The 115343-nt window shown below is 48.5% G+C and carries 106 protein-coding genes, 1 rRNA gene, 2 riboswitches and 1 other annotated feature (1 of these 110 running past the window's edge); of the genes, 80 read left to right on the forward strand and 27 right to left on the reverse strand.

What is annotated here, in order from left to right:
* The first annotated feature begins 13 nt into the window (after nt 1–13).
* Nucleotides 14–130: ribosomal RNA gene (rrf, locus tag GUA98_RS25705) — 5S ribosomal RNA — on the forward strand.
* Between the two features lie 671 nt (nt 131–801).
* Here rrf and GUA98_RS25710 read toward each other — a convergent pair.
* Complete coding sequence (locus tag GUA98_RS25710; protein WP_193724831.1) at nt 802–2157, reverse strand: MATE family efflux transporter; 1356 nt, start codon at nt 2155–2157, stop codon at nt 802–804.
* Nucleotides 2158–2323: 166 nt separating this feature from the next.
* Between GUA98_RS25710 and GUA98_RS25715 the strand changes: the two genes are divergently transcribed.
* From GUA98_RS25715 to GUA98_RS25760, 10 genes are all read left to right on the forward strand, one after another.
* On the forward strand, nt 2324–3058 hold the full coding sequence (locus GUA98_RS25715) for a class I SAM-dependent methyltransferase (protein WP_193724832.1): 735 nt from the start codon (nt 2324–2326) through the stop codon (nt 3056–3058).
* Between the two features lie 190 nt (nt 3059–3248).
* Complete coding sequence (locus GUA98_RS25720) at nt 3249–3827, forward strand: RNA polymerase sigma factor (protein ID WP_193724833.1); 579 nt, start codon at nt 3249–3251, stop codon at nt 3825–3827.
* Nucleotides 3824–5074, forward strand: coding sequence for a hypothetical protein (locus tag GUA98_RS25725; protein WP_193724834.1), 1251 nt, complete (start codon nt 3824–3826; stop codon nt 5072–5074). The genes GUA98_RS25720 and GUA98_RS25725 overlap by 4 nt, the downstream gene beginning before the upstream one ends.
* Before the next feature lie 57 nt (nt 5075–5131).
* Nucleotides 5132–5590: a DUF523 domain-containing protein gene (locus GUA98_RS25730; RefSeq protein ID WP_193724835.1), complete on the forward strand. Its 459-nt coding sequence runs from the start codon at nt 5132–5134 to the stop codon at nt 5588–5590.
* 230 nt (nt 5591–5820) lie between these two features.
* Entirely contained in the window at nt 5821–6498 is a 678-nt protein-coding gene (locus GUA98_RS25735; protein ID WP_153976794.1) for an NAD(P)H-dependent oxidoreductase, read from the forward strand.
* A gap of 142 nt (nt 6499–6640) precedes the next feature.
* Entirely contained in the window at nt 6641–7063 is a 423-nt protein-coding gene (locus GUA98_RS25740; RefSeq protein ID WP_153976795.1) for a MarR family winged helix-turn-helix transcriptional regulator, read from the forward strand.
* Nucleotides 7064–7179: 116 nt separating this feature from the next.
* Nucleotides 7180–7761 carry an NAD(P)H-dependent oxidoreductase gene (locus tag GUA98_RS25745; protein WP_193724836.1) on the forward strand — a complete coding sequence of 194 codons (582 nt, stop codon included), beginning with the start codon at nt 7180–7182 and terminating at the stop codon, nt 7759–7761.
* A 92-nt stretch (nt 7762–7853) separates the two neighbouring features.
* Nucleotides 7854–8165 carry an ArsR/SmtB family transcription factor gene (locus GUA98_RS25750; protein WP_127540805.1) on the forward strand — a complete coding sequence of 104 codons (312 nt, stop codon included), beginning with the start codon at nt 7854–7856 and terminating at the stop codon, nt 8163–8165.
* 160 nt (nt 8166–8325) lie between these two features.
* The gene (locus GUA98_RS25755; protein WP_153976798.1) at nt 8326–9360 is read left to right on the forward strand and encodes an LLM class flavin-dependent oxidoreductase; all 1035 of its coding nucleotides are present in this window, start codon (nt 8326–8328) and stop codon (nt 9358–9360) included.
* 303 nt (nt 9361–9663) lie between these two features.
* Nucleotides 9664–10824 (forward strand): AI-2E family transporter, encoded by a 1161-nt coding sequence (locus GUA98_RS25760; RefSeq protein ID WP_095362084.1) that lies wholly within the window; start codon nt 9664–9666, stop codon nt 10822–10824.
* 104 nt (nt 10825–10928) lie between these two features.
* On the opposite strand, the gene GUA98_RS25765 is transcribed toward GUA98_RS25760, so the two are convergent.
* Nucleotides 10929–11300 carry an ArsR/SmtB family transcription factor gene (locus tag GUA98_RS25765; protein ID WP_095362085.1) on the reverse strand — a complete coding sequence of 124 codons (372 nt, stop codon included), beginning with the start codon at nt 11298–11300 and terminating at the stop codon, nt 10929–10931.
* Nucleotides 11301–11527: 227 nt separating this feature from the next.
* Between GUA98_RS25765 and GUA98_RS25770 the strand changes: the two genes are divergently transcribed.
* From GUA98_RS25770 to GUA98_RS25800, 7 genes are all read left to right on the forward strand, one after another.
* Nucleotides 11528–13897: a heavy metal translocating P-type ATPase gene (locus GUA98_RS25770; protein ID WP_193724837.1), complete on the forward strand. Its 2370-nt coding sequence runs from the start codon at nt 11528–11530 to the stop codon at nt 13895–13897.
* Nucleotides 13898–14005: 108 nt separating this feature from the next.
* On the forward strand, nt 14006–14368 hold the full coding sequence (locus tag GUA98_RS25775) for an SdpI family protein (RefSeq protein ID WP_153976801.1): 363 nt from the start codon (nt 14006–14008) through the stop codon (nt 14366–14368).
* A gap of 173 nt (nt 14369–14541) precedes the next feature.
* A complete protein-coding gene (locus GUA98_RS25780; RefSeq protein ID WP_153976802.1) occupies nt 14542–14997 on the forward strand; it encodes a MerR family transcriptional regulator in 456 nt (151 codons plus the stop codon).
* Nucleotides 14998–15154: 157 nt separating this feature from the next.
* A complete protein-coding gene (locus tag GUA98_RS25785) occupies nt 15155–16372 on the forward strand; it encodes an MFS transporter (RefSeq protein ID WP_193724838.1) in 1218 nt (405 codons plus the stop codon).
* Between the two features lie 17 nt (nt 16373–16389).
* The gene (locus tag GUA98_RS25790; protein WP_193724839.1) at nt 16390–16812 is read left to right on the forward strand and encodes a universal stress protein; all 423 of its coding nucleotides are present in this window, start codon (nt 16390–16392) and stop codon (nt 16810–16812) included.
* Between the two features lie 154 nt (nt 16813–16966).
* On the forward strand, nt 16967–18391 hold the full coding sequence (locus GUA98_RS25795; RefSeq protein ID WP_193724840.1) for an aldehyde dehydrogenase family protein: 1425 nt from the start codon (nt 16967–16969) through the stop codon (nt 18389–18391).
* 294 nt (nt 18392–18685) lie between these two features.
* Nucleotides 18686–19477 (forward strand): MerR family transcriptional regulator, encoded by a 792-nt coding sequence (locus GUA98_RS25800; RefSeq protein ID WP_193724841.1) that lies wholly within the window; start codon nt 18686–18688, stop codon nt 19475–19477.
* A 156-nt stretch (nt 19478–19633) separates the two neighbouring features.
* Here the strand turns inward: GUA98_RS25800 and GUA98_RS25805 are convergent, their stop codons facing one another.
* A complete protein-coding gene (locus GUA98_RS25805) occupies nt 19634–20113 on the reverse strand; it encodes a GAF domain-containing protein (protein ID WP_193724842.1) in 480 nt (159 codons plus the stop codon).
* Between the two features lie 198 nt (nt 20114–20311).
* Here GUA98_RS25805 and GUA98_RS25810 point away from each other — a divergent pair, with 198 nt between their 5' ends.
* From GUA98_RS25810 to GUA98_RS25825, 4 genes are all read left to right on the forward strand, one after another.
* Entirely contained in the window at nt 20312–20608 is a 297-nt protein-coding gene (locus GUA98_RS25810) for a hypothetical protein (protein ID WP_095293227.1), read from the forward strand.
* A gap of 197 nt (nt 20609–20805) precedes the next feature.
* Nucleotides 20806–21378 carry a GNAT family N-acetyltransferase gene (locus tag GUA98_RS25815; protein WP_193724843.1) on the forward strand — a complete coding sequence of 191 codons (573 nt, stop codon included), beginning with the start codon at nt 20806–20808 and terminating at the stop codon, nt 21376–21378.
* A gap of 45 nt (nt 21379–21423) precedes the next feature.
* A complete protein-coding gene (locus GUA98_RS25820) occupies nt 21424–22944 on the forward strand; it encodes an MDR family MFS transporter (protein ID WP_227780133.1) in 1521 nt (506 codons plus the stop codon).
* 729 nt (nt 22945–23673) lie between these two features.
* Nucleotides 23674–23850: a hypothetical protein gene (locus tag GUA98_RS25825; RefSeq protein WP_170948292.1), complete on the forward strand. Its 177-nt coding sequence runs from the start codon at nt 23674–23676 to the stop codon at nt 23848–23850.
* Nucleotides 23851–23936: 86 nt separating this feature from the next.
* Here the strand turns inward: GUA98_RS25825 and GUA98_RS25830 are convergent, their stop codons facing one another.
* Nucleotides 23937–24398: a MarR family winged helix-turn-helix transcriptional regulator gene (locus tag GUA98_RS25830; RefSeq protein WP_153976810.1), complete on the reverse strand. Its 462-nt coding sequence runs from the start codon at nt 24396–24398 to the stop codon at nt 23937–23939.
* 489 nt (nt 24399–24887) lie between these two features.
* Between GUA98_RS25830 and GUA98_RS25835 the strand changes: the two genes are divergently transcribed.
* From GUA98_RS25835 to GUA98_RS25860, 6 genes are all read left to right on the forward strand, one after another.
* Nucleotides 24888–26207: an MFS transporter gene (locus GUA98_RS25835; protein WP_193724845.1), complete on the forward strand. Its 1320-nt coding sequence runs from the start codon at nt 24888–24890 to the stop codon at nt 26205–26207.
* A gap of 192 nt (nt 26208–26399) precedes the next feature.
* A complete protein-coding gene (locus GUA98_RS25840; protein ID WP_193724846.1) occupies nt 26400–27788 on the forward strand; it encodes a hypothetical protein in 1389 nt (462 codons plus the stop codon).
* Nucleotides 27789–27821: 33 nt separating this feature from the next.
* Nucleotides 27822–28997, forward strand: coding sequence for a hypothetical protein (locus GUA98_RS25845; RefSeq protein ID WP_193724847.1), 1176 nt, complete (start codon nt 27822–27824; stop codon nt 28995–28997).
* 194 nt (nt 28998–29191) lie between these two features.
* Nucleotides 29192–29923 (forward strand): ABC transporter ATP-binding protein, encoded by a 732-nt coding sequence (locus GUA98_RS25850; RefSeq protein WP_193724848.1) that lies wholly within the window; start codon nt 29192–29194, stop codon nt 29921–29923.
* A 19-nt stretch (nt 29924–29942) separates the two neighbouring features.
* A complete protein-coding gene (locus tag GUA98_RS25855) occupies nt 29943–31193 on the forward strand; it encodes an ABC transporter permease (RefSeq protein ID WP_193724849.1) in 1251 nt (416 codons plus the stop codon).
* Nucleotides 31194–31282: 89 nt separating this feature from the next.
* A complete protein-coding gene (locus tag GUA98_RS25860; protein ID WP_193724850.1) occupies nt 31283–31666 on the forward strand; it encodes a hypothetical protein in 384 nt (127 codons plus the stop codon).
* 76 nt (nt 31667–31742) lie between these two features.
* On the opposite strand, the gene GUA98_RS25865 is transcribed toward GUA98_RS25860, so the two are convergent.
* Nucleotides 31743–33017 (reverse strand): NAD(P)/FAD-dependent oxidoreductase, encoded by a 1275-nt coding sequence (locus GUA98_RS25865; RefSeq protein WP_193724851.1) that lies wholly within the window; start codon nt 33015–33017, stop codon nt 31743–31745.
* Nucleotides 33018–33316: 299 nt separating this feature from the next.
* Between GUA98_RS25865 and GUA98_RS25870 the strand changes: the two genes are divergently transcribed.
* The 5 genes from GUA98_RS25870 (at nt 33317) to mutY (ending at nt 38709) form a co-directional block, all read left to right on the forward strand.
* Nucleotides 33317–35014, forward strand: a complete 1698-nt coding sequence (locus GUA98_RS25870) for a two-component system sensor histidine kinase NtrB (protein WP_193724852.1) — start codon at nt 33317–33319, stop codon at nt 35012–35014.
* Between the two features lie 221 nt (nt 35015–35235).
* Nucleotides 35236–35670, forward strand: coding sequence for a BrxA/BrxB family bacilliredoxin (locus GUA98_RS25875; protein WP_095362104.1), 435 nt, complete (start codon nt 35236–35238; stop codon nt 35668–35670).
* 138 nt (nt 35671–35808) lie between these two features.
* Nucleotides 35809–36618 (forward strand): ammonia-dependent NAD(+) synthetase, encoded by an 810-nt coding sequence (gene nadE, locus GUA98_RS25880; protein ID WP_127540767.1) that lies wholly within the window; start codon nt 35809–35811, stop codon nt 36616–36618.
* Between the two features lie 323 nt (nt 36619–36941).
* Nucleotides 36942–37340, forward strand: a complete 399-nt coding sequence (acpS, locus tag GUA98_RS25885; protein ID WP_193724853.1) for a holo-ACP synthase — start codon at nt 36942–36944, stop codon at nt 37338–37340.
* Nucleotides 37341–37392: 52 nt separating this feature from the next.
* On the forward strand, nt 37393–38709 hold the full coding sequence (gene mutY / locus GUA98_RS25890) for an A/G-specific adenine glycosylase (protein ID WP_193724854.1): 1317 nt from the start codon (nt 37393–37395) through the stop codon (nt 38707–38709).
* A gap of 67 nt (nt 38710–38776) precedes the next feature.
* Here mutY and GUA98_RS25895 read toward each other — a convergent pair whose 3' ends face one another.
* Nucleotides 38777–39388 (reverse strand): superoxide dismutase, encoded by a 612-nt coding sequence (locus GUA98_RS25895; protein WP_153976821.1) that lies wholly within the window; start codon nt 39386–39388, stop codon nt 38777–38779.
* A gap of 532 nt (nt 39389–39920) precedes the next feature.
* Here GUA98_RS25895 and GUA98_RS25900 point away from each other — a divergent pair.
* The 8 genes from GUA98_RS25900 (at nt 39921) to GUA98_RS25935 (ending at nt 46744) form a co-directional block, all read left to right on the forward strand.
* Nucleotides 39921–40346 carry a GNAT family N-acetyltransferase gene (locus GUA98_RS25900; RefSeq protein WP_095293213.1) on the forward strand — a complete coding sequence of 142 codons (426 nt, stop codon included), beginning with the start codon at nt 39921–39923 and terminating at the stop codon, nt 40344–40346.
* Nucleotides 40347–40604: 258 nt separating this feature from the next.
* Entirely contained in the window at nt 40605–41180 is a 576-nt protein-coding gene (gene lepB / locus GUA98_RS25905) for a signal peptidase I (protein ID WP_153980539.1), read from the forward strand.
* A 168-nt stretch (nt 41181–41348) separates the two neighbouring features.
* Nucleotides 41349–43184 (forward strand): tRNA epoxyqueuosine(34) reductase QueG, encoded by a 1836-nt coding sequence (gene queG / locus GUA98_RS25910; RefSeq protein ID WP_193724855.1) that lies wholly within the window; start codon nt 41349–41351, stop codon nt 43182–43184.
* 15 nt (nt 43185–43199) lie between these two features.
* Nucleotides 43200–44231 carry an HD-GYP domain-containing protein gene (locus GUA98_RS25915; protein WP_193724856.1) on the forward strand — a complete coding sequence of 344 codons (1032 nt, stop codon included), beginning with the start codon at nt 43200–43202 and terminating at the stop codon, nt 44229–44231.
* 225 nt (nt 44232–44456) lie between these two features.
* Entirely contained in the window at nt 44457–44720 is a 264-nt protein-coding gene (locus tag GUA98_RS25920; RefSeq protein ID WP_095293210.1) for a YneF family protein, read from the forward strand.
* Between the two features lie 93 nt (nt 44721–44813).
* Complete coding sequence (gene folE / locus GUA98_RS25925) at nt 44814–45407, forward strand: GTP cyclohydrolase I FolE (RefSeq protein ID WP_095293209.1); 594 nt, start codon at nt 44814–44816, stop codon at nt 45405–45407.
* A gap of 178 nt (nt 45408–45585) precedes the next feature.
* A complete protein-coding gene (locus tag GUA98_RS25930) occupies nt 45586–46449 on the forward strand; it encodes a biotin/lipoate A/B protein ligase family protein (RefSeq protein WP_153976824.1) in 864 nt (287 codons plus the stop codon).
* 70 nt (nt 46450–46519) lie between these two features.
* Complete coding sequence (locus GUA98_RS25935) at nt 46520–46744, forward strand: hypothetical protein (RefSeq protein WP_095293207.1); 225 nt, start codon at nt 46520–46522, stop codon at nt 46742–46744.
* A 159-nt stretch (nt 46745–46903) separates the two neighbouring features.
* Here the strand turns inward: GUA98_RS25935 and GUA98_RS25940 are convergent, their stop codons facing one another.
* A complete protein-coding gene (locus tag GUA98_RS25940) occupies nt 46904–48253 on the reverse strand; it encodes a Fe-Mn family superoxide dismutase (protein WP_227780128.1) in 1350 nt (449 codons plus the stop codon).
* Nucleotides 48254–48370: 117 nt separating this feature from the next.
* Nucleotides 48371–49396: an alpha/beta hydrolase gene (locus GUA98_RS25945; RefSeq protein WP_095362113.1), complete on the reverse strand. Its 1026-nt coding sequence runs from the start codon at nt 49394–49396 to the stop codon at nt 48371–48373.
* Nucleotides 49397–49757: 361 nt separating this feature from the next.
* Here GUA98_RS25945 and GUA98_RS25950 point away from each other — a divergent pair, with 361 nt between their 5' ends.
* Together GUA98_RS25950 and thiC are read left to right on the forward strand one after the other, a co-directional pair.
* Nucleotides 49758–50501 carry an IclR family transcriptional regulator gene (locus GUA98_RS25950; RefSeq protein ID WP_095293204.1) on the forward strand — a complete coding sequence of 248 codons (744 nt, stop codon included), beginning with the start codon at nt 49758–49760 and terminating at the stop codon, nt 50499–50501.
* 123 nt (nt 50502–50624) lie between these two features.
* A riboswitch (TPP riboswitch) is annotated at nt 50625–50738 on the forward strand.
* Nucleotides 50739–51092: 354 nt separating this feature from the next.
* Nucleotides 51093–52898 carry a phosphomethylpyrimidine synthase ThiC gene (thiC, locus tag GUA98_RS25955; RefSeq protein WP_227780129.1) on the forward strand — a complete coding sequence of 602 codons (1806 nt, stop codon included), beginning with the start codon at nt 51093–51095 and terminating at the stop codon, nt 52896–52898.
* An 84-nt stretch (nt 52899–52982) separates the two neighbouring features.
* On the opposite strand, the gene GUA98_RS25960 is transcribed toward thiC, so the two are convergent.
* From GUA98_RS25960 to GUA98_RS25975, 4 genes are all read right to left on the reverse strand, one after another.
* A complete protein-coding gene (locus GUA98_RS25960; protein ID WP_193724858.1) occupies nt 52983–53672 on the reverse strand; it encodes a hypothetical protein in 690 nt (229 codons plus the stop codon).
* Nucleotides 53673–53852: 180 nt separating this feature from the next.
* Nucleotides 53853–54020, reverse strand: a complete 168-nt coding sequence (locus GUA98_RS25965) for a hypothetical protein (RefSeq protein WP_164764361.1) — start codon at nt 54018–54020, stop codon at nt 53853–53855.
* Between the two features lie 507 nt (nt 54021–54527).
* Complete coding sequence (locus tag GUA98_RS25970; protein ID WP_193724859.1) at nt 54528–55301, reverse strand: zinc ribbon domain-containing protein; 774 nt, start codon at nt 55299–55301, stop codon at nt 54528–54530.
* 73 nt (nt 55302–55374) lie between these two features.
* Complete coding sequence (locus GUA98_RS25975; protein WP_193724860.1) at nt 55375–56325, reverse strand: helix-turn-helix transcriptional regulator; 951 nt, start codon at nt 56323–56325, stop codon at nt 55375–55377.
* 83 nt (nt 56326–56408) lie between these two features.
* Between GUA98_RS25975 and GUA98_RS25980 the strand changes: the two genes are divergently transcribed.
* From GUA98_RS25980 to GUA98_RS26010, 7 genes are all read left to right on the forward strand, one after another.
* On the forward strand, nt 56409–57104 hold the full coding sequence (locus GUA98_RS25980; protein ID WP_193724861.1) for a response regulator transcription factor: 696 nt from the start codon (nt 56409–56411) through the stop codon (nt 57102–57104).
* The gene (locus tag GUA98_RS25985) at nt 57097–58185 is read left to right on the forward strand and encodes a sensor histidine kinase (protein ID WP_193724862.1); all 1089 of its coding nucleotides are present in this window, start codon (nt 57097–57099) and stop codon (nt 58183–58185) included. The genes GUA98_RS25980 and GUA98_RS25985 overlap by 8 nt, the downstream gene beginning before the upstream one ends.
* A 99-nt stretch (nt 58186–58284) precedes the next feature.
* Nucleotides 58285–59148, forward strand: coding sequence for a D-alanyl-D-alanine carboxypeptidase family protein (locus tag GUA98_RS25990; protein WP_193724863.1), 864 nt, complete (start codon nt 58285–58287; stop codon nt 59146–59148).
* 28 nt (nt 59149–59176) lie between these two features.
* Entirely contained in the window at nt 59177–59728 is a 552-nt protein-coding gene (locus GUA98_RS25995; RefSeq protein ID WP_193724864.1) for a VanZ family protein, read from the forward strand.
* Between the two features lie 13 nt (nt 59729–59741).
* A complete protein-coding gene (locus GUA98_RS26000) occupies nt 59742–59951 on the forward strand; it encodes a hypothetical protein (RefSeq protein ID WP_193724865.1) in 210 nt (69 codons plus the stop codon).
* A gap of 222 nt (nt 59952–60173) precedes the next feature.
* Nucleotides 60174–60575, forward strand: a complete 402-nt coding sequence (locus GUA98_RS26005) for a hypothetical protein (protein WP_193724866.1) — start codon at nt 60174–60176, stop codon at nt 60573–60575.
* Nucleotides 60576–60600: 25 nt separating this feature from the next.
* Nucleotides 60601–60915, forward strand: coding sequence for a hypothetical protein (locus GUA98_RS26010; protein ID WP_193724867.1), 315 nt, complete (start codon nt 60601–60603; stop codon nt 60913–60915).
* A 113-nt stretch (nt 60916–61028) separates the two neighbouring features.
* Here the strand turns inward: GUA98_RS26010 and acnA are convergent, their stop codons facing one another.
* Complete coding sequence (gene acnA, locus GUA98_RS26015) at nt 61029–63743, reverse strand: aconitate hydratase AcnA (RefSeq protein WP_153976837.1); 2715 nt, start codon at nt 63741–63743, stop codon at nt 61029–61031.
* 383 nt (nt 63744–64126) lie between these two features.
* Here acnA and GUA98_RS26020 point away from each other — a divergent pair, with 383 nt between their 5' ends.
* The 14 genes from GUA98_RS26020 (at nt 64127) to GUA98_RS26085 (ending at nt 79615) form a co-directional block, all read left to right on the forward strand.
* Nucleotides 64127–65125, forward strand: coding sequence for an amidase domain-containing protein (locus GUA98_RS26020; RefSeq protein ID WP_193724868.1), 999 nt, complete (start codon nt 64127–64129; stop codon nt 65123–65125).
* A gap of 132 nt (nt 65126–65257) precedes the next feature.
* Nucleotides 65258–66358, forward strand: a complete 1101-nt coding sequence (locus tag GUA98_RS26025; RefSeq protein WP_153976839.1) for a D-alanine--D-alanine ligase — start codon at nt 65258–65260, stop codon at nt 66356–66358.
* 63 nt (nt 66359–66421) lie between these two features.
* Nucleotides 66422–66745, forward strand: a complete 324-nt coding sequence (locus tag GUA98_RS26030; RefSeq protein ID WP_095362127.1) for a hypothetical protein — start codon at nt 66422–66424, stop codon at nt 66743–66745.
* A gap of 156 nt (nt 66746–66901) precedes the next feature.
* Nucleotides 66902–67903 carry a UV DNA damage repair endonuclease UvsE gene (uvsE, locus tag GUA98_RS26035; protein WP_127540723.1) on the forward strand — a complete coding sequence of 334 codons (1002 nt, stop codon included), beginning with the start codon at nt 66902–66904 and terminating at the stop codon, nt 67901–67903.
* Between the two features lie 107 nt (nt 67904–68010).
* Complete coding sequence (locus GUA98_RS26040) at nt 68011–68874, forward strand: inositol monophosphatase family protein (protein ID WP_227780130.1); 864 nt, start codon at nt 68011–68013, stop codon at nt 68872–68874.
* Between the two features lie 267 nt (nt 68875–69141).
* The gene (locus GUA98_RS26045) at nt 69142–69408 is read left to right on the forward strand and encodes a hypothetical protein (RefSeq protein ID WP_153976841.1); all 267 of its coding nucleotides are present in this window, start codon (nt 69142–69144) and stop codon (nt 69406–69408) included.
* 229 nt (nt 69409–69637) lie between these two features.
* Nucleotides 69638–70960 carry a stalk domain-containing protein gene (locus GUA98_RS26050; RefSeq protein WP_193724870.1) on the forward strand — a complete coding sequence of 441 codons (1323 nt, stop codon included), beginning with the start codon at nt 69638–69640 and terminating at the stop codon, nt 70958–70960.
* A 207-nt stretch (nt 70961–71167) separates the two neighbouring features.
* The gene (locus GUA98_RS26055) at nt 71168–72955 is read left to right on the forward strand and encodes a sensor histidine kinase (protein WP_193724871.1); all 1788 of its coding nucleotides are present in this window, start codon (nt 71168–71170) and stop codon (nt 72953–72955) included.
* Complete coding sequence (locus GUA98_RS26060) at nt 72930–74483, forward strand: response regulator transcription factor (protein ID WP_193724872.1); 1554 nt, start codon at nt 72930–72932, stop codon at nt 74481–74483. Before GUA98_RS26055 ends, GUA98_RS26060 begins: the two co-directional genes overlap by 26 nt.
* 222 nt (nt 74484–74705) lie before the next feature.
* Nucleotides 74706–75989, forward strand: a complete 1284-nt coding sequence (locus GUA98_RS26065) for an ABC transporter substrate-binding protein (RefSeq protein WP_153976845.1) — start codon at nt 74706–74708, stop codon at nt 75987–75989.
* A gap of 139 nt (nt 75990–76128) precedes the next feature.
* Nucleotides 76129–77031: a carbohydrate ABC transporter permease gene (locus GUA98_RS26070; protein WP_227780131.1), complete on the forward strand. Its 903-nt coding sequence runs from the start codon at nt 76129–76131 to the stop codon at nt 77029–77031.
* A gap of 2 nt (nt 77032–77033) precedes the next feature.
* Nucleotides 77034–77873, forward strand: coding sequence for a carbohydrate ABC transporter permease (locus GUA98_RS26075; protein WP_095293181.1), 840 nt, complete (start codon nt 77034–77036; stop codon nt 77871–77873).
* Between the two features lie 122 nt (nt 77874–77995).
* Nucleotides 77996–79159, forward strand: coding sequence for a rhamnogalacturonan acetylesterase (locus GUA98_RS26080; protein ID WP_321573916.1), 1164 nt, complete (start codon nt 77996–77998; stop codon nt 79157–79159).
* A gap of 39 nt (nt 79160–79198) precedes the next feature.
* Nucleotides 79199–79615 (forward strand): sensory rhodopsin transducer, encoded by a 417-nt coding sequence (locus GUA98_RS26085; protein WP_415753061.1) that lies wholly within the window; start codon nt 79199–79201, stop codon nt 79613–79615.
* A 65-nt stretch (nt 79616–79680) separates the two neighbouring features.
* On the opposite strand, the gene GUA98_RS26090 is transcribed toward GUA98_RS26085, so the two are convergent.
* From GUA98_RS26090 to GUA98_RS26110, 5 genes are all read right to left on the reverse strand, one after another.
* Nucleotides 79681–80838, reverse strand: a complete 1158-nt coding sequence (locus GUA98_RS26090) for a Ger(x)C family spore germination protein (protein ID WP_193724874.1) — start codon at nt 80836–80838, stop codon at nt 79681–79683.
* Nucleotides 80835–82304 (reverse strand): spore germination protein, encoded by a 1470-nt coding sequence (locus GUA98_RS26095; RefSeq protein WP_193724875.1) that lies wholly within the window; start codon nt 82302–82304, stop codon nt 80835–80837. The genes GUA98_RS26090 and GUA98_RS26095 overlap by 4 nt, the downstream gene beginning before the upstream one ends.
* Nucleotides 82285–83391: a GerAB/ArcD/ProY family transporter gene (locus GUA98_RS26100; RefSeq protein ID WP_193724876.1), complete on the reverse strand. Its 1107-nt coding sequence runs from the start codon at nt 83389–83391 to the stop codon at nt 82285–82287. Before GUA98_RS26100 ends, GUA98_RS26095 begins: the two co-directional genes overlap by 20 nt.
* A 127-nt stretch (nt 83392–83518) precedes the next feature.
* Entirely contained in the window at nt 83519–84514 is a 996-nt protein-coding gene (trpS, locus tag GUA98_RS26105; RefSeq protein ID WP_193724877.1) for a tryptophan--tRNA ligase, read from the reverse strand.
* 156 nt (nt 84515–84670) lie between these two features.
* Nucleotides 84671–84998 (reverse strand) — a binding site (T-box leader).
* 27 nt (nt 84999–85025) lie between these two features.
* Complete coding sequence (locus GUA98_RS26110; protein ID WP_193724878.1) at nt 85026–85961, reverse strand: DMT family transporter; 936 nt, start codon at nt 85959–85961, stop codon at nt 85026–85028.
* A gap of 172 nt (nt 85962–86133) precedes the next feature.
* Here GUA98_RS26110 and GUA98_RS26115 point away from each other — a divergent pair, with 172 nt between their 5' ends.
* Entirely contained in the window at nt 86134–87501 is a 1368-nt protein-coding gene (locus tag GUA98_RS26115) for a PLP-dependent aminotransferase family protein (protein ID WP_193724879.1), read from the forward strand.
* Nucleotides 87502–87606: 105 nt separating this feature from the next.
* Here the strand turns inward: GUA98_RS26115 and GUA98_RS26120 are convergent, their stop codons facing one another.
* Together GUA98_RS26120 and GUA98_RS26125 are read right to left on the reverse strand one after the other, a co-directional pair.
* Nucleotides 87607–88926, reverse strand: a complete 1320-nt coding sequence (locus GUA98_RS26120; protein WP_193724880.1) for a glutamate-1-semialdehyde 2,1-aminomutase — start codon at nt 88924–88926, stop codon at nt 87607–87609.
* A gap of 94 nt (nt 88927–89020) precedes the next feature.
* On the reverse strand, nt 89021–90064 hold the full coding sequence (locus GUA98_RS26125; RefSeq protein WP_193724881.1) for an LCP family protein: 1044 nt from the start codon (nt 90062–90064) through the stop codon (nt 89021–89023).
* A gap of 213 nt (nt 90065–90277) precedes the next feature.
* On the opposite strand from GUA98_RS26125, the gene GUA98_RS26130 reads away from it, so the two are divergent.
* From GUA98_RS26130 to bcp, 4 genes are read left to right on the forward strand one after another with little or no spacing between them, the layout of a single operon-like run.
* Nucleotides 90278–91324, forward strand: coding sequence for an ATP-binding cassette domain-containing protein (locus tag GUA98_RS26130; protein ID WP_095293171.1), 1047 nt, complete (start codon nt 90278–90280; stop codon nt 91322–91324).
* A complete protein-coding gene (locus tag GUA98_RS26135; RefSeq protein ID WP_193724882.1) occupies nt 91325–92119 on the forward strand; it encodes an ABC transporter permease in 795 nt (264 codons plus the stop codon). It begins immediately after the preceding gene.
* 4 nt (nt 92120–92123) lie between these two features.
* Nucleotides 92124–92909 (forward strand): ABC transporter permease, encoded by a 786-nt coding sequence (locus GUA98_RS26140; RefSeq protein WP_153976855.1) that lies wholly within the window; start codon nt 92124–92126, stop codon nt 92907–92909.
* Between the two features lie 45 nt (nt 92910–92954).
* Nucleotides 92955–93419 (forward strand): thioredoxin-dependent thiol peroxidase, encoded by a 465-nt coding sequence (gene bcp, locus GUA98_RS26145; RefSeq protein ID WP_153976856.1) that lies wholly within the window; start codon nt 92955–92957, stop codon nt 93417–93419.
* Between the two features lie 147 nt (nt 93420–93566).
* Here the strand turns inward: bcp and GUA98_RS26150 are convergent, their stop codons facing one another.
* The 5 genes from GUA98_RS26150 to GUA98_RS26170 are packed head-to-tail and all read right to left on the reverse strand — an operon-like array spanning nt 93567 to nt 98713.
* Nucleotides 93567–94586 carry a GerAB/ArcD/ProY family transporter gene (locus GUA98_RS26150; protein ID WP_193724883.1) on the reverse strand — a complete coding sequence of 340 codons (1020 nt, stop codon included), beginning with the start codon at nt 94584–94586 and terminating at the stop codon, nt 93567–93569.
* Nucleotides 94587–94611: 25 nt separating this feature from the next.
* Nucleotides 94612–95715: a GerAB/ArcD/ProY family transporter gene (locus tag GUA98_RS26155; protein WP_193724884.1), complete on the reverse strand. Its 1104-nt coding sequence runs from the start codon at nt 95713–95715 to the stop codon at nt 94612–94614.
* Between the two features lie 17 nt (nt 95716–95732).
* Nucleotides 95733–95966, reverse strand: coding sequence for a hypothetical protein (locus GUA98_RS26160; protein ID WP_193724885.1), 234 nt, complete (start codon nt 95964–95966; stop codon nt 95733–95735).
* Nucleotides 95967–95974: 8 nt separating this feature from the next.
* Complete coding sequence (locus tag GUA98_RS26165) at nt 95975–97177, reverse strand: Ger(x)C family spore germination protein (RefSeq protein WP_193724886.1); 1203 nt, start codon at nt 97175–97177, stop codon at nt 95975–95977.
* 21 nt (nt 97178–97198) lie between these two features.
* Complete coding sequence (locus GUA98_RS26170) at nt 97199–98713, reverse strand: spore germination protein (RefSeq protein WP_193724887.1); 1515 nt, start codon at nt 98711–98713, stop codon at nt 97199–97201.
* A gap of 180 nt (nt 98714–98893) precedes the next feature.
* On the opposite strand from GUA98_RS26170, the gene GUA98_RS26175 reads away from it, so the two are divergent.
* A complete protein-coding gene (locus GUA98_RS26175) occupies nt 98894–100147 on the forward strand; it encodes an MFS transporter (RefSeq protein ID WP_193724888.1) in 1254 nt (417 codons plus the stop codon).
* A gap of 41 nt (nt 100148–100188) precedes the next feature.
* Here GUA98_RS26175 and GUA98_RS26180 read toward each other — a convergent pair whose 3' ends face one another.
* Nucleotides 100189–100839: a DedA family protein gene (locus tag GUA98_RS26180; RefSeq protein WP_193724889.1), complete on the reverse strand. Its 651-nt coding sequence runs from the start codon at nt 100837–100839 to the stop codon at nt 100189–100191.
* 307 nt (nt 100840–101146) lie between these two features.
* On the opposite strand from GUA98_RS26180, the gene GUA98_RS26185 reads away from it, so the two are divergent.
* The 5 genes from GUA98_RS26185 (at nt 101147) to guaA (ending at nt 108895) form a co-directional block, all read left to right on the forward strand.
* Nucleotides 101147–102466, forward strand: coding sequence for a polysaccharide deacetylase (locus tag GUA98_RS26185; RefSeq protein WP_227780132.1), 1320 nt, complete (start codon nt 101147–101149; stop codon nt 102464–102466).
* Between the two features lie 99 nt (nt 102467–102565).
* Entirely contained in the window at nt 102566–103558 is a 993-nt protein-coding gene (locus GUA98_RS26190; RefSeq protein ID WP_193724890.1) for an AAA family ATPase, read from the forward strand.
* A complete protein-coding gene (locus GUA98_RS26195) occupies nt 103555–104829 on the forward strand; it encodes a DUF58 domain-containing protein (protein WP_193724891.1) in 1275 nt (424 codons plus the stop codon). The genes GUA98_RS26190 and GUA98_RS26195 overlap by 4 nt, the downstream gene beginning before the upstream one ends.
* Nucleotides 104816–107137, forward strand: coding sequence for a DUF4129 domain-containing transglutaminase family protein (locus GUA98_RS26200; RefSeq protein WP_193724892.1), 2322 nt, complete (start codon nt 104816–104818; stop codon nt 107135–107137). Before GUA98_RS26195 ends, GUA98_RS26200 begins: the two co-directional genes overlap by 14 nt.
* A 219-nt stretch (nt 107138–107356) precedes the next feature.
* The gene (guaA, locus tag GUA98_RS26205; RefSeq protein WP_193724893.1) at nt 107357–108895 is read left to right on the forward strand and encodes a glutamine-hydrolyzing GMP synthase; all 1539 of its coding nucleotides are present in this window, start codon (nt 107357–107359) and stop codon (nt 108893–108895) included.
* 110 nt (nt 108896–109005) lie between these two features.
* Here guaA and GUA98_RS26210 read toward each other — a convergent pair whose 3' ends face one another.
* Complete coding sequence (locus GUA98_RS26210) at nt 109006–109929, reverse strand: ArsR/SmtB family transcription factor (RefSeq protein WP_153976868.1); 924 nt, start codon at nt 109927–109929, stop codon at nt 109006–109008.
* A 296-nt stretch (nt 109930–110225) separates the two neighbouring features.
* Here GUA98_RS26210 and GUA98_RS26215 point away from each other — a divergent pair, with 296 nt between their 5' ends.
* From GUA98_RS26215 to GUA98_RS26235, 5 genes are all read left to right on the forward strand, one after another.
* Nucleotides 110226–111209: a family 43 glycosylhydrolase gene (locus GUA98_RS26215; RefSeq protein WP_193724894.1), complete on the forward strand. Its 984-nt coding sequence runs from the start codon at nt 110226–110228 to the stop codon at nt 111207–111209.
* 310 nt (nt 111210–111519) lie between these two features.
* Nucleotides 111520–112737: an extracellular solute-binding protein gene (locus tag GUA98_RS26220; RefSeq protein WP_193724898.1), complete on the forward strand. Its 1218-nt coding sequence runs from the start codon at nt 111520–111522 to the stop codon at nt 112735–112737.
* Nucleotides 112738–112846: 109 nt separating this feature from the next.
* The gene (locus GUA98_RS26225; RefSeq protein ID WP_095293154.1) at nt 112847–113722 is read left to right on the forward strand and encodes a carbohydrate ABC transporter permease; all 876 of its coding nucleotides are present in this window, start codon (nt 112847–112849) and stop codon (nt 113720–113722) included.
* A gap of 45 nt (nt 113723–113767) precedes the next feature.
* The gene (locus GUA98_RS26230) at nt 113768–114613 is read left to right on the forward strand and encodes a carbohydrate ABC transporter permease (protein ID WP_095293153.1); all 846 of its coding nucleotides are present in this window, start codon (nt 113768–113770) and stop codon (nt 114611–114613) included.
* Nucleotides 114614–114826: 213 nt separating this feature from the next.
* Nucleotides 114827–114927: riboswitch (purine riboswitch) on the forward strand.
* A gap of 180 nt (nt 114928–115107) precedes the next feature.
* Nucleotides 115108–115343, forward strand: the start of a protein-coding gene (locus GUA98_RS26235; RefSeq protein WP_153976870.1) for an NCS2 family permease. It continues 1141 nt past the right edge of the window; 236 of the gene's 1377 nt are visible here — the first part of the coding sequence; its start codon is at nt 115108–115110; its stop codon lies off the right edge, out of view.

The raw sequence follows: 115343 nt of genomic DNA on the forward strand, positions 1-115343 counted from the left end.
TATAGCAGCATCGTTTGGTGGCGATGGCGGAGGGGTTCCACACGTACCCATCCCGAACACGACCGTTAAGCCCTCTAGCGCCGATGGTACTTGGACCGAAGGGTCCTGGGAGAGTAGGATGCTGCCAAGCAAAGAACCACTGCCGAAGATAATCGGTGGTGGTTTTTATTTTATATTCAAAGTAGGATTATTATAAGAATGACTATTAAATAAATACAAGAGAAGGCACTATTCTATTTGAATAGTGCCTTCTTTCTAATGGATTCGTAAGAACATATGTAGTTAGGATTAAATAGTTAAATTTATTCGTTTACAATTTTACTTAAGAGATGGATACACCTCGTGTCCCTCTATCACTTCTAATATGTTTAAGACCAGTTAGCAGCCTGAGGCTCTTTTTTCTTGCGGAGATTGAGCAATCGGGAACGTTTGATGTGTTCCTTTTTCTGATTCTCTAATAATTGTTTAACGCCTCTAATGAGAAGCCGATATCTTAATTCATCATCATGCCCAAGTTTATGCATTTCTTCGAAGTATGCCTTGTCCATTCGTTCGTGCACCATCCAATCAGGTTAATCATTTAACTTTACCATAGTGATCTCAACATATTCTGAACAAGTATGGGCTCGATGCAACAACGGACAGCAAAGGCCGTTTCGATATCCGAATATAGTTGGGGAAAGTGGGTTAAGCTCAAATTTGAATTTATTAATACGCTTTCTATGACTTCAACTGAATATGGATATGAAAGACCTGTCTAATCCATAGATTAGGCAGGTCTTTTAACTGTAAAGTTAGGATCTATTCAATAGTCAGACTCTCAATCCTCTCCGAAACAGTACGTTTCCTATAGTAAACGGCAATTGTCACGAGAACTAGCATCTCAGAGAGAGGCACAGCAAGCCAGACACCTGTTACGCCCCAGAGAGATGGAAGGATAGCAATTAGTGCAATCATGATGATCATCTCACGTGCAGCCGTGATCCAGATCGCCATTTTGGCATTCCCTATCGATTGGAAATAGGTGCTCATGACAAAGTTGATTCCCATAAACAGGTATGCAAAAGTAAATATTCTTAAACCATACACGGCATTGCTTGTGACACTCTCACTGAAGCTTCCGAAGATCTGAACGAAGTAAGGTGCTCCCCATTGTACAACAAGCAGCAGTATAACACCGCAAGCCAGAGCCGTTCTGGAGGCTGTGCGAATGGCTTGTTTTTCACGCGCTATCTGTTTGGCTCCATGATAGTAACTAACCAGAGGTTGGGCAGCAGAGGCCAGCCCCAGAAAAGCGAGCAAAACTACACCATGGATATAATTCAGTACCGTAAAGGATGCTACACCATCCGTACCTGCGATCCGGTCCAGTGAAATGTTGTGTGAGATGGAGAAGACAGACATGCCGAGTTCGGCAAGAAAGCTGGGAAAACCAATAAGAACAATGGTTCCGAACAGTTTGGTATTCCATTTGAACCGAGTGAAGACAAGGTTATTGGATTTTTTGAAAAAGTGAGACAACAGGACAAGCAGGGCTAGGGATGCCGAGACGATCGTACCGATGGCCACACCTTGCACGCCCCATTCGAGTACATATAGAGTTATATAATTAAGAACGATATTGGCAACGGCAAATGTGATCTGTGCGTACATGGAGGTATTGGGATCACCGTCGTTACGGACAAAGATCGTCAGGGCATTTTCAATGGTGAAGACAAACCCGAACAACAGCATGATGTTTATATAGTCAGCGGCATAGGGGAATGTCTCTGCATTGGCGCCCAAAGCGTAAACCAACTGGTCCTTTAACGTGAATGCGGTATATCCTATAGCCATCGTAATTAACAAAATAATCGTAATTGATTTCGTGAATATTTGTTTGGCCGTGGTCATATCCCTTTGACCCATATAGTTGGAATACAGGGTAGCTCCGCCCATGCCGATCCATAACGACATTGCTACGAAAAGGGTGTATACCGGTGAAGCAATACCAATTCCGGCGAGCGCAGTTGATCCAAGTTTGTGCCCAACCATGATGCCATCGATAATAAAATTAAAAGCAATGACCAGCATCCCAAGTATGGATGGCACAAGGTAGCTTACAAAAGCTTTTCCTACGGACTGCCTTTCGAGGGGATGCGTCCAGTTCGTGTTCATAATAACCTCCATTTAATAAACTGAATGTTCATTCTGTAATAAATAATACTGAACGTTCGTTCTGTATAATAACACGGGATGAATTTGCTTGGCAACTTTTCCTGAAAAACATCGTTTATGTAGTAGAGTTACTGTGGTCTTTATTAATAAAGAAGGGGGCTGTTGTATGAAGCAGAACAAATATGATGAGGCAGAGTTTTTCAGGAACTACAGTCAGATGGCTCGTTCTACTCAAGGGCTTGAAGCGGCAGGCGAGTGGTATAAACTGCGAACCATGCTACCTGAGTTAAAGGACAAAAATGTACTGGATCTGGGCTGTGGCTTTGGTTGGCACTGCCGGTACGCACGGGAGCAGCAGGCCAGATCAGTTATTGGCGTGGATCTATCTGAGAATATGCTGCAGCGTGCACGGGAAATGACGGATGATTCTCGGATTGAGTACAGGAAAATGGCCATTGAAGATATTGAATTTGCCCCTGAACAATTCGATGTGGTCATTAGCTCGCTTGCGCTGCACTACATTGAACAGTTGGACCAGGTGTTTGCTCAAATCCATGCTTGCCTTGTCGAGGGTGGTGCATTGGTATATTCAGTGGAACATCCGATCTTCACGGCTCGTGCTGCGCAGGATTGGCACTATGGGCCTCAAGGTGAGATTATGCATTGGCCTGTGGATGACTATCATCAGGAGGGAAAGCGTGGTACCAATTTTCTGAATCAGGACGTAGTTAAGTACCACCGGACATTGGCAACCCATCTGAATGAACTGATTCAGGCGGGATTTGTGATTCAGCAGGTGGCTGAGTCCAAACCTTCAACTGAGATGATGGATCAGATCCCGGGTATGCGAGACGAGAATCGCCGTCCCATGTTTCTCATGATCGCTGCTGTTAAAGCATGAGCTATCTGTAAAGCTGTTTAGAATGGTTAGTATTAGGCGGCATAGCCTGGATAGGGCTAAACCAGTAGGTTCAGGTCGTTGGAACCCTGCTGGTTTATTTTATTTAATTTTAAAAAAGGAAATGAGAAAATGATCGGATCGGGAACCAAACCGGAATGGATACAGTCTTATGAAGTGAGGTGAACATCCGTTGGAATATCAATTTCTGGCCCAGGCCCAGACGATCGACAATTACACACTCAGCTGCATGATGGATGACTATGGGAATGATGTGTGGAACTATGCTTACTTTTTGACCAGAAGTACAGAGCAGGCAGACGAAATATCACAGCAAGTATTTATTCGGGCATACTCCGGGATCAAACACTTTCGCGGGGAGTGCTCCCTGAAAACCTGGTTGCTCACCATTACCAGAAATACGACATTTACATACCGGAAATCGAGGTTTTTTCGCAGCAGTTTATGGGGGGAGACGCTTCCGATCGAATCGGAACAGGGACCTTCACATATTCGTGAGATGACGCCTGCACAATATGCCCATCCCTCAGCTGAAGCCGAGGTAATAAGTAGGGAGCATGTACATGAGATATGGGATATCGTTATGGCTCTGCCGGATAAGTTTCGTGAAATCTTATTGCTGCATCTGAAGTATGAGCTCACTATGAACGAAATTGCGGAAATGTTGAGAATCAGTACAGGTACAGTGAAATCGAGATTATCACGGGGCAAAGATAAAGTGCGGAAACAATGGGAGGAGAGAAATAGATGAGGTTCAAGGTTGAGGACTGGGAAAAGGAAATCCGCAAGGAGCCGTTTGCATCGTCTCCTTTTCAAGACCAGCACAAGCAGAATGTACTTCGCCAGGTGGAATGGATGAAATCGGGTGAGGAACATGTCTATGATGCTCCAGATTACAAACAGAAACAACATACTATGAAGCGGAACCGTCGCACTGTTCGTTCACGTCCCCGGAAAGTTGTTGTAGTGACAACAGTTGCGGTAGTAGCTGCAGCAGCTATCTTATGGAATGGACAGGTTCTGGAACCCATTGTAGAGAAAGTTTATCCTGTGTCTGCTCTGCAGCTCTCGGATGACCCTAGCATGAACCTGCTAACGAATAAAATGAAAAGAATCGTGGCTATCACCATGAGAGATTATCTTGGCAAACAATTGCTCATAACCAAAGTGAAGCACATGCCGATCTCCGGAAGAGTATATCTGGAGGCAGGAAGTGAACGAGATGGAGAGTATGCATTTATATGGCTGGATGCTGGAACAGGGGACCTACGTGAAGTGGAGATGAGGACAGAGATGGAAGGCAGCGAGCTTGAGCACCGGTTTCTGCGTCAAGTTCCGGGGCTTCTTAAAGGCATTAACAGTGATCCAACGTTGAAGCCGATCTCAGCCAGACGTTATGTGAAGATGAAGCAGGGTCAGGAGGAGCCTGTATGGTTCACCACATTATTTTTGGAAAATGAGAAGGGCAGTGGCAGCATTGAGTGGACACGAGATGAAGCAGTTTCGGTTTCTGGTACAGTGAGTACCGACACAGTGTCCAAAGATTTGGTAACTAATGCGAGAAGTACGATTGAGGCCTTGTCTGGTGAGCCAGCACCTGCTTTGAAAAGTGTAACATTTACTCAAAATGATAAACAGCTTGAGGAAACAACGTCCCTTTATTTTGGAGACCGCTATTTGGTAAGGAGTGTTGGTGGGAGATTTAGCAATGAATATACTGTAATGGATTTTCAAAGGGGGCTTCCAGATTTCGTCACCATAGAGGATCATGAGCAATATATTGAGAAATTACTTACCTTGGATGAAAAAATAATCAGGCAGAATGCAGCGCCCATAATCCAAAAAATGTTCGGTGTTGATCTTGATAAATATACCTTTGAGCGGGATACAAACAATGTTGGCATGGCAACATTCCGCTTGGAAGAGATGGACAATATGATTCAAATTCGTTATGAAGAAGATGCACGCATTACCATGATTACAATATCAGATCTTTAAGTTTAATCCGTATGGTACAATCCTAATAGCTGAGGAATTGAACATAAGGAGAGCATAATGAAATATTTGGTGAGTTCATGTCTGGCAGGAGTAGCTTGCCGTTACAACGGAACAGCGAGTCTGGATGAGAAGATTCAGGAGCTTGTAGCTCAAGAGCAGGCCATGATGGTCTGTCCGGAACTGCTCGGCGGATTCTCCACCCCGCGGGAACCGGCAGAGATTGTCGGAGGTACAGGCAAGGATGTGCTCGCAGGCACAGCACAGGTGATGGAGAGAGGTGGCAGGGACGTTACCGATCTGTATATTAAGGGAGCCTATCAAACGCTGGAATGGGCCAAAAAGCTCGACGTTACTTGCATTGTGTTGAAGGAATTCAGTCCTTCCTGCGGCACACAAGCCATCTATGATGGTCACTTCGCTAATCACAAGGTACAAGGTGAAGGCGTCACCTCCGCTCTGCTTCGGCAAGAAGGCTATGAAGTCATTTCGGAAATTGAATTCATGAAACAATTTTAAAGCATACAAGGTATGGAACAAGCGGCCCAGGAGAATAATCATACTCTCGAAGCGGCTTTTTCTCTTTGTAACGACACAATACTTACTTTTAAATACTGAGCAACAATAATGTGCGTACTTTTAATTTGTGGTTATAGATTCTAAACTAATACTTAAGCAAGTGAGAAAATAATGAAGACACCGAGAGTCAGCATACCATTCAATAATAAAAGAGAAGGACGTGGAGTTTCATGGAGCCTACAACACAAACAATAAAAAAGGAAGAAATTTTGAACGCGTATCATTTCCGGCATGCAACGAAGGTATTTGATGATTCACGCAAAATTACAGCGGAGGATTTCGAATTTATTCTCGAAACAGGAAGGTTATCCCCGAGTTCGATCGGATTCGAGCCATGGAAGTTTTTAATTGTGCAAAAACCGGAGCTCCGCCAGCGCTTGTCTGAAGTATCCTCTGGAGCGCAGAAGCAATTGGCAACGGCGAGCCATTTCGTGGTGATTCTGGCCCGAACAGATGCAAGTTATAATTCCCCTTATGCGGAGTACATGCTCAAAGAGATCAAGGGCATGCCGGATGATGTGTTCGAGTTAACAAGTGCTGCATACGGGAATTTTCAAAACAACCAGCGTCTGCTTGAGAACCCAAAAACGCTATTCGATTGGGCATCCAAACAGACTTATATTGCACTTGGCAATATGATGACCTCGGCAGCTCTTATTGGCATCGATTCTTGCCCGATTGAAGGCTTCAGCTACCAGGATGTGCATCGTATTCTCGAAGAAGAAGGTTTGCTGGAAGATGGAGCGTGGGACATTTCGATGATGGCGGCTTTCGGCTACCGTATAGAGGAACCCAAACGCGAGAAGTCTCGGCAGCCTCTGGACAAGATTACACAATGGATTGAGTAAATAAACCATCCGAAGTAAGCCTCGGTTATCTTCTGTAACATCAAGGAGGTAGCAGGGGCTGCTTTGATAAATGCCAACGCTTATACAAAACGTTATAGAAATGAAGCTTGCTTATATATAGATATCTATGTATAATGGGGACATGCCAAAATATAATGCAATTGCACTAATCGCAAGAATCAGGGATCATGTGAACAAACGCATTGTTCAGGAACTGGAACAGCATGACGTTACGGGGATTGTTCCATCCCATGGTGACATTTTGATGTTTTTGTATCGTGAAGATTCGCTGTCCATCAAGATGCTGGCTGAACGCGTCCATCGCACACAACCAACAGTTACCGTGCTGGTGAACAAGCTGGAGAAGCTGGGTTATGTGGAACGCAGCAAGAGTGCGGAAGACAGCCGTGTGACATTGATTCGCCTCACAGAGCGAGGACAGCAGCTGAAGCCCATTTTTGAACAGGTATCGGAAACGATTCAGGACATGGTCTATGGTGGAATGACAGATGAGCAAGCGGAACAGCTGGAAAGTCTGTTGATTGGAATTGTTCATAAGTTATAAAAAAAGAAAAAAATTTTTTTGAGTAAAAACATAGATATCTATGAATTGGTCTTTTAAGTATCAATTGCTCCACTATGTAGCAGCATAATATAACAATAACCTGGAGGTAATCGATTATGAAACATCTTATCGTATATGCACATCCCCACGCAGACAGCTTCAATCGCGCCATTCTAAACACAGCAGTAGAAGCACTTGAAGCCCAAGGTCATGAGGTTGTTGTTCGTGATCTGTATGCCCTGGAATTTCAGCCTGTATTGAGCGCAGCTGACACGACATCCATGCGGGCAGGACAGAATCCACAGGATATTACGACAGAGCAGAAGTTTATTACGGATGCCGATGCAATTACGTTTATCTACCCAATCTGGTGGACTGGGCTGCCGGCAATTTTGAAAGGGTACGTTGACCGGGTATTTGCATATGGTTTTGCTTATGCTTCAGGCGAAGCAGGAATCGAGAAGCTGTTAACAGGCAAAAAAGGACTGATCATCAATACACACGGAACACCTAGTGACATATATGACCAGATTGGCATGACTGCTGGCATGAAAATGACCTCCGATGTCGGAATCTTTGATTTCGTAGGCATTGAGTCCGTGGATCATTTATTCTTTGGCAGTATCGGATATCTGGATGATGCGGCTTATCAATCCATGCTGGAGCAAGTGAAGCAAACGGTAAGCACCAAATTCTAACGAATACTAATGCAACAATTGGCAGGTCGATTCGCACGATGAATCGACCTGTTTGGTTTGCAAAATACAAGAAAGGGGGTATAATCGTACCCATGGAACCTTTACTCATATTTAAAGCTTTGTCCAACGAGACACGCAGGCAGATACTGTCATGGCTCAAAGATCCGGAGCAGCATTTCTCACCTCTGGAATTGTCCCAGCATCCCGATGGAGGGAAGAGCGGGATCTGTGTCGGAACCATTCAGATGAAGGCTGGATTGGCTCAATCCGTCATATCCAGTTATTTGCTGACCATGCTCAAAGCTGGGCTGCTGCTCTCCGAGCGCAGGGGCCAGTGGACGTATTATCGCCGCAACGAAGAAACCATTCGTCAATTTGCCGAGTATGTACAGCACGAGTTATAAAGCCGGACGCCAGGACGGAAGCAAGAATGCAGCAGCAGGCGGGGATTCCGTCCGGATGTAAACGGCGAAGAACAAGGCTGTTACTCCTATTTTTATGTGTTTTTACATCTATATATCTGGATATACAAAAATATATCTCACCAAAGGAGAACTTCTCATAATGACTACTGATAACCAAGCTTCATCCCATAAACAACATATTAACGACGTTAAGCTGTCCATCCTGGATCTGGCTCCTGTCGTTGTTGGTGCTACACCTGCAGATGCGCTCCGCAACAGTCTGGATCTGGCACAGCATGCGGAGCGTTGGGGATACCATCGCTACTGGGTAGCTGAGCATCATAATATGCCCGGTATTGCTTCTTCCGCTACATCGGTAGTGATCGGATACCTGGCCAGTGGCACGAATACAATTCGTCTCGGTTCCGGTGGTATCATGCTGCCCAACCATGCACCACTCGTTATTGCCGAGCAATTCGGAACACTGGAATCCCTGTATCCGGGCCGTATCGATCTTGGACTGGGCCGTGCACCAGGTAGTGACCGCCGTACATCGCTTGCACTGCGCAAAGATCTGAACAGCGGAGAAGACTTCCCGGAATTGCTGGCTGAGCTTAGAGCGTACTTCGATGCATCAGCTACCTCCTATCATGCACCTGTTCGTGCGGTGCCGGGTGAAGGGTTGAACATCCCGATTTACCTGCTCGGTTCCAGTGATTTCAGTGCACGTTTGGCAGGGCGGCTTGGATTGCCGTTTGCTTTTGCCAGTCACTTCTCGCCCGATTATACTCGCATTGCCCTTGAAACATATCGAAGCAGCTTCCAGCCCTCCGACACACTGAAGGAGCCGCATGTTATTGTAGGTGTAAATGCAGTTGTTGCCGATACCGATGAAGAAGCAGCATGGCTTGGCACAACGATGCAGCAGCAGTTCCTGAACATCATCCGCGGGACGACAGGACTGGTACAACCACCAGCCGATATGGAAGGCAAATGGACCGACCGTGAGAGAGCAGGAGTGGAGCAGACGCTGAAAGCTGCCGTGAACGGCTCACCTGAGACGGTACGTGGACAGCTTGAATCCTTTATTGCCCAGACACAAGCGGATGAGCTTATTATTACATCCATGATTTATGACCATCAGGCACGTCTGCATTCTTATGAATTGATCGCACAATTGGCGGGTAAGGCATAACTTCAACCACACATGAACAAGGAAAGAATATTGAATTTTATAACGGGTCGCCCTCGCAAGAGGCGGTCCGTTTTTTGCTTATCAAGAACCCAAACCAATGAATAGATGAGGCAGTTTTGATTTTTTAGGGTAAAATGACATTACGGTCTATTTTGAAACGGTTAAAAGAGCCGTACGTATAAACCAAGAGCATTATACATATGTTGGCTTGTACAAGTTTCTTTATTCGCATGTGCATGAGGCATGCCGTATGAAAGCTTATTTTTTATCATGATCAGATACATAAGAGAGGAAGACATGCCCATGGAGCAACCCGAACAACCCCGCATTTGGCCGGATCGGTTTAAGCGGTTTTTTCTGAACAACAAGTTTGTCCTATTTCTGCTGATTCTGCTGCTGGTCGGATTAAACGTGATGGTGCTAACGAAGATATCCTTTGTTCTGCATCCAGTTGCGGTGCTAATCAAGACGATTGTACTGCCTATCATTCTGTCTGGTATCCTCTACTATCTGCTGAATCCGCTGGTGGATGTGATGGAAAAGTGGAAGATTAAGCGTGGATGGTCGATACTGATCCTATACCTCGCGATTGGCGGCATTTTGACGGTTGTGGTATTGGCAGTCATTCCAGTGCTTCGCAATCAGATTATGGGGCTTATCGCCAATTTCCCGATGTATAGTGAAAATGTCAGACAGCAGTTCGAGGAGCTTACCGGCAGTCAGCTGTTCAGTCAGGTCCAGGAAACGGTGAACATGAACTGGCAGGATTGGTGGGGAACAATCTCCGAGAAAGCAACAGAGATTCTGAATTCCACATGGAACAAACTCGGTGGTTTCCTTGGCGCTTTTACCGAAACGGTATTATCCATTGTAACGGTACCATTTATTCTGTTTTACCTGCTTAAGGACGGGAAGAAGCTTCCGGAGAAGATCCTGTCGTTTCTGCCGATCAAAAGCCGTACGGGTGCCATGGAGGTACTTCACGATATTAACCACCAGATCAGTTCGTTCATTCGCGGGCAAATTATCGTGAGCTTCTGTATCGGTATCCTGCTCTATATCGGTTATATGATCATTGGACTGGATTACGCATTGATTCTGGCCATTATCGCTTCCTTTACCAGCGTGGTGCCGTATCTGGGACCTGCGATTGCCATTACGCCTGCACTCATTGTGGCGCTGGTGACTTCTCCAGTGATGCTGCTGAAAATGGTGGCGGTATGGACGATTGTACAGCTGATTGAAGGGAAGTTTATCTCTCCGCAGATCATGGGCAAAACGCTCAAGATTCATCCGATCACAATTATCTTTGTCATTCTGACATCAGGCAATCTGTTCGGTGTGGTAGGCATTCTGCTGGCCGTTCCGGGTTATGCGGTGCTTAAGGTCTGTGTATCCCACATCTTCAATTGGTTCAAGAGCCGTTCCGGTCTGTATGATCCAAACAAAAACAATCTACTGTAGGGTTACTGCATGTGGAAAACGGTACCCTTAACGAAAGAGAACCCCTGTCATCGGCAGCAGCCGAAAGACGGGGGTTCTCTTTGTCTGAACAGGCTGGCTTACGCCTAGCCATGTTTAATATGCTGGAGCGTTTGCAGGAAGATTTGCTCAATATGCGTATCATCCAGAGAATAATACACCGTCTTGCCTTCCTTGCGGCGCTTGACGATCCGCATGTTGCGGAGTGAACGCAGCTGGTGTGAAATGGCCGACTGTCCCATATCAAGCAGCACCGTCAGATCATGTACACATAATTCCTTCTGCAACAGCGCATCAATAATACGTAGTCGGGTTGGGTCACTGAACGCCTTGAACCAATCCGCCATCTCGGAAGAAGTCTCCCGATCTATAAGGGAAGTGCGGATGGACTCTACGTCCGCTTCCGTACCCGAGCAGGCCGCATCACAATCCGCTGGCGCTTTAACCGGTTGTTCCATTTCCTATCACCGCCTATGCTAACAACTATACGCCTATTATATCCAAAAAACGTCTAAAGCGAAATGATTACTATTAGCATATTCTGTCTGTAAAATCAACATCGATCGTTGACACTCCAGTTTAGGCGTGCATATAATAGAGTTAATCAAACATATGAATGATTGCTCATATATTAACTTCAATTAAAATGTTCATGCTGCTTCGAACTGCAAAGGGGAGAATTCACATGGGAACCGGTCAGGAACAGGTGAAACGGGAACTGCTGCTGGATGGATTGGATTGTGCCAATTGTGCGCTGAAGATTGAGAATGGTGTCAAAAAAATTAAAGGTATTACGGATTGCTCCGTTAATTTCGTAACCAAAACCCTGCTGGTGCATACAACTTCCGATATGGATGAGCACGTTATGGAAGAAGCGAAGCGCAAGGTCCTGCGGCTTGAGCCGCACATTCGCATCTCGGAAAAAGGGAGACCCCCGCTCGGCAATCAGACTTCTGCCGGGCTGGGAAATCCATTAGACGGCCAACTGCACACACATACAGAAACTGCTGCGGAAGGCCAACCTCACGATCATGCAGGTCATTCTCATGACCATGATCATCATGAAGGGGCGCATCACCATAGCCATGGTCACGGTGCTCATCATCATGCACATGATCATCACAGTCATGCCGGGCATGACCACGGTCATTCACATGATCATGATGCGCATGCCGGGCATTCGCACGAGCATGGTGCAGGACAGACGAAGGTGCTGCTTGCCCGGCTTGCTGCCGGCTCTGCCCTACTTGCTGCGGCCATCTGGTCCCCACTGGACGGATGGGCACAGCTCGCTCTCTATATCGTTGCTTATCTGATTGCAGGAGGAGATATCGTTCTCCAGGCGTGCAAAAACATCATTCGTGGTCAGGTATTCGACGAGTACTTCCTGATGTCGGTTGCAACGATTGGTGCTTTTGCCATTGGGGAGTATCCTGAAGGGGTAGCGGTTATGCTCTTCTATCAGCTTGGGGAGCTGTTTCAGGGAATGGCGGTTAACCGCTCTCGCAAGTCGATTCAGTCGCTTATGGACATTCGCCCGGACTATGCCAATATTCTGATCGGTTCTGGTGATGAGACCAAGCGTGTCTCTCCGGAAGATGTGCGCATCGGTAATCGTATCGTTGTCCGTGCGGGTGAGAAGGTTCCGCTGGATGGAATAGTGAAGGCTGGACATTCCATGGTGGACACGTCCGCTCTTACAGGAGAATCCGTACCTCGGGAACTGGAGCCCGGAAGTGATGTACTCAGTGGTTTTGTGAATAAGAACGGTATGCTGACGATTGAAGTGACCAAAACCTTCGGAGAATCGACGGTATCCAGGATTCTGGATCTGGTGCAGAACGTCAGCAGCCGCAAAGCAAAGACGGAACACTTCATCAGTAAATTTGCCCGTTATTACACCCCGGTCGTCGTTATTCTTGCAGCGCTGATTGCGTTCGTACCACCGCTCGTGCTTAGTGACGCAGCATTTGCCGAATGGATCTATCGTGCACTGGTCTTTCTGGTCATCTCCTGTCCATGCGCACTGGTGGTTTCCATTCCACTCGGATTCTTCGGCGGGATTGGGGCGGCATCCCGTAACGGGATTCTGGTGAAAGGCAGCAATTACCTTGAAGCATTGAATGATGTGAAAGTGGTTGTTTTTGATAAAACGGGTACACTAACCAAAGGTGTATTCAACGTAACGGCTATTTGTCCGGAAGGTGGACGTACAGAAGGTGAACTGATGGAACTCGCAGCGATCGCGGAGGCCCAATCGAATCACCCCATCGCCGAATCCATTCGCTCAGCCTGGGCCAAAGATATCCGTACACAAGGTGTTGAAGGATATGATGAGGTTGCCGGACATGGGATCAGAGTCCGTGTGGATGGCCGTGAAGTGCTGGCAGGTAACGCGAAACTGATGGAACAGGCAGGTATTACTTATACCAAGCCAGAGACGGTAGGAACAGTGGTACACGTTGCTGAAGCAGGCGCTTATGCCGGGCATCTGATCATTGCGGATGAAGTGAAGGATGATGCTGCGGTAGCGATACAGGCACTGAAGACACTAGGCATCCGCAAAACGGTCATGCTCACAGGCGATGCCAAAGCTGTTGGTGATGCCGTAGGAAAGCAGCTGGGAGTCGATGAGGTATACGCTGAGCTTTTGCCGCAGCACAAAGTTGAACGGCTGGAAGAACTTGAAGCGGGCAAGTCTCCGAAGGAGAAAATGGTGTTTGTCGGGGATGGCATCAACGATACACCTGTGCTGGCTCGTGCTGATGTAGGTGTAGCCATGGGAGGACTCGGGTCTGATGCTGCCATCGAAGCCGCAGATGTGGTCATCATGACGGATGAACCATCCCGATTGGCAAGCGCCATCCGCATTGCGAAGCGGACACGAATGATTGTCTGGCAAAATATCGGTTTCGCTTTGGGCGTTAAAGTGATCTTCCTGCTGCTGGGAGTGTTCGGCATAGCCACGATGTGGGAAGCCGTTTTCTCCGATGTGGGTGTCACGGTTCTGGCCGTTCTGAACGCCATGCGGGTGCTGCGCGTGAAGAACATATAAGTTTTCGAAACGAACGACGCGGCTCTTCGTATATACGTAGAGCCGTGTTTTTTTTTTTATGGCTGCAGGCATGTTAAGAGGTACGTTTGAAGAGAAGGGGAGAACAATTTGGCAGGAGCAATTGTAGGGTTAATATGCGGAGTGTGCTATTTCGTGCTGGGGATAATGCTGTTCAAAAAACCGCCGAAAAAGATTAATGGCATATATGGTTATCGTACCCCGCGCGCCATGAGTGATCCCGAATTATGGGACGAAGCTCAGCGTTACAGCGCAAACCTGATGATGCAGTTTGGGGTCATTATTACGGTGTTTGGTATTCTTGGATTCTGGTTTACTGATGTACAGGCACTCGTACTCAGTCTGTTTGCAGTTGCATTCTATACGTTCAGACTGTTTACAAAAGTAGAAGGGCGCTTAAAGGAAGTGCAGCATGCTCAGAAGCGGAAGCAAAGCGAGCAAGGTGCATCATAGAATCGTAGTTGGATGTAAATAAGAAGGAGCAGAAGATCCGCGAAAGCGGGTCTTTTTGTGTACATGGAGGTTCATGGCGTTGCTACAATTAAAATCTAACGTTGACGTTAACGTTATAATTATATATAATTATGTACATAACATTATAGACATATAAAAGTGAGGTGAAGGAAATGAGCTTGTATAAGATCGACGACGTAGCCAAGGAATGTGGTTTGACGAAGCGTACCATCCGGTATTACGAAGAGATTGGTGTCATGCCTTCACCTCAGCGGACGGACGGTGGCACGCGGTTGTATACGAGAGAGGATATCGACTATTTGAAAAAGGTCGTCCGTGCCAAGGAAGTGCTTGGCTTCTCTCTACAGGAACTGCATACGTATATCGCAATGGCTGATGTGCTGAATGAGCAGCGATTTGATTACCAGCAGACAACCGAAGTGAAGGATCGGATTGAAAAACTCACGAGCATGGATGAAACGCTGGGTGGTCAACTACAGTTAATTGAACAGAAACTGCAGAGTATTCATGCCGTACAGGCAGAGCTGGAGGAATTGCGAGAACGGGTGCAGAACGGGATTCAGCGATTACAGAAGAATGAAATTACGGAACATCCGGAAGACGGATAAGCAAGAGAGTGATCTATAATTCCATAAAAACGAAATCGTGCAAGCACCGGGAATCCGGTGTCGTTTTGTGCCGTTTTGTTTCATTTTCTTTTGAAAATGATATGAAATTTTCATGTATTACAATCAGATTCCAATTCATAACCAGGAGGTATCATGTATGAAAAGAGAACCATCATTACCTGACGAACTGCCGTCATCACACGGAGGATTACTGTCCCAACCACGGGCGGTATGGGCTGTGGCCTTCGCGTGTATCATTTCCTTTATGGGCCTGGGATTGGTTGACCCCATCCTGCCTGCCATTGCAGATCAGCTGCATGCATCCAAAAGCCAGGTTTCCCTACTCTTCACAAGTTATAACGCCGTAACGGGGATTGCCATGCTGATTACTGGCGTTGTTTCCAGCCGCATCGGAGTCAAATGGACGCTGCTTAGCGGGATTTTGCTAATTGTCATCTTCTCTGCTCTGGGCGGAACTTCAGATACGGTTGGTGCCCTGGTAGGTTACCGGGGAGGCTGGGGGCTAGGTAATGCCTTGTTTATCGCTACAGCGTTATCTGCCATTGTTGGTCTGTCCACTTCGGGGACAGCCAAAGCGATTATTTTGTACGAAGCCGCCCTGGGTCTTGGGATTGCCGTAGGTCCACTGCTTGGTGGTGAGCTTGGTTCCATCTCATGGCGTGGTCCATTCTTCGGCGTTGCCGTCCTGATGATGATTGCCTTTATCAGCATTACGTTTATGCTGCCCAAAATGGCCAAGCCGAAAACACGCAGTTCCTTGTCCGATCCGTTCAAGGCGCTGGGGTATTCATCCCTGAAAACACTGGCAATTACTGCCTTTCTGTATAACTTTGGTTTCTTTACGTTGATGGCTTACTCACCTTATGTCATGAATCTGGATGAGCACGGACTTGGTTATGTGTTCTTCGGCTGGGGCCTCATGCTTGCGATAACGTCTGTATTCGTGGCACCAAGACTGCAGCGTCGATTCGGCTCCGTTCCTTCCATGAGTGTGATGCTGACCCTGTTTGCGATTGACCTCATTGTTATGGCCGTAGGTACAGTAATGGGATCGTCCACAACGGTCATTGTTGCTGTTATCGTTGCCGGGATCTTCCTTGGTATCAACAACACATTGATTACGACGGCTGTTATGGAGGCTGCTCCGGTTGAACGTTCGGTTGCTTCGGCAGCTTACAGCTTCGTACGTTTCCTTGGCGGTGCGCTGGCACCTTGGCTTGCAGGTAAATTGTCGGAATGGTTCCTGCCGGAAACACCGTTTTATTTTGGCGCATTGATGGTATTGGTTGGTGTCGTGGTTCTGCTTGCACGCCGTAGACATCTGCGTGATATCGATGCAGCAATTACACATTAATGGATGGGGGAATTGAAATGCTGGAACGAATCGTAGTGGCTGTTGATGGGTCGGATCATGGGCATAAGGCATTAGAAACAGCTGTTGACTTGGCTGAAAGTTTGAAGCATCCCGCCAGATTGATTATCGTGCATGTGAATCCTTCCGTATCATTGAATGAACCAGCTCTGGGAGTAGACCTCGAAGCACGAATTGCGGAAGAAGGACAGCATATTATTGCACCGGTAGAACAGCTGTTGTCCGGACGTTCTATCCCTTATGAGACACTGCTGATTGCCGGGGACCCGGTAAACGAGATCTGCCGGGTGTCGCAAGAGAGAGAGTGCAGCCTCATTGTAATGGGTACGGGCGGCAAAAGCGTGCTGGCCGAAATTGTCGTTGGCAGTGTCAGCCACGGTGTATTGAAACATGCAGAATGCCCGGTCTTAACGGTGAAATAGGACTCTGCCATAATTAAGGTTGGGTTGAAGATTCTGCTGTGGTGTATAAATAGATAAAGGATAACTGCGATCACAAGGTTGTTCTGTCATGGACTTGACCCACTATAACTATTTAGGTCAGACCTGCAGCATTGATGGATTGGAGGATTCAATAATGAAAAAACAACATCTCTTTATCGGCGGTAAACCCACGGAATCCGTAGAATATAAAGCACTTCAGGCACCGTATTCCGGAGAAACATTGGCGGAAGTGTCTACCGCTTCAGCGGAGGAGGCAGAAGCAGCCATAACAGCTGCCGTTAAGGCGGGCAAGGAGATGCGCAGCATGCCTGCTCACCGGCGTGCAGACATCCTGTACAAGCTCTCCGCCCTGCTGGAAGAGCGGAAGGAAGAGGCAGCACGAGTGATTGCGCTGGAAGCAGCCAAACCAATCACGGCTGCGCTTGCGGAAGTGGATCGTACGGTAGAAACGTACCGTTTTGCCGCAGAAGAAGCGAAGCGGCTCACAGGGGAGACCGTTCCTCTGGATGCAGCCAAGGGCGGTGAAGGGCGTATCGGATATACCATGCGACAGCCTCTGGGTGTCATCGGGGCAATTACGCCGTTTAATTTTCCGATGAATTTGGTGGCACACAAGGTTGGACCTGCACTTGCAGCAGGTAATACCATTGTTCTGAAACCGGCTGAGCAGACACCGTTGTCTGCATACTATATTGCGAACCTGCTTCAGGAAGCCGGGTTGCCGGATGGTGCATTAAACGTGGTAAGCGGGGAAGGCAAAACGATTGGTGATGTGCTCGTATCCGATCCGCGCATAGCCCATATTACATTTACGGGCAGCCCAGCGGTAGGTACAAGCATTCGGAGTCAAGCGGGATTGAAACGGGTGACGCTGGAACTTGGATCAAATGCAGCTGTCATTGTGGATCAGGATGCGGATCTGGACAAAGTCGTGCCAAGATGTGTGACAGGTGCTTTTACGTATCAGGGTCAGGTATGCATTTCATTGCAGCGCATTTATGTACACAGTGCTATCGCAGACGAATTCATACGCCGCTTCGCGGAAGCCGCGAAGCAAGTCGTGACAGGAGATCCGCTGAACCCGGATACGGTTGTTTCGGCACTCATTACAGCCAAAGACGTCCAGCGGACACTGGAATGGATCGAAGAGGCAAAACAGGCAGGAGCTACGGTCGCCGCAGGAGGAGAGGCCGAAGGAGGCGTGCTGCGTCCAACCGTACTCGTTAACGTGCCGCGTGATGCCAAGGTGTCGTGCCAGGAAGTCTTTGCACCGATTGTTGTTATTAACACGATGAATTCGGTCCAAGAAGGCATTGATCACGTGAATGATTCCATCTATGGGCTTCAGGCGGGTATTTTTACGAACAATATCCATACTGCACTGCATGCAGCTGATCATATCGAGGCTGGAGGGGTCATGATTAACGACATTCCTACGTTCCGGGTGGATCACATGCCATACGGTGGTGTGAAGCAGAGCGGTATGGGACGTGAAGGTGTCAAATACGCCGTTGAAGAAATGACAGAACTCAAATTTGTCATGTTCAATAAAAATTAAGGATGCTTGCAAACAGGTTGTTTTGCCCTGTCTAACATGAAGTAATAATAAGGTCCTGCACCCAATGTAGTTGGTGCAGGACTTTTTCTTATATCAATCCATAGGAAATCGTGAAAACACTTTCGATTTCCCTTCTGACCCCCGGTTCACATCCCATCAGGCGGGTATAAATATTTTACATACCGCAAAACAATCGATTAATTGTTGTTCCAATCTTGTACCTAACGTAATCAACATAAAAAGCAGTATGAATAAGCCTGAATCATCATGCAGTGTAGACAGGAGGTGTTGCGAATGGCATATACCATGGCGGACGTATCCGGCATGTCCGGTATCAGTCTGAATGAATTGAGCCAATATGTGAAATCAGGTTGGCTAACACCTGCATTTGCAGGTAGAGACCAAAATGAAGTTTATTATGAGAAACCGGAGCTGTTGAAGCTCCAGCAGATTTTGTTCTGTAAGGAGCTGGGAGTGGAGCAGGAAGAGATCGGCTCCATGCTGCAGGAAGATCATCGTGATATCATTCATATGATGCAGCAGCAGCGCATTCAGCTGCTTGAGAAAGCATTGCATTTGCATGGCTTGATCCAGACTCTGGACAAAACCATTTCCCATTTGCAGGGAGAATATGAGCTTGAGGTTCGTGAGTTGTATCAGGGTTTTGTCAAAAAAGGGCATCACAATATGCTGCCTGATTCAACGGAGGCACCGAACCATGAACCGGTCATAACGAATAACTGGCATCCAGCACAATCTGAACCAGCCATATCTTATGACGGGGAACTCAAAACCAAAGAAGATTACCTGGATTCCCAGGAAAAAATAGACCGAATCAACCGGGACCTGCAGCGGGCGATCGAAGATGGCCTGACCCCTGAATCCCCGGAAGTTCAGCACATCATTGGCAGACATCTCGAATGGGTCAAGGATTACTACACGCCTACTGCCGAAATCTATCGTGATTTGGGCAATCTGTATGTGGAGCATCAAAATTTCCGCCAAATGTACGACGGTTATCATCCGAAGCTGGCTGAATTTTTGCGAGACGGCATGATGATCAAAGCGGAACAGGAATTGGCCTAGATGCATAGAGTAACCATGGGCGAGCAGAACATGGATGTAAAGGCATAAGCCAAAAAGCACAGACCACTAATGGTCTGTGCTTTTTGGCTATCTTCAGTACGTATTGCTGTAACGACCTGCTTATTATAGGTACAATGACCTTCGGCAGAACCGTGATTACAGCTGCTCTGTGAGCAGTTTGACGGCCTGTTCCAGGAAAATACGATCTTCGTCGTCAAAACGGTTTTTGATCGGGCTGTCGATGTCGAGCACCCCGTATAATTCGCCGTCTTTGATAATGGGCACGACAATCTCACTGTTCGATGCGGCATCGCAGGCGATATGACCTGGGAAAGCATGAACATCGTCAACAACGAGTGTACGTCGTTCCGCCGCAGATGTGCCGCATACCCCGCGTCCGAGCGGAATACGGATGCAGGCAGGCAGCCCTTGGAATGGACCAAGAACAAGTTCTTTGCCATCAAACAGGTAGAATCCGACCCAATTGGTATCGGTTAAAAATACATTGAGCAGCGCCGCAGCGTTTGCCAGATTGGCAATGGCGCTTGGTTCATCGCGGATCAGAGCACTTAACTGTCCCAGGACGGCGGTGTGCTGCTCGCTTCGTGTTCCTTCATAGGAAACAGCTTGAAACATGGTGAATCACCCTCCCGAGCAAAAATGGTACTTATTTTCAAGATAGTGCAGTGCTTGCCTTTAGTCAAGCGGAGGATTTCGGTAGAATGTTGATTAAGAAGGGAAAACCCCTGTAAATTCATCCTGTTTCTCAGCTTCTCGCACGGGGTAATTACTTAGCAATCACGGAGGGCTATAACCCTGGAAGGAGTTTGGATTATGCACGCAGAGGTACAGAATCTTTTTGTACGGATTCATCTTCTATATTTGGCCCAAAATCAGGATTTGACCGTTGGTGACGCACTGCCCCTTTTGGAGGAGCGCGGCTATCGTGTTGGCGAGCGGGAGATCAAGCAGGAGCTTGAACACCTCACGCAGGAGAACTTCCTGACCGCCCATGGCGACCAGTGGAGCCTGACCGGGACAGGCATTGAAGAGTATAAGGAAATTACGGCTGTGCTTGGCCGGGTCAGCGATGAGCTGCTGGGAGCAGATAAGAAGGCTTCAACCGCCTGAAGATGAAACTCTGGCAGGACAAGCTGTTACGGGACAGCTCGATTGAATCATACGTACAACAAGACCGGGACCCTTGCGGCCCGGTTTTTTTGATATCAAAACCGATGACTGAACTGTTGCCAATCGGCGCAGGTTATGTTTAGATGACTATTGAATCTTATGGTCTGCAGAGATGGATCGGATCGGAGTGTCTTTTCATGTATAAATCCAAAGGGAGAATTCCCGAACTCGAGACAGCACGACTTCGTCTGCGCAAAATGCGCCGCCGGGATGCGGCTCAGATGTTCGCATACTGGTCAGACCGGGAGGTGACCCGCTATATGAATCTGGCGCCGATGATCGGGACAAGTGAAGCTGCGGATATGATTGGGTTGCTTAATCATATGGCAGGGGAAGAGGAGGCGATTCGCTGGGGCATTGAGCTGAAGGAAACTGGCCGTCTTATCGGAAGCTGTGGATACAATACCTGGCAGCTTGAAGGCGCATTCCGCGGAGAGATTGGTTACGAGCTGGGTCGTGACTACTGGCGGCATGGATATATGACCGAAGTCTTCTCGGTGATGCTGCCTTTCGGGTATGAGACCATGGGGCTTAACCGGATTGAAGCATTGGTCGACCCACGAAATGCCGCTTCCGGAGAGTTTCTAATCAACCAAGGCTTCACGCGGGAAGGTCTGCTTCGCCAGGTACAGCATACGTCAACAGGGTATAAGGATATGGTGATGTACTCCCTGCTGTACGATGAGTGGCTGCGCAGGCACCGTAAATAAACAGAGAACAAAGAGAGAAGGGTTTGTGTGAATACAACCGGAGGTTTGAAACGCAGTTTCATCTTGGCGGGATTGTTGCTGGCCACCTTTTTGTCAGCGATCGAAGGAACGGTCATTGGTCCGGCGGGGCCAACGATTGTCAGTGAGCTGGGAAGTGTGCAGCTGCTTAGCTGGATCTTTACCGCATATCTGCTCACGATGGCTGTCAGCACGCCGATTTTTGGCAAGATCAGTGATCTTTACGGCCGAAAGCCCGTCTTCCTGATTGGCTGTGCATTGTTTTTGCTCGGTTCATTGCTATGCTGCTTCTCACAGAATATGGAGCAGCTGATTATTTTCCGTGCCATTCAGGGGATTGGAGCAGGAGCGGTTGTGCCTGTTACGTTTACGATTATTGGAGACATTTACCGAATTGAAGAACGAGGCAAAATTCAGGGCTGGATCAGCTCGGTGTGGGGCATATCTTCCCTGGCAGGGCCGCTGCTTGGCGGTTACTTTGTCGATAATCTCGGTTGGCAGTGGATTTTTGGATTCAACGTGCCATTTGGCCTGCTTGCCATGTGGTTCGTATTTCGTTATTTGAAGGAAGACATCTCACCTCGTACTGCCAAAATCGACTACGTCGGTGCGCTGACCTTCACGGTGGGCATAACGGCATTACTCTTTGTGTTGTCAGCAGGCGGGCAGTATTATGCCTGGAGCTCTCCGCTCATTTTGGGGCTGAGTGCAGTTGCTGTTGTATTCATGATCTTATTCTTTGTCGTTGAGAAAAGAGCCCAGGCGCCGATGGTTCCACTGCATCTGTTCCGTATACGGGACATCCGTGTTGCCAATATTGCGGGACTGCTCACCAGCACGTTGATGATCGGCCTGACCAGTTATTTGCCGTTATGGGTACAGGGTGTTCGCGGAGGCAACGCGACTGAATCCGGACTGCTGCTCGCGCCGATGTCTGTAGGCTGGTTAATCGGTAGCGTTTTGGCAGGTCGTCTGTTGATGAAAATTGGGTCACGTCTGACTGCACTCATTGGATTGACCGGAATCGCGATCGGCTCGGGAGGGCTGTTCCTGGTTGGGGGAACATCCCCGCAGGCCGTGCTGTTTATTTTGACCTTTATTTATGGACTTGGCTTTGGATTTGCGTTTACGATATTCACCATCATTGCACAGTCCTCTGTGGGATATCAGGAACGCGGATCTTCAACGGCACTGCATACGTTCATGCGTACTCTGGGGCAAACGATTGGCGCAGCCGTATTTGGCACATGGTTGAATTACCGGATATCGAAATTATCCAGTGAACAGCACCTGGCCGATGCCGGCATTTCCGAACGAGATCTGAATGAGCTGCTCGCACCGCATACAGACGCTGCCTTGTCCGATGATAAATGGGCATTGCTTCGGAATGTGCTGGAAGGCAGTTTGCATTCCCTGTTTGTCATCATGTTCGTCATTGCGATCGTATCCTGGTTAACTACATTAGCATTACGCAAACGTTTAATCGTACCGGAAGAGGCAGAGGCAGGGGCAGAAATGCCAAAACAGGCCAAGGTTGCCGGGAAGTGATTATCGAACCCATATGGTACATAAAACCGATACTTTGTTGATTAGCACAATCGAGATAAAGCATTGATTTTCACAAGAAGGCAGCTGTGATCAGCTGCTTTTTTTGTTGGTTCTAAATGGGAATTTGATATAATTTACAGTAGGTCTTTAATTTTGCGCCGTACCGGATGGAGTTATCTGATATGAATGGGGCTGAGGTGTATTGAATAAGCCAAGGACTGAACCTCATTGGTTCGTGCCATTTTCCATTAAAATATTTGCTGCCTTGCTGACCGTCATCATCATTTCTTTGTACGTTGGGATTTCCAGATTTCTGTCTTTGGCGGAACGAGCAGAAGATACGTATTACTATCCTTTTTGGTATATATGGATCATAAGCTTGCTGATTAATGCCGCCACGATGCTATTCCTCATTTTGCCTCTTTCCCTATTCGTCGATCGTGCGCTTGCTTCAATGAAAATGAAGCGATCGGGAATAAGGTTGATATATGTAATTGTAGCTTATTTGCTGTTGGGGACGGGATGTGGTCTGCTATTCGCAATCTTCGTACTCCGGATGGATGCTTTTCGGCATACAGGGCCATATGTATATGTACTGATCGTTACGTTTGTTTATTTGTTTTGGCAATGTATATTCGAATGGACCGGTAAGTTAAGAAAGCGCAGATCATAATAATATAAGAAAATGTGTTAAAATGTGGATATACTACGAGTGAAGGAGGCGGAATGTTGTTTCCCAATAACCTGAATTCGGTCCAAGAAGATGAAGCCAAGCACAAGTACGAAGAGACACTTAGGGAGATCGAGGGGCATAGTGAGTCTGGCATGTCCAGATACGTGGTGAATTTGCTTATTGCAGGAGGCCTTGTTATCGTTGTTCTCGCCGTATTGATATGGATAAGATAGGGTTGATTCCGCAACATTAACCGGTTACGCCGCAGAAGGGCGAAACCGGTTCTTTTTATTTTTCACTATTCATCCTGGTTATTTCTTCAACCATTAGCGGATAGACGGTCTGCGCCTAGCGCAAGCCTTTCCAACAACTCAGACAGCAATGTCTTGTCACTCTCGCTCAGACCACTGACTGCACGATCGATCTTGTGTGCATACCCTGGATAGATGTCATCCATGGTCCGGTGACCTTCCTCTGTCAGTTCCACAAATATAATCCGTCTGTCCTGCGGACAGTGTTTGCGAAGTAAGAGTCCTTTTTGCTCCAGCTTATCAATGACATAGGTTACGTTCCCGCTCTGCAGCAGAAGTTGTGCGCCTACCTGTTGAATCGGCTGTGCTCCTTTCATATACAGCACTTCCAGCACCCCGTATGCCGTAGGGTTGAAGCCGTGCACTTTGCTACCGGATACAGCGTGTTCATTCACGCTCTTGAATGTTTTGGCCAAGGTGCGGTACAGATGAAGTGAACGTTCGGTTCCGATTTCTTGTAATTCCAGCATGCTGATCCCGCCTTTTCAGTTTAGTGATATAAGTTGAAATAATATGGTTACGATCTACCACTTCGATGACTGAACAACCCTCCAATTACTGTTATCCCAGATTTTTTTGAATTTTTTTCAAAGATAAAATCCGGTGACAAAGGTGAACGCGTTGCTTTTCCAGTTTTGTTCTGTCCTCTTCGTTACGATTAACATGTACTCGATATATTCAACTTATATAGGGTTGAGTAGGTTACATTTGACGATTCAGATCGTCGCCATGTCCCTATTGTAAGCTTCTGTTCCCACGAAAAACATGCGATATGTCACAAGATCTGCATTTTTAGCATTTAAAATTTAAGCATTCGTCCTTCTCCAAGGCAGCGTTCACCTGAAAAAGTTCATCCTTCGGATGTTGGCTCTTCTCCGTCTCCGGAATGAGGTTGGAATAAGTTCCAATTTATATAATTAGAGCCATATCAACATTCGGCAAGTGGAGGAGAAGCGAAAATGGAAATGACAATGAAGGGACAACGCGGGCTGAAGCATAACCGTCCGTTTGTAACACTGATGGTGGCACAGGCCATCTCCAATCTGGGCGATTGGCTGCACTTGTTGGCAATCTTGACGTTAGTGGGAATACGTTGGAATGCTACGCCGTGGGAAATCACCTTTACTACACTTTGTGCGGCATTGCCTGTGCTGATCACAGGGCCGTTTGCAGGTGCGCTGGCGGACCGGATGAATCGGAAATGGTTGATGATCGCGGCGGACGGTGCACGAGTCGTGATTGTTGCCGGGTTCATTTTTGCCGACCAGATCTGGCATGTATACATATTGCTTATTCTCAAATCGTTATTCGACGTCGTATTCTCACCTGCCAAGAACGGGAAGTTGAAGGAATTTGTGCCGCATGGGCAGCTAGCTCAAGCTGTTTCCATCAGCTCGGTGATCGAACAGATGTCCAAAATTATAGGTCCTGCGCTTGGCGGATTGCTGGTGGCAGCCTTTGGCATTACCTGGTGTTTTATTCTGGATTCTGCTTCGTTTCTCATCTCGGGTATTATTTTGCTGTGGATTCCGGGTAAGCGGGTGATCCAATCTGCAAGACCGTCCGTACAAGAAAATAAGGGAGAAGAAATAAGAGGTTTTTCATCCCGAGAGAAAGGTGCCTTCTTGAAGGATACGCTGGAAGGCGTTCGTATGCTTGCTTCACTTCCACAGGTAGGATCTTCTCTTATTTTGCTGGCATCCGCCATTCTATTCCTGCAATTTGCTGATTCCCAGACCGTTGTCCTGTTCAGACAGCTGCCCGGAATTTCGAGCGATCTGCTGGGCTGGTGCGTTGGTGCAAGTGGGGTTAGTACGTTAATAGCAGCCATGAGTGTGAGGAAGTGGAAAAGGGCAGGACATGTGCTGAAGATGGGTCTGGGGACATCGATAACGGGGCTTGTCATTGGTGCAGCAGGAGTTGTTGTCGGTGTATGGCCGCATGCTGGTCTGGGTGCCAACCTGCTGCTGATATCGATGTTTGCCCTGGCAGGAATCGGAATTGGGTTCGCTGTGGTGCCTTTTCAAATTTTGCTGCAGGAACAAACGCCTGAAGCGATGACTGGGCGTGTATTTGGAACTGTTGGCAGCGTCATGACAGCTAGCAATATTATGGGTCCTGTTGTAGGGGGATTTCTGGTCACATCGTTTGGTGTTATCCCGGCCTTTATATGTTCTAGCATTTTGATGACCCTCTTGGGATTGGTCTATGTATTAAAGCGCAGATCGAAAAAGATGGATGTAACGGTGGCGAGTGAGGCAGTGGCTGTAAGCAAATAGCATCATTGTGTCAGTACTTCATGGATATTAATTAGGTTAATAAAATTTAAACATTTTAATTTGAAAACGTTTGAGTAAACGGCTTCACGTTTAATGAGAAGCAGGCAGAAATCCCCAAATTACAACTAAACCTAGGGGAAAACTCATATGCCTTGTCCCACCAACGCAGCAGCGGAAAGGGGGTGAAGCAGCTTGAATGTAAAGTTAACAAGGTCCGCTCTTTTGTATGGAGGCGTACCACTGGCCATCCTCGGATGGATGCTGATATTGGGTCTGGGAGCTACGCATGTTTATGCAGAGGATCAGTCATCAGCAGATAAACAGTCCACTCGATTATCACTGGATTTGTTATCCAGAGATGCAGATGACACATTAAATCTAAGTCCTTCCATATCGGTATCCACGCCTATTTTGGATATTGAGGTTCCTTCCATCCAAGCGAATAAGTCTACGAGCAAGCTCAGTGTATCCGAGCTGAAGGTGGACACACCGCTTGGATCGGCAGAAACTTCCGAGATTGGTATTGATGCCAAACAAGGAAAGGTTGAACTGCCTTCTGTACAAGCAGATACATCGCTACTAAAAGCTAATGTATCCGATAGTGAGTTAGACCTGAATGCTGGCACGGCTTCCTTGCCTGGTGTTACCGCAGAGGTACCGGAGGTCATTAAGGCAGAGACGTCTGCTGTAAAAACAGACCTTCGGCAGGGCAAGGTTGAACTGCCTTCCGTGAAGGTGGACGTGCCGGAAGTGACTTCTGTGGATGTCTCTTCAACCGATGTCGATCTAACTCAAGGTAAAGTCCAGCTTCCTTCCGTTAAAACGGATGTTCCTGCCTTGGATGTCTCAGCCGAGATGAATCCCGGAAAGGGAGCATTGGATATTCCGGTATTGGAACCAGCAGAGCCAAGTGTTACGCCTGAGCAGCCTGTTTCAACACCGGAAGATACCTCGGTTGTCACTAACTCGAACGGTGAAGGACCGACTAAGGAAAAGGCGGCATCCGTAGATTCGGATTCTTCACAAAATGATGAAGGGCAGAATACCACACAGACTACAGGGCAAGTAATTCAGGATACAACCACATTAACAGAACAACCTGTGGTTCAGCAGGCTTCGCCTGTAGAGAAATCTAAGCTTGAGTCAGACTCTGATAGTAAGGTTGTCCTGATGGAGAATGATCCAATCCTTGTAGATCCGCTATCTGCCGCAGCTTCGGTCACTGATCAAGTTCAAGATCGGAATCATCCTGATGTGATTGTACAGCAGAATGCTTCCGATCATCGGTCTCCGTTACAGCCAAGTACAGAAAGACCAACCACATGGTCTGTGATGGCAACTTCAACTGTTCCTGGAGCAACGAATGCTTCTGCAAGTGGAAGTTCAGGTTCTTCTAGTCTAATCGGTAGCGGAGCAGCGGCTCCAGCAGCCGTGCTTCCTGGAGCAACGAATGGACTGGCTGGGTCAGATTCTGGTTTTGCATTCAGAATCGAAACCGTCGATGGTTTCAGTCAATGGTCACAAGCACCACCAGGCCGGCCGCCTCAATATACCTCTTTCTCTCAATTACAATGGCGTTAAGTCAACCAAAATCGAGAAGGAGTGTATATTATCATGAAAAAAGTGAATCGTTGGGTAAAATTGTCGGTGTTGTCGGGTACGTTGGTCGCTGGATTGCTGGGAGCTTCCCAAGCCACTTATGCGGATAGCTATAGCAGTAATTACAACAGTGGGAATCTGGATCTGAATGCAGGTTTACGTCTGGAGCTTGGATCCCTTCTGTCAGGAGAACATGATGGAAATTACGGAAACGACACTAACAGAGAGGGTTCTTCCAATGCTTCGGGTGTGCTCAACCTGGATTTGGGTCTGAATGCCGGCCTATCCTCAGAAAGTACAAGCCGTTACAATGATCATTCTTCCGATAAAACTGTGGAACACAGCAGTTCAGGCAAGCTGGACCTCGGTCTTAATGCCAATGTGTCGGGAGAAGGTACAACGATGAGCGACTATACACAAGGCAGCGATGGCCGCAACACAAGCAGCAGCTATGCAAGCGAAAGCCGTGGAGCGCTCGATCTAGGTCTGAATGCGAAAGCGGAAGGTGAGAGTGAAGCAACAGCTCAAACTGATCGCAGTAGCAGCGAGAATGATCGCGACCGCAACACAAGCAGCAGCTATGCAGGCGAAAGCCGTGGAGCGCTCGATCTAGGTCTGAATGCGAAAGCGGAAGGTGAGAGTGAAGCGACAGCTCAAACTGATCGGATTAGCAGTGAGAATGATCGCGACCGCAACACAAGCAGCAGCTATGCAGGCGAAAGCCGTGGAGCGCTCGATCTAGGTCTGAATGCGAAAGCGGAAGGTGAGAGTGCAACGATGGCTCAAACTGAACAGAGCAGCAGCGAGAATGATCGCGACCGCAGCACGAGCAGCAGCTATGCAGGCGAAAGCCGTGGAGCGCTCGATCTAGGTCTGAATGCGAAAGCGGAAGGTGAGAGTGAAGCGACAGCTCAAACTGATCGCAGTAGCAGCGAGAATGATCGCGACCGCAACACAAGCAGCAGCTATGCAGGCGAAAGCCGTGGAGCGCTCGATCTAGGTCTGAATGCGAAAGCAGAGGGTGAGAGTGAAGCGACGGCTCAAACTGATCGCATTAGCAGCGAGAATGATCGTGACCGCGACACAAGCAGCAGCTTTGCAAGCGAAAGCCGTGGAGCGCTGGATCTTGGTCTGAACATTAGCGCGGATGCAGAGCGTAAAACCACAGCCGAGGTGGATTCCAATCGGTAATATGAGATTTTCACTTTAGTGTTATCCAAAAAGCAGGGGCTCCGGAACCCCTGCTTTTTTTGTGCATTTAAAGGTTTTTCATTGTCCACCTCTAATTCATTAAAGATGCTCAAAATGATCAAATACCAAGCTAATAACTCCATTACAATAATGGAGAACACACTGGACAAGTCATTAACCGGGGAGTGAAGGCCATGAAGATCGAAATGGAGGAGTCAGCATCGAAGCAGTCCATACTGGACGTACATATAGTAGAGGCAGGATATGAAGCAGGCAAGACGACGATACAAAACATCCGAATCCAGGTGTATCCTGGAGAACTGGTAGGTATTATTGGTCCAAACGGTGCGGGCAAAAGCACGACGATCAAAACGATGCTTGGCTTGCTGGAGCATGCCGAGTTTGAGATTGCCATTGGAGGAGAGGGCAGATATGCCTACATCCCGGAGCAGCCTGTCTTCTATGAATATATGACGCTCTGGGAGCATCTTGATCTTGCGGCCGCCGCGTACGAAATGGAGGAAAGGGAATTTGCTGCGAGAGCAGAGGAATTGCTGGTTCGTTTCGGCATGGATCATGTGCGTGATGATCTTCCCGGCAGTTTTTCCAAAGGCATGCGTCAGAAAATGATGCTGATGATCGGCTTCCTGGCCTCACCTGATGTATATATTGTAGATGAGCCTTTTATTGGACTGGATCCGCGCGCAACGAAGGACTTCCTGCAGCTGCTTGATGAGGAACGCCGCCGCGGGGCAGGGGTGTTAATGTCCACGCATGTACTTGATACAGCGGAACGGATCTGTGACCGGTTTGTACTGATTGCAGCAGGCAGATCGGCCGCTGAAGGCACGCTGGATGAGATTCGCGCTGTCGCCGGGCAGCCGGAATTATCCTTGTTCGACTGTTTTGATATACTGACATCCTAGTCAGGGAGGTGAAAGAGGGATGGGAAACTCTGAGCGATATACACCACTTCGTTTATATAGACGCAGGAGTCGAGAGCATTTCAATGGACAGTTGAAAAATCTGAGATTGGCAGTGGACTGGACGGTATGGTTGTATCTGCTGGTTCCGGGGCTGCTGTATCTGATCGGGTGGTATTCGAGCCTATGGACCAAACCGCTGCCAACATGGGCGACTGAACTATCTGTGCCTGTCCTGACAGGGCTGATCGATATCGTTATGCTTTCAGGCGGTGTACTGATCTTTGTGGAAGAAGCGGACATGCTGTTTCTGAAATCAAGACCATTATGGATGCGGACCTTAATGAAGCAAGGGCTTATCCGGGCCTGTTTGCTGCATTTGGGCAAAATGATTGTGATTACGGCCTTGACCGCACCCTTGTGGTCTCGTGTATATGACATGTCATTTACACCTATTGCGCTCCTTGCGCTCTGGTTTGGTATCGTAGCTTCAATTCAGGCGATCGTTCTGCACATCATTAAGGTGCGATATACCGGATGGAGACCCTGGATTCGAATCATCCCTGCAGCGATTGCCTTGGGACTTTTTACGATCCGTACAACGTCATGGATGGACGGAGAGATCTGGAGACAGCTTGCGGGAATCTTTGTCGGAATCCTTATGCTTGTCACTTTGATCCAAATGAGGCTCTTAATGAAGGGCACGTTCGAGGGGGATGTACGGGAGGATTTACGAGGTCGATTGAAGCTAACAGCGCTTATGTTAAGTCAGTCTGTGTCCAAGCCAAAGGCTCCTCGAACAAAAACAGTCATTTTTCGCAAAAGGCGCAGGCTTCTCCGTAATCGTTCCCTGTCCAACCGGACAGCCGAAACGGCTTTCAAAGCTTTTTTTCGGGACTCTTCCACGATGAAGCTGTATCTGCAGTTGGGTAGTCTCTCCACAGCAGCAGTCATGCTTCCCCCTTTTCCCGTTAATGTCATCGTGTGCTGCCTGCTGATTATTATGCTGACCCTGCTGTTTTATCGCTCATGGGATGTGTTCGCGACTTCAGACTATGTGCAGCTCCTATCCTATGACCCGAATGCCCTGCACCGTGCAGGATTGAAGATGGTTCGGATGCTTTTTATCCCGCTGGGCCTTATTATGGGTTTCGCTTTGGGAATAACCTGGCTTGGCTGGCTGTTAAGTGTCATTGTTGCAGCAGCTGTTGTGGTCTTCGGACTCTTCTGCCTTTCCGTGGGAGGATGGATTCGATTGACCCGTACAAACTAAAGTATTTCCTTCCAATGAAGTCGCATATCGTTTTCCATTAGTGACCATGCTATAGGAGAGATCAACTGTAGCGAGGAGGAAAAGAACGAATGATGGACGATAGTGAACTTCAGGTACATTTTTCTGATCATTCAGCATTGCTTGCGGCGGAGGCCACGCTGAAGGAGCTTGGATATAAGCCGTATCAATCGGGGCCGCTGGAATTGTACATTCCTACCGATCGTCAGGATATACAGTCGGCGGTGGAGATTGTACAGTCACACGGAGGAAGCGCAGCGTTCCTGGCTGAAACAGACGGGCTTGATCAATTTCAGGATATATCCATTCCGGCTCATATCATTAACGAGGATTGGCAAGAAGGTTATGCAAATGGAACTCAGAACAGCGGACTTCAACAAGGATTGCATAATTGGGACGATGACCCAACCTTTGACGATTCAGTGGATGGATTCTCCGGCAGTGTAAAAGCATAATCAGATAAATAGTCAAAAAACCTCGGGTCCCACAGCTGTGGGCACTTCGAGGTTTTCTTGTTTATGACATGTTTATTTATCTTAAACTACTGGCGTTTTTGTACTCTGCGGCATGCATGCCAGCGGTGTATCCGGTAGAGAATGCAGCGGTAATGTTATACCCTCCAGTGTAGCCGTGGATGTCTAGGACTTCACCGCAAAAGAATAGACCTGGCAGCAGCTTGGACTCCATCGTTTTTGGGTATATTTCCTTTAAGTGTACACCTCCGCCAGTGACGAAGGCTTCCTTAAGAGAACGTGTGCCATCCACGCGGAAGGTAAAAGACTTCATTAGCCCGCATAACGTGCTGAGCATACCTTTAGGAAAGTGGTGGAACGTCAGGTCTTCACTTATCTCGGCACGTTTCATCAGTAATGGAATCATTCGTTCGGGTACCCAGGTTTTCAGAATGTTCTTAACCGCCTTGCGTGACTCTTGCTCCAGGACCTGCTGAACCTGTCTTTCCAGCGCAGCTGGGGTCAGATCAGGGAAGAAATCAATGCTCATCATGACCTGAGTGCTGCCGGATTTCATTTGTACCTTACGAATGAACTGACTGCAGCGGAGGGCGATAGGACCCGATACACCAAAATGCGTGAAGATCATATCACCGCGATGCGAAATTACAGTCTTGCCTTTGGCATCGAGCACAGATAACCCTACATCCCGCAAAGATAACCCCTGAAGCTCTTTGGACTGGATCCAGCTCTCACCGGAAACAATAGGTACTTCGGTTGGGTAAAGTTCCGTAATGGTATGTCCGGCTGATTCAGCCCAAGGATAACCATCCCCGGTGGAACCGGTTTGAGGTACGGATTTGCCTCCGGTTGCTACAATGACTGCATGGGCTTTGACGGTCTTCCCCGAGGCAAGCTTGACACCCTGAACGTGCTGTCCATCATGAATCAGCTCCTTGACAGGCTCTTTGGTACGAATCTCCACACCCAGGGAAACCACCTTGCCCACCAGAGCATCGACCACCGTTTTGGCCTTGTCTGTAACCGGAAACATTCTTCCATTGTCTTCTTCCTTCAGGGCAATACCCAGGTTTTCGAAGAAACGCATAATCCCCTGATTGTCCAGATTTTGAAATGAACTATATAGGAAACGCCCGTTACCGGGAATATGCCTGATCAATTCATCTGTCTCTTTGGCATTGGTCACATTGCAGCGACCGCCTCCGGAGATTCCGAGCTTGCGGCCCAGCTGATCTCCCTTATCCAGCAGAAGCACAGAAGCTCCGTGCTCGGCAGCAGCAACGCATGCCATTAAGCCTGCGGAACCGCCACCAATTACAATGACATCATACATATATTATTACCCTCTTTTTCCATTGATTTTGTCTGTTTTGTTACTTTTAATTGAACGCTGGTAAGAAATTGAATAAACCACATATAGATTCCAGATATTTCCGTTTTCTATATATAGTACACTTGGACGTTAAAAATCGAATTATGCAGGATAATAGGGCAAATGGTACACATTTTTAACCATTTATAATGAAAGCTGCTGTTCTATTATGCAGTCTCAAGGGATATATTGTAATATACTGTCGCCTATGTTTTAATCAGAAATACATGAGGGTACGTGCGGGCGAGGAGGGAGATGGCATGATGGTTGCGTTAAAGGACATTCTTTTACAAGTGCTGCTAGCAGGTTCTGCAGTATTCCTGATACCCTTTTTTTATCTGGGACTTTCTAAAACAGTTCAGGCCAAGGCAGATCGCAATGGAATGATGCTGAACTGTCTGGCAGTGACAAGTGCGGCCACTATGCTGCTCTGTTTGCTGTTTGCCCAGTATGCGTATCCCGCTGCTATTCCCATTTCATTGGGGATTGTGCCTCTTACCATTAGCATATTGTACTGCCGGCCTGTGGTAGGCCTCACACTTACTCTTCTCCATGTAATCGCTTATTTTCTTATTGGACATCCCTACACCTTGTACGAGTTTCTCCTTCAAACAGGCATTCTTCTCTATCCTATTGTATGGTTGACGGCCAAACGATTCAAGCACTATACGCGTTCACGCAAAATGACGATGGTCAGCTCGTTGATCGCAGCAGAATTGATTGTATCCGCCCTGCTGTGCATTCCTTTGATGGATGACAATTTAACGTTCTCCCTCGCTCAAGGGATTGGCATCATGCTGGGATACATCATTGGCGCCGTTCTTGCAGGCAGCTTTAGTATGCTCTGGATTGAGCATATGCATCATCATCAGGGGCTTGAACAACATCTGTCCGAAGTTCATCATCAATACATATCCGAAACGGAAAAGCTTCATCAAATACTGAACGCAGTTCCATTATCCATCGCTACAGTGGACCCGGAGGGAACGGTACAGTTTGTTAATGATACCATGGAGCAAACAGCAAGGAATCAACTTCCGTGTACGACCACTTCCAATCTGATTGGGCTCCCGGCCAGCCAGTTTGTCGAACAGGGGCAGGCTGAAAGATTGGAGAATAGTATACGCAAGGCGGTTGTGCACGGGGAAATCAACGGTATGACCGTAAGATACGGCTCCTATGTATTCCAATCACGGACCGTGCCGATCTATGCTCTTTCACACGAAAGGTCAAGAGAGGTCACGGGAGCCATGCTCATTATTCAGGACATTACTGAGCTGGAAATGCTGCGAAGCGAGCTGGACAATGTGGATCGTCTCAGTCTGGTGGGGCAGATGGCTGCCAGCATAACTCATGAAGTGAGGAATCCGATGGCGGTTGTACGCGGTTTTCTTCAATTAATGCAAGAGAAGAGTCCGAATTCGTTAGATCACTACTATCAGATTGTACTGGAGGAGCTGGACCGGGCAAACAGCATCATCAATGACTTTCTCTCCCTAGCCCAGAACCGCATCTCAGAAAAGGAAGAGTCCCAGCTGCATGACATTATCCATGAATTGAGTCCGCTGTTATGGGCAGATGCCAATCTGCGTGGACAGAGTATCGAACTCATGCTTGACCATAATGTGCCGAAGCTGCATTTGAATACGAAAGAAATCAAGCAGGTAGTGCTCAATCTGGCTCGCAACGGCATGGAAGCCATGACAGAGAAAGGGGTTCTGACGCTCGAAACACGGATGGTGGGTGATAAGGTTGAGCTGTGTGTGCATGATACGGGCGCAGGCATAGCAAAGCCGAAGCAAGAGAAGCTGTTCGAACCTTTTTACACGACGAAAGCCAAAGGAACCGGACTGGGGTTATCCATGTGCCGAAGCATCGTGGAACGACATAACGGAACGATTACGGTGGAGTCACAGGAAGGCGAGGGCACGACCTTCAAGGTTTCGTTTCAACGATAAAAGCTCAGCATATTTTGCCAGAGATCAAGACATAATAATATGAAAGAAGCCTTACCGCAGGCGGAGTCTGAACCTTGCTTTCATTGCTTGGCGATGTATAATAGGGATAGCACATCATTAAAATCCATGTTTTGTATGGCGGAGCATTGATGATTGTGGATTCGTAGGCAATTACATGTTCCCCGAAATAATAGAACAACCATTAATAAGGAGTGAAACGAATGTCGATGTCATTTGATCAATACATGAAAGATATGGTTCAACCGATGCGGGATGAGCTGACTCGCCTGGGTATTCAGGAACTGCGTACCCCTGAGGAAGTAGAAGCTAGTTTGCCAGATGCTAAAGGAACAGCACTTGTCGTAATTAACTCGGTGTGCGGATGTGCCGCAGGCCAGTGTCGTCCAGGTGTATCTCAAGCGCTTCAGCACGATATTACACCGGATCACCTGTATACGGTATTTGCCGGACAGGACAAAGAAGCTACAGCAAAAGCGCGTGAGTTCTTTGCACCGTACCCTCCATCTTCACCTTCCATCGCTCTGATGAAAGACGGTGAACTCGTTCACTTTATCGAGCGTCACCAAGTGGAAGACCGTTCTGCGGAGGAAATTGCGGCTGATCTCACGAATGCATTTGACCGTTACTGCCGTTAATTAGCTCTAGGAGCGCCCCGCCCTTCGGATGACCGATGCCGGGGCGTTTCATTTTGAGCAAATAAGGTTATTGAACCATTCGGACCTTTCAAGCTGGACATCAAATTTCATTTATGTAGAAACGGGGTGTGTTGAACGATGAGTTTGCAACAACAGATCATCGCTGAGTTGAAGGTTAAGCCAAGCATTAATGAAGAAGAGGAAGTCCGCAAACGCGTTGACTTTCTGAAATCCTATGTGAAAAATTCCGGTACCAAGGGACTGCTTATTGCCATTAGTGGCGGAATTGACAGTGCAGTCGCTGCAGCGTTGTGCAAAAAGGCGACAGACGAACTCACAGCCGAGAACAACCAGGAATACAAAACACTCGGAGTGTTCCAGCCATACGGTGAGCAATCCGATATCGATCACAGCTATGCGGTTGCCAAAGCGTTTGACCTGAAGCATGTAGTGGAAACCAATATTGAAGATGCGGTTAATGAGATCGCGCTTGAAGTGGAGCAAGGCTTCAAATCCATGGGCAGCCCGCGTCATATGACTCCACAAGGCAAAGGGAATGTAAAGGCGAGAACCCGCATGGTTATGCAATATGCACTTTCTTTTGAAGAAAACCTGCTGGTAGTAGGTACGGATCATGCTTCCGAAGCCATCACTGGTTTCTATACGAAGTGGGGTGACGGGGCGGTTGATATTACCCCACTGAGCAGCCTGAACAAACGTCAGGTTCGCCAGCTCGCTGCATATCTCGGTGTTCCGCGTGAAATTCTGGACAAGGCTCCTTCAGCAGGGCTTTGGGAAGGCCAGACAGATGAACAGGAACTGGGCATTTCCTATGAGGATAACAGCGACTATCTGGAAGGCAAACAGATTGATCCTGCTGCGCAGGAGCGTCTTGAGTCATTCTATACACGCACTCACCATAAACGTAATGCCATCCCAGGCATCTAAAATCTTGATTTAAAGTTTACAGGGTGAATGATTTAGCTTGTTAATGAAAAAAAGAGTCACTGCATCAGGCAGTGACTCTTTTTGCTGTAGGATCGGTTGGATGATATCCATTATGATCCATTCCAGGTTTCAATCTGACGAAGCTGCATGCCCAATTCTATATCTTTCCTGATTCTTATTTTAACATTAATGGGAATGTCGGTGAGGTACTCGCTTCTCGCTCTACCTCCTGCTACAATAGAATACGTGTTCGGCGTAACAGCGATGAATAGAAACCATTCTAGATTCTACACAGCATAAAAGATTAAGCGGGTGAATCGTTAATGATATATGGAATTGGAAACGATGTACTGGAGATCGGACGTATGAAGAAGCTGCTGACTGGTCGTTATGCCGAAGCATTTATGAATCGAATATTGACTCCGGCTGAGCGGAGATTGGCAGCTGAACGAGGCAAGAGAATGACTGAATTTGTGTCTGGCCGGTTTGCAGCGAAGGAAGCGGTGTCCAAGGCGTTTGGCTGCGGCATCGGCCGCGTGATGAGTTTTACAGATATCGAGGTGCTTCCTGACGAAAAGGGACGCCCGGTCGCCACATTGTCGAGCCAGGCATGGGAACGGCTTCAATTGCCATATGACCAGCAGTATGATATTCATCTCAGCATTACGCATCAGACAGAGCTTGCAGCAGCTTTTGCCATTGTGGAGAAGACGGACAAATAGCCGGTGAGAATAGAGCAATAGGAATAGCAAGGTAACAGGAGAGGACGGAAATATGGGTTTAATGGAACAAAAGCAACACTTTAGTGTGAATTTGCTGGATTGGTACATGATTAACAGACGTGACTTGCCGTGGCGTCGTCATAATAATCCCTATTTTACGTGGGTATCGGAGATCATGCTTCAACAGACTCGTGTGGATACGGTCATCCCGTATTTCAACCGGTTTATCGCCAATTTCCCAACCGTTCAGGCCTTGGCCGAAGCAGCGGAAGAGGATGTGCTGAAGAACTGGGAGGGACTTGGTTACTATTCCCGTGCCCGCAACCTTCAGGCGGCAGCCCAGCAGGTGATGGAGCTGCACGGAGGAGAGATGCCGCAGGATAAACAGGCCGTATTTGCATTAAAAGGGGTGGGCCCGTATACAGCCGGGGCCATTCTCAGTATTGCCTTCAACCAGCCGCAGCCTGCGGTGGACGGCAATGTCATGCGGGTTCTGTCCAGATACTTCCTCATTGATGAGGACATTATGAAGGGCAGCACCCGGGTGCTGATGGAGGAGCTTGCAGGAGAGCTCATTCCGGAAGGGCGGGCGCGTGATTTCAATCAGGCGCTGATGGAACTTGGCGCGCTGGTATGTACACCAAAAGCGCCGCACTGCCTGACTTGCCCGGTCATGGAGCAATGTTCCGGCCGCATCGCCGGACGGGAGCTCACGCTGCCGGTCAAGACCAAGGCGAAGCCGCCGCGCCCTGAGCAGCGGCTGGTCGCCCTGGTTGAGGGCCGCGGCGAGCATCGCGGCCAAGTGCTTGTGCGCCAGCGCCCAGCGACGGGCCTGCTGGCCCGCATGTGGGAGCTGCCGCATGTGCTGGCGGCGCCCGCCGCAGCTGGCAAGGCGGCGGGGCCGCTGGCCGATGAGCCAGCCATGGCATTGCTGGCTGGCAGTCTGTGGGCGGAGGGCTTCGCTGCCCGCCCGGAGGGGCTGGCTACCCATGCGGAGCATGTGTTCAGCCACATTGTTTGGAACCTGCAGGTGTACAAGTGCACGGAGCAGGACCAGGGCAGTGAAGAGCTTCCGCTGATCGCTGCGGAAGCAAGAGCCGCCTATGATGCAGATGCACAGGCGGCTGCCAAGGAGATGGCTGCTTCCATGCTGGATGTTACTGCATCAGCATCCGATCTGGTCGGAGAGAGCGTTACGGAAGCTGCGGATACACTCTATAACTCTGCCGAGTCGCAGACAGGCAAGGGAGACGGGCTCATTTATCGATGGATCGGGCCCAAGGATATGGACAAGCTGGCATTCCCTAATGTCTTCTTGAAGCTGCTGAGCAGTTACTTCGCTGGCGCATATGATGAGGTAAAGGAATAATTTCAATACAAAAGAGCCTGATTCAGTCATGACGACCGAATCAGGCTCTTTTTATAGGCAGGCAGTCTTATTTCGCTGCTGCGTAACGTTTGTTCACTTCATCCCAGTTGATTACATTCCAGAAAGCGGAGATGTAGTCAGGACGTTTGTTTTGATATTTCAGGTAGTAAGCGTGCTCCCATACGTCCAGACCCAATACTGGAGTCAGACCTTCGAAGAGCGGGCTGTCTTGGTTAGGCGTGCTAGTGATGGACAATTTGCCATCTTTGCCTACAACGAGCCAAGCCCAACCTGAACCGAAACGAGTTGTAGCTGCTTTTGCAAAATCTTCTTTGAATTTGTCAAAGCCGCCCAGTTCGCTGTCGATTGCAGCTGCGATGTCGCCTGTAGGAGCGCCGCCGCCGTTAGGTCCGATGATTTCCCAGAACAGGCTGTGGTTAGCATGTCCACCACCATTGTTGCGAACCGCTGTGCGGATGCTTTCTGGTACGCTGTCCAGGTTAGCGATCAGATCTTCCAAGCTTTTTTCTTGCAGTTCAGGAGCGCTTTCCAGAGCTGCGTTAAGGTTAGTTACGTAAGTATTGTGATGGCGATCGTGGTGGATTTCCATCGTTTGTGCATCGATATGTGGTTCCAGAGCATCGTTAGCGTAAGGAAGTGCCGGTAATTGAAAAGCCATAGTGAAAATACCTCCTGAGAATTTGAATTTTTTAATCAGCATTTTGCATCATCAATTGATTCGTTCCCCAGTACAAGGATATAGACGAAAGGAATCATTTCGATCTCAACCTTGGTGAAGGAGAGTCGATCACTGAATGAATGCAAACTGCTCAGGTACATATGTAATAATACCCTTGCCACTAATATTAAACCGCATCCGGGCTAATTAAGCAACATTTTTGTTTATTAAGTCCCCTGGGAAGTTGATCAATTGCATGACTCGGGTTAACAAACATATTTTACCCAATATGAATATATTTATGTGATATTAGGCGATTTAATAGACAAAAAAATTAATATTCGTATGTAAACGGTTACAATTAAGCGCTTTCAAAAGAAAATGCGTGTTTTATGGCGGAAAGTATGGTTTAATTGACGGAGAAGCGGTATTTTCTCGTTTTTTGTCATTATTCGAACATTGGGTTTTTGGTAAAAAGGGGATCCCTTTTTTGTAAAACCTCATCAAGCTAACGAAAAGGGAGATTTAAGACATGCACGTTCGTTCCTTTCAGTTGAGTGATGCAAGCCAGATGACGGAGCTTCTCCAGGTTGCACTATCGGAAGAGTGTTATGAGAACACGATGGGCCCGTTTGCCCGTCAATTGTCATGGGATTCTGACCTGATTATGGTTGCGGAAGAAGAGGGAGACCTCGTCGGCGCCTTGATCGGTACGATTGATCACAACCAGGGATGCATCTACCGTATTGCGGTCCATCCAGACTATCGTCGCCGTGGAGTCGGCAAAACACTTGTCGAGGCCATGGAGCAACGTTTTCAGCAACGAAAAGTCAGCCAAATATGGGTCGCGGGTGATGAGCACAACAAAGCAGCCATGCCTCTATACGAAGCTATGGGTTACGGTGCCAACAAGATATTAAGTGCTTTTCAGAAACTTAGTATTTTGTCCAAAGCTTAGGTTTGAATGATTAAAGAAAAGAAATAAACAGATTTCCATTTTATATTAGGCATATCCTTTAACGTAACCACGTGGGGATATGCCTTTCTATTTGTATGATAACATGCTTCGAATTATGCCTCGCGCTGCTGGTGTTCATAACCAATTGTTTCACTCCGGCAAATAAGATAGACTTAGAGGGAGTATGAACGCCTGCATTGGAACAAAATTGATAAACGAGGTGTCCCTTTGAACTCCAATATACCTTCTACAGAGCGTATGAATTCCGAAGATCGAAGCAGCCAGACAGGGTCTGAACAGCCGGGGAAATCCTGGGCTGCAGAATTATGGGACTGGGTGAAGACAATCGTTGTTGCTTTTGTGATCATGATGCTGTTGAATCTGTTTGTATTTAACCTGTCGATGGTCAAAGGCCAGTCCATGCAGCCGACACTTGTCGAGCGGGATCGTTTGTTCGTCAACAAGATTGTCTATGATATTGGGAAGCCATCCCGGTTTGACGTTATTGTACTGCGGGACCCGAGTGAAGGTGTGGAGAAAAAGGAGTTCCTGGTTAAACGCATTGTTGGACTACCGGGAGATACGGTTGAAGTCCGTGACCACCATTTGTTTGTGAATGGAGAACAGCAGGCAGAGACGTATACGGATACCGAGGTGCAGGATCCTGATTTTGGCCCGATCACGCTTGAGGATGATCATTATTTTGTGATGGGTGATAACCGTCATGAAGGGAAGAGCAAGGACAGTCGCGTGTTTGGCAGTATTACATCCAGCGAAATTGTCGGCAAAGCCGAGTTTATTTTCTGGCCGTTTTCCGAGATTAAGAAGCTGTAAAATGTTGGTCCGGAAACTTTAGACTGCATTTTGCGTCAAATAGATAGACCCTTATTAATGTAAATGCGGTGCACACGGAAGTGTACCGATATAGACGCCTGTCCTCTCAAGCGAGGCGGGCGTTCACTGTTTATTAATATGAGTGGAGAAGAAGAGAGGGAAGAGAACATGACGAGCGTACAGACCGGGGCAGCTCAGGCTGGTTCCGTGTGGGAACAGTTAAAACAGGAGATCAAGGCAGCTGCCCCCGGGCTGGGCATTGATGATGTCGGTTTTGCTTCGGCAGAGCCCTTTGTTTCGTTAAAATCACTGCTGGAGCAGCATCGCGACAACGGTTATGCATCCGGTTTCGAAGAACCGGACATCGAGAAGAGGGTGCGTCCTGCCTTGAAGGAAGGCGAGCCTGCTTCGCTTATTGCCATCGCTGTGGCATATCCATCGAAGATGGTTAATCCGCCGAAGTCGGAACCTGGGGCATATCGCGGCATTTTGGCCCGTTCGGCCTGGGGCAGGGATTATCACCATGTACTGCGCGAAGCAATGGACAAGCTGGTTCAGTTTATACGGGAACGGGTGCCAGAGGCCATGATTGAGAGCATGGTGGACACAGGGGCCCTTGTTGACCGGGCAGTATCCCAGCGAGCAGGCATCGGTTTCAGCGCCAAAAACTGTTCCATCATTTCACCCAAGTTTGGATCGTGGATCTATCTTGGTGAACTGGTGACCAACATTCCCTTCCAGCCGGATACTCCGGTAACGGAAGATTGCGGGGAATGTACCAAATGTATCGATGCCTGTCCGACAGGAGCACTGGTGGGTCCGGGACAATTGAATGCACAGCGGTGTATATCTTTTGTAACGCAGACCAAAGGGTTCGTGGATGAAGAGTTCATGTTGAAAATAGGCAACCGTCTGTACGGTTGTGATACTTGTCAGATCGTCTGTCCGAAGAATCGGGGCAAAAACTGGGACCACCATCCCGATCTGCAGCCCGATCCGGAGATTGTGAAGCCGCTGCTGTTACCGCTGCTGGATATCGGCAACCGGGAGTTCAAGGAACGCTTCGGGCAGAGCTCTGCCGCCTGGCGGGGCAAGAAGCCGATTCAGCGCAACGCAGTCATAGCACTTGGTAATTTCAAAGACAAAAGCGCTGTACCGAAGCTGACGGAGGTACTGAAGCGTGATCCGCGTCCGGAGCTGCGGGGAACCGCAGCCTGGGCGTTAAGCAGAATTGGAGGAGAAGACGCAATGAGAGCAATTGGGGAAGCTGCCGCTAACGAACAAGATGGAAACGTGCTAAGCATGCTGCAGAAGGCCAAGGAGCGACTCAGTTCGTCCGGGTCCTTACCCGAGAAGCCGCAGGTTGGGCTAACCAGTGACAAGCAGCAAGAAGAACAGAAGAATGAATCAACGGGCACGGATTCCAATGCATCCGGCCAACCGGTAAAAAAGGAAGCGGCTGCGTGGAAACCTTCGCCTGTAACAGGGCTTCATGGTACGCCGGTATTTTATGATGAAGTGCTGACACCTATTGGTACACTTACGCTGTGTGCTACGGAAAAGGGACTCTGTCATATTGATTTTGGAGCATTTCATGTTCGTGAGGCTCACCTGCAGCAATGGGCCCGAACCTGGATTGGCGAGTACCGATATGAGAAAAACGAAGAGAAGCTGAGTGAAGCTGCGAAGCAGCTGCAGCAGTACTTTGCCGGGGAGCGAAAATCCTTCGAGTTGGAAATGGATCTGCTCGGAACACCTTTCCAGCTTCAAGTATGGCAAGTCCTGTCCGATATATCTTATGGAGAGGCCTCAACACACCAGCAGGTTGCAGAAACGATCGGAAGACCCAAAGCTGTTCGCGCAGTTCTGGATGCCATTAGCAAAAATCCGATTCCGATCATTATTCCCTGTCACCGCATCAGCGGCAAAGACGGAACCCTGGTAGGTTATGTAGGTGGTCTGCAAACCAAGGAGCAATTGCTCGCATTGGAGCAGCAATCGTAAGAGCGGGGGACGTTCATGAAGTATGTAAACGTGGAAAGTGTGGAGGCGGGCGAGTGTCTGGGCAAAACCGTATATTCAGGCAACGGAACAGTCCTGTTGTCTGCGGGAGTCCAGCTCACCGTATTTATGATTAATACGCTGAAGCGTATTGGCGTAACCATGCTGTACATCCAGGATGAAGCGTATAAAGACGTGGAGACAGAAGACATTCTGGATGAAGCCACGAAGCGGGCTATTATTAATGAAATGAGCGTGACGCTGGAGGCGGTCCGCTCCGGGAAAGACTGGAGCCCCAAAAAGGTTGCCCTTAGCATAGACAAGCTGCTGAACGACGTATTAAACGGGCGGGAACTGCTTGTGCAGTTAACAGATATCCGAACCAAGGACAACGCGCAGTACGTACATGCCATGAATGTATGTTTGCTTTCATCTGTGATGGGACTCAATTTGGGTTTGAACTACAATCAGCTGAAGGATCTGGCGGTGGGTGCGCTGCTTCATGATATCGGCAAGGTTGGAGAGCCTCCTGGCAGCGCTTCTGCGGCGAATGCTTCCCTTCACCATACCTGGCGGGGGTTTGAAGTCATCAAGTCCAAGCGGGAGTTCAATCTGCTCGTGGCCCATACGGCTCTTCAGCACCATGAGCATGTGGATGGTACCGGGCTGCCGAGAGGCATTATGGGCAAGGACATTCATCTGTTTGCCAAAATTGTCGCTGCCGCCAATATCTATGATAATCTGATCAACGGCTCGTCTGGTCATAGCCTGCTGCCGCATGAGGCCTGTGAAGAGATGATGGCCATGTCGGGTACGAAGCTGGATCGGGACATTTTGATTGAATTTAACCGGAGTGTATCCGTATATCCGAATGGAACAGCTGTCAGGCTGTCCACCAGAGAAACGGGAGTCATTGTCCGGCAGCATCGGGGGCTGCCAGGCAGACCGGTCATTCGGGTTGCTCGTGGAAGCACGCGTTATGATCTGGATGTGGTCGAGGTGGATCTGGCCAGGGAAACGACCGTTTTCATTGAGGCGGTTATGACCTAGGTTTACATGGAGCTTCATGAGCGGTTTACTCTCAGGTTGAAGCGAAGTTTGGGTTCACTGATTTTTAACTATTAGCTGGAAAATCCGTTTGCTCCAATCGTGCGGAAATGCTATGATAACTTTCAGGAAATCCGGTCCGTGACACGTGTACAAGCAGGCAAGTGGACATCAGGTGCTGACACGGATTATCAGGCTTTTTAGATTGCATACAGAGGTGTCTAAGAGATGGAAATAGTAATACCGATTATCACATTGATTGTAGGTCTGGTCGGGGGATTTTTCATCGGGGTGTACTACTTGCGTAAACAACTCGAGAAAATGCAAAGCGATCCCGACATGCTTCAAAAAATGGCGAAGCAAATGGGTTATAACCTGAATGGCAAGCAAATGCAGCGCGCCCAGCAGATGATGAAGAACCAGCAGCCTGGCGCGAAGATGCCTCAGCCGGGGCAGCATCCTGCGCGTAAAAACTCGGGCCGCCGAAAATAATAGTTGTAAGCAAGCAAATTGCATAATCAATTAAGTAATTTGCTGAAATGAAAGAAGGCTTACACCAAGTGGTTCGAAAGGAGGCGTTCGGCAGTGGCTGGCGTGAAAGATTATTTGAATTCAAAAGTATCCGACAATCGGGAGAAGATCGAGTACCATGTGGAACAGATCCTCAAACTGATCGGAGAAGATAGTACGCGAGAAGGGCTGCTTGAGACGCCTGCACGCGTAACCCGGATGTATGAAGAGATTTTTGGCGGGTATGAAGTGGACCCGCGCGATGTACTCGGCGTGACGTTTGACGAGAATCATGAAGAGCTTGTCATTGTGAAGGACATCGTTTATTACAGCCAGTGTGAACATCATATGGCACCCTTCTTCGGCAAAGTGCATATTGGGTATGTACCCAGCGGCAAAATTGTCGGTTTGAGCAAAATGGCCCGGTTGGTGGAGGCGGTTACCCGTCGTCTTCAGGTTCAGGAACGTATCACTTCACAGATTGCCGACATCCTGAACGAGGCTGTTGAACCGCATGGTGTCATGGTCGTTGTGGAAGGTGAGCACTTGTGCATGTGCTCCCGCGGCGTGAAGAAGCCTGGCAGCAAGACGGTAACATCCGCTGTCCGTGGTTCCTTCCGGGACAATACGGCGCAGCGTGCCGAGTTTCTGTCTCTGGTTAAGGACTAAGTTCCGAACCGGACAGGCTTCGAAGCCGTGTCCAATCATTTAAACGGTTCATCTAATAAGCCGAGTTCCCTGGGAACCGGCTTATTTATTTATATGAGCATTTGTGTACATCAGCGATGTTAAGACCCTTTCCTTGTCCTATCCTGATTCAGATTCGTTTAGTCGGAGGTTAGCAAATATGAGTGTACCTTTGAATTCAGACACAACCGGACAGCCTGGGGCAGAGCAACCGGTTCTGTCCAGCTCGTCATCCAGGCTGCACCGTATACAGATCTGGGAAACACCACTGCTTCGGTATGGAAGCAGTGTGCTCGAGGCATTTGCATGGGAAGAGGTGATGTGCCGCCGTGTAGGCGAAGGGCATCTGCCCGTCGCCCATATTTGGCGTCATCCTGACGCATTTGTTGCAGGTCTGCGGGATCGCCGCCTCCCCAAGGCTGTAGAGGCAATGGAAGGCATAAGAACGCAGGGAACCGCTGTCTGTGTTCGTCCCTCGGGAGGTGCGGCTGTGCCTCTTCATCCGGGCGTGGTTAACATTTCACTGATTTTGCCTAACCCGGCCCGTGCTATTAATATTCACGATGACTTCCGCGAGATGGCTGCTCTTATTGCCGAGTCTTTAACGCCATGGTCGAATCAGGCGCAAACCGGAGAGATCGAGGGTGCCTTCTGCCCCGGTGATTATGATGTTAGTGTCGGTGGATTGAAATTTTGCGGTATTGCCCAGCGCAGACAGGCGAAGGCTTATATTATTACGGCTTTTATTATCGTGGAAGGACATGGAGACAAGCTGGCGGCAGAGGTGCGCAGGTTCTACCAGCATGCAGCAGACGGCCTGCAGGAAGGGTATCCCGATGTTCGTCCCGGCACAATGGCGAGTCTTCAAGAGCTGGCAGGAGTGCCTTCTGCAGCAGCTTACACCGCTTCCCTGGTCCGTACGCTTCGTAATCGATACCCTTTGGCTGAAACTGACCGCGTATTGTCCGTTAATCGGGAGGCAGTCATGCAGACGGCAGAGCAGATGAAACTGCGCTACGATTAGTATCGTTCGCGAACACTTGGAATTGGTTAATAGAGATGATATGATGTGATTTCGGAAGGAGAGTGCCAAGATGGAAACTTTGAGATATACATTTGAATATGAGGTTGTTTCTTCAGGCGAGAAGTCTGAGTTCAGCCAAATGGCAACAAGCAAGGAAGAAGCCGCGGCTTTGATCGTTGCACGTATTGCCGACCTGGAGTTCACGGGTGAGGAAGATATCAAGCTGGGTGACCTGATTGCCATCAGCAAACAGGTTGGGGACAACTATGTTGCGTGCGAGGGCTGTGCTTCCTAGTCTGGCATGACGCAGAAGAGACATATCCAAATACAAGCAAGTCTTCTTGAACCAAGAGGCTTGCTTTTTTTATTGCCAATGAAGAAGAGATATCTGGCAGTCTATCGGCTGGAGATATCTCTTTTTTCTTGTTCCCTTTTCGGTTCTACCTTTTCAGTTCTAGTAGGGTGGCCATAACAGCTTGCGTGCCGTTTCGTAACGTTCAGCCACCGCAGGCCAATAGACGACATTCCACCAGTCCTCAATATATTTCTTGCGCTCATTCTGATGTTTCAGATAGTAGGCATGCTCCCATACATCCAGCGGCAGGAGGGGTACGATGTCGGACTGGGACAGGTTCTGGTGCTTCTCCGCCTGTAAAATCTCCAAACGGTGCGCCCGTGGACTCCAGACAAGGAGAGCCCAGCCGCTGCCTTCCACTTTGTTGGCCGCTTCAGTGAATTGATTTTTGAATGCCTCATAACTGCCAAAATCCCGTTTGATCTGTTCAGCAAGCAATCCGGAAGGTTTGCCGCCGCCTCTGGGATTCATGATCGTCCAGAAGATCGTATGCAGGTAATGGCCTGCACCATTGAAGGCAAGTTCTCGTTCCCAATGTTTGACGAGTTCGAAATTATTTTTTTTACGTGACTCGGCCAGTTTCTTCTCGGCAGTATTGAGTCCATCCACATAGGATTGATGGTGCTTATCGTGATGGATGCGCATCGTCATCTCGTCAATATGTGGTTCGAGAGCGTTATAGGCATAGGGCAGAGGAGGCAGTGTGTGTCCTCCAATCGGAACAGGTCTCTCCTTCACAGGAGGTGTAGAAGGTAAGGTGATGCTCTCTGTCGTACCGGAAGAAGGCGATAGACCGGAGACCTCTGAAGACTGCACCTGTGAAGAAGATGATGAAGGTGCGGGAGCTGGTGGAGTTGACGTAGCGTTAGTTTTCCCAGCAACGGATGACGGCTCCTCCGCCGCTTCACGCTCGCTGCTTCCCGACAATTGAACATACTTATCCAAAGAAAAGGGTGCATCACTTACCGAATCCCGCATGATTCCAGGTTGAGTCAAGGTATCGAGTACGCCGAGGAAATATTCCGATTCGCGAATAAAGTGCAGAATGACTGCCTTGGCGAGCGGGACAGCTTGCACAGCAGCACTTTGCTCGAGCAGGACGTACAGCTGCCTGATGAACTCCCGCGATTGTGAACGTGCAGAGGCGATAAGCTGCTCTACGCTTCCGATGATGTAAGGGGCAGGCGGATGGGTACCGGGTAACAGCTGTTTCAACAGCTGGTTGGCTGCCTTCTCGGTATTTTCGAATGTCACTGCCCATTCTTCAAGCAACTTCACATAAGTGGGCTCCAGATCGGGAACCAGTGCCCGAATAACAAGCGTATGCTCTTTCTCCTGCTCCTTCCAGAATCTGATCTCTTCCAGGATGCGCAGAGGCAGCAAGGGTCCATAGCCAGACCAATTCATATGCGGCAAACCTCCATTCAATTCAATTGTCATATCAGCCATTCAAGGGATACGCTGTGATTCACCATTTATAATCGTCCCAAAAGTATATTCTCCTGCCGTGTTGTCCTATGTGTGCATAAAAAAAAGCCCCAGAGGGGCTCTGATCACCGGAAGATTCTATTCACCGGTATTGGTATTTTCCACATCGTCGCTGCTTGTCTTCGTCACATGACTCAGGAACGTAGAGACACGGCGGAGATACTCCTTCGGATGTTCCCGGAAGATCAGCTCATGATGCGCGTCCTGCACGATCCATTCCTCTGAGTAGGTGTTCGTCTGGTTAGCGGCAAGAAGCTCGGCGATTGGATAGGGTGCCTTCTCATCCTCCGTCCCGTGAATGAAGAAGATCGGGAACGGATAGTCTTTCTTTTTCACTTCCTGATACGGAATCTGCTGTAATCCGGTGCCATTCAGAACCGGGAATAACAGATTCATGATCTGCAAAGTTGGTTGTCGCGGCAGATCAATCTGGTTATGAATGTTGTGATACAGTGTATCCGGCTCCAGCAGGAAGGTGCTGTCGAGAATCATGGCATCCACGTTCTCGGTTAGCAGTCCCGTCTGTAATGCTGTGCCTGCGCCCATCGAGAATCCCCAGACAACTAGCTCCTGAGCACCGCGCTGCTTGGCGAACTGAATGGCACCAAGCAATTGCTGGGACTCGGCTTTGCCTCCTGTAGCGACTGCCTTGTTCACCTGTGAGGCGAAACCATAGTCAAACATCACTACGTTGAACCCGAGCTGGTGGGCATAGTGTGCCAGGTCATACATGGGAACCCAGGTTTCCTCCCGATTGGCCCCATATCCATGACTGAAGATAATGGTTTTGTTGACATCCGTGTCTGCGGGGATATACCAGCCCTGCATCGTACGGCTGCCATCTGCTGCCGGGAACGTGATATCCTCATACTTCATGTTCTTGGCCTGCATTGGATTGGAGAACACGGGAGCTACGGTCGGGTTGGATAATACCCAGGCAATATAACCGTGTAAGGCAATGAAACAAAAGAGCAGAAAAAATACAACGGAGAGCAGCAACGCTACGATAATATGTTTGAACCGGATCAGCCTCGGTGATAACGAAGAAGGCAGATCGGACACTTTCGTTTGCAGCGGGGCTTCGCTCTGGGATGTCGGAAACATGATTGCCCCTCCTTATTAAGATCAATTGAAGATAACAACGAGTTCAGATCAGATAATATATCTTGGTGTCCTTACTGACATGTGCAGCAAAGTCTTGCTTATATATCTTTATCGTATGTTTCCATATAGTCAAAGTCAATTGATTGGAGGCATTTGTTACGCAATTGTTATATAGTCCAAAAGATATATGGTTAACATTTCCTGATGGTGCAAATTGCAGGGGATTTAGTCTTATAAAAAGAAAATATTTACACTTCTTAACGTCATGATTTGGCTCATTTTGGTTTACAGATGAGATCGTTTCTCATATAATTTATGTAACCAAGTTTCATGTGATGAAACATGAGGAGGGCATTATGCCATGGAAGACCGCAAATTAACCGTCCGGGCTGTGGAACGGGCGCTGGATATATTATTATGTTTTACCACACGGAGCGATCTTGGACTCACGGAAATTGCGAGCCAGATTGGTTTGCACAAAAGTACGGTTCACCGTCTGATGGCAACGCTGGAGGAGAAGGGCTTCGTCATTCGCGATGCGGCCACTGAGAAATACAGGCTCGGTATTCGAATCTGGGAGCTGTCTGCTCATATGTCCCGCAGTGATGACCCTGCCATTTTGCTGCTTCCTGCGATGGAGCGGCTCAGAGATCGTTTGGGAGAAACAGTCAGTCTGTACCTGCGGGATGGCAGTGAGCGTATCCGTATTCAGGCTGTTCAGAGTGATCAGGCCATCCGGCGGGTGGCTCCGGTTGGTGTCCGTCTTCCTCTATCGGTAGGGGCTTCCAGCAAGGTACTCATGGCATTTGCGACGGAAGAAGACCGAGAGGAACTGATGAATGGCCCCGAATGGCCCGTATTTATCGATCCGGAAGTTTATCTGGCCCAGATGGGCGATATTCGGGAGAATGGATATGCGACCAGCTACGAAGAACGTGAGCCTGGAGCGGCTGCAGTATCCGTTCCCATTATGGATCGTAAGGGGAATATTGCTGCTGCGCTATCCGTATCGGGTCCCGTTAGCCGCCTGTCCCAGGAAACTTTGCACGAATATGCACCTGTACTGAAGGAAGCAGCCGCGCAGATGGGCCTCATGTTGTCCTGATCCAGCATGCAATGGAAGATAAAGGGTTGTATTTCCGACTGGCTTGCGCTAGTCTGTAATGGACAGCTCAGCGGGGCTGGAATGAATTGAATATGGAACTGCGGTACACATACCGCAACTGTTAAACGTTACTGGGGGAGTCCGAATTGTCCGGACTGAGACGGGATCGCATGAGATCCCGGACCCTTTGCACCTGATCTGGATCATACCAGCGTAGGGAAGTAATCGGCGATATAACCACGAACACCTGCATAATTTAGCCTTTGGCATGTCTCCACTTGTGGGAGCTTGGCATCAGGCTTGTTATGGGTGATGGACATAAGCCGGTTCCCTCGGGAACCGGCTTTTTTATATACAGCGTCAAGCGATCATCCGCAGCAGAGGGGAGTTGTCTTCTTTTGCGGGAGAGCTGGAGTTGGGTATAACCCACTTATGCCTGCGCCAGATTCTGTCTGCGCTATGCCGCTGTAATGTTCTTTCTTCGGAAGTTGGCCGTTCTTTTCTTGCCTATGCGTGGATGATATGGAACGGGTGCACGAGCAATCAAACTGGCCCATCCATGGGACGACCAACGAGGAGGAAGAGGTAGCGATGAGCATAAACAACAGAACAACAGCACAGGAACATGCAGGGCAGGGGTTGGAAAAAGGAACAGTGGCGGCTGGACGGGTCCAACCGTTTCCCGGCAGCCGCAAAGTTTACATTCAGGGCTCACGTCCGGACATTGCCGTACCCGAGCGTGAAATTGCCCTTCATGACACGAATACCCCCCAAGGGGTGGAGCATAACGAGCCGCTGCGCGTGTACGATACGAGCGGCCCTATGACGGATCCCGGATTTCACGCTGATATTCGGGCAGGCCTGCCAGCTTTGCGTGCACGATGGATTACGGAACGAAACGATGTAGAGGCATACCAGGGACGTACCGTCAAACCGGAGGATAACGGGCTAAAGCCTGGAGGGAAGAGAACCGGAGCTGAAGAATATCCAGGCCTCCGCGGCAAACCGCTGCGTGCACAATCCGGACGCTGTGTCACCCAGATGCATTATGCGAGGCAGGGCATCATTACGCCTGAGATGGAGTTTGCAGCTATCCGTGAGGGCGTGGAGCCGGAGTTCGTCCGGCAGGAGCTGGCGAGCGGCAGGGCTATTCTGCCATCGAATATTAATCATCCCGAGAGCGAACCGATGCTGATCGGACGTCATTTCCACGTGAAGATCAACGCCAATATCGGTAACTCTGCCGTATCCTCTTCGATTGAAGAGGAAGTGGAGAAAATGACTTGGGCGGTACGCTGGGGGTCCGATACGGTAATGGATCTTTCTACGGGCAAGGATATCCATACCACCCGGGAATGGATCATCCGCAATTCCCCGGTGCCGATCGGGACGGTGCCGCTGTATCAGGCGCTGGAGAAGGTGAATGGCGAAGCCGAGGCACTCACCTGGGAGTTGTACCGGGATACGCTCATTGAGCAGGCCGAGCAGGGTGTGGATTACTTTACAATCCATGCAGGCGTGCTGCTGCGTTACATACCGATGACAGCCAAACGGATGACGGGCATTGTGTCTCGGGGTGGGTCCATTATGGCAGCATGGTGCCTTGCACATCACCAGGAGAATTTTTTGTACACGCATTTTGAAGAAATCTGTGAAATCATGAAAAGGTATGATGTGGCCTTCTCTCTCGGAGATGGACTTCGCCCGGGCAGCATCTATGATGCCAATGATGAAGCTCAGATGGCTGAACTTGCTACGCTCGGTGAACTGACACAGATTGCGTGGAAGCATGATGTGCAGGTGATGATTGAGGGGCCAGGACATGTGCCGATGCACAAGATTAAGGAGAATGTCGACCTTCAGATGGAGATCTGCAAGGAAGCACCATTCTATACACTCGGTCCCCTGACAACCGATATTGCACCAGGCTATGACCATATTACCTCAGCCATTGGAGCGGCGATGATCGGCTGGTTCGGAACGTCGATGCTCTGTTATGTGACACCCAAGGAACATTTGGGCTTACCAAACAAGGATGATGTAAAGGAGGGCGTCATTGCCTATAAGATTGCGGCACATGCCGCTGATCTGGCCAAAGGCCATCCACGTGCACAGCGCCGGGATGACGCGCTGTCGAAGGCCCGTTTCGAATTCCGCTGGCGGGACCAGTTCAACCTGTCCCTGGATCCGGAACGTGCGCTGTCCTACCACGATGAGACACTCCCGGCTGAGGGAGCCAAGGAGGCCCATTTCTGCTCCATGTGCGGACCTAAATTTTGCAGCATGCGCATTACGCAGGATATTCGTGCCTTTGCCGCAGACAAAGGCTTGACCGAGAATGAGGCTGTAGCGGCCGGGATGCAGGAGAAGGCTGAGGAATACCGTTCTCGATCCTAAGCTCGTTACAGCGCAATTTAAGCAGCCTAAGATAACTAAAAGCCGTTCTCTCCACTACTGGGAGAAGAACGGCTTTTTACAGCTTTAACGCCTACCAATATTCAATTGCTGCTCCAAATAAGATGTCAGCGATGCGAGCGGGCTGTAAATCTCACTTCCCGTATTTACTGAAGCAAGGGCAGCCGCAGGAGCCATGGATAGCTGAGCAGCTACGACTATTTTCTCTGGTGACTGTGCAGCTAGCTGCTGCAGGCCCGTAGTCACTGCCTCCATATATCCTTCCTTATCGCCGCGCATGATCAATTCAAATGTACCAGGAATTAATGCGGCTTTTGTTCTCGAAACAGTCTCAACATTTGCCTGTTCGTCGGTTTCCTCTTGCTGTAGTGCTTCATTCACCCGCGCCATCGTTCCTTCAACCGTTGCTGGATTGGTAAAAGCAAGAATGTATTCCTGCGAATCCTGCTGCAGCTTCTGCAATAATGGATCATCAATACCGATAACGGGGATGGAGAGTTGCTGTGCTTCGTGCGCCAGTACAGCGGCAAACAGGGTACAGGTGACCAGAATGGCATCTGCATGACACTGGGCAATCCACTTTAGTGTCTGGGATACCTTTTCTCGAATGACAGCCTCTGAGAAGTCCGTATCCTGCTTAAGGCGATCCAGACCGGGATCGACATAATGCACAAGTTCCACTTCATAGGGGGCGAGCACCTCTTCAATGAGTGCAATGTTGGAGTAGTGAGCGTGATAACAGCCGATCGTGATCATAATGACATCCCCTTCGCCAATGCTTCTTTTTGTGAGTCGTGAGTGCTGCAGATATTTAGTTCATTATAGGAATCATACAAGGGAACTGTACAGCGTTTAAACCAATGCAAATAACCGTCCCTGCGCCATATGGCAGAAGGACGGTTCTATAGTCAGACTCCAATACAGTCAGGTTTCATTTTATCGCATGGAAGGAGATGCGTTCTTTTGAGCCATTTTTTGCTGCAGAATTTCGTGAAAGGATAGACCTTGAGTGTTCTCATTCTCCTTTTTTGGAGCAGTGGTCGCCGTGTTGCGCGGATACTGGTGGTGGTACGGGATCATTTGCTGAATAGGCATGCGGATCATCTTGGTTCCTCCTTTTGGGTTAGATATATAAGTTGAGCATGTAAATATTAAATTCATCTTAATATAGGCTATGTATTTGAACAGGTAGTCGTTCCAAGTGCGCATATAGGTACATGTGACTTGTTAGACGAAATCGGGAAGTTATGACGTAATTCCAATTGGATTGTAGTGATTTTACCCCGTATTTAGGAGATGTAAACGGTTTGAGGGAAATTCAGGAATAAAGGACCTGAAATACAAGGTTTGATATGGGAGGAACGAATCGGTTGTTAAGTGAATAGTCCCAGTTTCAGGAATGTCAATTGTGACGAAAATAAGACAAATTGTCTGGGAGAGTAGGTATCATTGAAGCTAACTAACTTGGTACCATAGTCGGTTGTTGTGAGCGGATGGGGGTGGTTTTATACGTGTTTTAGAGGTGAGACAGGGAGCAGCACCCAAAAAAGCCATCCAGCGAGCTGGACGGCTTTTGCAACGTTAATCTGGAAATGTAAATGGAAAATCTCACTACTCTGTAGTTGGCCCAGCTTGTTTTACCGCAATATAGATATCGACCTGAACTTGGGCAGGATCCACACTCCGTTCATCATATAACTCGAAATCACCGGTAAACGTTCGCTCGTTCTGATGGCTCCAGCCCCAAACGGCGCCCCATGCTTCACCTACAACTTCTGCCATTGGACCCTTGCGGGAGGTGAATACGGCGTATGTTGCTGGTGGCAATTCGATGGAGTTCATGCCAGCTGGTAACGTTTCATCTGCAGCTACCTCGTGGCCTACGAGGATGGTGTATTCCCCGTGTATACCATCGGTATAATCTGTATAGCAGCCGTATCGGGGTGCTTCCGGTGCAGGAATGTGTTCTGACGTGAAGTAGCGGCTCCATAGATCCTGAATGCAGCCTTGGCCGCTCATCTCGATCGCGTTGGTCGTTCTGGCTGATATGCCAGCCAGGCGTTTGCCAGGAAGTGTAACATATCGAACAGGTTGAACGGAGTGCGTATAGTTGTTACCTTTCGGATTGGATGCGCTCCATCGTTTCAAAAAGGGAAGCTGATTGCGCAGCATTGCCCGCGCTGATTCCTCATCCATACCTTCTTCGATGAGGATCGCGGCGCACATCTCAATCATGCCTTCCAGCGTAATATTGGGCTGTTGGAACATGCCTTCTTTGTAGCAATAGATGCAGTATTCACGGGTTGCACTTCCATCTGCTTCCGTTCCGAATTGGGTAGGGGTGGTCAGCGGCATTCCACAGCTATGGCATATCGTGACGTTCATTTATCAATTCCTCCTCGTTATATACAGCTTGAATATAAATGAAGTATAACGAGAGGAACTGGACATCAGTCTGTCAGGTTTGCGGAGGGGCAGCATAATTTTGCACGATTTGTTCTGCAATCCGGCGGATCTCGTCACGTATATGAAAAGGCTCCAATACCTCGGCATCTGCGCCAAAGCCAAGAATGAACCCGTACAGCCAGTTATCTTCCGGAAAAGCCACTTGACTTATATAATATCCCTGGCCGTCGGGGATCACGTTCTCTATGCCAAACCACTCTTCGGCGATATGACGGACACGGGCGTGGAATCTCATCGTCATGGCAACCGTGTTCCCTGGAGTCGCCCATTCCTGCTGCCAAGGCCTGTCCTGCAGGTTGATGGGTTTGCGTTCAAAGCTTCCATGAGCAAGTGTCACATCCTGCATACGGACCAGCTTGAACATGCGAAACTCATTACGCTCATGACAGAACGCATAGAGGTACCAGGAGTGCTTTTTAAGAACAAGGGTATGAGGATCGACGGTTCTGTGAGTGTGGGCTCCTTCGGCGCTGCAATAGGTAAAGGTGATTGAACGCAGCTGATCCAGTCCCTGTTCAATGATTTGCAGTTTGTTTTGCAGCGCTTCCGGGTGGGTCCACATCGAATAATCCACAATGAAACGATTGGTTTCGGCCTGAAAGTCATCGTTTTTGGATTCTGGCACAATGCTGCTTAGTTTCTCCATCAACAGTTCCCGTGCTACATTGGTATGCGATGTGGAGACGCTGCGCAGTGCGGTGACGATGGAGGCCAGATCCCGGTCAGTCAATACGTTTCGATCCAGGCGGTAACCTTCCGCAAGGCCAATGCCACCGCTCATGCCCTGGTACGTCACGACAGGAATGCCTGCCTGGCCCAGGGTATCAATGTCTCGATAAATGGTGCGGATGGAAACTTCAAACGTGTCTGCCAGATCCTTGGCCTGTACACGGCCACGATTGATTAGTAGTACAACGATGGCTAATAAACGGTCCAATTTCATAAAAAAGGTTCCTCTCAATGATTTATATGTTGGATTCAGATATGTTATATTGTTGAGCATCACATATAGGAGTGGGATAAGCAATGAAGCGAATTACGATTCTGATTGCGGACGATGAAGTGGAGATCGCTGATCTGGTTGCGTTGCATTTGCAAAAAGAAGGATACCACATCGTCAAGGCTTACGATGGTAAGTCGGCCCTGCATGCCATTCAGACACAAGCGATCGATTTGGCAGTCCTGGACATTATGATGCCAGGCATGGACGGTTATGAGGTCACCCGCAAAATCCGGGAACAGCACCACATACCGATCATATTCCTGAGTGCCAAAACGTCGGATATGGACAAAATTACGGGTCTCGTAATGGGCGCTGATGATTATATGACCAAGCCGTTCAATCCGATGGAGCTCGTAGCCCGGGTGAACTCCCAGCTTCGTCGTTCCTTGCAATTCAGCCAGTCTGTACCTGTTCAGCGTTCCATTCTGGAGAAGGGCGGACTCGTCATCGCGCCGGATCAGCATAGCGTAACACTCTACGGCAAACCAGTGGAACTAACACCGAAGGAGTTCGACATTTTGTATTTGCTCGCAAGTCACCCCAAGCAGGTGTTCAGTGCGGAAAGCATTTTTGAACAAGTATGGGGAGAGGCCTATTACGAGAGCGGCAATACTGTAATGGTCCATATTCGAACGCTGCGCAAAAAACTCGGAGAGGATCTGGACAAGAACAAGTTTATCAAAACGATCTGGGGCGTGGGGTATACATTTAATGACTAAACAAAGAAGTTTTCGGACAACCATGATTATGCTGCTGGGTCTGAGCATGCTGGCCTCCGGCGCGATCACCTATGGGATTTACAAGCTTTTGCAGGCTTACTATTCAGGTGTGAGAGCAGAAGATCAGCTTGCCGAATATCGCCATTTTATGAAAAGCATTGGAGATATCTATTTCTTCCTCATTTTGTTCATCCCGCTTGCCATTCTGTTTTTTTTCTGGTTCACCAAGCCCTACGTGACCTATTTCAAGGATATTTCCACAGGGATCAGGCATTTGGCAAATGGAGACTTCCAGCATCGAGTCCAGATCTCTTCGAAGGATGAACTAGGTACAATCGCGGAGGATGTGAATTTGGCGAGTGAGAAGCTTAGGGAGGCGGTAGAACGGGGGGATTTTGCTGAAACCAGCAAGGATCAGCTCGTCGTTAATCTGGCACACGACCTGCGAACACCGCTGACTTCTGTGCTCGGGTATTTGGATCTGCTCATGAAGGATGATCAGCTGACAGAGGAACAGGTCAGACACTTTACATCGATTGCCTTTACCAAATCCCAGCGGCTGGAGAAGCTGATTGATAGTTTGTTTGAAATTACCCGGATGAATTATGGCATGCTGCCTATACAGAAAACACGGCTTGATCTTAGCGAACTGCTGAAACAGATGAATGAAGAATTATATCCTGTATTTGAGAAAAATCGTTTGCTCACCCGGTTGACCATCGAGTCGGATTTGACCATTTCCGGAGACGGAGAATTGCTTGCCAGGGTGTTTGAGAACCTGCTGATTAATGCTGCACGCCATGGCAAGGATGGCATCTATGTGGACCTGAAGGGATACCGGGAAGCTGATCAGGTCGTCATTCAGGTTATTAACTATGGTGGGCATATTCACCCGGAGGATTTGCCGCATATTTTCGATATGTATTATACCGGAGATCGTGCACGGACTCCTCAGGAGGGTGGGACAGGCCTCGGCCTGTTTATTGCCCGGAATATTGTGGAACAGCATGAAGGGACCATTTCGGCCCAGAGTGATGTGGTACGGACCTTATTTGAGGTGCGCCTTCCAGCAATGGGATGAGGTTTGCAGTCAAATTTAAGAAAAACTTTAAAAATGCCCTGCTTTTTCTTTAACTAGTTTTCTCTATCCTTGATTGTACGAGGCAAAGGAGGAGCTAGGATGAAGAAGTGGGGCTTTTTGCTATGCATCATTTTGATCGGGTATGTGATAACCAGATCGCCGGCATCTTTTCAGCAGAAGGATGAGATGATCATTGAAATTCAGGACAAGCATGAAAATCATACGGGGGATACCGTATCCATCACCGGTAATATTCAGGATCAAGTACATAAGGGCAACTTGCTGCTTGTTAATTCAACCTATCCGGTTCATCAAGAAGGCATCAAAACCGATATTATAAATGTGGCACAGCAGGACGATCTGGTCCGTGGATACGGATTGTTGGATCAAAACATATTGCTTTCGAGAGAGGTAGCCCAAGCTTTTCAAAAGATGATTGAAGCGGCGGGTGAAGAGGGAGTGCGTTATTTTCTCATCAGCAGCGGATATCGAGACTTTGCCAAGCAGAATGAACTTTATCAGGAAAAGGGATCAGACTACGCGCTTCCGGCAGGACACAGTGAGCATAATCTTGGATTATCCATGGATATCGGCTCCACGCTGGCGACCATGGATGAAGCGCCAGAGGGTGCCTGGCTCGAGAAGAATGCCTGGAAATATGGATTTATCCTCCGTTATCCGAAGGACAAGGTGAGTCTCACGGGGATTCAATATGAACCCTGGCACTTTCGATATGTCGGACTTCCGCATAGTGCTGTCATGTATAAGAATAACCTGGTGCTGGAAGAGTATCTGGATTTGCTAAAAGAGAAAGATAACATTATGGTTGAAGTGGAAGGTGAGAAGTATCATATCCGCTATTACCGGGCGGACGGGGATACGACCGTTTACATACCTGAGCATGGCCGTTATGACATATCGGGAGATAACAAGGATGGAGTCATTGTCACAGTAAAGGAGTAACAGGGCTGCACAAAGGAGGTTCTTCAGCGTGAGGCAGAGAAAAATCAAACATAAAATCCTTTGGATTGCCGCGTTAATCATCTATTTATATCTGCTAACCAAGCTTATACTCTTCAAAGGGGGGCCGGTCGACTTCGAAGTTGTCCGGGTCCAGCTTATGACTTTCCTTCATCAACCGGATCTGATTCATACACGAACCGTCAACCTGACGCCTTTTCAGGAAATCTCAAGAGATTGGAACAGCCTGTCACTGCATCGTCCAGGCACTGCAATTCATCTGGTGGGCAATGTGATGGCTTTCATTCCACTGGGGGTGTTTATCCCGATGCTGATGGGCAACAAGCTGCTGTCAGGGGCTAACGTATTTCTGTCATCTCTGCTTCTAAGTTTAGGCTATGAAGTAACACAGCTGCTCACTGGCATGGGCATATTCGATGTGGACGATCTGATGTTGAATACATTAGGCGGGGTGATTGGATATATTCTGTTTACCATGGCTCTCGGCATGAAACGGTTGTTGATTGGAGGAGAATCACGTACGGTGAAGAAGGAGTATAATCCTAAGGAGAGTCCTGTATAAGGAGGGAGATCCATTGATCATAATAGCAGCCGTAATATTGATCACAGGTTTGATGTTTCTTGTGTACCCACGAAGTGTAACAGATGACTCGAGCAGTCAGATCGCGGAACGAGTGATCATGTCGAGGTGGGTCGGAGGCTCACTGATCATTATGTCATGTCTGTTCCTGATCATGGGGACAATACAGCTGTTGGATGAGGCTTCACACCATATTGGACACTAGGAAGATAAATGACCTTAAGTAAATAAAGCATTCTTATATGCATCACATAAAGCTTCTCATCACGTTCTAATACTGTGGTGGGAAGCTTTTTTCTGTCTTTTTCTGTCGTCGTACCGGTATTGGTTAACACAAGTCTTGAGAGGGGTTTGCGAATGGGTTCCCTATTGCGGTAGAGTAGGACCACAGAATACTGAACTATATATTAACAAAGGAGGATATTTATTGTTATATTCATTAGCTGTAAGCTTGGCAGGCAGAATGAGAGCTATCATGGAAATCGAAAGTGAAATGGTTGAAGCTAAGCGGAATCATCTCGGCAAAGAAATCGTGCGTGTTTTAGAACAGAAAAGATCAGAGTTGATTAACAGCTGCACACGTGATGAGTTATTAGTCATAAAAACAGTAATGAATGTTGGGCGGTCAGAGCGAGGGTATCGCTACTATTTCGACAGGGAGGACGTTGAAATCATTCATTTACCTATTGAGTTGACCGGACCTGAACTGATGCAGAAATATTCCTATTATCTCGTACATAGAACAAAACAAGAACTCGCATATGGTATTGAATATTACTCTGCTGTGTCAGAACAACTGAAAGAAGGTATGGAGATCTTGAAACTTTAATCTGTAATTGTAGGAGGATATAAGAATGATAACGAAAATTTCGTACTATACGCCAGATGGTTTCTATTATTACGTCCCCGATCAATATGCAGAGCAGATGGAAGAGTGGAGAAGGGAATTTTCTGATTTTTTGCAAAGTATAGAGGGAAAGCATCCATTTACAGAATATACAGAGTCCATTAACTATGAGGGCAATTTGGAATACGCCGTTTTTGTAAGGAGTTACGGTGGGGATGATTTCATGGACTGGATCAACGTGGAGAAATTAAAACGCAGGGGAATATATCGCATTCCTTCGCCGCCTGATGAGTCGGAAGTTGGAATAAGAATAGATTTTTAGAAGTAAGCCGCTTATTAAAAGATAAATCATCTAAAAAAGCTCCCCATCTCGTGCAGAACGCACGTGGCGGGGAGCTTTTCTATGTTAATGCATCAGCTTAATCGTTAATGCAATTAAGCTTTTTTCATCATTTGACGCAATACCGTTTGCAGGATACCACCGTTGTGGTAGTAGTCTACGTCAACCATGCTGTCCAGACGAGCGATAACAGGGAAGTCGAACTTGGTTCCGTCTTCGCGGGTTACCGTAACGGTCAACTCTTGTCCAGGCTTCACATCATTGCTGAGACCTGTAATGTCGTACGTTTCACGTCCGTTCAGACCGAGGCTGGACCAGCCATGGCCTTCCTGGAATTGCAGAGGCATTACGCCCATGCCCACCAGGTTACTGCGGTGGATACGCTCGAAGCTTTCTGCGATAACGGCTTTTACGCCGAGCAGGAACGTACCTTTGGCCGCCCAGTCACGGGAGCTGCCTGTACCATACTCTTTACCTGCAATAACGATCAGGTTCTGACCTTCATCCTGATACTTCATGGAAGCATCGTAGATGGACATCTCTTCATCGGTTGGCAGGTACTTCGTGATACCACCTTCCGTACCCGGAGCCACCTGGTTACGAATACGAATGTTGGCAAACGTACCGCGCATCATGACCTCATGGTTACCACGACGTGAGCCGTAGGAGTTGAAGTCTTTGCGCTCAACGCCATGCTCTTTCAGGTACAATCCGGCTGGACTGGTTGTAGCAATGTTACCCGCTGGAGAGATGTGGTCCGTTGTTACGGAGTCACCAAGCAAGGCCATTACACGTGCAGAGCGGATGTCAGCAATATCAGTCAGCTTGTCGCCAAGGTTTTGGAAGAACGGCGGGTTCTGAATGTACGTGGAGTTAGGATCCCACTCATACAGTTCGCCTTCCGGTACAGGAATGTTGTTCCAGCGCTCATTGGCTGTAAATACATTCTCGTATTTGTTGCGGAACATCTGAGCATTCAGTGAGCTTGCAATGGCATCCTTAATTTCCTCGGAGCTAGGCCAGAGGTCTTTCAGGAAGACAGGCTCGTTATTCGTATCATAACCGATTGGATCGGTAGCAAAATCAATATTGACCGTACCCGCGAGAGCGTAAGCAACAACGAGTGGAGGAGAAGCCAGATAGTTGGCTTTTACCTGAGCATGTACACGGCCTTCGAAGTTACGGTTACCGGACAATACAGCCGCTACAGTCATATCGTTCTCAGCAATCGCTTCGCTTACTTCGTCTGGCAGTGGACCGGAGTTACCGATACAAGTTGCACAGCCATAACCCGCAACGTTAAATCCAAGCTTGTCGAGATATTGGATCAGGCCTGATTTTTCGAGATACTCGGTAACAACGAGGGAACCTGGAGTCAAGCTGCTTTTCACGTAGCCTGGTTTGGTCAGACCGCGCTCAACCGCTTTTTTCGCAAGTAGACCCGCTCCGAGCATAACGCTTGGGTTGGATGTGTTGGTGCAGCTTGTAATGGCCGCAATAACAACCGCGCCTGCTTTCAGTTCGCTTGTGGAACCGTCAGGGTGCTTCACAGGCACTGTTTCTTCAATCTTCTCATCGCTCAGTCCGTATCCGCCTTTGTCGACCGGAGTACGAATGATGCTGTTGAAGCTTTCTTTCATTTGCGTCAGTTCGATGCGATCCTGTGGACGCTTAGGACCTGCAAGGCTCGGTACCACGGAAGCAAGATCCAGCTCGATTACATCTGTGAATTCTGGATCAACTGTGCTGGAAGTACGGAACATGCCTTGTGCTTTGTAATAAGCTTCAACCAGATCCACTTGCTCGTCGGAACGTCCTGTACTGCGCATGTAGTTCAGTGTCTCGCTATCGACAGGGAAGAAACCAATCGTAGCGCCGTATTCCGGTGCCATGTTGGCAACGGTCGCACGGTCAGCAAGGCTGATATTGGCCAAGCCTGGACCGTAGAACTCGACAAATTTGCCAACTACGCCTTTTTTACGAAGCATTTGAGTGACAGTGAGTGCCAGATCCGTAGCTGTTGCGCCTTCGCTCAGGCTGCCTGTCAATTTAAAACCGATAACGTCAGGTGTTACAAAGTACAGTGGTTGACCAAGCATTCCTGCTTCGGCCTCAATTCCGCCAACACCCCAACCAACAACGCCGAGTCCGTTGATCATGGTGGTGTGGGAGTCCGTACCTACGAGGGAATCCGGGAACACGACGGTTTCGCCGTCAACCGTTTTGGTTGCAGCGACGGAAGCCAGGTACTCCAGGTTAACTTGGTGAACGATCCCTGTGGATGGTGGTACAGCACGGAAGTTGTTGAATGCCGTTTGTGCCCAGCGCAGGAAGCGGTAACGCTCTTCATTACGCTCGAACTCAACCTTGATGTTGTAGTCGAGAGCGTCGTTGGTTCCGAATGCATCAACCATAACGGAGTGGTCGATAACGAGGTCAACTGGCACGAGCGGGTTGATCTGTTTTGGATCGCCGCCTGCCTTTTTCACTGTATCGCGCATCGCAGCAAGATCCACGACAACTGGTACGCCAGTGAAGTCCTGCAGGACGATACGTGCAGGGATAAACGGAATTTCCTTGTTATTGTCACGGCCTTCTGCCCAGCCGGTAAGTTGTTTCACATGTTCTTCGGTAATTGCGCGTCCGTCGAACTGACGAACTGCTGCTTCGAGCAGCACTTTAATGGAGAAGGGAAGCTTGGAAAGGTCGCCGTAGCCGCCTTCCTGAAGAGCATCGAGACTGTAGTAGCGGTAAGACTTGCCTCCGACCTCAAGACTGCGGGCTGCGGAGAAATGGTTCTTGGCTGACATACATGTACCTCCTTAAAATGTGTCGGTGAGATGAAGATAAAGTTCATTTAAGTGGAAGAACAGGCCTTCATCGTTCCGTGTCCTTGTTCGCTAGTTTCATCAGATGAAACGTAATTTCATAATTGCAACTTTAGTATTAAGTATACCGTTTTCACCTCCGTACGTAAAGGGCTTTTTGCCTGTCCAAACAAGCTTTGCGAACAATGAAGGCGTTTTCGTGAATATTGCCTTGTTACGATACTTCCTGCTGTCCAAGTCTCCAATTTTCGGCACTCGATCCCTGAGCGGAACACATACAACCGGTATACGCCTCATAGGAATAGAAGTAGTATGCACAGCTGAATTTTCCAGAGAGAACTCAAGTGCCAAAGGGGGACACAGGCTTGGAAAGGGAATGGAAGAGTGCCTTATACACCTATGTGAACCAGTACAACCGATGCGAAATCGACTATCGTCCACAGACGAGCGAGCGGATTGTCACGGATCCGGCATTTGTGCTGGAGCGGGGAGAGCGTATGGCCAGACTGGACGATTGGTATCGTAAACGGCGTGCAGTGCCTCTTCGCAGCGAGACCAGTGCCAAGCTTGTGCGAACGGTTACGGAAGGTCCGGAAGAATCGGTGGTGGATATTCAACTTTACAGCAGGCTTTTCTATGAGAAAAGCGGAATCACCCACCGGGAGGATCGGATTGAGAGGGAACGGTTGACCTTTATTAGGCAGGGTGGAACCTGGATGATTGCACGGGTCGAAAGAGAAGTTCCGGAGCGGCGCCCGGCAGGGGAGGGGAGACCCTTTCAGCAAGCGAATTTTGTACAGGCGAGTAATCGGCCGCTGCTGAACAGGGAAGTGCTTGGCCAGGGTAGAAGTTCAAGGCAGCAATTATACCGGCGGGACCTGGCAGTTGCTTATGCAGATCGGTGGTGGAATGCGGGAAACCCCGCATTTGAGGAATTCGAGGTAGACTGCACCAATTACGTCTCCCAATGTCTCTTTGCAGGGGGAGCACCCATCCACTATACTGGTAGAAGAGAAGCGGGCTGGTGGTACAAAGGCTATGTGAACAGCACCGAAATGTGGAGCTACAGCTGGGCCGTATCCAACAGTCTCGAGCGTTATCTGGGAAGCAGCAGCTGGGGGCTGACAGCAACCGAAGTGGATCGGCCGGAACAGCTGATGCTCGGAGATGTCATTCTCTACGATTGGGACGGAGACGGCAGGTTTCAGCATAGTACTGTTGTGACTGCCTTCGATGCGGGAGGCATGCCGCTTGTCAATGCACATACGGTCAGCAGTCGCCACCGCTATTGGGATTACCGGGATTCTTACGCTTGGACGGAGCGGACGGTGTACCGGCTTTTTCATATTGCAGATGAGTTCTAATGAAGCAGGGTATATAGGGATTTGGTGACGTGGACATTCAGTTCCGTGTAAAATAAGCCCTAAGACAAGAATAAAATTGATGCTGATTATACAGGTATGACGGCATCATGCACAGATAATCGGAGGTTACGCATGAGCATGGATAAATTAACAGTTGGCGTCGTTTACGGCGGGAAATCAGGGGAACACGAAGTATCGCTGCAAACGGCGTTTGCTGTAACGAACGCTTTTGATTATGAAAAATATGAATTGGTTCCTTTCTATATCTCCAAGCAGGGGACATGGAAAAAGGGAGCTGTGATGCACGCGCCATTCGCGCAGATTGAGGATCTGAAGCTGGAGCAGGCAGCAGGTGGAACCCAGGAAGCGTTGAACACGTTGTTCGCTCGTCTGTATGGCGGAGAAGGTGCACTGGATGTTATGTTCCCGCTGCTGCACGGCACGTTTGGTGAGGATGGTACGATTCAGGGGATGTTCGAGATGGCGGATATGCCTTATGTGGGTGCAGGTGTACTGGCTTCAGCAGGCGGTATGGACAAAGTGGTTATGAAAAAGCTGTTTGCACAGGCTGGAATCGACCAATGTGCCTTTACTTATTTTAATGCGACCCAGTGGAAGCAAACCGAGCACGACATGATCCTGCAAGTGGAGGAACAGCTGGGTTACCCGTGCTTCATCAAACCGGCGAACCTCGGCTCCAGCGTAGGGATCTCCAAAGCACGCAACCGGGATGAACTGAAGACAGCCGTCGAATTTGCACTGCGTTACGACACGAAGGTTGTTATTGAGGAGTTCGTTGAGGCACGCGAAGTGGAAGTGAGTGTACTTGGCAATGATGAGCCGATGGCCTCGGTGCCAGGAGAAATCGTATCCTCTGGTGAATATTATGACTATGCAGCCAAGTATATTGATGGCCAATCACAGATGCTGATTCCCGCTCCGCTGGATTCTGAAGCCGCTGATCGTATCCGTGAGGCAGCCTTGCAGGCATTCCGTGCGATTGAAGGCAATGGGATTTCCCGGGCAGATTTCTTTATTCGCAAATCGGATGGTGCATTGCTTATTAATGAAGTAAACACAATGCCTGGCTTTACGCCGTACAGCATGTATCCGTTGCTGTGGCGTGAGACGGGTGTATCGTATGCGGAACTGCTGGATCGCATGATTGAGCTGGCATTGGAGCGGTACAACCGCAAGCAAGCGCTGAACTATGAGAACGGTGTGCAGGCTTAAATTATTAGTGTTCGAATTTTTAGTTGCACTTTACCGTAGGAGACTACACAAGGAGGGGTATGGATGGGATTTCAGACTGAATTCAATTCCGTATGCAAATTCAAGAGTGAGCAGGAGCTGTTTGAACTGCTGGAATACGGCCGCGGCAAAATGGTAAAACAGGGCTTCCGTGTCTTTCCGACCGGACAGAAGGTTATTGCTTATACGCCTGATAACGTGGCTGTAGCCATCGTCAAGATCGTTGCTTCCATTGCAGAGATCAACTTCCAAGGACAGGAAGTAACGGAAGTGGAGATGCAGCTCATTCGCAAGCTGAACGAGGAAGAATCCCGTGTTCAGACTGCACTTGCGGACGAAATGTTCTTTGGTGAGCAGGCACAGGGATAAACCTTATTTCATCATATGGGACCAATGAACGGAATTGTAAGGCGAGCGATTACGGACTTTCTTTTAGGGTAAAACTTGGTTATATACAGTGACCGGAAAACCTGACGGCTGCAGATGCCAGGCAGGAATTCCGCCCTAATAGAGAGGAAGAACACCATGCTTGTACGTTTTGGTTATGTGGCGATGTCTGTGCTGGTAGAGAATGCATCCCCTTCTCGCACGATGACCATGGCCAGCTTCAAGAAAATTGATGACAGGGAGGCAGCCATTCGCAAGCTGGAACGGATTGCAGCCGAGAATTTGCATAATACGTTACGGTTGCTTAGACATAACAAGGGCAGCCATATTCATGTATATCGTTTCTCTTCCAAATTAATTCCGCTGGCGACACATGAGGATCTGATGGATTGGGATCCATTCCCGGCCCTCCAGTCCGATTTTGCTGCCATTGGTGATTTTGTGAAGGAGAACGGAATGCGTGTATCCTTCCATCCGGACCATTTTACCGTTCTAAGTACGCCTCGGGAGGAAGTGCTGCGGAACTCCATGCGTGACCTTCGTCATCATGTTCGGATGCTGGATGCCATGGGGCTGAATGCCACTGCCAAGAATAATATACATATTGGTGGTGCATACGGGGACAAGCCTAGTGCAGCGCTGCGCTTTGAAGAGAATTTTCTGAAGCTTGATCGGGATATCCAGGAACGGTTGACCCTCGAAAATGATGACAAAACATTCAACGTTCCCGAAACGCTGGCCGTGTGTCAGCATTTGGGGCTGCCGATGGTGCTGGATATTCATCATCAGTGGGTCAATAATGAAGGCGAACAGCCATGGGATTTGTGGCCTGACATATGGAAGACGTGGCAGTCACCGCTGGCGCAGGCGGATTCCCCTGCAGACCGGCCATTGCCGCCGAAAATCCACGTATCCAGTCCGAAGAGCGAAAAGGATATCCGCGGACATGCCGATGGCGTTGAAGTAGAACCTCTGCTATCCTTTTTGCGTCATATTGCTGCAGATACGCCGGAACTTGATGTCATGATCGAGGCGAAGCGCAAGGATGAAGCCCTGGTGCAGCTCATGCAGAAGCTGGCCTTCTACCACGAAGAAGGCGTGGAATGGGTGGACGAATCTACAGTCATTATCCATCCCTAGAGCCAAAAGGGGCCTGGGCAGCAAGAAACTTTACAACCGGTGAGGCGTATACTTTTAACAAGTATTTTAACTTTTCGTAGATTGATATAGAAAGTAGAGTGAACGCTTTGAATGAGAAGGAAAAAACACCTTATGTCGTGACGAGCAAAAGCTATACTGCTGTTGCCATTAATGCAGCTTCCAAAGCAGGTGAATGGATCAAGAGCCGTCTTCGAACCATAGGCGAGCCTGGAACCAAATATTCGCCGCAGGATCTTGTAACCGAAGTGGACAAAGGAGCGGAGCAGATGATCCGCCGCCTGATTCTTACCCACTTTCCAGGCCATGCCATTCTCGGTGAAGAGGGCGTTGAACCCGGACCGGAAGCTTCAGCCAAAGCACTGAAAGAGGCTCAGGAAGAAGAATTCCTCTGGATTGTGGACCCAGTGGACGGCACAACGAATTTTGTCCATGGATTTCCGTTTTATTCGGTGTCTATTGCCCTGGCTCATCATGGTGAGGTCATTGTAGGGGTCATTTACGATCCTTCCAGAGATGAACTATTTGTAGCTGAAAAAGGAAAAGGGGCATACGTCCACGGCAACCGTATGGCTGTATCCAATGAACAGAGCCTCGGCCAGAGCCTGGTCGCAGTGGGCTTCCCGGCTGATACTACCTATGCCCTGCCAGTCAATATGGCCGCTGTACAGGCTCTTGCACCGCAAGTGCGAAGCCTGCGTGCAGGTGGATCAGCAGCGCTGCATTTGGCATATGTTGCTGCAGGACGCCTTAGTGCATACACCGAAGTTGGACTGAAACCTTGGGATATTGCGGCAGGTGCCCTGCTTGTTGAGGAATCTGGCGGCAAGGTCACCGATACAATCGGAACACCTTATCAGTTGTCTGTCAGTCATGTGGTTGCCACGAACGGCAAAATTCATGATGCACTGACAGAGGTACTCAAGGAAGCCAAAGCAACCGGTTTGGAGTGAGTTTATTAATTTCTTAAATGATTCAACAAACGTATATTGCACATAAACGAGGGTCAGAAAAAATCTGGAGAAGCGAAGATAAAAGCTTTCTGAAAGAAAGCTGCTTCGGAAGCATAAACCAGCCTTTATCCCCGAATTTTTCCCTTTGAAAAGAAGACAAGAAAATTTGGGGATAACAGCGATCGGAAGATTGTTCTGGCCAACGAATTGTAGGTTCAATAGTATTTGGTTGTACATTTATGAACTTAATTGAAGGAGCGATGAACGATGGATGAATCCAAGGAACTGGAACGACGTTTGAGTGAAATGCTGACTGAAGGGGAGATGGAAGAGTCCGGCGACGCGGACAAGCGTGAACGCCAGCTGATTCCTCCCAAATATGAGGTGCGCATTCAGACGGAAACGGACCCGATTGTCCAGGAAACGTTGATGTACCGGAATATGGCACGTGAAGTGGACGATCGGTATGATCGTTATCTGGAACGATCTGTCGAGAAAAATAACGCTGCAGATACGGAAAAGAAAGACCACTAAACCACCCTATAAACCACTGCTGTAACAAGCGAAACAAAGCTAGGATCATAGGTTAACAGGCTTCCCGCAGAGGGGAGTCTGTTGTTTTGTGAGCAGACTGCTGTCGTACGACATCTCTATTTTTTAATGCTAGAATAGTAGTGCGGTGAACTTCTGTCACTGGAGAAGAACCTGTGTAATAAAGGTCAAGTTATTATCTTATAGATGAGAAAAAGGAGTGTTCCCACGAATGAAGCGTACACGTACATGGAATAACACGTCGGCTGCATTGACAGCATGTATGCTGGCTGGAATGATGCTGTTTGCATCAACGGCATTACCGGCACATGCAACGGATACCAGCACCAGTACATTACCTGCCGGTACAACAACGGGTGCCGCCAATGTGAAGAAGGATGCTGCAGCTGTAACGAAGGCGTTCAGAATCGTTACTTTGGGAGATTCGATTACGGTAGGATACGAGCCGAATGCTAAAGGCCTGCCTTATGGTTATGTAGAGCGCTTGCAGGAGCAAGGGCTGCTCCATGGCCGTACTCAGGTGGATAACTATGGTATAGCCGGCTTGAAGAGCATTGGGTTGAAGAACTTTATCTCTGCAATAAATGAAGGCAAAACATTGACCTCTGCAGCCATTCAGCCGAATTTGCCAGATCCAAGAGCGGGGCAGATGGGAGCCAACATTGCTGCAATCCGCGAGAGCGTCGCAGGAGCCAATCTCGTAGCGATTACGATTGGAGGTAATGATGTATCCGAACTGCTGGGCACAGCTAATACCCTAAGTGACTCGGAATTGGAAGCTAAGGTGAAGGAGCTGCTGGCATCGTATACCGCAAATGTCAGCGAGGTAATCAATACAATTCATGCCATTAATCCCGGCGCCCAAATTGTCATTGCCGACCAGTATCAGCCTATGCCTGAAGTAGCGGGCAAAGCGTTATATGCCAAGCTCATGGAAGCATCCGAAGGTTTTACGGCAACCATTGACGGCATTGCATCCCAATTCACCGCACAGGGGATGGATGTAAAAGTGGCACATGTAGCCAAGGAGTTTGTTGGCGGCGAGGGAACCATGACCCATATGATCAAGGATCGGGATTTTCACCCGAACCAGTTTGGTTACGAAGCGATCGCCAAGGTCTTTGCAGAAACGATCTGGGGCGATTATACCAAACTGACCGCGCCAGCAGCAGGTGAACCGATGAACATCATCGTTAGCGGCAAAACGTTGAACACGCCGTATAAACCCATCATTCGCAATGGTAAAAATTTTGTGGCGATTCAGGACATCGTGAACGCTGTAGGGGCTACCACGGTTTGGGACAATAAAACCTCCACGGCAACCATTACATACGGAGACCGTAAGGTTGCTGTGAAGATTGGGGCAAATGCGGTTCAGGTAAATGGCGCATCTGTTGCCGTAGATACACCTGCGTTCCTGAACAAGGTAGGCAAGGAGTCCAAAACGTATGTACCACTGGCCATGGTAGCTGAAGGTCTTGGCTTTGATGTGCAATATGTGGCGAAGTTGAAGACGGTATTCGTTAATCCATAAGTCAATATGAAGTTATTCTATCGAGAAGCCGGATTGATCTAACGATCAATCCGGCTTCTTTACGAAGTGCCTTTGAATAGGACGCTATATGTTGCATAAATATGACTTGTCATCTGCCCATGGATGTGTAAATATGAAAATAACTTACAGTAGAACGAGACTCTCACACCTGCCTGCACCCTTCGCTGGGCCAAAGGAGCGCTTTGGATGAGAAAAATTAAAAACGCTTTCACATCGCTGCCGATCCATCACAAAACCATTCTTCTCATCGGATTTTTGATGCTGATCAGCTTCACGTTTTATGTTTCTGTCCTAGGGTATGTATTCAGAATCTATGATCGTCAAATCTATGAGAAGTCGTCCCAGGTACTGAATATGTCTTCCGTGGGCATCGAGAATCAGCTGCGCGAAATCGCCAATCTTTCCTTCAAGGTCATGTCGGACGAGGCGCTCCAGCAGTACCTTCTGCAGTTGGATAAGGCAGAATCCGGATACGAGAAAAATGGGCTGCTCAAAAAGATAACCAATCGACTTGTCGCATATGCAGGATCGGAGAAGTACATCTATTCCATGATATTTATCGATAATGATCAGAACGTTATGGCTGCGGGGAACCGCGAGGGAATATCGGAGTCCATGCAGACGGAACTGATTGCACTCGGACAGCAGTATTCAGGATCCAATGCATGGTATACGAGTGGAGATCAGCAAGCCAGGCTGATATCGGTTAGGCAGGTCAAGTCTTTTACAGGTGGGGCCTTTACCTTGGAGAAGCTCGGAACGCTGATTATTCGGGTACGGCTGGATCGTATTGTTCAGGATCAGATGCAGCACCCCGCTGAGGATTCGCAGCTGCTGATTACGGATGGGCGAGAGGTGATCTATCCCACGCAATCGTCAGTGACCGATTCCGAGTTGGAATCCGAATTGAAGCGGACACAGCCTTACGGGATTTCCATGTTTGAACAAGGTAGAAATTTCGTCGCTCGTGCACATTCGTCCTATACGGATTGGGTGTACCTTTATATGACGCCGTTTGACCAGATGTTTAAGCAAATACAGTTTGTAAAACAGTTGGTTACTGTCATTTTCATTATGATTTTGCTGGTGGCACTTGTATTCGGAGCCAAGCTGTCCCGCAGTATTACACAGCCGATCGCCCAGTTGATCAAGAAGATGCGCAACATTGAAAAGGGTGATCTGGATAAGCTGGAGGAGGCTGCTCTGGGCAATGTTCCGGTATCTTCCCAAAATGAAGTGGGGCTGCTCCATCGAACATTCAAAATGATGCTGCAGCGCATCAGGGAACTGATTGACGAGAATTATGCGAAGCAGCTGGTCATTCGGGAGACAGAGTTGAAAGCGCTTCAAGCGCAGATCAATCCTCATTTCCTCTATAACACGCTGGAGTCCATTAACTGGCTGGCCAAAGTGCAGAAGCAGCGGCAAATTTCCGAAATGGTCGAGGCACTCGGCTTCCTGCTGCGCAGTTCAGTGAATATGTCCGAGAAGTGGATCACGCTGGAAAGGGAGCTGGATATCGTCCGCAGTTATGTGACCATTCAGCGCACGCGATTTGAGGAAAGGCTTGATTTTGACATGGATATCGCTCCTGAGGTGGGGAGTGCACGACTTCCGAAGCTAACGTTACAGCCACTGGTGGAGAACGCCATTCACTATGCGCTTGAACCGAGTATACACCCGTGTAAAATTCGGATTCGAGCCAGAGCAGAAGATGACAAGATTATCATTGAAGTAGTGGATGACGGACCGGGCATGACGCCGGAGTTTTTGGAGCAACTGCAGGAAGGACGCATTCAGACAAGAGGGCAAGGCATAGGTTTATCCAACATCCAGGAACGGATCAGGCTGACCTTCGGTGAGGAGGGCAGCATGGTCATGAGCAGCAATCCCGGTGCCGGGACCGTAGTATCGATCAGAATACCTTGGATCAGAGAGGACGATGACGATGTACAAAGTGATGCTCGTAGATGACGAACGTGTGATTTTGGAGGGGATCTCCCAAGTGGTGGATTGGGCGGCAGCCGGTACGGAATTGGTGGACACCGCCAGGAATGGGATTGAGGCATTGGACAAAATCGGGCATTCCAGGCCTGATATTATTATTACCGATATATCCATGCCGGGCTTGGATGGACTGGGACTTATAGAAAAGGCTTCTGAAGCGTACCCTGGGCTTCGGTTTATCATGCTGTCCGGGTACAAAGAGTTTGAATATGCCCGCCGGGCCATGCAATATGGCGTGAAACATTACTTGCTGAAGCCCTGCAATGAAAATCAGATTCATGATGCCCTGTCGGAACTGCTTCAAGAGCATCAGGATGCACAGGTAAAAGAGCATGTGGCTGGGGAAATGAAGCAGCGGCTGCAAAGGGTACTTCCCCATGTAAAAGAACAATTTTTGCTCGAGTTCATGACCAATCGGACATATGGTCCAGTCGACCTGGAGTATTATCAGGAGCTGTTCAATCTGAAACTTGAAGCAAGTCAAGTTCGCTTGTTATTGTTCCATATCTCGGACGATCATGACTACAGTCATTTGTTTGCCATCAAGAACATTGCCAGTGATCTGCTGCCGTATGTCTTATTAAGCACAACCATTGAAGGCAAGCTGCTGATTCTGCTGGAGGATTCGGCTGATTACACTGACTTAAGGGAGAGAATTGAGGAAGTGAGAGCGGCCTTTACCAGGCTCTATAAATTACAGGTGACGGCCGCACTTAGCGAAGCGGACCACATGGTCCAGTCACGGCGTCTGTATCGTGAGGCACTGCAATGTCTGAACCATCGCTTTTTCATCGGAGAAGGCAAATTGATCACGAAGAATGATGTAGCCATTGCCGGGGAGTGTGAAGGTGTGCATGCCGAGCAGGATGCCGAACAATTGTGCCAATTGATTAAGTCGGGGAATAGCGAGGAAGCCAGTGCCGAAGTTGATCGCCTGTTTGAGCGTTTAGCCGGACAGCAGCTTGATATTGAGGTCACTAGATCTTATGTTGTTCAGCTCTATTCGGCCATGATTCATGTCTGTCCGCCTGAAGAGGCCACGGAGTTTACGCAGCGGATGGCAGAGCTACCTCACATGGATACTCTGTCCGGACTGAAATCTTTTATCGCTAACAGCACAGCCAATCTGACCTCTGGTTATTATAAAAATCATATTAGCCGCCAGTCTTCCGCCGTGGAGAAAATGATGGATATAGTAGATAAACACTACGGTGAAGCTGATCTTTCACTGAATGGTGTTGCCCATCAGATGCTGTATATGAATCCGGATTACCTGGGCAAAATTTTCAAAAAAGTAACAGGAGAAAACTTCTCCAACTATGTGAATCGTCTGCGCATTGAGCGTGCATGTGAGCACATTCGCCGAGGCGGGGATGTAAAGGTATTTGAGCTTGCGGAGCTGTTCGGCTTCGGAGGCAATTCGCAATATTTCAGTCAGGTGTTCAAAAAGTGGACCGGCATGACACCAACCGAATACAGAAGATCCGGCATATAACAATTAATTGCCGCTCCTTGGACATTGTATGAGGAGGACAAACAACACCGCGAAGGGTGAATGTTGTCCTCCTCTGTTTTTTGAACCAACAAGACGGATTTGTGTATTCAACTCTGGTCGTACATTTGCGAAAATGACAATATCAAGTTTGTGAAAGCGTTATCAGAAAGGCGAGGATAACCCGTTCACAAAACCATATCCACACAAAAAGGGGAGATTGGCATGGTGAAAAAGGCAATATTCCTAATGATGGCAATGCTGCTGGTATTTACGGCGGCGTGCAGCTCAGATGGAGAATCGGGAGGAACATCCGCGGATGGCTCGGTGACGCTGCGTATCGCGTGGTGGGGCTCGGATACACGTCATGAGTACACGCAGAAGGTCATTGACTTGTACAAAGAGAAAAATCCGAACGTCAAAATTGACGTCGAGTATGCCTCGTTTGATGACTACTGGAAAAAGCTCGCTCCACAAGCTGCAGCGAATCAGCTGCCAGACATTGTTCAGATGGATATTTCCTACATCAGCCAATATGCACAAAATGGTCAACTGGAAGATCTGGCTCCTTACCTTGGCAATCAGATCAAGGTGGATGATGTTTCCGAGAACGTCATCAGTACTGGCGTAATCAACGGCAAGCAGTATGGTGTCCCTGCCGGGGTTAACGTACTGGGCTTCCATTATGACCCGGCACTGCTCAAAAAGGCAGGAGTGGATACATTCCCGGAAAATCTGACCTGGGAGTCGTACGAAGCACTGGGTAAACAAACTGCAGAAAAAGGACTGTACTTGGATGGTGGGGTAGCTCCGGATATTTTCTTCCACTATTTCCTGCGGACCAAAGGTTTGTCACTTTACAATGCTGAAGGTACAGGACTTGGATATGACGATGATAAATTGTTTGTGGAGTTCTTCGGTTTGATGCGTCGCATGATCGAACAAGGAGCGGCACCTTCGCCGGATATTGCTAACCAGACGAAGGGGATTATCGAGGAATCCGATCTGGTCAAAGGCAAAGGAATCGGAATCTGGCAGTGGTCCAACCAGTTTGTAGCCGTACAGCAAGTTGCTGACCGTCCACTGGAGTTTGCTCCAATGCCTGGACCTGACATGGAAAAGGGCCTCTACATGCAGCCGAGTATGTACTGGGCAGTCACTTCGAACTCGAAAGTGAAGGAAGAAGCCGCCAAATTCATCGATTTCTGGGTGAATGATGTGGAAGCCAACAAACTGATCAAGGGCGAGCGCGGTGTGCCGATCTCCGGCAAAATCAAGGATGCCATTGCACCTGAACTGAGTGAGCCAACGAAGCAGGTATTTGACTTTGTAGCAGCCATGGAACCAAAAGCTTCACCAATGAGTCCACCACCACCAGTGGGTTCTCCTGAAGTCATTGCATCTCTGGCCGATGCTGTTGAGGAACTGAATTTCGGCAGAATTACACCGGAACAGGCAGCGGAGACATTCCGTAAAAACGCTGAAGCGGTTCTGGCCAACAATAAATAACAGTTGAATGATTGCTTGCTCATCCCACCCGGGATGACGGGGACTGGGGCTGCTCGCTAACCGCGGGGGCCTTTCCCCGTCCATTTGTGAATCCCCCGTTTGTCGGAAGCAGGCAGATCAATAAAGGAGGTTCATTCCGTTGAGGCAGTATTCGTCGTTGCGCAGAAACCTGACCGGGTACGCATTTATTAGTCCGTTTATTATCGGATTTCTGGGCTTTACGCTGATCCCGATGTTTGTGTCCTTATACATGTCGTTCACGAGTTATAACCTGTTCACTTCTCCCCGGTGGATTGGAATGGACAACTACACCAAAATGTTTTTTGAAGACCCGAAGTATTGGAACTCGGTTAAGGTAACCTTCCTGTATGTATTCATTGGGGTTCCTCTGAGGCTGGTCTTCGCACTCTTCGTCGCCATGATCCTGAATACCGGTTCCCGTATGGTCGGAACGTACCGTACGTTGTATTATCTCCCATCCATTATTGGTGGTAGTGTGGCGGTGTCGATCATGTGGCGTAACCTTTTCAGTAATGAAGGGGTGATCAACAGTGCACTAACCGCAATCGGAATCGGGCCGATCAGTTGGTTCGGTGATCCGGATGCGTCCCTGGTGATGCTGATCTCGCTGTCCGTCTGGCAGTTCGGTTCCTCCATGTTGATCTTTCTGGCAGGTCTTAAAAATATCTCCCCCGAGATGTATGAGGCAGCAGGGGTGGATGGGGCAAACCCGATACGCAAGTTCTTTAGCATCACCTTGCCACTGCTTAGCCCGATCATCCTGTTCAATCTGATTATGCAAACGATCGGTGCATTCATGACCTTCGTACCTGCATACATCATCTCCAAAGGAGAAGGTGGCCCAATGGATGGTACGATGCTGTACTCACTGTACTTGTTCCGTCAGGCCTTTATGTTTAACAATATGGGTTACGCTTCGGCAATGGCTTGGATCATGCTCATCATGATCGGTTTGCTAACCGTAGCTGTGTTCCTGACATCCAAGTTCTGGGTGTTCTACGAATCTGAAGGAGGGAAGTAACGATGGTTTGGAAAAATGTAAAGTGGCCGATTTATCACCTGTTCGTTGCGGCTTTAGCCCTCCTGATGCTGTATCCGGTACTATGGATGTTATTCAGTTCATTCAAGGAGAGCCGTACGATCTTCGTTACCGCGGAGTCTCTCTTCCCGGCGGAGTGGATCTGGAGCAACTATGTGGATGGCTGGAAAGGTGCGGGCGGAAGACCGTTTATGGACTACATCACCAATTCACTCGTGATCGTAGTCATTTCCACCATCGGTGCCGTGTTATCCTCGTCGCTTATCGCCTTCGGTTTTGCCAGACTTAACTTCAGAGGCCGCAGCTTCTGGTTCTCCCTGATGATGTTGACGCTGATGCTGCCGCATGACGTGGTGCTGGTTCCGCAATACATTATCTTTACGAAGCTGGGCTGGTTGAATACGATTTTACCGATTGTGGTACCTACATTTTTCGGAATGCCGTTCTTCATTTTCCTGATGGTACAGTTCATTCGTACGATTCCAAAAGAGCTGGATGAAGCAGCAACCATTGATGGATGTAACAAATTCAGATTGTACATTCAGATTATCATGCCGCTGATTAAGTCCTCGCTGGCGACTGCCGCAATCTTCTCCTTCTACTGGAGATGGGAAGATCTTCTGGGGCCGGTATTGTATCTGAACTCACCGGATAAATATACAGTATCCATGGCGCTCAAAATGTTCCTGGATAGCGAGTCTGCCTCCAACTGGGGTGCGATGTTCGCCATGTCCATCGTCAGTCTGATTCCAGTTGTAGCCGTATTCTTCATTTTCCAGAAACAGATTGTACAGGGCATGAGCACCAGCGGACTGAAAGGATAAACTGTATTCACTGTGGATTATCACTTCATCCAAAAGCTTAAACAGGGAGGTTGTTCCTATTGGATAAAGCTCTGGGTAGTCAAGCCGTTGCCACCGAGGCAGCGGTCCGCAATGAAGAGAAGATTACGCATTGGAAATTTGACTTCGGTCCAGGCGCGGACATTGAAGGTTACCGGAAAGTGTCAGCCCATAGTACCTATAGGGATACGATCGGTTACGGATTTGAGCCGGATTCCCGTGTTTATGAGAAACAGCGGTTTGGTGAGACAGAAGATCGGGATAGTGTACAGCAAAATCAGGAATACTCGGGGCAGGCCAATGTGTCTGCCCGCTTGCGTTCAAGCTTCTGTATTCCACTCAAGGCATCGTTTATCGTTGATGTGCCGGACGGCACTTATCAGGTACTGCTCATTGCCGGAGATGAGCTCGCTGAGACGGTCACCAGAGTGAAGGCTGGCGAAGGCAGATTAATGCTGCCAACGATCCGTACTTTGCCTGGACAATGTGCCGAGGTCCGATTTTCGGTTGTGGTCAGAGACGGAAGGCTTCGTCTGTCCTTCTCCGGTCCGGCCCCGCGGATCAACGCCTTGGAGATTACGCTTGCGAATCAAACGATGACCGTATTTTTGGCGGGAGATTCCACGGTAACGGATCAGCCGGAGAGCGGGTACCCATACTGTGGCTGGGGACAGCTGCTGCCGGCTCAATTCAAGCATGATGTTGCTGTTGATAATCATGCACAATCGGGACGGAGCTCGCGCAGCTTCATTAATGAAGGCCGTTTGGATGCGATCATGAAGCGTATTAAGCCTGAAGATTTCTTGTTCATTCAATTCGGACATAATGATGAGAAGCCGGACCCGGAGCGGGGAACAGAACCGTTCACAACCTATAAGGAGTATTTGAAAAAGTATATTGATGCAGCCCGCGGAGCCGGGGCCCGCCCGGTATTGGTGACGCCTGTGCATCGGCGCTTTTTTGCGGATGATGGCACGCTGAACGACACGCATGGTGATTATATTATTGCCGTGCGGGAGCTGGCACAAGAGGAAGAGGTTCCGCTAATTGATCTTGCTGAACGCAGCCGTATTCTGTTCGAGCAGGCGGGGATTGAAGGCACCAAGGACGATTTCATGTGGGTGCTTCCGGGTGAATATTTGAACTTCCCGGCAGGGGTGGAGGACAATACGCACTTTCAGGAACGCGGCGGACGGCGACTGGCGGCACAAGTAGCGGAAGCGATCCGCGAGCTTAGACTGCAGCCGCTGCAAATGTATTTACGATAGATAGGGCGGATAAATATCGTGCATAGAGGAGGATTCCTAGTGGCAAGAGAGCATACTGAAGCAGGCCGTTTGGCAAATAGTAAGGCAGCCCTGGCGACAGGTCACACCTATTGGGTTATTCCAGACGGGTACATACCGCCAGATAGTCGTGGCTCGCTGGAGAGTCATGAGAGCATCTGTGTTCTCAATACCGGTCAGGAGGAGGCGGTACTCGATATAACCATCTTCTTTGAAGACAGAGAACCGATCGAGAACATAGAAGCGAGCGTACCGGGAAGAAGAACCAAACATATCCGTACGGCATCACTTCATGCCGGAGAGCAGTCTATTCCCTCTGGCGTGCCGTATGCCATCACCGTTTCCAGTAATGTACCTGTTATCATTCAATACAGTCGTTTGGATACCACACAGCCCGAACTGGCACTGATGAGTGTCATGGCTTTTCCGCTGACTTAAATTTTCATGTCAAGACGACGAGCCACCTTGCAACTGCTGCAGGTGGCTCGTCGTGATTCCACATATTACTCCGTGTATTTGTATGTGCTGGCATTGAGGATTTTCACATGCACTTTCACTTTTCCAAGTTTGAAGCGTTTGATAGGATCTGCCCGGTTCTGAACCTGCTCTTTCCATAGAGCGAGATCATGACGATACAGATGTTCCACCAGACCGTAGGAATCGATCTGGCGTGATTTGGTTTTTTCGAACGTATCACGGATTTCGGACTCAATCTGTTTCCCGGCTGCTTCCTCCATCGTTTGGGGAGACTGGTGAGGGCCATGTTCTTCAACGATGATGCCTTTCGCCGAAGTAACGAGGTCGAAGGTGACCCCGCTTCCTTCCTTTCTTGCTGAAATTTTGGTGTGGGGGTCATGCAGTCTAAGAGTCAGACCCGGAGTCTTGCTTTCATTATTGTAAACGTACAATGGATACTGGTGGACACGATCATAATTCACGAATCGGGTACCATTAGCTTCCTCACCTGCCACTTTGCCTTGATTGGCACCGTTCGATATGACAAAAAATCCATCCGTTTTAATTAGTGGGGGATTCTCCTCCCCATTAAACCACGTTTGGTTCCTGTTGGTGATCGATGGTAATAGAATAACCGAAGCAGGCTCACGGAAACCATCAAGAAGCTGATGGAGACGGATCGGCTCAAAGGAAGAGTACTGCTTATACAGCTTGATCGGTTCGAATAGCTCAATGGTCTGGGTCGATTGGTTTAACAAGGCAGAGGGAGCGAGGACATCGGGTATGCTTTGTTCTGTACCGTAAATCCAAGGTGTATACCTCAATTGACCGGAATGCAGCAGTGTATCAAAAATATCCTCGAGTCGATCGTTCAAGGCGTTTTTGGATAAGACGATTGCTTTTACATGCGTCCACAAGGTTTGTTGCTGGGAAGTCTTATAGAGATCGTTAATAGCCATGCTAAGCGTTGTGCCTTCTCCTCGCCCAATCCAGATATCACTTGCTTGCCGTGAAGTTGGCCCCTCCTGCTTGGCAATACTGGAGAAATCAATCAGCTGGGCATAAGCGATATATTTATTATCCTCGTAATCTATCCCGATTCCCGTGATAAAGTTAATGCTCTGAACCTCTTTGGAATCCCAGCAACCCGTCACAAGGACCATGCAGCTCAGAAGCAAGCTACCCAGGGATAGCCATCTATTCACGGACGTTTCCTCCGGCGGGTGGAATCCTGGGTATGGAGTGCGGCCGGACGTTTAGTCCTCTTTAGAGAAGGTTTCATGGATACGGATTGGGTGAAGTCACCGGGAATATAGGGAGATACGGGGGACAGATAGGATACGCCATAACACTCCAAGGAAACGAGATGTACCAGTAGAGCAAATAGTCCAATCATGAAACCGAACAATCCAAGGAGGGACGACATGACCAGCATTCCGATACGAACCTGGGCTGTAGCTCCACTTAATACCGTATTCACCAATATGTAGCTGGAAATGACCGAGATGGCGACGGATACAATGATGGTGGGTGAAGTAATTCCGGCACGAATAGCTGCGTCTCCAATGATAAGCCCACCTACCACGCTGACAGTCTGGCCCAGTGCACGCGGCAGTCTACGGCCTGCTTCGTTGAATAGCTCGAACATGAAGATCATGAGAAATGCTTCCAGTGTCACTGGCAAGGGCAAGCCCATACGTGTTCCAGCAATGGTTGCCAGAAGCGGTAAAGGGATCTGCTCTACATTAAAGCTGGTTAAACCGATATAGAAGGCTGGAAAAAAGCAGGCAATAAGCAGGCCGGAAATGCGCAAAATCCGTTCAAACGTCACAATAAAAAATGGTGTACTTTCGTCTTCCGGTGATTTCAACTGATTGAACAGGGTGGTTGGGGCAATGATGGCTACAGGTGAACCCTCAATCAAAACAGCAAAACGACCATTTAAGAGTGAGTCTACGACATAATCGGGTCGCTCTGTATTATCGGTGAGTGGGAAAATGCTGCGAATGCCTCCCATGATGGACCGTTCCATAATCGAAGTTCCAAGAAGGCCATCGATTTCAATCACGTCCAGGTTTTTACGAGCTTCTTTCAGAATTTCGGGATTAATAATGTCTCCCACATACAAGAGGGCAATAGAGGTTTGGGTTCGGCCGCCCTTGACATATTTTTCGTAACACATGGAAGAGGTTTTCATTCGTTTGCGAATGAGTGCAATATTTACGCTTAATTCCTCAGTGAAGCCATCCCGGGGCCCTTTGACCGATGACTCAATCGCTGATTCCTCAGGATTTCTCCCTGGTATACTTGCAATATCCAGACTGCAGGATTGTTCACCGTCTCCGAAAATGAGCAGTAATTGTCCACTGAAAATCAGAAGGTTAATATTTTCTGCATCTGTAAGATCTTTGACTGGATTCAATGTTAACCCCAATTCTTTGGGATGGGCTTCTTCAACAAGCAAAGAATGCTCTTCCAGCCGGGGAATAATGAATTGGTTAATCTGTTTGCCATCGACCAAACCGTCACAATATAGCATAATGACCGACTTATCGGTTTCATCTTTGGCAGGAAAAGTCTGAATAACGACATCCGCACAGGGATCGAATTGTTTTTTCAAAGAGGCAAGCAGTGTTTCATGGGACGTGATGTCAATCGCTGGGTGCTCCATGATGTTTCCTCCTCTGATGGCGTGAGCTGACGAATCCAACAATGGTGGCAATAACGGCTAATCCGCTTAAATAGATGAGATTGATTGGAAAGACGTAATCGACCAGCAGCTTTTCGAATGTCATATCGTCCAGTCGGTACAGCATGGAAAGAATAAACAAAACAGCGATCGTTACCATGCTGATTAACCTTCTGGAGGCGCTCTTAATATTCCAAATTTCTACCACAATATACATGGCAAGGCTTATTCGGGTAAATGAACCGGCCAGCCACTGATAGATCGAGAAGAAATCGGTCTGTGCAATGTATTTGCCCAAGGAGGCAATTCGCCATTCCTCAAAAGCGGGATAGCGCATTTTGGCCGCTTCAAAAGGATTAAATTCTACGATGGCGCCAATGAGCGGGCCAAGTGTCAGTCCAAGGATAATAAATGCGAGCATCAAGTACTGCCATACACGGATTCGTTTAGCCAAGTGGGGCTGGATGAACCAGATAAAGAGCAGCTCAAACATGCCTGAAAGGCTGTACATCATGCCATGAAAAACGGGTTGCCAGCCCTGTTCAAGTACAGGGAGCATCCGGCTGTAGTCTTTGTATTGGGTATTTACGATGGAAACATAGATACCAAGCACCACAACGAGAGGCAGAACAAGCCCTGCTGTAAATGCGAGCGAACGAATGCCTTTGTAGGCAGCATAGGCACAGAGCGACATAAGCGCAATACTTGTTGCCAATACCGGTGTCTCCGTCAGGTAATTGGTTTTGGCCCATGTGGTGGTATCGTGCAGGGTGAAGTAGATGACTGACAGGAAAAAGAGGCTGTTTCCGATCCGGAGGAAGAAGCCCAGAGGCTTGCCCAGATGGGAAGTCAGCCATTCGTGTAAGGTTTGATGCTGAAGAAAACGGGAGACATAGGCAAGCATGAGCGCAAATACAAGATAGGGGCCTGCCGATATCAGGACCGAAATCCAGGAGTCTCTTTTAGCTGCACTTAACAAGGCAGGAATGATCAGGACGTGGCTAATCAGACCGACGGATAACATGATTAACATCATGGCTTGCAAAAAAGAAGGTTGTCTAGGTTTCATGCGGAGGGGTCCCCTTTTCGCGATAGACTATCCTCAGCAGTGTTAACGTGATTGGGGTGCTTCATACAGGCGAGTGAATGGTTAAGTTGATGTATCCCATGCTGTAGTTCTGGGTTGTTCCTTAACCTTACAGATCAAAATAACGAATTCCCATCGCTTCTCGCACTTCAAGCATCGTTTCCCGTGCGACTTGGCGGGCCTGGCGGGTGCCCTCGATAAGAATTTCTTTCACCTCATTTTCCCGCTGCTCATAGTGTGTTCGCCGTTCACGAAAAGGTGCAAGCAAATCGTTAATCGCAGTGCCGGCCAAATGCTTGCAATCTCTGCATCCAATGGAACCCTGGCTGCAGCTGGCATGAATTTCTTCAGCGTACTCCTTCCGAAATAACTGATGGTATGCAAATACCGGGCAGATATCGGGATGGCCTGGGTCGGTACGATGGACACGTGCAGGATCGGTCTTGGCCTTGGTCAGTTTGGCATGCACATCATCCGGACTCGCATTTAAGGAGATAGCGTTGCCCATACTCTTGCTCATTTTGCCGATCCCATCGAGCCCGCCAAGCCGCTCACCAGTCAAAATGCGTGGTTCAGGCAGAACCGGAGCGTAGAGCTCATTAAATCTTCGGACCAGTTTGCGTGCAGTCTCGACATGTGGAATCTGGTCTTCACCTGCCGGAACGAGTGTCGCTTTGCAGAATGCAATATCAGCGGCCTGACTGACCGGATAGCCCAGGAAACCGTAGTACAGATCCGTATATCCGCGATCACGCGCTTCCGTTTTGATGGTGGGGTTGTGCCGAAGCGTGTTCACGGTGACAAACATGGAGAAGATCACCGTTAATTCCGCAATCTCCGGAATCATGGATTGGATGAACAGTGTGGCTTGGTTGGGATCAATACCTACAGCGAGATAATCGAGAGTCACTTGATGGACACTGTCTGCAATCAACCCTGGCTGATCATAGTGGGTGGTTAAGGCCTGCACATCTGCCAGTAAAATATAGGTCTTGTATTCATTTTGTAATTGCACCCGGCTGCGCAGGCTGCCCACGTAATGGCCGAGGTGAAGCTGCCCCGTGGTCCGGTCTCCAGTTAAAATAACATCCTTGTTCATATTCATGGTTCATTCTCCTTTGATTTTGTATTTGTTCGAGTATTCTAATCTGCTGACGCCACCAGCCGACTTCCACGACCATCACCTCCTTTCAGCCTGTTACAGTATGCAGGTATCAAAAAAAGCCTCGTCCTTCATCCTGATTCCCGTGAGGGAACAGAATAGAAGGACGAAGCTTGTGCTTCGCGGTGCCACCTTAATTGGCCGCTGGTTGCGGCCCGCTTGGAGATACGGATCAAGATTGATGGTCAGGCTGATTGAAAAACCAGACCGGAACCAGCATATCTATCGATCGATATCCTGTCCGTGGATAACGGCTGAGCATGCCGCCTTGCCTACTTACCGTTCTGCACCCCGATTACAGGATACAGGCCGTGTTCAGCTCGGAACTCCGAAGCCCATTTCCATACGACCCGTGCACCGGCTTCCACCATCCGCCGGCTCTCTGGAGCACGATGTCGTATGTACTTCTCTTCATCATCGTTGATAACGTCCGTTTACAATTTGTCACATTGTATCATGCTTTGACTTCACTGACCAGCCTGTGTTTTCTGCCACTCATATTGGTTCCGAGTACACCTGCAATAATCAGGATCGCTCCGATAACATGGTAACTGCTGACGGGTTCATGCAAAATCCAGGCGCCACCCGCGATGGAAATCAAGGTGGAGAAGTTGCTGAATACACTCATCTTCGAAGCTTCCAGATGGGTCAACGCGTAGCTGGACAGCAGAGTCGAAATCATGGTGGAGAGGATGGCCAGATAGGCCAGCGCCCCTAGATAAGATTCATCCCTGAGAGGTTCTACATAATCGCTTATTGTACCGCTGGATAGATGACGGATGACGGCAGAGACGTTAAAGACAAGACAACCGACGAGCAGGGTAACCCACGTTAATTCCATCGGCTTATACTTCTGGGTGAGCGGTCTGGCAAGCACGCCATACCCTGCAAAGCAAACCGTGGAGAGCAGCAGCAGGGCAATTCCTTTGAAATTACCTGAAGTCATTCCGCTGCCTTTCATCAGGAAGATGAAGACCACTCCGGCAACAGAAAGAAGCAGGAATAGCTTTTGCAGCACAGATGTCCGTTCTTTCAAGAATACTGAAGCCAGAATAAGGGTGAAGACAGGGGCCATGGCCTGAATGATTCCGGCCTCGGATGAATTGGATGATACAAGCCCAAAGGCCTGAAAGGCAAAAAACAAAACCGGCGAGAGCAGACCGAGCGGTATGATTCGCCATAGATCCCGCAGTGTGAGCCGGATTTCGATCCATCCCAGGACAACCGGAATGCTAACGACGAGAAGGGATAGGGCGAACCGATGTGCAAGCACATCCATCGGGTGTGCCACATGGACGGTCATTTTGACAAACAGAAATGATAAACCAATGATAGCCGCATACAATACGGCTGCGGTATAGGCATAAGCCTGGGTACGTGTCGTATTCATAATGTTCCTCCATATAGCCTGATTATGTTGATTGGACTAGGCAAAGACATTGATTGTTATCACGTCCTGTAAGATCTTTGCTTTATTCAATATACGGTCAGTTCAGTCATGGTACAATGATGAAAAGTAGAGATTGTACCGGTACAGTTATGTGGAAAGGAAAATTTAATATATGAAAAAATATGAAATAATCGCAGAGTCGCTGCAGCGTTGGATACAGGAGCAGCTGCAACAGCGGGGGCATCAGCAGTGGATGGACAAGGGAATCAAACTTCCGGCAGTGCGTGTGCTGGCTGAACAATATCAATGCAGTGTAAGCACGGCGATTCGTGCGTATCAATGGCTTGAGCAGCGACATCTGGTGTATGCCGTCCCTCAGTCGGGATATTACGCTGTCCAGAACGGAGTGGGGGCAGAGGATGTGGACTGGAAAGAGCCGCTGGACTTCGCTTCTGCTGCTCCCGATCCCCGTGTATTTCCGTATTCCGATTTTCGTCATTGTGTTGATCAGGCGATGGAGAACAATCAGGCGGAGTTGTTTCTGTATGGTACGGAGCAAGGATTGCCATCCCTGATCCATTTGTTACAGAGGCAATTCGCCGATTATCAGGTGTTTGCCCCTGCGGAACAGTTCTTTATTACATCTGGCGTGCAGCAGGCGCTCGCTGTAATGGCCCTGATGGCTTTTCCGAATGGCAAGAGACGGGTGCTGATTGAGCTACCAAGCTATCATCTTATGCCGTCCCTGCTGGAAGGGCTGAATGTACCATTTACGGGAGTAAGACGAACGCTGGAAGGTCTTGATTGGGAGTCGCTGGAACGGCAATTTGGTGAAGGCGATATTAAATTCTTTTACGTCATGCCACGCTTTCACAATCCGCTGGGGACATCCATGACTTTAGCCGAGAAGAAGAGATTAATTAAGCTGGCCGAACGATATGACGTGTACTTGGTGGAGGACGATTATTTAGCCGATTTGGAGGAAAATACAAAACAGGACCCGCTATTTTCTTACGATACTGTAGGCAGGGTTATCTATTTGAAAAGCTACTCCAAAATTCTGTTTCCCGGCCTGCGCATTGGTGTAGCTGTCCTTCCAGCGGCTCTTGCTCCTTCGTTCGGAGGACACAAAAAAATGCTGGATATCGACACCTCGGTGCTGTCCCAGGCTGCGCTGGAGGTCTACATTCGCAATGGCATGTTTGCACATCACGGGAAAGTCATTCGCAGTCGTTATGCAGCCCGGATGCAGAAGGTTCATGAGCAGCTGGCTGCCGATCCGGAGTTTAGTCCCTTTGCCAATGCTCCGCGAACAGGTGGGGAGCATACCGTGCTGCCACTAGCCGACAATATGCCGCTTGGCGTGTTGTTATCAAGGCTGGAAGGACGCGGAGTAATAGCAGGTACAACCGAGCGTTACTACCCTGAGGGAACGCAGCAGGATAAAATGCTGAGGCTGAACATATCCAATGTGCCGAAGCAGCGGATTGAGGAGGGCATGCGGATTATTCGCGAAGAGATCGTCAAGCTGCAGCGGTAAGATGAAGTGATATATTTGCGGCCCAAAACTATAAAAGGCGTGCAGCCAAGCTGAATATTCAGCCTGATTGCACGCCTTTATCTGGTTCAACTGAAATCTTAGGAACTACTCTTGAGCCATCGCCTTGAAGGAAGCTTCAGCTGCTTCCAATGTTGCCTGCACGTCCTCATCTGTGTGAGCTGTAGTCAGGAACCAGGCTTCGTACTTTGATGGAGCCAGGTTGATACCGCGGTTCAGCATATGCCGGAAGAAGGAGGCAAACCGTTCACCGTCTGTATCTTGAGCTTGATCATAATTTGTTACGGGGTGATTGCAGAAGTGTGTGGAGAAAGCGCCACGAATCCGGTTAATCGTCAGATCAATGCCATGACGATCGGCAGACGCCTGCAGGCCTGATGTCAGATCAATGGCCAGTCGTTCCATTTCTTCATACACACCTTCGCCCTGCAGTACTTCCAGACAAGCGATACCCGCGGAGATGGAGGCAGGATTGCCGGCCATTGTTCCAGCCTGGTAGGCAGGTCCGAGCGGAGCAACCTGTTCCATGACATGCTTGCGTCCGCCATAAGCTCCGATTGGCAATCCGCCACCGATGATTTTGCCGAGTGCAGTCAGATCGGGTTCAATCTCGGCATGATTGGCAAGACCGGCATACGTTTGCGTAGAACCATAGTGGAAACGGAAAGCCGTAATGACTTCGTCATATATCACCAGCGATCCGTTAGCACGTGTCATGGCACACAAACCTTCCAGGAAGCCTGGCTCTGGCATAACCATGCCGAAATTGCCGACAATGGGCTCCACCATAACCGCTGCAACATCATCACCCCAGCGCTCCAGGGCATCTTTCAGGCCATCCAGGTCATTATAAGGAACCGTGATCACTTCATGCGCAATGCTGGTTGGAATTCCTGCACTATCCGGTATCCCGAGGGTGGAAGGGCCGGAACCCGCAGCAACCAGCACCAGGTCGGAGTGACCATGGTAACAGCCGGCGAATTTTACGATTTTATTACGTTTGGTGTAGGCGCGGGCCACGCGGATGGTAGTCATTACTGCCTCGGTACCGGAGTTGACAAAACGTACCTTATCCATGGAAGGAATGGCTTCCTTCAGCATTTTGGCAAGCTTGATTTCAAGCTCGGTTGGCGTACCGTACAACACACCGTTTGCTGCTGCTTCACTAATGGCTTGGGTAATATGAGGATGAGCGTGTCCGGTGACAATAGGGCCATACGCTGCCAGATAATCGATGTAGCGGTTGTCGTCAACATCCCAGAAGTGTGCGCCCTGCGCCTTTTTCATAAATACGGGTGCGCCTCCGCCAACAGCTTTGAATGAGCGGGAAGGACTGTTTACGCCGCCTACAATATGTTCAAGTGCCTCTTTATATAAGATTTCGGATTGGGGACGAGATGAGTTCATGGGTTTATTTCCTTTCGGCTATGAATTTTGTTGACATTTTCGTAACACAACACAGCGAGAGGGCAGCATAATGGCTGCCCTCTGCGTGTTTACATTACTGAGCCGGTTGCTCCGACTGTTGGTCTTCACCGCTTGCTGTTTTATCTTCGGCTCCAGTTGTACTGTCTTCCGGTTCAGCGGGCGGATGAATAATATCCTGAATATGCTGCTTCAATTTCTCTTCATTGGTTACCGTCAGGACTTGTGCTCCACCTGCGGTCCGCTCTTCCTTCAGCATGTTCATCGGCGGAATTTGTTCGCTGCCGTTCATGCTGCTCTGATATCCAAGTCCACCCAGCTTCCACATATCCGAGAGTGTCAGGTTTGTATCCACATAAGGGCTTACCTGTTCCAGAATGGTAGGAAGCTTGGCAATGGTAGTCGTAGATTGCATTTTCGCCGCTACGGCTTTCAGGAATTCACGTTGACGCTCGGAACGAGCGAAGTCGGACATCGCATCATGACGGAAACGCACATACATAAGCGCTGTTTCACCATCGAGATGCTGATAACCTTTTTTCAAATCAATATCGTATTCGTTATTGTCTGCCTTGCTTGTATAGTGCATGTCCTTCTCTACGTCAAAATCCACACCGCCAACGGCATCCACCAATTTGATGAATCCCTGGAAATCGGTATACACATAATATTGGACAGGGATACCCAGCAGGTCGCCAGCCGCTTTCATCGCTGCATTGGGACCGTGGGTAATCGCGGTGTTAATCCGCTCCTTGCCATATCCGTCTATATCGACGTAAGTGTCTCGCAGAATGGAGAACAGGTTGATTTTTTTGGTAAGCGGGTCGAGCGATACAACCATCATGCTGTCTGAACGGGGAATTTCCCCTTCTTTGAGGCCACGGGCATCAACACCCATAACCAATATATTTACTGTTTCAGTGCCTTCCCATTTTGGAGGGTCCGGTGTATTCACTTTTTCGACATTTTCAATACTGGCGAACGGAGAATCGTCGCCTTCCTTCTGCAAGCCATTCAACTGATTGAGAATAGAACCGAAATAAAATGCCGCTGCGCCTCCAACGATCAGAACAAAGGCGGCAAGAGAAATCCATATGGTTCTCTTCGTCTTTCTGGTCATGCTAGCTCTCCTTTGTATTTGAGATGAAATAAAAAAACGAGTTCAGTTTCCGTAGTAACATAGCCTGAAGCCTTCCGTGCACGTCCCTTCCCTAACAGCTGTCAGAGGACGCAGCTTCAGCTATTTTAAAAGCTTGCTGAATTTTGACTGATACCATTATAATTTCTTTTTGGGCTACAAGCAATTTCAACAAAATCCAAGTGAGGTATAATCATGCTGGCGATTGATGTCAAAGATTTGCGCAAGTCGTTTAGCGTCCAGAAAAGTCGGGGTGGACTGAAGGGCGCATTTCAAGATCTGTTTAAACGCGAATACCAGGAAGTATTGGCGGTAAACGATATTTCGTTTCAGATTCCCCAGGGTGAAATCTGCGGATATATTGGAGAGAACGGTGCCGGTAAATCAACAACGATCAAGATGTTGACCGGCATTTTGGTGCCTACTTCAGGGCATATATCGGTTGGTGGATATGTTCCGTACCAGGAACGGGAGAAATTTGTACAGAATATTGGTGTCGTATTTGGTCAGCGGAGCCAGCTGTGGTGGGACATTGGCGTGATTGAATCATTCCATCTGCTGCGTAAGGTATACCGTGTAGACGAATCCGATTTCCGCAAACGGCTGGATGAACTGGTTGAGCGGCTGCAGCTGCAGGATCTGCTGAATCGTCCGGTTCGCAAGCTCAGTCTCGGGCAGCGGATGCGCTGTGAACTGGTGGCCGCCTTGCTGCACAATCCGGATATTGTTTTTCTGGATGAGCCAACCATTGGTCTGGACATTGTCGTCAAGTCGGAGATCCGAGAATTCCTGAAGGACATGAATAAGGAACACGGAACAACCATTTTGCTGACAACACACGATCTGCAGGATATTGAAGCACTGTGCTCCAGAGTGATCATGCTTGATGCCGGGAATATCATCTATGATGGTGGGTTGGATCACTTGAAATCCCAATGGGGCAAGGAACGGGAAATTCGCTTCAAGTTCGGCACGGGTCACACCATAGCACAGATGCAGGAATGGACTGCAGCCATGCCCGTACGATGGACAGTAGAGAACGAGCTGTCCGCATCGGTCTGGATTCCGCTGGAACTCAATGTGTCCGATGTCCTTGGCCGTGTGGTGGGACAGGCTGATATTACGGATATTCAGATTATTGAGATTAATACCGATGAGATTGTACGGAGTATCTACCAATCCGGTTCTGCCGAGCGTCCCGAGATTGTGGGAGCAGGGAAAGAAGCGGTGGGTGTATCCTAGATGAATAGTGCATTTTTTGATTTTATGCGAATCCGGTTTCTGACGATGCTGGCTTACCGGGTGAATTATTATTCCGGCATTTTGATATATACGCTGAATATTGGCGTGTATTACTTTACATGGCAAGCCATTTATGGCGGAAGTGGAGAACTGGGTGGATTTACGGCAGCCCAGATGACCACGTATGTGGCGGTATCCTGGATGGCGCGTGCATTTTATTTTAACAACCTGGACCGTGAAATTGCCGCAGATATCCGTGATGGCTCCATTGCGATTCAATTTATAAGGCCGATAAATTACGTTATGGTCAAAATGATGCAGGGTCTCGGTGAGGGCGTTTTCCGTTTCCTGCTGCTAATGATCCCAGGCATGCTCATCGCAATCCTGCTGTTCCCGGTTGAACTGCCTACCGCGCCTTCAGCGTGGATCGGATTTCTTGTCATGCTGTTCTTCAGTTTCCTCATTAACTCCCAGATTAATGTCATTACTGGACTGGCAGCGTTCTTTGTGGAAAACAACGAAGGTATGATGCGCATGAAACGGGTCGTGGTCGATTTATTCTCCGGTCTCATCATTCCGATCAGCCTCTATCCGGACTGGATGTCCGCGATTATGAAGGTATTGCCTTTTCAGGCCATCACATATCTGCCAGGTTCCGTATTCACGGGAAGAGTGGAAGGCACTGGCATTTGGAGTGTACTCGGAATTCAGGTGCTCTGGTTTGTCATCCTGCTCGTACCAATGATGCTGATCTGGCGTCAGGCGCGCAAGCGTCTGTTCGTGCAAGGGGGTTAACAGCATGTACTACTTAGGTCTAATTGGGGAATATTTAAAAAACTACATGAAAACACGACTGACGTATCGTGCCGATTTCTGGGTCGAGATCATTTCGGATCTGCTGTTCCAGGCAACGAATCTGATCTTTATCTTTGTTGTTTTCCGCCACACGGATAATCTTGGGGGCTGGAGCGAAAGTGAAGTCCTGTTTGTATATGGTTATTTCATGGTGCCATATGGCATCTTCAGCTGTTTTATCAATCTCTGGGGGTTCAGCGAGCGGTATATTGTTAAGGGTGAGATGGATCGCATTCTGACGCGTCCGGCGCATAACCTGTTTCAGATATTACTCGAAAATGTGGATCCGCCTGCACTTGTGGGTTCGTTTATCGGACTGATTATCATGATCTTCAGCGGGGCGGAAATGGGACTTGTCCTGGAATGGTGGCATATTCCGGCGCTAATCATTTTGGCGCTAAGCTCTGTGTTAATCTACGCGGGGATTTATACTACACTGACGTCGCTATCCTTTTATTCGGATGCTCCGACAGGTATTCTTCCATTGATGTACAACATTCAGGGTTATGGACGTTATCCGGTAACGATCTATAATCGTGCCATTCAGGTATTGTTAACCTGGGTCATTCCGTTTGCTTTTGTCGGGATCTATCCGGCAGCATTGTTCCTGGATCGATCAGAGATGCATCGCATGGCATTGCTGACCCCAGTGATGGGACTGGTTTTCGGGGCGATTGGACTTACGCTCTGGAACTACGGCGTGAAACGCTACCGTGGTGCAGGTTCGTAGAGAGAAGCCCGATAATAGAGGGTAAGATGAGAAGGAGGAATAGAGATGACGTTAACTGAAGGCAGCCTTGCTCCGGATTTTGAACTTCCATCGAGCACCGGGGAGACCGTGAAGCTTTCCGATTACCGCGGCCAGCGGGTACTGATCTACTTTTATCCCAAGGATATGACTTCGTCCTGTACGCAGCAGGCATGCGATTTTCGGGATCGCCATGAGGAGTTTAAGGGGTTGAACACGGTTATATTGGGCATTAGTACGGATCCGATGAGCAGGCATGATAAATTTATTGCCAAATACGGATTGCCGTTCACCCTGTTATCGGATGAAGAACATCAGGTAGCTGAGCAATATGGGGTGTGGCAGCTTAAGAAGTTGTATGGCAAGGAATACATGGGCATTGTCCGTTCCACATTCCTCATCGATGAAGAGGGCAAGCTAGTCAAGGAATGGTCGAAAGTCAGAGTCAAAGGACATATTGAATCCGCTTTGGAGACGGTAAAGTCCCTGTAATAAGTATTCAGCATCAACGAAGGCAGTGTTTCCGGATATTACCGTGGACACTGCCTTTTTATGAGGTTACACGTTTGGTAGGCCGTGGAAGCGAAGTCGATGAACGAGAAGCAGGAAGAGCGGGATAAACAGGCTGACGGTTACATTTCAGTCGAGCCATGCGGGCATGACGGTGTTGGTATAGAAGACGATATTGGGACCGATTAGAACGGATGCAGCAAACATCAGCAAGGCCGAGGGCAGAATCAGGGGCTTGTACCCTTTTAACTCCAATAACTGGGCTATTCCCAGAATAAAACCGAACATATACAGCATGCTCTTAAAATAGGTCGAGATCAGCCAGGAGATGGCCATCAGTGCTTCGATTCGTTCGAAAAAGTTACCGATATTGATTTTCTGTGCCAGTGAATAGGAGATATAGAAGCCATGCTGCGTAAGGATTGGACCGAATACCATGAGAGAAACCAGCTCAAGCATAGTAAGCATAATTCCCCCTGCAATCGTTGCGAGCAATATATCCCGTTTAAGATGAGATGCCCTATTCACATAAGGAAGGAACATGGATAATACGATCAACTCGCCAAATGAAGAGAAAGCACCTCTAATCGTGCTGTGTAATAATTTGATCCACGGCGTTTCAAGAAAGGGCTGGAGTTTGGCAGGCTCTACTTGTGGCAGCAGCCCCAGCAGCAGAAGAATCATGAAGACAACGACAATGGGAGCGAGAAGTTCACTGCTCAAACCCATGGTCTTTAGCCCATGTATAATCCCCCATACTATGGGGATTAGAAACAACGTCAGAATGACTCGGATGGGGGTTTGAAGATAGATCTGTGTTGTCATAAAGTCCCCCACTTCACGGAGACATACCGCGGTGCCCATGATGAAATAGAACAGGTATCCGGCAGCCAGGACGGAACCCATCCATGGACCAAGCAATTTTTTGCAGATTTCGATCAGGGACAATTCAGGATGGGTACGATGGAGCTTGAACAGAATCCATATAATTAATATACCGATCGGTTGGCTTAGCAAGGAGCATATCCATGCATCCTGCCGGCCATATGCAGTCACGAGCGATGGATAGATGAGAATCATGTCCCCGACCATCGTTAGGAAGGTCAGCAGGGTAAATTGCCGTACCGTAAGGCGATCTTTAATCAGCATGGTACATGTGCTCCTTCCTATATGATCAGTTGGATATCGATTCTTTTCTTTTTCTGAATGTCACAATAAGCAGCAGCATCCCCGGAAGCAGAATCCCTAGGGTCGTATCCCAATCTACCCAATACGGAACGATGGTAATGACGATAAAGGTCAGGTTAGGTGCTACTACATTGGCCATTCCAAATACCAGCATGCATGCTGGCAGAAGGAGAATCCGATACTGTTTGAGCTTGAAGAGCTCCGCAATTCCCACGATGAACGCATAAAAATAAATCATTGCTTTGAAATAGGTTGAGATCAGCCAGGAGGTAGCCATAATGGCCTCGATACGTTCAAAGAACCCTCCGATACTGATTTTCTGAGATAAAATAAAGGATGCATAGATATTGTGCTGAGTCAGAAATGCACCAAGCACCAGGAGGGAGATGGTGACCAGCATTGCCAGCATCAAATTGCCCAGTCCAACAGCAGCGATGACGTCCCGGGTTCGGTGAGCTTGTCTCGCGGTATAGGGTAAAATCATGAGGATCGCGATGGCTTCGCCTACCGGATAGGTGACACTTACGAGTATGCCTTGTGCAAGAGACACAACATTAGTATCTGTGAAGGGCTTCAGATGACTGATTTCTACCTTGGGCAGAAGGCAAAATGAAAGAACGAGGATGAAAATGATCACAATCGGCAGCAGCAGTTCACTTGTCCGCCCGATGGCTTCCAGGCCGTTGTATATCCCCCAGCCCAGAGTAATGACAAACATCAGGATAATGATCCGAATAGGTGTGAATTGAAAAATCTGACTGGTCATAAAATCGCCTATTTCTCTGGAATGTGTGGATGTACCCACGAGAAAGTAAAATAGGTAGATGATAGAAAAAACGGTTCCTGGCCAGAATCCCAAATACTTACGTGCAATCTGAACCAGGTTTTTGCCGGGGTTCATATTGCCCAGTTTAAGGAACATGGCCATAAGCACCATACCGAGGGGGATTCCAATGAGGGCACAGATCCAGGCGTTTTGCTTAGCATAGGACGTGATGACAGAGGGATAGATCAGCATCATATCTCCTATAACCATCATGAAAGTCAGGGTTCCCAACTGCCTTGTTCCAAGCCGTCCTTGCTCCAGCATCCGCTTTACCCCCTTTCCTAAGTTCCGGTGATATTGGCCAAGAATTGATTCACAGGTTCATAAATCCACATAATGATATAGAGGGGACTTGGGAACTCCCATAAGTTTGCTGCAACCACGCTAAAGAAAGTGGCAACAAGCAGCATGCCGCTGTATACTACGGTCTCTTTCCATTCCTTGCGACGGATTAGACCAGGAAGATCGATCAACCCAACGATAACTCCCACAATAATGACCGTGATCGTAATCATGTTTGGTCTCACTCCTTCATATCATTTTTGAATGAATTGTCCAGTGTTCCCGTACGTTTAATCTGTACATTGGCTTCGTATTTCACGTCCAGATTGTCAAAGTACTTGTTCCAGTCATCCTCCATCTTTTTGAAAAGCTTGGGATCCGCATGGTAAACTTCCTGCCCGAATCCAAAAATATCCGCATGATATTTTCGTCTTACGGAGTTCACTGAAGTCTGCATGAGCTCGATTAATCGCTCCTCGCTTTCCTCTTCCAATTTTCTGAGCGTCTCCATTGAACCGATCTTGATGCCGCATTCCACGGCGGCAATGGAAGAAACATTTTCAAGTTTGATATGAATAACAGGCTTTCCATCCACGATTTTGGCTTTTCGTTTCGTCGAAGTGCGCAGTGCTTTGAAGGTTACGGCTCCACCTTTGCCGCAGGGAAGATGACTTACCGTGGAGACCACGTTATCCCGAATGTAGTTATATCCTTTGGATTCATCCTCGGTCAGCCAACCGATCAGCTTATCCTTTTTAAATACACTTAATCCGGTCGTGTGAAGGCTGGCTGGAGATTGGATGGAAGAGATATTGTCCTTGCTTCCGCTTATCTCCCGTTTTCCCATAATTTCCACACCAGTAATTACAGGCTGTATGCCAGGGGTCAGCATATTGTCGACCAGTTGGTCTCCAGTCACTGTGGTAGTAGGAGCCCACGTCTTGGCGGAAACATCCAGTGAATTAAACAGCTTTTCGGCAGGGATATTTTCCAGGGGTGTGAGCAGATCCAATACTTTGGAAGCCGTTGTCTTGCGAGCAACCATGACATAATAATCCGGCCGAGCAGAAGGTTCCCGCATCATGGCTTCCATGACATCATATATTCCATCCTTACGGGCATATTCTTCCCCGAAAACAAGGATGCGCACATGAGCCATGAATATGCGTCGTGGGCTTGTCTCGGTCAGCTTCTGAATGGCTTCAAACAGCGTAGGAGCAGTAGCCTGATATTGGGTAACAGGGGTTCCTTTGCCGCCTCCGGATTTGGAGGATACCTCATTGGGAACGACCACCTGAGCGCTAACTTTAACTTGATCTCCATCCTTATCAACGCCCAAACCCAGCATGATTCCAAGCTCATTGAGTTCCTTGCGATCCCAGCATCCGGTAAGCAGAGGAAGCAGAACCACAAGCGATAAAAACAGTCGGATGCACTTGTTCATACGGTGATCTCCTTGCCGCAATCAGCGCTTCATTTTTTTGTTGGATTGTCTCGTTTTGTTCGGTGTACCCGTACTCAGAGGGCGGGTTTTCATGTGAGACCAGGGGACGCGGAAGATCGTATCCTTAAGATCCTTCTGAACCAACGGAGCAAATGGCGACATGTAAGGTACTCCGAACGAGCGAAGGCTGCACAGATGAGTCACTGTAATGAGAAGAACGACGAGAATGCCATAGAAACCAAAGGCAGCCGCCAGAATCATCAATACAAATCGCAATATGCGAACCGAGATGGATAATCCGTTCTCCGGAATGACGTAACTGGATATGGCGGTAATCGACACGATGATGACCATTGCTGCCGACACAACCCCCGCATCAACCGCAGCTTGACCGATAACAAGCGTTCCCACGATTGAGACAGCCTGACCAATCGTTTTCGGAATCCGAATGCCGGCCTCACGCAAGATCTCGTAGGTAAGCTCCATCAAAATGGCTTCAATGAAGGCCGGGAAGGGAACACCTTCACGCTGGGCGGCCAGACTGATCAGCAGATTTGTCGGAAGCATCTCCTGATGGAAGGTCGAGATGGCGATGTAGAAGGAAGGAGCGAGCAAAGCGATAAAAAAGGCCAGGTAACGAATCATCCGAATTAATGTGCTGATATCAGCACGCTGATAATAGTCTTCTGCAGATTGAAAAAATTGTACAAACAGGGCCGGCACCAACAAGGCGAATGGGGTACCATCCACAATAATGGCAACACGGCCTTCAAGGAGGGCAGCAGATACCGTGTCAGGCCGCTCAGTATTATATACCGTTGGAAAGATCGTCCCGGTCTTATCCTGAACCAATTCCTCGATATATCCGCTTTCCAGAACGCTGTCGATGTCAATCTCATCGAGTCTGCGCCGAAGCTCCTCCACCACTTCGTTATCCACGATATGTTCCAGATATAATACGGCTATCTTGGTCTTGGTCACTCGTCCGACCTCTCTCTCTTCGATCCACAGATGAGGGTCACGAATCCGTTTACGGATCAAGGAGGTATTGGTACGTAAGTTTTCATTAAAGCCTTCCATGGGTCCGCGGACAACGGTTTGGGATACAGGCTCAGTAACAGCGCGATCTTCCCAGCCGGCTGCACCAATCTTCAGGCCTTTGGTTGAGCCTTCAATTAGCAGTACTGCAGAGCCGGACAATAAGGCATTAAGTACATCCTGAATATTCTCTACCAGCAGCACGTCACTAGCAGCAAGGATGTCATTTTGGAGATAGCTTAGGCGTTCGTCTTCAGCCGAGAATGCTGGAAGATCATGTGTCTGAAGCAGGGATCCCAGAATGGCCTGATTCAGTATTTGAACATCGACTAACCCATCAATGTACAGCAGAATTGATGGCCACTTATGTAAACATTGGAGCGGGCGGATCATCAGGTCGTTGCTCTGGCCCATCACTTGTTTGCAATATTCCGTATTTTCAATCAGATTCGGAGAGATCAGTTTCTGTTCATGATCGCTCTGCGCTGCAGAACCCATAACCTTTCACCCCCATGCCTCCCTATATTTGCAAGTTAGTATGACCTGGATGAATTCAACTTATGTCAAAAAAAAGAAGTGACCTCAGAACGATGCACATACAAAAGGTGATTGCCAACCTCAATTAATTAGAATATTATCTAATTAGATTATTATCTAAATTATGAGTGAGGTATCGTAATGACATTCAGTTTTGGTTTTAAACGCTTGCTGCACGAAGAACCCGATTACAGGCAGCTTTTCATGGCAGGATTGGTAAATGGAATTGGTGACCGATTCAGTCAGGTTGCCATGCTGGCCTTGATTCTTGGTACAACTGGTTCCGGTCTTGCCGTAGGTTTGGCGCTCGGGCTGAGGGTGTTTCCTTTTCTTCTTCTGGCTCCGCTAGGGGGTGTATTGACGCTGCGTTTCAGCCGGCGAACGATTATGATTGTGACCAATCTTCTAAGGGTACCTGTGGCTTTAAGCTTTTTGTTCGTACATCAAGCAGATGATCTATGGATTCTCTATACAGCGAGTACGCTGCTTGCATGCGCAGAAGCACTATATGCGCCTGTCCGCAAATCGGGAATCCCCTTGCTTGTACGTTCGGAACACTTGCACCAGATTAATGGGCTCGAACAAGTCATGAACGGATCCGTTCTTATTGTGGGCGCTTTTGTAGGTGGTATCGTCTCGGCTGCATTGGGTCCTCAGGCTGCTTTTGCAACTAATGCACTTGCTTTCCTGATTGCTGCTGCTCTGATCCGCAAGATTTCGTTCCCACCACTTGGAACCAAACAAGTAGATGAATCGGTGGTGAAACAGCCTGGGTATGCTCCAAAGCGTAAAAGCAAAGGGGGGGCCCGTCTGCTGTGGCAGTTCATCTGCTCATCGGTCCCTTTGCAGATTCTTATTGCATTTGAGCTGTGGGTTCCCGTTATTAATGGGATTGATAATGTTCTGATCAGTGTATATGCGATTGAAGTGTTCAAACTCGGAGATTGGGGTGTGGGTCTATTTTACGCAGCACTGGGGATTGGACTTGTGCTCAGCAGCTGGGGTTCTCGTTACTTGCAGCAGTGGCTGCTCCCTGGCGTTATAGCATGTCTGTTGATCGAAGGCTGCTTGTTAATGCTGCTAAGTGAGACCAGGTTCGCATCGGTTGCTGTCCTGATGTATATTTTGCTCGCCCTTACGTCAGGTATGGGAAACACGTGTCTCGATACGCTCCTGATGCGGGAAACACCAGAGAAATACCGCGGAATTGTCTATGGTTTAGTGACGGCATGCAGCAGTACGATGCTTGGGTTATCCATGTTTGGCGCAGGCATACTGCTGGAGGTGATGGAACCGCGTAGACTTGGTTTTGCAGGGGGAATGGGATTCGCTTGGATTGCGCTCTTGCTCGCGACTTACGCATGGATTCGAAGGGGTGCTTTTAAAAGGAGTTAATCCAAAAAGAGTCGCACTGGTTGCAACTCCGGGGATAAGCTTCATTCTGCATTTTGTTTTTGCCTGATTGGAGCAGACTTGCGGAGGGAGCGTTGTCCCCAAGCTTTACGATAACGGTACAGCACGGCAGCGATCAGTAACAATCCAATGCCTCCAACGATATAGGCTGCATATTGATGCGCAAGATGGAACACCGCGTTCCACTGTGGACCGAATACTTTTCCAATGCCCAGAAATAAGACGACCCAGAACAGTGCACCCGAGTATGCATATAGAGCGAATTTACGAAAAGGAACTGCCGCTATACCTGCGAAGTATCCAGTAAAATGCCGGACACCAGGTATGAAATATCCGATGAAAATCAGAGCATTACCGTATTTGGCGAACCACTTTTGCGTTTTATCCAGCTTGTCCTGTTTGAATAGAAACCACTTTCCGTAACGGACAATGAAGGGCAGACCGGCTTTGGCACCAATGAAGTAAGTGATCGTCATGCCGATGGTTGTTCCGAGAAAGGCAAGGATGGCAAGAATTCCGAAGTCCAGTTGACCCTTGTATGACAGGTATCCTGCGTAAGCCATGGTTGTTTCTCCCGGGAAGGGGAGAGCGATAAATTCCAGCAACAAGCCAAAAAACAAAACGCTGTATCCATAGGATCCGAACAGATGTTGGATCTTCTCAAGCAATTCCAATAGATTCACTCTCCTGAAGACAGGGGAATCGGATGACTCTCCATGCTGTCTTGTATACGATCATTGCAGTCCGCCGTCATATGAGACATTTGCAGTGCTTATCCCCGTAATTGCAGTGATTCCGGTAATAAGTGCCTGTTCATTATGCTACCCAATCCCAAGCCAAGAATCAATCATGAGCTAACCCAAATTGTGAAAAATATAAAACAGAAACGCGTCTTTTTTCGATAAAGCCTCCATATAATTCTAACAAATCTGCTAAAGTCTATCAGCAGAATCACTAGAGACGTTGGAGGATGATTCGTAAATGATGCAGAGACCGGATTTCACAATGGTGGAAAAAGCAGAGCAATCCGTAAAAGCCAGATCCATACATAAGCATGGTTTTCCCGCATGGCCATCGTGTCTGCTTCGTCTTGCGGTAATAATATGCGTATTTGCTTCTTATGCCTGGACAGCATTTCCTTCTTACGCTGCTGGCGCAGAAGCTGCTGCACCTAACAAAGAGAGCAGTAAGGATAAGGTAGTCTATCTGAGTTTTGACGACGGACCAGGCAAGCATACCCGTGAAGTATTGGATATTTTGCGCGAGGAACAGGTAAAGGCTACATTTTTTGTCCTCGGAGAGCAGGCAGAACGTTACCCCGAGCTGATTCAGGCTGCTGTGGAAGAGGGACATGCACTTGGCAATCATACCTATAACCATCATTATGATGAACTGTATAGTGATTTTAAATCGTTCTGGAAACAGGTGAAGCAGACAGAAGACATCGTGAACCGGATCACCGGCTTCCGCCCCAACCTGGTACGTGCACCTGGCGGAACATATGGACATTTTGATCAAAACTATTTCGATCTGCTCAAGTTGGGCGGGTACACCGTGATGGATTGGAATGTCGACAGCGGTGATTCAAAGCGCAAGGGTGTGCCTGCCAAAGAGATTTTGCGCAATTCCACCAAGGTGCCTGTCGGTACCGGTTCAGTAATCTTGTTAATGCACGATGGTGGAGCTCATGCGGAGACGGTCAAGGCCCTACCCGGAATAATCAAATACTACCGGGATCACGGATATCGTTTTGACACCATGAGAGCGGAGGATCCACCTGTGCAATTCCGTGTTCATCCTGAAGGGAAATACAAATCTCGCAAGGCACCTGGCGCAGAGTGGGTGGCGGAGCATGTGAAATTCAATCGCAACCTATGGTTATCCGGCAAGGAACTCAAGGTAGAGATTGGTCTTGCTGCGGGGACACTGAAGCCAGGGGAATTCCGCGTGGAAGATCAGCGAATTATGGTGCCATTAAGACCGTTTATGAAAAAGTTTGGCGGCAGCATTCGCTGGGACGTGGAATCCAGAACGGCGACTGCGCTATGGAAGGATAGAGTGATCCAGGCGAACAGCGTCAGCGGTGAACTGAAATCCACATCAGCGAATCGATCGAATGATAGAACGATAGAGGGAGCAGTGCAGAGTCAAGGGGGGACGATCTGGGTTCCACTGAGAGAACTGCTGGAATTAATGGGGCTGGATGTATCTTCGCTTCAGTCCAATGAATCCGAGTGGATCGTAAAGGCCAATATGCCTCTTGCGGAAGCGTTAAACTTCTACCTGTACAGAACGATATGAATTAACGCATCCAGACACGACTAATCTCTCTACTTCCGGGCAACAATGAATCATAGATTACTATGGCTCTGAATGCCCAGAATGGAAGGAGAATGAGGGATGTCATATATTCGAATGGAACATGAACATGCAGTCGAGCTGCTGAACAGGGTGATCAAGCGGGTCGAGAGTGTAATTATAGGCAAAAAACAAGAGATTCAATATGTCCTAACTGCAATGCTAAGTGGGGGTCACGTGCTTCTGGAAGATGTACCGGGGACAGGAAAAACAATGCTGGTTCGGGCTGTCGCCTCATCATTGAGCTGTTCCATGGGTCGTATTCAATTCACCTCCGATGTCATGCCTGCAGATGTTACTGGGACATCCATGTACCACCCTCACACGAGTGAATTCACATTCCGGCCAGGTCCTGTCATGTCCAACATTGTACTCGCTGACGAGATTAATCGGGCATCGCCCCGGACCCAGTCTGCCCTGCTGGAAGCAATGGAGGAACGACGTATTACAGTGGATGGTACGACATATGCCTTGCCAAGGCCGTTCTTTTTGCTGGCAACGCAAAATCCGCTGCAGTTCGAGGGCACATTTCGGTTACCCGAAGCGCAGCTGGATCGTTTCCTAATGCGAATAGGACTCGGTTACCCGGAGCCGGAACAGGAAGTCGAGCTGTTAACCAGAGGGCAGAGCAGAGAGCTGCTGGATGAACTTCGTCCAGTGGTGCTCGCGGAAGAAGTGAGTGCGATGCAGCGCGAAGTTAGACATGTGCACGTTGATTCCGTAGTCAAGCAGTACCTGGTTGCCGTGGCTGTAGCTACGCGTAATCATCCGGCAGTGAGGCTCGGCATCAGTCCACGCGGAACACTGGCCTGGATGGTTGCGACGCAAGCATATGCCTACCTGCAGGGGCGAAGCTATGTCATTCCGGATGATGTCAAAGAGGTGGCTCAGCCCGTGCTTGCCCACCGAATCGGGTTGAAAGGCCAGAATAGGACGGAAGCATTCCGGGCTCAGGAACAGGTTATTCAGGATGCACTAGCATCGGTTCCCGTACCGGTACAAATGACAGCTCAGGGAAGGGGCCGGCGATCATGACCGCGCCTGTTCAATGGCTGTTCCATGCAGTCTTGGCAGCAGCTTTTGCTTGTCTTTATCTATGGCATGGAGGCAAGGCAGCGCTGTTCTTGTCCATTACGGTCTCTCTCATCCTGATTAGCGGTCTGGTCATTCATCTATTGGGGCCGCGCCGTATTCGCATCCGCCGGCAAATGAATTCGGAACGAATAATGGTTGGGGAGATGGTGCGTGTTCAGGTGGAAGTGGAGTTCGAATGCCGAATTCCACTGCTTTGGATCATGCTCTGTGAGGATACGCCCGCTGGAGTGCATCGAAAATTACTTTTTCCGGGAATGAGACGCAAGTTTGCTTACCAATATCAAATGTCCGGCATGCGAAGAGGGTTGTATCAATGGGGCTCAGGCCAACTGTACTGGGGAGATGTATTCGGATGGAATACCGTCTATGCGGAAACGGTGGGCGGGACATCTCTTGCTGTCGTGCCATCTGGATCAACATTTGGTGATCGTGAGTCTGCAGCATTTGCGGCTATGGATGAGGGGAGTTCAGCAAATACAAAAACCAGTCAAGGTAACCGAAGCCCCGAGTTCCGTGAGTATCAGCCAGGAGATCCCTTGGGACGCATTCATTGGAAAAGTACGGCCAAGACGGGCAAACTTCAAACCTTTTTGCCTGAAATATCGGAATCAACATCTTTGGGTATTCTGCTGTATGAAGGGAAGACTGGCTACGAACGACGAGTCCAGGGGGCGAAGGAGCATCCGGCGTTTGAACGTGCCATTAACATGGCGGCCCGATGGGTGTTTACAGCTGTTCGCGATGATGTTCCTTATCAACTCTGGAGGACAGGGGTAGAAGCTGGTCCGGATAAGCAGCCCGGGTGGTTAAGCGATCTGATCCATGCCGATCATGTAAATCTGTCACTGGACAGCTTGGCCCAGGCAAGTATATCAAGTGCTGACTTATCTGTTTCATCGCTGGCGGATACAACCATGCTGGATCAGTGGCCCGCGGGGACACGCATTGTTGTCCTTACTGGCAGACTGGATGCCGTGCTGACGGGATGGGTGCTGGGTGCTGCCGAGCTCGGACATGAAATAGAAGTGCAGTTAACCGAAACACCGATGGGTGAGGAACAAGCCAAAGGGAATAGAGTTCAGGGAGGGCCTGGGAATCAGGCTGAGCAGTGGACGGAACAGCTTCGGCTTAGCGGCGTAGGAGTCAGCTCAGTCGCAGACCAATCCATGCCTTTCGTTGGAAAGGCGGGTGTCTCGGATGTGGGAGCGTAATCATGGTGGTTATGGTGATATGACGGTTGTCCAATCTGCCGAAGAAGTTTCGGTACTGGGTCAGGGATCCCAATCCCAGCGTTCTAAGAGAGAGCCTGCCGTGTATAAGATCAGCATTTCTGTTCTGCTGCTGCTTCTCTCCCTGGAATGGATCTACCCGATTACTTCGTCGGGACAGCAGGGAAGTGGCCGTTTTTTGACGGTGATGGCCGGACTTACGGGTGCGCTCCTGATGGCAGGATTATTGCGTACAGGCTGGATGTTGGGGATAGCGGTTCGACTGCTTGTGGCTCTTACTGCTCTATGCCTCATGTATGGAGGCAGTGATCCTGCCGGTTGGGCTCTCGGTTACCCGGAAACATGGATGGAGGATATACGCTCATTCATGGAAAGTGGACACTTTTATTCCATCAGTACGGAGACGAGAGGTTTGTTGATGATGTGTGGGTGGAGCATGCTCATGGCTTCCGTGCAGTCCCTTGTGTTGATGCGGCGGAGTGTGATGCTGTTCGGCAGTGCTACCCTGCTTTATTTGCTGCTCCTGGAAACATTGGCCGGGCTGGATGTCTACGCCTCCGTCGTGCGATCTGTTCTATGGATACTGCTGATCCAGACCATTCTCCAACTGCTCCGTCTGTTGGAAGGGGGCACAACACCAACCTTTCACCGATATCCCTATGTTCGTTGGTGTACGGTGGCTGCTGCTGCAGCAGCGGGGATGGTGTTGCTTGCTGCTCTGCCCGGACGTGTTGTCCCGGTTCCTGGGCCGGAACGGATATCGCTTGATCAGATTGGAGAACGCCTTGCCCGCTGGGCAGGCTATACCCCACGCGGCAGCATCCCTGCTTCGGCATCTGTCACGGGATACAGCACATCTGATGCACCGATGGGTTCTCCATTGGTACAAGGAAATGCTGTCTTTTTTACAGCGAAGAGTCCTCAAGTCACGTATTGGCGCGGGGAGACTCGTTCCTATTATAACGGCAGTACATGGAGTGATCCTGCACAAAACTTTCAAAAGGCCAGCCCGGTAGGGCTGTTTCGTGCCGATGGCTGGGAGAACCAAACCTACTGGACTCGCATTCGCCAAACGGTCACGATGGAGCGTCCGTGGAGGGGACCTAATCCGCTCTTTACGGGAGGAGTACCTTTGAACCTGTCCTTTCAGGACACGAATGAACAGAACGAAGAAAATAGAATGGCCCTGCTCTCCAATGCAGACTCGGCTACACTCTGGCTTGCCGGATCCAGCAGTCGTGAACCGATCCAAACGTATACAACCGATGTCATGATTCCCACCGCGTCGCCAGAACAGCTTCGTCTATTGGGCGAGGCGCATAGTTCAAGTCAGGATCCTGCAGCCATCCGCAGGACTTACCTGCAGCTGCCCGAATCTCTCCCTGAACGGGTACGATCACTTGCGAGTGACATTATTCAGAAGAGCGAAACACGTTATGATGCAGTCCAGGCAGTGCGAACCTACCTGGCAGAGCATGCCGAATATACACTGGACACGCGCATGCCGCCTCGCGGAACGGATTTCGTCGATGACTTTCTGTTTGTCACAGGGGAAGGCTACTGCAATCACTTCTCCACGGCGATGGTTGTATTGCTTCGTGCAGAGGGAATTCCCGCGCGTTGGGTAAAGGGATTCAGTGCAGGTTCACCGGACCCTGAGGTACCGGGTCGGTATGTCGTTACCCAGGGCGATGCACATTCCTGGGTGGAGGTGTATTTCCCCGGCGCAGGCTGGATGCCGTTCGAGGCTACGCCGGGCTTCACATTGCCGCAAGGTGATGCCACGGACGCCGCAGCAGTCGCCGGAGCGCAGCCCGGCGAGGAGATCCCGCCACAATCTGGCGGCGGGATCGGTAGTGCGGGCGCCTGGCTGCGGGCGCGCGCGCGTGCTCTTGCCGCGGAGCCATGGCTCGCGGCAGCTCTTGCGGCAGCGGCGCTGCTGGCCGCTGCCGGGGCCTTGCGCATGCGGCGGCTTCGCCCCGCGCTGCGGCTCAGGCTGCTGCTGGCATTGCTACGCAGCAGCTTCCCGGACCGTGAGCGGCTGCTCAGCGCCGCAGCTCCGGTCTGGGCCGCGCTCGCGCGGCGGTACGGCCCGCGGCCGCCGGGGATGACGCTGCGGGAGTATGCAGCGTCACCCGCCCTGTCCGCAGGCACGGACGCCGCGGACATCGCGCGGTTTGCAGCCGACTGGGAACGGCTGCTGTATGGGCCGGACCGTCCGCTGCGCGCGGACAGTCTTGAATTCCTGCGCCGGGCACTTCGCCTTGCCCGGCGCCTGCAATTACCATAACATCGCCCAGGGACGTCTTGCTCGCCGAAGTGCGGACAAGGCGTCTTTGGGCGATTTCTTATGAAGCGAATGGAAGTGGGGAATTTGTAGAAAACTCACAATGAAGGTGTCTTCATATCAAATGTTGTAAACTGCCCACAAAAAGGAGTTTCGTCTTTCCTTGACGGTATGTTTTGTCGTTGCGTATAATTAGTTTCATTAATTGAGGGAGGCACGGTAATGAATAAGCAAAATGAAATTGTGGTTGTCCTTGACTTTGGGGGCCAATACAACCAGTTAATCGCCAGAAGAATCCGGGATCTTGGCGTATACAGCGAGCTGTTGCCGTATAACACACCGGCAGAGAAGATCGCAGAATTGGCACCAAAAGGTATTGTATTCTCCGGAGGTCCATCCAGCGTGTACGCTGAGAACGCTCCGCATGTAGATCCGGGTGTGTATGATTTGGGACTGCCAATCTTCGGTATTTGCTACGGTATGCAGCTTATGGCACAGCAGCTTGAAGGTAAAGTAGAGCGTTCCGAGAAACGTGAGTACGGAAAAGCAGACCTTGAGTTTGCTGCAGGTGCTGCACTGGCACAGGGCATTGAAGGCGAACATACCGTATGGATGAGTCATGGTGACCATGTAGTTACATTGCCTCCGGGCTTCAAACTGGATGCAGGCACGGAAAGTGCGCCGATCGCTGCAATGAGTAACGATGAGCGCAAATTGTATGCTGTTCAGTTCCACCCGGAAGTACGTCACTCTGTTCGTGGTAACGATATGATTAGCAACTTCCTGTTTAATATCTGTGGTTGCGAAGGCAACTGGACGATGGAAACATTTATTGAGGACACGATCAAGGATATTCGTGAAAAAGTGGGCGACGGTAAAGTACTGTGTGCACTTAGCGGTGGTGTGGATTCTTCCGTTGTGGCTGCATTGCTTCACAAAGCGATCGGTGACCAACTGACATGTATGTTCATTGACCACGGTCTGCTGCGCAAAGGCGAAGCCGAAAGCGTAATGGAGACGTTTGTTGGCAAATTCGATATGAAAGTTGTCAAAATTGATGCACAGGAGCGTTTCATGTCCAAGCTGGCTGGCGTGGATGATCCGGAACAAAAACGTAAAATTATCGGTAACGAGTTTATTTACGTATTTGATGAAGAGTCCAAGCAGTTCGATGATTTCGAATTCCTGGCGCAAGGTACACTGTACACGGACATCGTGGAAAGTGGAACTGCAACAGCACAAACGATCAAATCTCACCACAACGTGGGTGGATTGCCTGAAGATATGAACTTTAAGCTGATTGAACCACTGAGCACCCTGTTTAAGGATGAAGTGCGTAAAGTGGGTACAGAGTGCGGCCTGCCGGACGAAATTGTACACCGTCAGCCTTTCCCAGGTCCGGGTCTGGCGATCCGTGTTCTTGGAGAAGTTACGGAAGAGAAGCTTAAAATCGTTCGTGATTCCGACTACATCCTGCGCGAGGAGATTGCCAAAGCGGGCCTGGACCGCGAAATTTGGCAATACTTCACGGCTCTGCCAAACATGAAGAGCGTAGGCGTTATGGGTGATGCTCGTACGTATTCTTACACTGTAGGTATTCGTGCCGTAACATCCATCGACGGTATGACGGCCGACTGGGCACGTATCCCTTGGGATGTACTGGAGAAAATCTCCGTACGTATCGTAAATGAAGTTGATAACGTAAACCGTATCGTCTATGACGTAACTTCCAAACCACCTGCAACAATCGAGTGGGAATAGTTTTACGAACAAACGGTATTGAACGAAAAGAAACTCCCTTTGATCATGTATTACACATGTCAAAGGGAGTTTTTTTTGTTGTGCCAGTAATGGGTTTACAAAGCCTTAATTCATTCAGGCCTTTCAGTGTTATCGGTGTAGTACAGCCGGAAAATGATGTCTTGATTGTGATTTCCGAATCCTTCTCCGAATAACGTAACGCCGCCGATGTGCTCTGCATCTTCCTTGACGGCAATGCGAAGGGACCAGTAGCTGTTACGGATGCCAATATCATCGATGGTAACATCGGACAATTTCACACCATCCATAAACGTGCCTTCCTTTTTGATAATGAGATGTTTCAGGAGGCCGTATTGATTTACACTTTCAAACCACCAAGGCGGATTCAGTTTACCTTTTCCTCCAAAGTCACCCGGGCTCGTCCACATTCCTACCTCAACGCCATTAACGATAAACGAAATATCGGAAGGCCAGTTGTTGTTGGTAAGAGGTGCCTCGGAAGAGATCTCCATCGATATCTCCAATTCCTCCGGATTCTCATCTCCCATTAGGTAATTGGGTACCTTGTATTCGATATATCCTTGTCCAAACCACAGGATTTTGGCTTTGAGTCGGTCCGGATCAAGGAAATACCGGGGATCATCAAAGATACCAATGATGGAATCTCTTGTACATATGCCACAGGTTGGCTTGATCTGCAGATCAGTGAAATGCCCTACGGATATTTCGGTTTTGTGAATCTCACGCTGGATGACGTCCTTGGTTGGGAATGCGATTTCAAGAGTGTCCATACGAAGAGAGCAGACCTTTTGGGCCGCTCCACCTTTGCCCGGAGCCATGTTGGATTCGATCACACCGGCTTTTTCTAATTTTTTGACATGCATGGTCATGATGGCACTACTAAGTCCAAGCGCTTCGGCCAGTTCTTTTATATTCATAGAGTTTTTAGACAGCAGATGAACGATCTGAATGCGCACACTGCTAGAAAGGGCTTCGAAGATATGCAGGTTTTTTTCGTTCAGGTCGATTTTCAATGTAATTCCTCCGAAGAAATGAAATATTAACATTTATATGAATAGTAAACGTAGAATATTATAATATCGGAATTCGAAAATAATCACAACGTTTTTATATAAATAATACCAGATATACAACTTAAAAACAGAACAATTCGGAAAAATGTAAAAACAAACCATGAAATAACCAAAAAAACCCTGCCAACTCATTGACACGTGCTGCTTGATAACTTAATATTTAGGTGAATTAATAACAGATTTACGAATATATAAACAAAAACATTAACCTATTGTGCAGAACAGGAGATGACAACGTGAGTACAGTTTCGAAGCAGGAATCATTTGTTAATCCGATTATACCGCAACGAGCCGATCCATGGGTATACAAACATACCGACGGCTATTATTATTTTACAGGTTCCGTGCCTGAGTATGATCGAATTGAGGTTAGAAGAGCTCGCTCTGTTCAAGAGCTGGATAGCGCTGAGCCGGTCGTAGTATGGCGCAAATATGACGAAGGACCGATGAGTGCCAACATTTGGGCACCGGAAATTCATTTTGTCAACGGTAAATGGTATATCTATTTTGCTGCAGCACGAACAACGGCTACGGTGGAAGGGCTTTTTGATCATCGCATGTTCGTGTTGGAAAATGCCTCAGCTAACCCGCTTGAAGGCGTTTGGGAAGAAAAGGGGCAAATCAAGACAAAATGGGAAAGTTTCGCACTTGATGCGACCTCATTCCTACATAATGACGTTCAATATTTGGTCTGGGCACAGAAAGATCCGGACATCGTGGGCAATTCCAACCTGTATATTGCATCCATGGAAAATCCGTGGACACTCGCTTCCGAACAGGTGATGATTGCTGAACCGACGCATGATTGGGAGAAAATCGGTTTTCTGGTCAATGAAGGTGCAGCAGTGTTGAATAGAAATGGCAAAATATTTATATCCTTCTCCGCAAGTGCTACAGATCATAATTATTGCATGGGGTTGCTGTATGCAGAGGAAGGGAGCGACCTGTTGTCACCGAAAAGTTGGACAAAGCTTCCAGCCCCTGTATTTCAAACCGATGTAGAGGCGGGACAATACGGTCCCGGGCATAACAGTTTCACCGTGTCGGAGGACGGAAGTCAGGATATTTTGGTCTATCATGCTCGCAATTATAAAGAAATTGAGGGAGATCCACTCTATGATCCGAATCGCCACATGCGGGCACAGGTCTTTGGTTGGGACGAGTTTGGATTCCCGTACTTTGGCAAACCCGTTCCAGATGGTCGTCCTGTGAACGTATAGAGCTATAACATAAATAAAAAATAAAAATGGAACAAAGTGGTTGACAAATGTAAGCGCTATGAATTACGATAAATTCACACAAATGTTAATGATTAATTTATGTATTAACGTTTGTGTGATAGAGCGAAGGGAGTGCTCCTAGGCAAGCTTCCTTCAGTAAGGGTACTTTAGCAGCAGGGCCGGTTTCCGAGAAGAAAATTGCAGAGCCCTGTGATTTTCTTGAATATTTGAATGCGTTTACAAATGTGCTTAGGATTGATTATTCTAGGGGGGTTCTTGTGTGAAACGTACAAAAAAAGGTTTTGTAATCATGGTATCTACACTGCTTCTGCTGGTTTTTGTGCTGTCGGGTTGCAGCTCAGACGACAAAAATACGATTACGTTCTGGACGCCTCTGACTGGAGAAGATGGAGCTTATATGGACCAGTTAGTTAAAGAATATAACGCCACTGAACCAGAAATCAAATTAAAACATGTAATTACGTCTGATATGTACACCAAGCTGTCTACGGTAATTAACTCCGGTAAAGGGATTCCGGATCTGGCTATTATCCATGCTGACCGTGTTCCGGGCTTTGTGAAGCAAAACGTACTTGAGCCCATGACTGCAATGCTGGCCGCGCAGCCGGAAATCAAGGAAGAGAACTATTTGCCCCAAGCATGGTCGACAGGAACCATTGATGGAACACAGTACACTGTTCCTCTCGATATCCACAGTAATGCGATGTACTACAACAAGGATTTGCTGAAAAAGTATAACGCGGAATCATTCCTGGATGATGATATTGTCACGATTGATGAGATGCTTTCCTTGCAAGGCAAATTAGATGAAGGAGACTTCGTCGTGAATGATGCTTTGCTCGGATGGGTTATCCTCGGACAATTGCAGAATGTGGGCGGAGATGTGCAGAAGGATGGGAAACCAGCGCTGAACACTCCTGAAATGAAGGCTGCGTTTGAAAGTGTCAAAAAGATCGCTGATGCCGGTCTCATGACTCCGTTTGGCGAAGATGGATACCTGATGTTCCAATCCGGCAATGTCCTGTTTTCTACAGATGGTACATGGAGCTCAACCGCTCATGCCACTGTTGAAGGTCTGAATTTCGGCGTGACTAATGTCTATTCACCTACAGCTGATAAGTTTACAAACCGTTCTTCGTCCCACCTGTTTGCCATGCTGAACAATGAAGCGAGAACAGATGAGAAGGAACAAGGGATCGGTAAATTCCTGGAGTTTATACGTCAGAATTCAATGGAATGGGCCAAAGCGGGACAGACTGTTGCGAGTAAACAGGTTATCGAGAGTCCGGAGTACAAAGACTACATGCAGTCGTTCTTTACTTCGAATGAGAAGGAGATTGAATCGCTCTACATCTACACGTACGAGTATTACCCGTATGTAGCTGAAGCGGTTGACAAATACGCGGCTGATATTGTTCGTGGCAATGTGGAGCTGGATGCGACACTGCAAACCATGCAAAAAGAGGTTGAGGACAAAATTGCTCAAGGTAGCAGTGGGGCCCAGTAACACTTGAATTGCATAACGGATGTACTGTACATCTCGCCATTCTACTGTAATAGAAGCAATGTGTCGCAAGAGTGGCACATTGCTTTTCCCAAAGGAGAAATGAAAGGATATGAATAAACGATCATTTGCACCGTTCTTATTTGTCGGTCCTCATCTAATCCTGTTTTTGGTGTTTATACTGCTGCCGACGATCTACGGGATTTATGCCTCTTTCACCAGATGGAACCTAATTAACGATCCGGTTTGGGTCGGTTTTGAAAATTATAGGACGATCCTGTTCGACCAGGATTCCTCATTTCATTTTCAATTCTTTAATGGTTTGAAGAATACGTTGATTTTCGTGGCACTGAGCGTTCCGCCGTTAATCATTATTCCGCTGCTTGTTGCTGTAGCCCTTGAACATAAAAAGGTGAAATTCAAAGGCTTCATGCAGGCGATTATCTACATTCCAGGTATGATCTCCATATCTGCCGCGGCGCTCATCTGGTCTCTTATTTTCAATAAACAGCTCGGCATCACCGGTAACGTATTTGGATCAGAGATATCCTGGGCAGCCAATCAGCCGTATGCTTGGATCATTATTATTGTGATATCTGTGTGGGGAGCGGTCGGAGGTAACATGATTATCTATCGCGCTTCCATTAATGGTGTACCTAGCGATCTGTATGAAGCAGCCGAGATGGATGGTGCCGGTCCGGTACGCCGATTCTTCAGCATTACGCTGCCTTCCATCCGTTTCCCGTTGATCTTTACATTTGTCATGACAACAGCGGGTTCGTTTAACGTATTTGGTCAGCCGCTGATGATGACCGATGGTGGACCACAGCAGACTACGCATGTTCTCATGATGTATATTCGCCAGCTTGCGTTTGGCTCCGGTGAGTCAGTGGCAGGTATGGCTTCCGCCATGGCTGTGCTGTTAGGACTGGTTATTCTGGTCATCTCCGCATTGCAATATTACGTAATGAACCGGAACGCCAATTAGAGGAGCAGGATCGAACGTGGATCGGGAAGGAGCAGGTATATCAACATGGTCAAAAAAATAAGTATCTCCAAATATATATCCTATCTATTTTTGGTAACCATTTGTGTCATATGGGTGGTGCCCGTTATTTTCGGGATTACGACTTCATTTCGCTCGCAGGCAGAAGTGGTGTCGGCCGGGTTCCGATTATTTCCCAAAGAGTGGGACTTTAATAATTACGTCGCCATACTGGACAATACATCAACCGCTCCGATTCTGAGATGGTTGAGCAACTCACTGCTCATTGCAGTATCTCACACGGTGCTTGTTGTTTTTATCATTTCCCTTACAGGCTATGGATACACAAGGTTGAAGTTCAAAGGGAGAGATGCCTTGTTTTTCACGCTTCTCGGGATTTCATTTTTTCCGGGTGTCGTTAACCTGATCCCTTCCTACAAAATCATTGAGGCGCTTGGATGGGTCAATACAGCTTGGGCCATGATTATTCCGGGGCTGGCAGGTATGGGGAATATCTTCCTCGTTCGTCAGTTCATGAAAGGAATACCTGGCGAGCTGGACGAATCTGCTAAGGTTGATGGTGCAAGTGATTTCCGGATTTATTACTCCATTATTTTACCCCTAGTGAAACCGGTATTGATTGTGTGCGGTCTTTTCTCGTTCATTGGGTCCTGGAATGACTTCCTATGGCCGGTTATCGTATACACAGATGTCGAAAAAATGCCGATTACTGCTGGACTGCTGTTACTGCAGGATATCTACGGCAACTATCGCATGATTGGACAACTAATGGGGTCGGCAATTCTGGCCATTATTCCAACACTCGTGCTGTTTATTTTCGCGCAAAAGTATTTCCTGCAATCGATTAACCTGAATTCGGGAATTAAAGGTTAAAAGCTGAGCTGCTGCATTGTTTGTTAAACTGTTATTTTATAGTAGGAATGATGTATGGGTTGTATTATGAGCTGCCGTATATACGGTGGCTTTTTTACGATAAAATTTATAGCGCTTTCAAAACACGAACGTTCCCGTGGGAACATATAATTAACATTCGTTTTTATCATTGACAGAAAAGGCCGGCGCTTCTAAAATAGGGATGGGAAAACAAACAAATAGCGCATACTACTTCGTATAATCCTGGGGATATGGCCCGGGAGTTTCTACAAGATCACCCTAATGATCTGGCTACGAGCAGGAGAGGCTAAGCACAGCAAAAGTTCTATATGACTGCGTGGTTAACTATAATGGACGCACATTAGAATTTTTTTTGTTCTTGGCGATAGGCTACACCTCTCCTGATAGCTAACCCTGGGTGAAGTAAGTCCGTCCAGGGTCTTTTGTCGTTTTTCAAAATGGCTTCAACATCTCTAAGGGGGAGTTAGTGGATTATGGATCGTTTCTTTAAACTAAAAGAAAACGGAACGAATGTTAGAACGGAGATTGTTGCGGGTCTTACTACCTTTATGACCATGGCGTACATCCTTTTTGTTAACACATTGTTCCTCGGATCGGCCGGGGCGGGGATGTCGGATAATGCAGTGTTTTTTGCAACAGCCGTAGGTGCTGGGCTTATGACCATCATTATGGGATTGTTCGTTAACATCCCGATCGCCCTCGCACCGGG

Source organism: Paenibacillus sp. P13VS, from assembly GCF_015143645.1.
Classification (GTDB): Bacteria; Bacillota; Bacilli; order Paenibacillales; family Paenibacillaceae; genus Paenibacillus; species Paenibacillus xylanilyticus_A.

Excerpts from the sequence above, each read along its gene's own strand:
- GUA98_RS25760 (WP_095362084.1), top strand. The coding sequence starts at position 9,664 with ATGGAGCAACCCGAACAACCCCGCATTTGGCCGGATCGGTTTAAGCGG.
- GUA98_RS25815 (WP_193724843.1), top strand. The coding sequence starts at position 20,806 with ATGTATAAATCCAAAGGGAGAATTCCCGAACTCGAGACAGCACGACTT.
- GUA98_RS26170 (WP_193724887.1), bottom strand. The coding sequence starts at position 98,713 with ATGGGTTCTGCAGCGCAGAGCGATCATGAACAGAAACTGATCTCTCCG.
- GUA98_RS26130 (WP_095293171.1), top strand. The coding sequence starts at position 90,278 with ATGCTGGCGATTGATGTCAAAGATTTGCGCAAGTCGTTTAGCGTCCAG.
- acnA (WP_153976837.1), bottom strand. The coding sequence starts at position 63,743 with ATGTCAGCCAAGAACCATTTCTCCGCAGCCCGCAGTCTTGAGGTCGGA.
- GUA98_RS25940 (WP_227780128.1), bottom strand. The coding sequence starts at position 48,253 with ATGGCTGATATGACAATTGAATTGAATGGAGGTTTGCCGCATATGAAT.
- GUA98_RS25795 (WP_193724840.1), top strand. The coding sequence starts at position 16,967 with ATGAAAAAACAACATCTCTTTATCGGCGGTAAACCCACGGAATCCGTA.
- GUA98_RS25965 (WP_164764361.1), bottom strand. The coding sequence starts at position 54,020 with ATGATCCGCATGCCTATTCAGCAAATGATCCCGTACCACCACCAGTAT.
- GUA98_RS25950 (WP_095293204.1), top strand. The coding sequence starts at position 49,758 with ATGGAAGACCGCAAATTAACCGTCCGGGCTGTGGAACGGGCGCTGGAT.
- GUA98_RS25730 (WP_193724835.1), top strand. The coding sequence starts at position 5,132 with ATGAAATATTTGGTGAGTTCATGTCTGGCAGGAGTAGCTTGCCGTTAC.
- GUA98_RS25800 (WP_193724841.1), top strand. The coding sequence starts at position 18,686 with ATGGCATATACCATGGCGGACGTATCCGGCATGTCCGGTATCAGTCTG.
- GUA98_RS25780 (WP_153976802.1), top strand. The coding sequence starts at position 14,542 with ATGAGCTTGTATAAGATCGACGACGTAGCCAAGGAATGTGGTTTGACG.
- GUA98_RS25715 (WP_193724832.1), top strand. The coding sequence starts at position 2,324 with ATGAAGCAGAACAAATATGATGAGGCAGAGTTTTTCAGGAACTACAGT.
- GUA98_RS25750 (WP_127540805.1), top strand. The coding sequence starts at position 7,854 with ATGGAACCTTTACTCATATTTAAAGCTTTGTCCAACGAGACACGCAGG.
- GUA98_RS26120 (WP_193724880.1), bottom strand. The coding sequence starts at position 88,926 with ATGAACTCATCTCGTCCCCAATCCGAAATCTTATATAAAGAGGCACTT.
- GUA98_RS25735 (WP_153976794.1), top strand. The coding sequence starts at position 5,821 with ATGGAGCCTACAACACAAACAATAAAAAAGGAAGAAATTTTGAACGCG.
- GUA98_RS26110 (WP_193724878.1), bottom strand. The coding sequence starts at position 85,961 with ATGAATACGACACGTACCCAGGCTTATGCCTATACCGCAGCCGTATTG.
- GUA98_RS25770 (WP_193724837.1), top strand. The coding sequence starts at position 11,528 with ATGGGAACCGGTCAGGAACAGGTGAAACGGGAACTGCTGCTGGATGGA.
- thiC (WP_227780129.1), top strand. The coding sequence starts at position 51,093 with ATGAGCATAAACAACAGAACAACAGCACAGGAACATGCAGGGCAGGGG.
- GUA98_RS26165 (WP_193724886.1), bottom strand. The coding sequence starts at position 97,177 with ATGAACAAGTGCATCCGACTGTTTTTATCGCTTGTGGTTCTGCTTCCT.
- GUA98_RS25830 (WP_153976810.1), bottom strand. The coding sequence starts at position 24,398 with ATGCTGGAATTACAAGAAATCGGAACCGAACGTTCACTTCATCTGTAC.
- GUA98_RS25970 (WP_193724859.1), bottom strand. The coding sequence starts at position 55,301 with ATGAACGTCACGATATGCCATAGCTGTGGAATGCCGCTGACCACCCCT.
- GUA98_RS25915 (WP_193724856.1), top strand. The coding sequence starts at position 43,200 with ATGAAGTATGTAAACGTGGAAAGTGTGGAGGCGGGCGAGTGTCTGGGC.
- GUA98_RS25845 (WP_193724847.1), top strand. The coding sequence starts at position 27,822 with ATGAAAAAAGTGAATCGTTGGGTAAAATTGTCGGTGTTGTCGGGTACG.
- GUA98_RS26060 (WP_193724872.1), top strand. The coding sequence starts at position 72,930 with ATGTACAAAGTGATGCTCGTAGATGACGAACGTGTGATTTTGGAGGGG.
- GUA98_RS25870 (WP_193724852.1), top strand. The coding sequence starts at position 33,317 with ATGATGGTTGCGTTAAAGGACATTCTTTTACAAGTGCTGCTAGCAGGT.
- GUA98_RS25765 (WP_095362085.1), bottom strand. The coding sequence starts at position 11,300 with ATGGAACAACCGGTTAAAGCGCCAGCGGATTGTGATGCGGCCTGCTCG.
- GUA98_RS26220 (WP_193724898.1), top strand. The coding sequence starts at position 111,520 with ATGGTATCTACACTGCTTCTGCTGGTTTTTGTGCTGTCGGGTTGCAGC.
- GUA98_RS25860 (WP_193724850.1), top strand. The coding sequence starts at position 31,283 with ATGATGGACGATAGTGAACTTCAGGTACATTTTTCTGATCATTCAGCA.
- nadE (WP_127540767.1), top strand. The coding sequence starts at position 35,809 with ATGAGTTTGCAACAACAGATCATCGCTGAGTTGAAGGTTAAGCCAAGC.
- GUA98_RS25850 (WP_193724848.1), top strand. The coding sequence starts at position 29,192 with ATGAAGATCGAAATGGAGGAGTCAGCATCGAAGCAGTCCATACTGGAC.
- GUA98_RS25810 (WP_095293227.1), top strand. The coding sequence starts at position 20,312 with ATGCACGCAGAGGTACAGAATCTTTTTGTACGGATTCATCTTCTATAT.
- GUA98_RS25990 (WP_193724863.1), top strand. The coding sequence starts at position 58,285 with ATGAAGAAGTGGGGCTTTTTGCTATGCATCATTTTGATCGGGTATGTG.
- bcp (WP_153976856.1), top strand. The coding sequence starts at position 92,955 with ATGACGTTAACTGAAGGCAGCCTTGCTCCGGATTTTGAACTTCCATCG.
- GUA98_RS26065 (WP_153976845.1), top strand. The coding sequence starts at position 74,706 with ATGGTGAAAAAGGCAATATTCCTAATGATGGCAATGCTGCTGGTATTT.
- GUA98_RS26135 (WP_193724882.1), top strand. The coding sequence starts at position 91,325 with ATGAATAGTGCATTTTTTGATTTTATGCGAATCCGGTTTCTGACGATG.
- GUA98_RS26055 (WP_193724871.1), top strand. The coding sequence starts at position 71,168 with ATGAGAAAAATTAAAAACGCTTTCACATCGCTGCCGATCCATCACAAA.
- GUA98_RS26100 (WP_193724876.1), bottom strand. The coding sequence starts at position 83,391 with ATGAAACCTAGACAACCTTCTTTTTTGCAAGCCATGATGTTAATCATG.
- GUA98_RS25945 (WP_095362113.1), bottom strand. The coding sequence starts at position 49,396 with ATGTTTCCGACATCCCAGAGCGAAGCCCCGCTGCAAACGAAAGTGTCC.
- GUA98_RS25900 (WP_095293213.1), top strand. The coding sequence starts at position 39,921 with ATGCACGTTCGTTCCTTTCAGTTGAGTGATGCAAGCCAGATGACGGAG.
- guaA (WP_193724893.1), top strand. The coding sequence starts at position 107,357 with ATGAATAAGCAAAATGAAATTGTGGTTGTCCTTGACTTTGGGGGCCAA.
- GUA98_RS26010 (WP_193724867.1), top strand. The coding sequence starts at position 60,601 with ATGATAACGAAAATTTCGTACTATACGCCAGATGGTTTCTATTATTAC.
- GUA98_RS25895 (WP_153976821.1), bottom strand. The coding sequence starts at position 39,388 with ATGGCTTTTCAATTACCGGCACTTCCTTACGCTAACGATGCTCTGGAA.
- GUA98_RS25920 (WP_095293210.1), top strand. The coding sequence starts at position 44,457 with ATGGAAATAGTAATACCGATTATCACATTGATTGTAGGTCTGGTCGGG.
- GUA98_RS26195 (WP_193724891.1), top strand. The coding sequence starts at position 103,555 with ATGACCGCGCCTGTTCAATGGCTGTTCCATGCAGTCTTGGCAGCAGCT.
- GUA98_RS25935 (WP_095293207.1), top strand. The coding sequence starts at position 46,520 with ATGGAAACTTTGAGATATACATTTGAATATGAGGTTGTTTCTTCAGGC.
- GUA98_RS26125 (WP_193724881.1), bottom strand. The coding sequence starts at position 90,064 with ATGACCAGAAAGACGAAGAGAACCATATGGATTTCTCTTGCCGCCTTT.
- acpS (WP_193724853.1), top strand. The coding sequence starts at position 36,942 with ATGATATATGGAATTGGAAACGATGTACTGGAGATCGGACGTATGAAG.
- GUA98_RS25755 (WP_153976798.1), top strand. The coding sequence starts at position 8,326 with ATGACTACTGATAACCAAGCTTCATCCCATAAACAACATATTAACGAC.
- GUA98_RS26200 (WP_193724892.1), top strand. The coding sequence starts at position 104,816 with ATGTGGGAGCGTAATCATGGTGGTTATGGTGATATGACGGTTGTCCAA.
- uvsE (WP_127540723.1), top strand. The coding sequence starts at position 66,902 with ATGCTTGTACGTTTTGGTTATGTGGCGATGTCTGTGCTGGTAGAGAAT.
- GUA98_RS26140 (WP_153976855.1), top strand. The coding sequence starts at position 92,124 with ATGTACTACTTAGGTCTAATTGGGGAATATTTAAAAAACTACATGAAA.
- GUA98_RS25855 (WP_193724849.1), top strand. The coding sequence starts at position 29,943 with ATGGGAAACTCTGAGCGATATACACCACTTCGTTTATATAGACGCAGG.
- GUA98_RS25930 (WP_153976824.1), top strand. The coding sequence starts at position 45,586 with ATGAGTGTACCTTTGAATTCAGACACAACCGGACAGCCTGGGGCAGAG.
- GUA98_RS26095 (WP_193724875.1), bottom strand. The coding sequence starts at position 82,304 with ATGGAGCACCCAGCGATTGACATCACGTCCCATGAAACACTGCTTGCC.
- GUA98_RS25740 (WP_153976795.1), top strand. The coding sequence starts at position 6,641 with ATGCCAAAATATAATGCAATTGCACTAATCGCAAGAATCAGGGATCAT.
- GUA98_RS26025 (WP_153976839.1), top strand. The coding sequence starts at position 65,258 with ATGAGCATGGATAAATTAACAGTTGGCGTCGTTTACGGCGGGAAATCA.
- GUA98_RS25980 (WP_193724861.1), top strand. The coding sequence starts at position 56,409 with ATGAAGCGAATTACGATTCTGATTGCGGACGATGAAGTGGAGATCGCT.
- GUA98_RS26225 (WP_095293154.1), top strand. The coding sequence starts at position 112,847 with ATGAATAAACGATCATTTGCACCGTTCTTATTTGTCGGTCCTCATCTA.
- GUA98_RS26045 (WP_153976841.1), top strand. The coding sequence starts at position 69,142 with ATGGATGAATCCAAGGAACTGGAACGACGTTTGAGTGAAATGCTGACT.
- trpS (WP_193724877.1), bottom strand. The coding sequence starts at position 84,514 with ATGAATATGAACAAGGATGTTATTTTAACTGGAGACCGGACCACGGGG.
- GUA98_RS26190 (WP_193724890.1), top strand. The coding sequence starts at position 102,566 with ATGTCATATATTCGAATGGAACATGAACATGCAGTCGAGCTGCTGAAC.
- GUA98_RS25805 (WP_193724842.1), bottom strand. The coding sequence starts at position 20,113 with ATGTTTCAAGCTGTTTCCTATGAAGGAACACGAAGCGAGCAGCACACC.
- GUA98_RS25725 (WP_193724834.1), top strand. The coding sequence starts at position 3,824 with ATGAGGTTCAAGGTTGAGGACTGGGAAAAGGAAATCCGCAAGGAGCCG.
- mutY (WP_193724854.1), top strand. The coding sequence starts at position 37,393 with ATGGGTTTAATGGAACAAAAGCAACACTTTAGTGTGAATTTGCTGGAT.
- GUA98_RS26230 (WP_095293153.1), top strand. The coding sequence starts at position 113,768 with ATGGTCAAAAAAATAAGTATCTCCAAATATATATCCTATCTATTTTTG.
- GUA98_RS26175 (WP_193724888.1), top strand. The coding sequence starts at position 98,894 with ATGACATTCAGTTTTGGTTTTAAACGCTTGCTGCACGAAGAACCCGAT.
- GUA98_RS26030 (WP_095362127.1), top strand. The coding sequence starts at position 66,422 with ATGGGATTTCAGACTGAATTCAATTCCGTATGCAAATTCAAGAGTGAG.
- GUA98_RS25985 (WP_193724862.1), top strand. The coding sequence starts at position 57,097 with ATGACTAAACAAAGAAGTTTTCGGACAACCATGATTATGCTGCTGGGT.
- GUA98_RS25960 (WP_193724858.1), bottom strand. The coding sequence starts at position 53,672 with ATGATCACGATCGGCTGTTATCACGCTCACTACTCCAACATTGCACTC.
- GUA98_RS25875 (WP_095362104.1), top strand. The coding sequence starts at position 35,236 with ATGTCGATGTCATTTGATCAATACATGAAAGATATGGTTCAACCGATG.
- GUA98_RS26160 (WP_193724885.1), bottom strand. The coding sequence starts at position 95,966 with ATGATTACGATCACGGTCATTATTGTGGGAGTTATCGTTGGGTTGATC.
- GUA98_RS25745 (WP_193724836.1), top strand. The coding sequence starts at position 7,180 with ATGAAACATCTTATCGTATATGCACATCCCCACGCAGACAGCTTCAAT.
- GUA98_RS26075 (WP_095293181.1), top strand. The coding sequence starts at position 77,034 with ATGGTTTGGAAAAATGTAAAGTGGCCGATTTATCACCTGTTCGTTGCG.
- GUA98_RS26115 (WP_193724879.1), top strand. The coding sequence starts at position 86,134 with ATGAAAAAATATGAAATAATCGCAGAGTCGCTGCAGCGTTGGATACAG.
- GUA98_RS26155 (WP_193724884.1), bottom strand. The coding sequence starts at position 95,715 with ATGCTGGAGCAAGGACGGCTTGGAACAAGGCAGTTGGGAACCCTGACT.
- GUA98_RS25785 (WP_193724838.1), top strand. The coding sequence starts at position 15,155 with ATGAAAAGAGAACCATCATTACCTGACGAACTGCCGTCATCACACGGA.
- GUA98_RS25710 (WP_193724831.1), bottom strand. The coding sequence starts at position 2,157 with ATGAACACGAACTGGACGCATCCCCTCGAAAGGCAGTCCGTAGGAAAA.
- GUA98_RS25975 (WP_193724860.1), bottom strand. The coding sequence starts at position 56,325 with ATGAAATTGGACCGTTTATTAGCCATCGTTGTACTACTAATCAATCGT.
- queG (WP_193724855.1), top strand. The coding sequence starts at position 41,349 with ATGACGAGCGTACAGACCGGGGCAGCTCAGGCTGGTTCCGTGTGGGAA.
- GUA98_RS26050 (WP_193724870.1), top strand. The coding sequence starts at position 69,638 with ATGAAGCGTACACGTACATGGAATAACACGTCGGCTGCATTGACAGCA.
- GUA98_RS26150 (WP_193724883.1), bottom strand. The coding sequence starts at position 94,586 with ATGCTGATTAAAGATCGCCTTACGGTACGGCAATTTACCCTGCTGACC.
- lepB (WP_153980539.1), top strand. The coding sequence starts at position 40,605 with ATGAATTCCGAAGATCGAAGCAGCCAGACAGGGTCTGAACAGCCGGGG.
- GUA98_RS25790 (WP_193724839.1), top strand. The coding sequence starts at position 16,390 with ATGCTGGAACGAATCGTAGTGGCTGTTGATGGGTCGGATCATGGGCAT.
- GUA98_RS26185 (WP_227780132.1), top strand. The coding sequence starts at position 101,147 with ATGATGCAGAGACCGGATTTCACAATGGTGGAAAAAGCAGAGCAATCC.
- GUA98_RS25835 (WP_193724845.1), top strand. The coding sequence starts at position 24,888 with ATGGAAATGACAATGAAGGGACAACGCGGGCTGAAGCATAACCGTCCG.
- GUA98_RS25865 (WP_193724851.1), bottom strand. The coding sequence starts at position 33,017 with ATGTATGATGTCATTGTAATTGGTGGCGGTTCCGCAGGCTTAATGGCA.